Raw genomic sequence first — 115343 nt, 5'->3', positions numbered from 1 at the left:
GGGCTGGCGGAAGCGTTGCTAAACATGGCTTCAAATATGTGACTGCTCAGCTGAAAATACACCGACTGCATCGCTGCATTACCTTGGTAGGATTCTCTGGCCTTTTTGAGTTGATCAACCAATTCAATGATCTGTACATCGGTGTCATTAAACTGTTGCATTAATTCAATAAAACGTTTGGTCGTGAATATTAACTGGCCAGTGTCGGGCTGAAAGAAACGGCTCTTATCGTTGGTCTCCAACTGTAAGATTAACGCGTAAAGCAATTGAACTTTAAGAGAGGTATCGTCCACATGAGCCATTCGATATTGTGCATCAAAATAGAGCGAATTCCGAAGGTCTTTCAGACTATTACCAAGCTCTGTAATACTCGCCTGATTGTCTGAATTCGCCCGGACAAGGCTCATTGTAGTAATAATGACCAAGAACCAAAGACAGACAATGGCCAGCAGTTGCTTTTTCTTGGTTTTCATCGCTTCCATCGACATAGAGGTAACCTATTATTTTCCATAATGTAATGCACTGTATTTATAGAATATGTCACCATGACCAATAAATAAAAAAAGAGAGAGCAAAAGCTCTCTCTATATCACTAATTTCGTGTTAATTGGTCACGTAAATTAGGTGGCGTTCCTTTTATCGTTAACGTATCCGTCTCTGGATCATAAAAAATACGTTCACCCAGTAACAAGCTATCAAAGCTCACATTCAGTCCACCACCCGCACCGACGTACTTAGTCAACTTGCGCATTGTCGAACGGTCAGCTGGAAAACTGTCTTCTAATTCGTAGCCTTGCTCTTTGGTGTAATCAAGAAAGCTTGTTCCTTCCTGGCTTTGAGGAAGCTCACCAGACAATTCACGAACTTGAACTTCTGCGCCCGATTTGATCGTTTCGTTGCAATAATCGTAGACTTGCTTTTTGTAATTTGTTGCGTCTTCCTTTTCTAACTTGGAGTCACTGCAGAAATCTTGTACTGCTTGCATCAATACTTGGTTTTGTTGTTTTGTATCCAATCCTACTTCCGCTTGAAGGAAGTCTAGGAAAAAGTCTGCCACCTTGCGGCCAACGCGACCTTTTATGTACGCTAAATATCGATTTGACTCTTTGTCTGTCTCATAACTCGATAAATCGATTCGAGCAACGATATCCATTTTATTGATATCGAGATAGTCTGTCGCACTGATCTCTAATCCTTCCGTCACTTTAAGGCTTTGAATTGACGGAAGTAATGCAACGAATAAATAGTCAGTCGCCAGTGATTGGTATTCGGCAATAACCAGAATACCCTCGTCAGCGAATGGGTACTTAGAGAGTTCTTGTTTCAGTCGGTTTGCACTAAGTTGTGAGAAATCATAAAAATTCTTCTCACCTTGGCGAAGTTCTTGCAACCACATTTGAAATTCGCTGTCTGACTTAAAAGAACCAAAGCCTTTGCCGGCTTTAGCGTTAAAGACACGATGTAACTCAGCCACAAGGTGCTCTGTAGAGCCATCGTTTTCTAATGAATGAGAACGAAAATTAACGATCAGTTCATCCTGATCGTTTTTCGAAAGTTGGTGTAAAATGACGTTGGATAGTTGAAGGCTCATAGTGAAAATATCGGCGTTCTAGGTTTCAGTTGATAGGCATTGTAGGTTATCATAAGCCGCTTTTACTATCATCTATAGAGTCTTTATGCCGATTACATCTAAATACAGTGACGATCAAGTTGAAATTATCCTAGCGGAAGTAGCCGCTATTTTGGATAAACATGGTGCCACACCAGAACTTTCATTGATGATCGCTGGAAACATTGCAACCAATGTTTTAAATCAGAACGTTGCTGCTTCACAACGCAAAGCAATTGCTGAAAAATTTGCTCAAGCGTTGATTTCTTCATTAGAAGAGCAAACACATTAATTATAACGGGCTGCAAAACGACTAATGGTAGATAGCGGAAATACATATAGCGAACGAGTTTCTCGTTTAGTGGGTTGGGGGCATTGGTTTGCTTTCTTCAATATCATTGCAGCAATGTTAATTGGTACCCGCTACATTACACAATCTCCTTGGCCAGAAACCTTGCTGGGGCAGTTTTATCTCGCTTCTTCTTGGGTCGGGCATTTCGGCTTTCTGGTGTTTGCGCTGTACTTGCTTGTTTTGTTCCCGTTAACATTTATTATTCCGTCGCGTAAACTATTTCGACTTTTTTCGGTGTGTTTCGCCACCATCGGTTTGACGGTTCTTTTAATCGATACTCAAGCCTACCAAACCCTCAATTTACACTTAACGCCACTCGTGTGGGAGCTTCTGTTTAACGAGGGAAGCAGTGAGCATGCCCAAGGGTTGCAACACCTTTTCATTGTTTTACCGCTCATTTTTCTCCTTCAATTAGGGTTGTCTGAATGGGTATGGCGTAAACAGCGTAAACTTTCTCATAAACATGTAGGGCGACCTATTACTGCCGTATTTTTTCTGAGTTTTATTGCCAGCCATCTAACTTATGTTTGGTCTGACGCTTACTTCTACAACCCAGTGACGAGCCAGAAATCCAACTTCCCGTTGTCTTACCCAATGACGGCAAAATCGTTCATGGAAAAACATGGATTATTAGACAAGGATGACTATCTGAAACGTCTTGCAGAAAGCGAAGGCAGTGGTGATCTCGTCCGTTATCCGTACGATAAACTGCGCTTTGACCGACGTGGAAACAATCTGAATATATTGATCGTGAGTATTAACGGCCTTAGAGCAGACTCGCTGGACAATAACGTGATGCCATTCACGTCACACTATGCAGAAAACGCATTGAATTTTACCAATCACTACAGCTCTAGTAATAACATGTACGGCATGTTTGGCTTACTTTATGGATTACCGAGTAGCTACGCAGCCAGCATCAAGTCTCAAGCCAGCTTGCCCGTTTTGATTGATACGCTGACAGATAAGAAATACAACTTCGGCTTATTCAGCGGCGACAATTTTGATGATGATCTTTACGCAGAGACACTGTTTCGTGGAATGTCCTTCTCTGGTCTAGCATTTGATAGCGCCAGAACAGCCGATAGCCAAACCATTGAAGCATGGAGTGACTGGGCCAGTAAATCAAAAAGCCCATGGTTTAGCTTTATCGAACTAACAACGATTGAAAACTTCTCTTTGGAAGAAGTCAATTCGGGCACCGCCAAAGAAGTATTTTCTCAGAATTATCAAGCATCCGTAAAACAAGCGGATCAAGAACTTGGCACCTTATTCAATAAGCTTGATGAATTGCAATTGGCTCAAAATACTGTCGTGATCATCACTTCTAATCACGGTACAGAACTTAATGAAACCAACACCAACACCTGGGGTGCAAGCACCAACTTTAGTCGTTATCAATTACAAGTCCCTATGGTGATTCAATGGCCTGGTAAGTTACCTGCAACCTATAATCATCGTTCGAGTCATTTAGATGTATCGGTGACGTTGTTACAAGACTTACTCGGTGTATCATCTAATCCAAGTGACTACAGCAGTGGCCGCAATATTTTCGATGAACGTCGAAGAAAATGGATTCTTGCCGGAGACTCCAGAGAACTGGCTTTGATCACATCGAATAAAACGACTGTTATTGATAAGTTCGGCAACTTCAAACTTTATGACGAAGAGTATAAAAGGTTGAAAGATCAAACCCCTACATTGCCTATATTGATGCAAGGTTTGACCGAGTTACAGCGCTTTTATGCTCGAGAAAATTAGACTCAACATCCTCTATTTGCGATGTAAATAAGATCGCTTAGGAATGAACGCCAGAGTATCGCAACCTCAAAAGTTACGTATGCTCTGGCTCTTTCTCTTTCTCTTTCTCACAGTCGCAAGCAGCTAATGGATTTGATTCCATTCCTTTTTTCCATATTCCATATTCCTTATTCCTGAGCCCCAAAGACTTAACACCCTGTAACCATAGCCCCCAAACCAGAGAGACTCAGCCACCACTTTCTTGCCATCGCCTTCAAAGTTTAATGAAACAATGTCTATAATTCGTTCAACCCAAAAGAAAATCACCTGAAGTGTATAAAAAGAAAGCAAACGATATGGTTGCCTATTTACAACCTGCTGAGCACCCTTTATTATACGCTCCAACAACGGAGAGATGGCTGAGTGGTCGAAAGCACCGGTCTTGAAAACCGGCAAGGGTTTGTAGCCCTTCTAGGGTTCAAATCCCTATCTCTCCGCCAAACACATGAAGAAAGACGTCTTAGGACGTCTTTTTTTATGCCTAAATTACCGTATTACGTGGTTTGGCTGTCGCTTAACGGCTGATAGCACAGCGACATAACGTGGTTGTAAAGGTACACCCTTGGGTACATTGTCCGTATGTTCAATTCAACGGTGTACCATCATGGCAAAACAAGTTAAACCCCTTACTGAAACTCAACTTAAAAGCGCAAAGCCTAAAACTAAAGAATACATTCTTTCTGATGGAAATGGCCTTCGTCTTAGAGTGAAACCGAACGGCACTAAAACCTGGCTGTTCAACTATACCCATCCTGTACTCTCTAAGCGTGTTAACCTCACGCTTGGCACCTATCCAATGACCTCTCTTAAAACAGTACGAGAAAAAACTCGTGAAGCTCGTGGTCTTATCGAGCAAGGTATCGATCCTAAATCTTACCGTGACAAACAGGTACTAAAAGAGAAAATGCGTCTCAATATGACGTTGAAAAGTATCACCTTAGAATGGCTTGATGTAAAAAAGAGCAACATCACTGAAGATCATGCTGATGATATTTATCGCTCTCTTGAGTTACACCTTTTGCCTACACTTGGTGAAGTGCCTATCTCTGAGCTCTCCCCACAATTAATGATTCAAGCGCTCAAGCCTCTAGAAAAACAAGGAAAGCTTGAAGTGTTGCGTCGGATTTGCCAACGTGTAAACGAGATCATGAAGTTTGCTCGTAATAGCGGCTACATTGAAGTGAACGGTTTAACCGATATCAAAGAAGCTTTTAAAAAGCCAAATGCTGAGAATATGAAGACATTACCGCCAGAAGCATTACCAGAGTTAATGTCAGCTTTATCACGCGCTCGAATCTTTAGTACGACTCGTTGTTTGATCTTATGGCAGCTCCATACAATGGTTCGCCCTTCCGAAGCGGCAGGAGCAAGATGGGATGAAATTGACTGGACTAAAAAGCTATGGCGTATTCCTGCACAAAGAATGAAAAAGAAGCGCGAGCATTGCGTTCCTTTATCAACACAGGTGTTAGCTTTACTCAATGAAATGAAAGCAATCAGTGGACATGGTGTCAGTGAGTTTATCTTTGCTTCCCATAAAGATGAATCACGGCCATGCTGTAACGCTAGCGTGAACATGGCTCTTAAGCGTATGGGGTTCAAAGGCCGATTGGTATCTCATGGTCTACGTTCATTGGCGAGCACTACACTCAATGAACAACCTCAGTTCACGGGCGATCTAGTCGAAGCAGCTTTAGCGCATGCAGATAAGGATAAAGTGAGAGCGGCCTACAATCGTACTCAATACGTAGAGCAACGACGAGATATGATGCAGTGGTGGAGCGATCATATCGACTGTTCAGCCAATATGTCTTGTATTTTGCTTACTTAACAACATCATGAGTCATCAGGTGATCTTGATGACTCTATTCATCAAGATCATCAAAAAATACGTTAACACCGACGTCAAGTATTTCAGCGAGATCTCTTAGCATCTCATCGGTTATTCTAATCATTCCAGCTTCGGCCTTCGCTAGTTTGCTTCTTGTCATCTCTATTCCTTTTAAACTACACATACGATCAACGTCTTGTTGAGATAAGTGTTTACTCAGTCGTACATATCGAATTTTCCGACCGGTTATGTTTTTAAATATTATTTTGCTCATAAATGACACTGCACCTGTTGCGGTGCAATTAAGATACAAGTAATATAGCGCAGCATGTGCACCCACATGGGTGCTTCTTGTGCTAATTAGGAGAGTGAAGCTGTGAAAAATATTGTGTTCATATTCTGCACTACCGTCTTGATAGGATGCAGTGATGATAAAGCAATCGAAGTTGGTCCTACACCTCCAACAGAGAGCGTTATCGATGTATGTGAAAACCAAGGCTGCACATTAGATACACCGATTAGCACTGCAAGCTTAACGGTCTCTAATGCGCCTATCATTCTAACCACTAATGCGTCTATTACTTTGGAGTAATCAATGAAATCAACCTTAATCCCCACCTTGCTATTAAGTGTCGTTGCTTGGTCTAGTCAAGCTAACGTTGTTTTGAAATCAAGCGAAGCTGGAAAACTGCTAGTTAACGGACAAGAAGTTCAAATTAAGCAGCATGTTTACGATGCTAACGATACATTGCTCTCAAACCTAACTGTTTTAAAACAAGATGGCTCAGAAATGACGGCTTTAGTTTCTTTTGATGGGCTGGGCAGCTTATTTCAAATTCGAGCTTATGGGTATCATCAAAGTGAAGGTCCGGGCTATGGTGCGAGCTATATTGTTAATGGAGTTTGTAATGTGATCGGTATTCAAGAGGGCACTTTTTTTGAACTCGGTTATATAACGAATAAAAATTTTAATGAAGAGAATGCATTATATACCGCTTATGTCGTTGAAAAAACGCCAGTCAATGGGTATGAGGGTTCACCTTTTTCAGAAGAAACCGATTGTACTGGTAATGCTCCGTTAAGTGGCTTGAAAATTCAGCATGACTCTAATTTGTCATTGCAAGTTAACGATTTTTTCAATGGGCTAGCCTTTCCGTTAAGAATTAAATAATGAGAAACATCGATTTTTTCAATTTTACTTAGGTATAAAAACAAAGAGGTACGATATGGAATCTAGTGAAATGGATTATGAAAAAAAAAGCAGCTTCAAAAGATACTATTTAATAACGTTCGCTTTAACAGGATGTATGGTCTTGACTCTTGTATTTAAAGGTGAAATTGGGCAATTAGGGTTTCTTGGAGTAGCCCTTTTGCTTACTGTATTGCCCCCTACTATGGCTTTAGGCGCTTATATTGGCAAATTATTTAGGGATTTTTGCAAACCAGATTTCATAATGACTTCAGGAGCAGCCGAAACATTTAAAGTAAAGGTATTTTGGATGTGTGGGCCGCAATTGATTGGCGCTGGGGTTGGTTTTTTATTAATCAATAATGTTTTAGAAACACTCGGAATTTTGATGTAGCCACCGAAATACCTCAGTTTGATCCGTTTATATCTACATCGTAGGTACCGCATAAATACATTAACAAATAGTCCGTTATTTAAATAAAGCATAGATAGCATTAAGTTTTCCCTAAATATCAAAAATTCATAGGTCTATATTACCTAGGTGTATCTCTATTCTTAATCGCCCGTAACGCTCTTATGCGCTGCGGGCTTTTTTGTGCCTGTAACCTAAGAGGATTGACCTATGCCTACCCACTTACCCAATGCAACCTATGAGTTTCCACAGCCTATTACGGCCATGCAAGTACTCGAAACAGCCGCCGATATCTTAGCCCAAAGCTTTGAAGTCGGTGATGCCTACACAAACCCCAATAACGTTAAACAGTTTCTCGGTTGTAAACTCGCGCATTATGAGCGTGAAGTGTTTGCCGTGATGTTTCTGGATAACCAACATCAACTGATAGCCTTTGATGAGCTGTTTCAAGGTACGGTGGATGCCGCCTCCGTGTACCCCCGTGAAGTCGTGAAAGCCGCGCTTAAGCATAATGCATCAGCGGTTATCTTTTCACACAATCACCCATCTGGTGTCGCTGAGCCATCTCAAGCTGATAGAAAGATTACCCGCCGTCTCGTCGATGCCTTAGCGTTAATTGACGTTCGTGTGCTGGACCATATTGTGATTGGCAAAGAAAGCGTCTCTTTTGCCGAGCGAGGGTGGTTGTGATGAATACTGTTGTGTCTTGCTATGACAATGAGGTGACTTTATTACCTTCATTGGTTGAGTGTTTAAGTGCGGCGCTGGACAGTGCCCCAAGACCTATCAATGTCGATAAGCTCTCCGTGAGCTTTCGTCATACGCCTTACTATCAAACTCGTCGTGGCACTCATCCTGTTGAAGTGCGTTTAGAGCGTCATGACCAGCAGTGGCGTGTGGTGTTTATCGCCAGCTTTGCTTATCCCGATGACACGCACCGCAGTGTGACACCAGAGTTGTACTTTAACTTCAAACGCGGCTGGTTTTATCAGCCAGACATCAAAGGCTGTGAGCTCGCTAGGCCTGAAGTCATGGATGTCTTGCTCAGTTGGTCTCGGATGTTTTGTCGTCAGTTAATGGATGAACATTTTGATGATGTGAGGTTTACCAAGGTGAAAACATGACGCGGAAGATATCGTTTTTATTGAGACGGCCTGTCATTCTGATGGGCCGTTTTTGTTATTTTGAAAGGGAGAGTATTCATCATGTCTTATGACATTGTGTATGAACAACTGGCACTGCGCGTGCCAGAGAAAGACATCGAGCAGCAGGTGCGTCAGCTCTTTACTGAGCGCTTGAATCAAGACGTGACAGCCATGAGTGACCATCAGCTTAAGAAACGTCTGTATGAGCGTTACCAATGCTTATTGAGAAGCGATGACCTTATTATGCTTCACATGTTGATAGGTTGCAGTAATCTATTTGATCCAGACACCAATAAGCGGTGTCGTGATTGGCAGTTTTGTGGCGTCGATACGCAACATAGCCTGCTGGTTAAATACGGCTGTGATTGGTCCGCGCAAGCGGAATCGGGTGGATTAAAACTCAATGGACGTGATACCAAAGCCGAAGGGTGGATACGTGCTGTACGTCAGACATTAGACCAGGCTCGTGATTATCGAGTGATGCCGCATTGTCAGCGCCTTTCTGTTTGGTTACGTGTCCCTCAAAATGAAAAGGAGCAAGAGTCGTATCGTGTGTTGAACACGCACCTGTCGGATTTTAAGGCCACTTGGCAAGACCGAACACGTGGTGATGAAGACGGTTTTGATGTCTCCATTGCGCCAAGCTCTGCGTTTGAGATGTGGCTCTTTCAACAGTTAGTGACTCGCTATCAAGGCAAGTGCTGGCTCAATGGCTCTGCACCGCCTTACCGCGCAGTGAAAAAGCACGCCATCTAGCCCTTAAGTCACCTCGGTCAATGACCGCTTTATCATGAGTCGTTCTGGCTCGAACTCAACCGTTCTATTTTAAATTACCTTATCTTACTGCCTGTAGGAGGGCGCATTATGTCTAAACAACTGTTAATCCGAAGCCAAATAGGGTTTCTTTCCACCAACATCAAAGCGTCATTGCTCCCTGTCTCTGATGCTCTGATACACTCTATTGTGACAACGCTAGCACACCAGCTTACGTTAGATGATGAGCTTGCTGATTCACTAATTGATGCTGACGGTATTATCTTCAACTTTCGAGATGCCAGTTACAGCGCTGAAAAGGGCGGCTTTCATCCGGTTGAAATTTGTCTCAATAAACACAGTGATGGCGCATGGCATTACAGCTACATCACGGACTTTGCTTATATCGGTCATCACTACCCTGAATTAGAGCGAGGACTCGATTTTGATTTCAGCCGAGGAGAATGGTTTGCCCACCACCAGCAAGGCTGGGCACCCATTAAAGAGGACAGTGCAGCAAAAGAGCTGTATCAGCTTTGGGAGCATAACTTTCTGGCGTACATGGCGATGGACGCCTATGACCTTATTACGGTGGGGCCTCAATGATAAAGCGTACTCACCCTAACAATAACCACTCTAATCATAGCAACACCCGATAAGGCCATCTCATTTTGAGATGGCCTTTTTACTTTCACTCAACAAAAAAAGGAGACCACCATGTCTTGGTATGTAACCGTTGGTAAAGCTGTCGCAGCCACAGCCAGTGTCGCGGGCGTCATTACCGCCGCCCCTGTTTTTGGGGCCATTGGCACCATCAGTGCAGCCGGTTTTGCGGTGTCGACTGCGATTGGCACATCTGCCGCACTGATAGATAAAGCGTTGGAAGAAGACAGACCAGAGTTACCTGACTGTCCAACTCATGACCATCCGCTCATCACTCACGAGCGCTACAACGAGGAGTAAGCGCCTCAATTCATTCTTAATGTTAGTTCAAGCCACAGCCTAATCGGTTGTGGCTTTTTTCATTCTATAGGAGCACAGCCATGCCACCATCCAATATCGAAGCGGTCTTTTTACTGCTTGCTCAGCTTCCTACTCGTTACCCCAAATCTTTAGAGAGTGTGTGTGATGTCTCAGAGGCGTTAGGAATAGGAAAGTCCCCTGATACGATTCGACGATGGTTAAACATCCTCGCGGATTTAGGTTATGCAGAAAAAACGCGCCTGGAGGGCAAAGACAGTTTTAAACGCACCACGCCCCTGCCTTGGGTGACTGCGCAATACGACAGCCTCATTTTAACGCTCACCACTCGCTACTTTGCTTGCCTGTTGCCTGAACGCACCAAACAGCAATATCAATCCCTGTTTGAACAGAGTGAGATGGATACCCAAGAGAGTGGTACGTATCGACAGTGGCTAACGTGCATTGAGGTGGACTTGCCTACAGAGCACATGAATTACTTCCCACACCTTGCGACCATCAAGCAAGCACTCATCCAGAAACAGACGTTACGTTTCACCCTCGTAGGCCAGTGCCTTAACACTATTCCCACCAAGCTACGCCTAAGTACTCAAGGGCTGAGCCTGTTCTACCTCGATAACGAACAACTCAAACAGACACCGATGCTCAGCGTGTTGTCAGTTTCACCTCTATAACGAAAAAGGAATACCAATCATGGCAGAAAAAACCATTCAACCGCTCACCGTTTATGTTCATTGGTCAGAATCCAGAGTCTTTGATTCTGATACTGAGTATGACTTTGCTGACTTTGAAGCTAAGGCACTAAACGTCGCTAAGACCAATCCATTAGGCGGGTACGATAAAACCAAAGTGACCGTCACCTTTGATAATGAGCACCAACACGAATGCCGCTTAGATTTAGGCTGTGGGGGTAATGACCAAGGATTTGCAGAGCACTGTTTAAGCACGCTCAACTATTACCATATACACAAAGGAGAAGCCGATAAGCGATGGTTGCATGACAAGTACCACCAGCAGCTCATCCGATTCATTAGGACGTACGCATTGGACTGTACAAACGTTGATTTGGGTCGAATGCAGATTAAGCAGATTGAAGCGCAAGCCAAAGCACAGGAGGCAGCAAAAGAAGCAGCCAAACAACAGGAGCGGGAAGAAGCATGGCGCGAGCACCAACAAGCGGAGGAGGCGTTCCAAGAGGCTCTGGAAGTACCGATATGGGCTAAAGGTGTGATTGTGGCGACACTCACCGACTATGATGCAGAAATCAGTGAGCCGTATGCGGGTGAGTTTCATACCAAAACGTTAAAGACCATCATACTGGCATGGTCGAAGCACAACAGACATCTGTTTTCGGAAATGCGTAAAGCGAGCCTCAATCATCCAGAGACGGCCTTTCTGAATGACAAAGAGAAAAGTGTGGAGCATCGAGAGCGGTTTTCAATGGGAGAAGGCTACTATCTGACCGACACTAAGTATTTACGCTATGGCTGGAAGATAAAGAAAATCAGCTTTTATCGAACAGAAAACAAGGCGCGATACGTGCCATTAGGTGAGCTGGCGATACCTGAATAAAAAAGAGAGGCGATCAATTCGCCTCTCTATGGAGTGGACTTTATTTTTTTGTTAGCTACCTTTGCATCGCTTCTTGAAGCAACACAATAAACGAAGCACAATCACCTAAATAATTAGGATAAGCTTCTGAGAGCTGCCCCATATTCTTCGTTGAGATGAGTAGGGCATTGATCCCAGAATGACTACTGGTCACCTTTTCCGCAGCGTTGTAAACAGAAATAGCCTTGCTGTAATCGCTGAACTCCTCACTGAAGATAAGCTTCAATGATTTCTCATCAATTATTAACAAAACATGTTCGGTAGCATCATCGCAACAGGTTTCTATTTTTTCAGATAAGATCCTAAAAGTTTTAAGTCTACCTAGCGCATTAATCTCATCATTTAGCTCACGCAGCCGTATTGAACATTGATTTATCTCTTCTTCGCCTAACACTATAGCGCCTTCGGCATCTGCAATATACCGACTCATGATCGAGAGTAATTCTTCCCATTTGATCTGTAGATCGTCTTTATCTTCATTGGCACTATGAGAATGCGTTTTGATTTTTGTTCCTTCCAAGATATCCACTATTTCGACAGTGGTAGCCCAAAGGTGTTGAAGCCTAGTCCGCAATTGAGCTTCTATGTTAAAGCTCTTGCCACTCGTATGATCATATCGATAAATCACATGTAAGCTTCTGTAACCACAGTCATTTGGTTTAGGATTAGAAATATAATTATCAATATCTTTAATTCTCACTCGACCTACTTTCTCAACAGTACCTTGTAATTGAGATACTGCCTGCTCTAGTGAGATTAAATCCGGGAATATCGCTCGGCACCCACCAATATCATTCATATTAGTGACACATGTTGCGTTCGCTGTGTGGCCGTCAAGTGATTTACGTTGAAGCTTATCGATTATAGTGTCTAAACGCTTTAACCGAGTTACAGGCTTAACATCGATACCAAGTTCACGACAACAACGCCCAACAAGATAGGCAATAGTATTGAGTGGCTTTTCATGAGCAGCGCGAAACTGTTGGATAGTCGTGGTGGCAGATTTAAGATCCCCTTCTTTTTTACGAAGCCGTCTACCTGCTTTTTTCACTCCATTATTGGTATATGAAAAGTCTTCAGCAGCACGTTCATCGACAGTTCGTTCAAGGAAATCTTGAAAGTTCAGCTCGTAGTCGTCATGGAAGGTCTTGGATGATTGCTCAGCCGATGGTGTGTCGTCAATGAGGAAACTGACGACACTTTTTTCTTTATCACTCACAGACTGGTAGTATGTCCTGACTGTTTGATTTGCACGTAGTGGGATTGGATTAAATGGTCTGGAATCACTTTTTGATGTGTGCCATCCCAAACCTGATGCCATGGGCTACCATCTCGGTGTGTTAAGTCCACCAACTGTGGTCCACTTAAGTCGCCCAATTTAGACACAACATCCTTCACGATCGATTCGCTTTCAGCATCGAGAACGACATCGCCATGCTCAGTAATGACGTTTGAACCGTACGACTTAAAACGGAAATACACAGATGGCACAACTGGACCAAACTTCCATGCAAATACGTCATCAACCACTAGAGGACGTTGAAAATGCGCTAAAGACAAGCCATGGCATACGTAAGTGAGTTTCTGTAGCTGCAAATTGGAGAAACATTTACCTTGCTCTTTCGCGTGCTTAAGCAAGCTCAATGCAACATCTACAGCGTTGTAGGTATGATAAGTTTTCATTTTATTTATCCAATTTCGTCTAAAAGGTTTACATTTTTCAGTCGATGCAACGGAAATAGTGTAAACCATAGCTGTATTTTAAGACAGTGATTTTATTTGAAGTTTTAGATGCTCATTCGTAAAGATTAGTAACCTGTTCGGTAAGTTTACTCACCATATCATTGAAGCGAAGCGTTATATGACGTCGAAATCCTCTTCCTTACACGCTGTATAATAACAGCATCATGGCTGGTGAAATGATTTAAGCTTGAAAGTTTGGTGAATATCGGGCTATTCGTTAACTGGAGTTCATCGGCATATACATTGAGTGCATTGAGTAACCAACCTCCAAGCGCAACTACACCACCGCCTTTAATTCCCACTAGCTCCACTCCAGCCCCCGCAGCCACCGAAGGAAATCCTGATATGTTGAGTCGCGACATTCGGGTTTTATTGCTTTCAATTCTAGTTACCTCATCCTTAAGCGCTCTCAATTTATGGAATCGCTCACTTTCATCCATATTGGCGAACTGGTTAATGATACTAGGTAAAGAGCGAATCAGGCTATTTGAAAGCGCAGAATCAAGTTCAAGAATATCCATATCGTTATCAATAGCATATATCTCATGAAGTAACATACCCAATTCAGATTCATGAATCTGCTTTGAGTCAGTACGAACACCATTGTAAAACCCACTAATCACCTGACACGCTGATACTTCGGAATATTGCTCCCCGTCAAAAGGAAAATGATGTGCGCTAAGTCCTTGAGCATATTCATACGCCATAGCCGCTGTTGATAATTCAAGATAAATATCTCGCCCTCTCAGCTCAAAACCTTTAGCTGCAATACTGGATAGCCCGAGTCGATGCGTTGATACAGCCCCCTCTCTATTGACCATATATTCGCCGTATTGCCATTGCTCTGAGAGTGTTTGAGCAAGGCTTTGTATTGAAGGGCTTTTAATACGAGAGCATTGATGAAGGAAGTGGTATTGCTCATCACTTGAGAAGGTTGTACCAATTATTCCTGATTTACCTTGTATACCTCGAATGGTTGAGGCCGCGAGCCGCCTTGAGAAAATGATAGAGCAAGGATCAACCATAATGATATCAGACAGTAATTCTTGAGAATATCGCTCAAGGTTTTGTGGTGCCACAAACAACAACCGTCCTCGTGCCACCAGCTCTCGAAATTCATATTTCCCCAACTGAAACATCTTATAAAAGTATTCAGAGTCTTTATTGAGTGGTAGTGCAATGATGACCTGTTCATATAAGGTCAAATAAACCCTCAAGTTTTGACGCGGAAAGACAGACGCATCCACAAAGCAGCGAGACTTTGGCTCTTCAAACTTGGGTAAAAGATATTGGCTTTTTTGGTCAACCTCATCTCCACTAAATACTGATTGTCTATTTTGAGCCCAAAAATCTTCATCCTCTTCATATCTAGTTAGCAAAGGTTTGGAGAACTGCTTTTGCATTAAACCACTAGCTGTCAGTACTAGGTTGTTGCGAGTATTGGGTTCGTGTTCAACTTTTCCCGGAAAGTCAGGCATTGTAAGATCGACATTAAAAATAAAATCATAACCTTGATAGCCTAAAGCCTCACAAATTAGCTGCACCTCTTCTTGTTCACTACGAGTCAGCTCAGATTTAAAGGTCAGGTTAAACTCGTTTGTGTTGAATAGGAAATCCACATGAAATGGGTGATACTTTTTAGGAATGTGCAACACGAACAAATTAATGGTTTCATCGATAGTCATGGGCTGAGCATGTGTGAGTGTTTTTTCCAGCTTGCTGCGAGACTCTATTGAACGAAACCCTTGTGCTATCTCACCCACGATCTTCGCTGGTGGTATACCAATGGTATGGTACTTATCATAATGCTCCCTGAGTTCATCAAGAAGTGCATCATTGTTCTCCACATCCAATATAACCGCATACAGCTTCTCACCATCGGTAAAAAGCCCTTGATGAGAATACTGGTGGGTATCAAAACGAAATCGTTCATAATCATGTCTGATCGCATCCATAAGGGGGATACTGAAAGGGAGTGCTTTAGTACTCATCCCATTTAATTCTCACTTAAGAGCACTTCAGCTTGCCCAAAGATAAATTCTTGAAGGTACTTATCAATGCGCATGTTCAGTTTGAAAGGGGGGATCGTCGCGCCTTCAATATTTTCAAAGTAAGCCTTTGCCTGACTCCTATCGACCGTTGATTTCAGTTTATCAAAGCGACCAAAACGGTTAATGCTCTGCTCATTCGCATCACCTCCCATCAACTGGAGAAGTAAATCCCTATCTAAACCAAGAGCCTCAACAATAGCGGCTATTCGCAACTGTTCCTTCTGGTTTTGATAGTCGTTGATGTAGTCTCTAAAAGTATGGCCTTCAATTAACTGTGCATCCCCACGCTGCAAATCGTGCAAAAAGAGCTTTGCATACTTTTGCTCACTTTGGCTTAGTGACGCAAATGATTTATGTAACTCATTGAGAGTTATTTCGACACTTGTGGAATCTTGGTGCTGATTAAGCTCTTTTAGATATTTATCAAAGCGACTATTCATGTAGTCGGCGTCGATTTTACCCGTGTCTATTTCTGTTAAATAACCACTGATATCAAAAGGAACATCACCACCTGCCCCTTCTCCCTTGCCGTCCCCTTTGCCAGCAAGCTCTTTATAACGCTGAACTAAGCTCATGTAAGTGAGTTCATCGACAGCCAGAGTGACCTCACGCTCAGCACCATTCTCGCTTTCTAACGAGTCAGTATAGGTAGACTGCTCCCAATTCAGACCTTGCACTTTGGCAGCTTCTAGGTGCTTGTTAAAGGTATTAAATAATTCGGTAAACTTAGCACAGAGCTCGACATCGTCTGGCAGCGTTTCAAAGTTTTCAATACCAGAACTAGCAAACAGCTCAGAGATATCCGCTGACACCCTATTCATAAGCTCAATATTACTTGCCAACCTATCAACAAACAGTCCAATAGGTTTGTCGCCAGAATAGAGTTTGACAGCATCATTAATGTGCTGCTCCATGGTATGTGGGTAGCGATAATAACGAACAATGCCGTGAGGTTTGTCGGGACCAAACAAGCGATTGGTGCGCGAGAAAGCCTGAATGATATTCTGATACTTAATCACTTTATCTAAGTACAAAGTATTCAACCACTTGGAATCAAAGCCAGTCAGCATTTGATCGACCACGATCAGTAAGTCCAGCTGCTTTGAAGGCTCTTTGTGAATATTCTTGTATTGCTCTTTATGGGCAAGACGCGCAGCGATGTCTTTTTTAAAGGCCGAGTGACGGGCAAAATCAAACTCTAGGCCATAGCGGGCGTTATAATCAGCCATAATCTCTTCTAGACCATCACCTTTAAACGTCGGGCCACGGTCACCACTACCATCGTTCTCAATGTTAGGGTCAAATAGAGCAGATATTTTTAACTCAGGTTTATCTGCTTTTAAACGGCGATAATAATCAATCGCTTCAGCGATACTATTAGTGGCTAAAATGGCGTGAAATTTACTGCCTTGGCTCAGTACATCCCACTTATCCAAGATGTCAGCGACGACTTTTTCTTGATGAGCCTTCGTTAAGTATTGGCTTTTAGGAATATAGTCTTCAATGCCTTTATGATATTTGCCTGTTGCATCTTTATAACCAGCCATCGGCACATCATTCATAAAGTGATTAAACTTTTTCTTTTTGGCAGGCTCTGCCATCACATCCGTAACCGAGTCGGCCTTGGCTTGTTGTAAGGCAATCTCTTTTCTTAGTTCGGCATCCTTAAAGGTAGACACTCTGTAAGGGTCAAACCCCAATACGTTTCCATCACGAATACCATCAGCAATGCTATAGCGGTGCAACTCGCCACCAAAAACATCCGTCGTTGTATTACTCTTGATTTGGTTTTCTTCATGAATGGGCGTGCCCGTAAAACCAAAAAAGAGGGCTTTAGGGAAGGTTTTTTTCACCGTTACCAACATACCATCTTTATTTTCTTCGCCTGCACTCATCGTTGAGCGGTGCGCCTCATCGATAATAAACACCAAGCGCTTAGCTCGGATTTTTTCAATGTCAGCCGAGTTTGTTGCGACGCCCTCATCATCCACCTCTTCAAAAATATTGCTCATTTTTTGAATCGAACTAACAATTAAGGTATCAGCAGGCGCGGTGCTCTTTAGTTTGGTCACCAGTACATGGGTATTCTCGGTGGCTTGTACCACTTCTCCATCACTAGCAAATCCTTGATATTCAAGTAGAGACTGAGTACTAAGCTCTATGCGGTCCATTAAGAAAATCACTTTATCGGCGTCTTTTGATTGAGCAATCAACTGCGCTGACTTAAAGCTGGTCATGGTTTTACCAGAGCCAGTGGTATGCCATACATAACCACCAAGTCTGTCTTTATTGTTTATACCACCTAACTGCTTCCAGTTGGTTTTAGCGACTCGATCCGATATCGCATTAGCAGCGTAATACTGATAGCTACGCATGACTTTAAGTACCCCGTCGGTATTATCAGCGACGGTATAAAAACCGATCAACTGATGTGCCATAGGTATAGATAGCAACGTAGAGGCGATATCCTTCCAGTGGTTCACGGGCTCGTTATTATAATCGGCCCAACTGAATTGATAGTCAGGGTTAAACTTGCCATCTAGTCCGGGGTTAGCAAAGTATTTAGCCTCATCTGGCTCCATCGCAACAAAGACTTGGATAAGCGAAAAAAGGCCGCTAAAAATGCCTTCTTTAGAGTACTTTTCAATTTGGTTGACCGCTTGACTGACCGGAATGCCGCTGCGCTTTAGTTCAATATGAATAACGGGCATACCGTTTATTAGCAACAGTACATCACCACGACGATCGTTACGTAACGGGCTACCTCGTTCGAACTTGGGTTGCTGCACAATTTGGTAACGGCTTTGACCCGCTGCGATCTCTTGGCGGTCATAAATTTTCAAACTGACTTCTTTGCCATAGTGCAGCGAGTCATCAGGATTGTCTCGTTTAATCGCGACCGTTTTACCATTAATTAAACCGTTGAGTTTGAGTGGCGTCTTCAGCTCTTTGATCTGCTCAATAATCTGCTGCATTTCAGTGGTAGTCAGCGGCACATCGTTTAAGCGATCTTGTTGGCGATTGTTTTCAAACAAAATGTCTGCCCAGTTTTGCAGTAACTCGGCCTCTGTTTTGTTTTTAAGTATTTCCGACTCCCACCCTTTTTGGGTGAGAACTTCAATAAAAGCCAGCTCAAATTGCGCTTCGGTTTTAAAAATGGTCATTGTCATTCCTTAAACAAACATTTTGCTCAAGCAAGCCTGCTTGATATTAGTGAGCTTGGTGATCTGCTGTTGATGTTGGTTAATCAGCGTATCGAGTTTTTGGAAGTAGTTGCCGATTGCTGTTTGCTCTTTTTCCGATTTTGGGTAGCTTATAAACTTTCCTAACAACTCATCCTTTGTGATTCCTTTTATCGAGGTCCCTTGTACTTGTTCTTTTTCAATTTGCAATTGTTTCCAAATAACGTAAACAGCGTATTGTGAATCTATTTTTATATCGCTTAGTGATAAAAAGTCTTGGCTTGTTGCATACTCGCCTTGCATCAAAGATAGCTTTCCTACGCCAACTCGCGTAACAATTGCTATGGAATTGCCAGAGATCAGCTTAGTCGCAGACTTGTTGACTGCCGTTTTAGTAATGTACTTCTTTGCAGTAACAGAGGTAACACTACCGTCTTTGATGTCAGAGGATTGAATCCAAGGGATTTCACCTTGCCAAAAATCTTTATCATTCGTCGATGGAGTACCACCACCAAAAGTTGCGCCACAAATTTCGCCAATTGAGTTACTTAACCACTCCCCATTAAACCCTTTAAAGCGGATTTCTGGGATGGTTTCGCCTTGTTTGGGGAACATCTTTTCCAGCATGGCTTTTTTGATGTTACTGAGCTTGTCATGCTTTTGTTGGTGATGGTTGATTAGGTTGTCAAGCTTTTGGAAATAGTTGCCAATTTGGGTTTGTTCATCTGGTTTAGGCAAAGCCACCAAAAGGGATTTTAAAGAGTCAATTCCAATATTTCTTTGAGATCCGGTATTGATACCTAATTCGAACTGACCTTGCGTTTTTTCAGTCTGAAAAAAATAAAACAAATATTTACCATAAGTGGTGTTGTTCGTTTTCAGAATTGCACAAGAATATGAAATCAAGAATTTAATATCTGTTTCAACATATCTTACAGCCCCAACAGATGCATAACGAGCAAACAATATATCGCCAAATTCAGGCTTTATTTTTTTTGATAACTGCTCATAGTCTTCAATGGATATTAGCTTGGCATTGCTAAAGTCAAGGCCGTTAATACCATAGAAGTCACCAGTCATTAAATATGGTATGCCCGTTATTTTCGATTCTGGCATACGATGGTCTATATCTCCAATGAGGCAAAGACTACCCAAAGGACTCTTTCCCCATTCCCCACTAAACTCTTTAAAGCGGATGTCTGGCACATTTTTATCCACAGTCATCTTATTCGCCCTTCAATAAGCTAGTCAGTTCGGCTAAGCCCTGCATATCAAATTCATTACCAGTGAGGCCATCCATCATTTCAGCCAATTCATCTTCGGTGGTTTTGATATCACTCGCGACTTGCGAATAGGTTACAGCGTATTTATCGGCAAGGGCTTGTACTTGGTTGGTCAACTGAGAAATCACAGCGCTTGGCATCGCAGCAAGCTCGCTACTTAACGGCTCGATCCATTTTAGATGCAGTAGATTATTCACTTGCTCGTCGCTTAAGCTCTCAATAGTGGTTTTGGTTTTAAGGTGCAGTTTAGTGGTCGCTTCTTTCACTGCTTTTTTCAGCACCTTTTCTTCGTCAATGAGTTTATTGGCCTTAATTATTTTCGCTTCGTAACTTTCAGCTGAGAACTTGGTTTTGGTCTCTTTTTGCTCTTTAAAGAAAGCTTTAGCCGCCTTGGCTACTTCGGCATTGGCAAAGCCATCCTTACCTTCTTTTACGGTATCTTGTTCTTTGTCTTCTTCGCTGAGAGACCCCAAAATATCTTCAAGAGTGCTGGCAATTTCAGCCAAACGATTCTCTTGTTTAGCCAGTACTGCTAGGTCTTCGCTTAAGAGAGTCTCTTGTACTAAGGCAAAAGGTAAGATGTGACCTTTCCAGCCATCTTGTACCTCAGTATCTTTACCGTTTTTCTTTTTGATAACGATATTTGGATCAACTTGCTTCGTTGCGTCAAAACCTTCCGTTTGCATCATTTCTAAATCGGCGCTAATGATTTGCCATTGGTTATTCAGAAATTGGTAGGCTTGATATTTGTCGATTAAAGCAATAGGACTTAGGCGGTTAAAGAGCTCAACACTTAGTGAAGCCTCTTGTTGATTACGGTTAACCCCTTCCCAACCTTTAATGAGTTTAGTGTTTAAGTCGTCATCAAACCCAGCAAAAGCTTGTTTGTAACCTGCGATAAAATCTACCACCTGTGGATGACTGCTAATGCTTATATTGACTGCGTCTTTAGCTATAGCCAGCTCACTGTACGCAGAAGATTTAGCCACAAACAAGGTGCTGCGTAGTTCAGGGAAAGCAAGCCAATATGAATTGAGTTCATCAATCTCACTGTTAGGGATACCGCCTAACATGGTGGCGTGTAAGTCCCAGCTTTCAGCCGCAGCTGAAGAGTCCACATAGCGTGGTATGTTTAAGTTATAACCATTATTGCGTAAGGTTTCTTTGCTCACTACTTTCGAGAATTTATCGATGCTCTCTCGATTGATCACGGCATCAACAGTGCGCTTAATATCGCTCGCTTGCAGCTTGTTGTTTTTGCCTTCTTTAATAAAGTGCTTAGACGCATCAACAACCAATACATCGGTATTCTGACGCTTTTGCTTGAGCACCAAGATCACGGTTGGAATACCTGTACCAAAGAAGATATTACCCGGCAAACCAATAATGGCATCAATGTGGTTCTGCTCAATAAGCTGCTTGCGGATCTCCCCCTCTTCACCACCACGGAACAACACCCCATGAGGTAATACAATGGTCATAATACCATCGGGCTTTAGGTGATAGAGATCGTGCAATAGGAAGGCAAAATCGGCTTTAGTTTTTGGGGCTAGACCAAAACGCGAATAACGAGGATCGCTATCTTTATAGCTAGGGTCCCATTGTTGTGAATACGGTGGGTTAGAGACAACAGCGTCCACGTATAAGGCATCGTAAGTACCTTGTGGATCGTTCTCATCGAAGTATGGCCAGTCGTCTTCTAGAGTATCGCCATTGCGGGTTTTAATGTTGCTGGCTTTAATACCACGCATAATCAGATTCATACGGGTAAGGTTATAGGTATTCGCTTTTAACTCTTGCGCATAATAGGTAATGCTGTCTTTGTTTTTAGCGTATTTTTCAACAGCCTCACCAATATTGATAAGGAGTGAGCCAGAGCCGGACGTTGGATCGTAAATCTCAATGGTGTCTTTATTTTTGAGTTCATGAGCGATGATGTGCGACATGAGAACCGAGACCTCATGAGGCGTATAAAACTCCCCGGCTTTTTTACCCGCATTAGCTGCAAATTTTTCAATCAGGTACTCGTAGATGTAACCCAGAACGTCATAACCTTGCTGACCGTTCATAGGGATACTTTTGATTAAGTGTAGCAAGTCGCTGATAGCTTTAGTTCGCTTACCCGCACTTTCACCGAGTTTGCTCAACCCTGTTTCTAGAGTAGTAAAGATGCCTTCAAACAACTTCTTGTAAGTAGGAGAAATCAAACGGCTAAAAGCAGACAGTGCATCACGTACGTTAGATTCATCAAAGTCGGACGTTGGATCAACCCACGTTGAAAACAGATTTTCGTAAGCAATAAAATAGCCAAGGTTATCTTGAATGTATTTGACTGTTTCAGCGTCTTCTTCTGTTAGCGCTTTGATTTCATCGGGCGTCATCCCCTCTTTGGTAACAAACTGCACCTGTTGGTCACTGAGGTACTTGTAAAAGATGAAACCTAAGATGTAGTCTTTGTATTCGTTTGCTTCGATCTTTGAACGCATCTGGTTCGCTGATTCCCAGATTTTTGCCGCTAATTGTTGCTTATTCATATTCTGCTCAATTCATTTCAACTATTGACCGACATCGTGAAAACAGTCGGCACATGTAAGTAATATTGTATTTGGGGGCTCAGTTAAACCTAAGCTTCTTGCTCTTGTCCCCATGCTTCAAGAATTTCACTCTTAAACGCCAAAATCCACCGACTTTGAAGCTAGGAAGTCTTTCTTCGCTCGCCAATTCTACTGATGGTTTTAATGGTGAGAGAATATGGGAAAATTGTCTGTTAGACAATGATGCTTGTGAAGGTTGTCTCTGTCAGTCGATGATTTAATAAATTGATAAATCTGAAACGGAGGAGGCGACCCACTATCGGGACTGCGTGTCTAAACAGATATTCGGGATATGTCGAAGCAAAACCGTATTCATGGTTCAAATCAGATCCGAATGCTTTAACTGTATAGCTCTAAATGCCTACTAAATCATGCTCAGCAGCATAAGAGTCATTCATCTTTGAGCTCGCAACCTGTAATCGCAGAAACAGAGGTAACAAAAGCAATGAGGATCTGTTCATCAGAAAGGGGGCTAAAAATAGGGAAATCCGTAGCATTGCCTGCTGGGCCTGCACCTAATTCAGCAATACGAACCACATTTAAGTAACGCCCCTCTGGCGTGTTGGCCCAATCTCTATCGGGCTCCCTGTGCTGAACCCAAGCACGCTTATAGCCACCAGCCGCTTGTTGCCACTCGATATACAATTGACCTTTGCCATCTTTTTTGATTTGCATGAAATGGTATCCTCATTATTACTGCATCTTTTGTCTTGTAACTGCGTTTTTAACACCTTAAGCATCATACAAAGCATACTGTATAATTCTTTCTACAGTAATATCAGGCGTACTTTCAAATAACTCTTGTAATATGAAGACTTCTAAAAAGTATTCGTATTCTTTGGGTGAGCTTCCATCTTCTGGCTCGAAGCAAAGTAAGATATTAGATTCAGGACTCCATGCTCCGTCGATGTAAATAGTTAACTCAGGGTCTAGGTTTTCTAAATCAAGTATTAATTCTTTTAATTTCATTTTTATTTTCCCCATATTGAATATCCCCCCTTGTTTTCTGGATGAAGGACTCCCCACTCATCACTACCAATAGTGTGTTGTTCTCTTGGGACTAATACCATACTGCCTTTTTCTCTTTCATGGTGCCATGTCCAACCTTTGGGTGGTCGTCTAGGAGCTAACCCCGTGGCTGTTCTCTCCAGCTTAATATTTAGCGATTCCATTTGACTTGCAAAGCCCTGATCTGACTCTATCATTTTCAAAAGATTCTCATTAGCTTCTTGAAAATGGCGAGCTCTCGAAACGCCAGGATATGAATCTGGAGATAAAAATGTTTTAAATCCTGATGAGTAAGCATTTTCACTGTATACAATATAAAGTGGTGTTATGCCCGAACTCTCTGGAAACACTAAAATCGCATCGCGCCAATCTTTCTCTTCTGGCATTGGAGTGACAGTGACTGTCGTTTCATCAGAATGAATCGGCGTGACTCGTATATCTTCCAGTTCAAAACCATCATCTTGACTTGGTGTGCTTTGCCAGCTAGGGTCGCCGCTGTCTGCTGGCGTCCAATAAATGATGGGGCCTTCGTCTTCTAGCTGAACGGAGAGCTGGTTATTATCACCTTGCGCGACGTACTTCACTGGAATGCGCGTATCATCAACATGGTAGGCTTTCACATGCGGATAGTATTCATCTTCATTCGGCTCTGTAATGTGAACACGAAGTCGGCTTTGTACCGTGCTGAGCTGCCTTAATTCCTTATCACTATACTGCGTACCATCCCCTAACAAAGACTGCTGCATAGCAAATAACGCACTGATCCCATCGACTTTCCAGCGGTAGCTCTCCATCAGCTTATCTTTCAAAGTGCCCGCCAGCTTTTCGAGCTCAGTGGCAGTAGAGCCTGATGTACTCGTTTTAGGTTGTCCTGCCATAGAGGCGGTCGCCCCCATCGCCATTTGAGCCTGTGTGGCCTGAATAGCAGGGATAGCCAATGGATGAGCTTGCGCTTGTCCAAAAAAGAATGACCAAGGCCCAAAGTTTTGAATGGGCTCTTCTATAACGCCTGCGTCAATACAACCTTGCGGTAGTTGGCAAGATTTCGCAAACACCTTACTCGGTGTCACTTCTTTCAAGTTGACGATTGGGATGTCTTTTTCAATCAAGTGTTCATGGTTAATCGCTTTAACGTGCGTGTCAGCAAGGTAAGATTCCGTGAATTCATAATACGCATTTGATGGCTGATTCACTTTTTCTGGTTTTGCTTGTGGACTCGCGAAAAACGAGTGTTTTGCTTTCGGGCCTTCCGTATTGTGAGTGACGTTGAGTGAATGACCAACGGCCAATGACATGGGGTCAGCATCATACTGTGGATTGAGTGTCAGTAGCGTCTTAGGCGTTAATGCATACTTTTGTGCAATGCTCATCCACGTTTCACGTTGACCTGTTTCTGGGTCTGTTTGAACAATGTGGTGAGGGAGAGGCCGGGTCTCTTCTTTCGTTGCCATAAAGTCATTACGTGTCTGGATGGCTTTTTTCGGCGCAGCAAGTAGCTCTGGTATATCAAGCGAAACACCGTGCTCACCTAGCCATTCATCATTTAAACTATCAAGCTCATCCCGAGTAATTTGCCTATCGAGATAAATCAGGTGTTGATTCTCAACCACTTTTCCCTTGAGCTTCCAAAAGACCAAGATAGCGGTTTGGTCAATGTTATAGCCTCTCTCGGAGTCAAGACGATGGTGCATAGAGCGAGTGGCATAAAAACTCCACTTTTTATCCCCAAGGATTCGGTACTCTTGAATCAGTTTGCCGTCATGAATGTGATAATAAAAACCTTCTGTTGGGTAACCTAAACGCTCGCCCAATTGCACGGCGGGTGTGACAGGAATAAAGCCCTCTAAGGCGACACCGCTTCCTATCGTTCTCATTTTTACGGGTTGGTTAGGAGAAATACCCATTGAGATTGAAGCGACTTGTCCCACCAGCTTTTTAGGCTCATCAAATGCCGTCAGCAAAGTGTAACGAGTCCCTTCCTCTATTTTGCTTTCATTCCAGCGACCGAGCATGGCTTCTTTTTTTGTTTTAGCCAGAGCAAAGGAGCAGCCAACATTGCGATGAAAGGCATCGTGAGAGCAAGCGATATCAATATTGTATTCGTATTTTAGCGAAGGCGGCTCGTCTGAATAATCTGGGCGAGGCCGCTCAGGGATGTAAGTGGGCATCGGTAAAGGAGGATGAAGGCTTTTGCTTTGAGTGCCACTTGACGTGCCACCACTCATTTGTGTACGTGCCAGTAACGCTTTTTGAGCGGTTGGTTCAATGTTATTACTGACATGACTATTCAAACCCCAAGCCGCGCTGCCTAATGCGTTATTATCCTTCATTAGCAGCGGAGCCTGTGGAGAGTCATTAAGAAGTAGCAGATGACCTTGCTTTAATTGCTCAATGAATTGGCGATAGCCCATCCCAGAGGGTATGACACCTTTTAACTCACGCTCGGATAAGGATTCAAAGTCACCTTCGACTTGTTGAAATTCGTGTGTCATCAAGTGAATGAGTTCAACCGTTTTGTAGCCCAAAGTCCGTCCTTGCTGAGAAATAAGGTAATGAGAGTAATATTATCCCATATCTTGTCGGCTCATCCATGGTTGATATATTAAATTGATTGAATAGACATCACATTTACCATTGCTCACTCCTATTAGCTAATAGTTTAAGATGAACTAAGTGACAGAGCTGTCACAGCCAGTCGCCCTGTCACTTTAATCAATGCAACATGATGCCATGGTGCTATTCTATCTAAAGCAAGTTGATTTTTATGGGAATTTTTAATAGGGGAAGGTGGTGGAGTATCTAAAAGTACTAAGACACAGTTTTCGGCTTAATGGACGATTAACTCGTCGAAGCTTCTGGTGCTTTCTCATCATTCATGTGCTCATCACTTTATTCTTGGCTTATGGCGTGGTTTCCTACTGGTTCAGCGAAGCGGCTCTTTTAGGTTATGTCGTAATGACTTGCCCAGCTCTCATCACCTCTTCTTGTCGTCGCCTTCATGATTCTGGGTATTCTTTTAGGTAGCTATTCATGGGGCTGGTTCCGGTACTTGGAACGTTATTCTTGCTTTATGGTCTTTTAAAGAAAGGGGAGCCTTATCACAACCGCTTTGGGCCGAACCCTAGAGTGTGGAAACATTAATGCCGTTTGTTGGCGGAGGGAAATGTCATGACAAAGAAAACTAAGATTAAGAAAGACGTAGAGAGCGTACCAAAGCTAAAGCGTGTAAAGAGTGATGTCACAGCCCATGAGACACGTAAGAAAATTGAACAGTGGCAAGAGCAACAAGAATTTGATAAACAGTTCGAGCTTTAAACGATTAAAACAACCATAGGACATTCAAATGAATAAAACCCAACTTATCGATGTTATCTCAGAGCAAGCCGACATCACCAAAAAGCAAGCGCACGATGCACTGGATGCTATTACACAAGGGATTGAACAGTCTCTAGAATGAGTCTAAACTCTCTGCCTGAAACCCAGCAAGTCACTTTTCCGTACATAAATTTATTTCCTTTAAATACTGGCTCTGATGAGTTACTTCTACACATCTGTTTGTTCATCTTGATACTTTCAGCTTTGGTTGATGAGTCTTTGATGCTTCAGTTTTAACAACTTGCAACTTATATTTAATTGTTCCCTAGCCGCTGTTTAACTCGATACATCACCGTTTCTTAGAGTGACTGCTTATGATAACCATACCGCTGTTTCCAAGACTTATTTGAGAGTATATTTTCAGTAAGTTCGGGGAGAGGGGCTCCTAACCTATATTCACTGAAGAGCCACCAACAATGATGCCACCACATGAGATAGCATCACCGACACGTGCAGCAGGTTTACCATCAATTATGACTGTTTTTGAACCTTCTTTGATGGCTCTTGGGTGTTTAGGGGGCTTGGGTTTGTCGTGAGGCTCTAGTGGATCCCCTTGCCTTGCCACTGCACGGCCATCAATCTTAACCGTCGATGAGCCTGATATAATGGGCGTAGGTGGAAACCCATCATGCCCAGAGCCTATATCTCCAACAAGTGCGCCTTTTGCCATGGATGCTCTCCTTTACTTGTTTGTTAGCGATGTGGGTGATATCACATCATCAAGATTTTGCACTGTACGGTCTGGGTCCACCCACACTTGATTCACTTTATCCCAAGGGATAGGGTCGTCACGCGAGGGTCTTGGGTATGCTTTTGGCGGCTCAGGCTTCTTTGAAGGTTCAGTATCAAAAAGTAGGTGTCCATGTTGTTCAATTTGCTCTGGCGTGAGCGCTTTAGGTTTATTTTCTGGTTTTGGTGGAGGGGTAGGCACCGCCTTGGTTGGTTTGTATTCCCCAACGTAAGTTAACAAAAGACACCCATCAAGCCAGAGTTTCGTCCTCCCATCTGGGAGAAAGCCAAACAGAAATTCAGTTTGATAGCAGCTTCGAGTTCTACCTCTTGGGTGTGGATAAACTTTCACCATGGCCGCTTTGATTTGCGGGGTGACCTCAACGACCGTCGCGTATCGATAGCCGTGACTTCCCCAGTAGATATAAAGCTCATCCGGCAAGGATTTTATTCCAGAGCCCAGCTGGAAAGGGGTATAGTTCACTGGCACCCCCAAAGGCAATGCATAGCCGTCGTAGTCAGGGGAGATATATTCACGGTATTTTTCCATGTCATAACGAGATTGCAACAGCCCCCCATACGGCAACATCATGCTGGTCCAGTCTTCCTCATAATTCACCCCATACGCTTGAGTAATGCCCGCAGGGTAGTTGTAAGAAATGGCCGCTCCAATGCGCCAAGCTCCGAACCATTCATCGTCAGGGTAATCTTGCTCTGAGCACCCCATCAAACTAAATAACAAAGCGAGGGCAGCAGCTGATTGATGATTTTTATTCACCGTCGTACTCCTCGCGCTCATAGCGGTTATTGATGGTATGTGGTTTATTCGGGGTAATTAAATCAAGACCCAACACGTCATCCATATCGGATGAATGATGGATTAGCCCCAGCTCCATGAAGTTATCGAGCATATCTTGAGAGCCTAAGAGTTGTTGTATTTTGTCCACATTCCCGGCTTTTGCGTTATCGAGCGCACCTTGGCACAGTTTTCCAAAAGGATAGGGAGGCAGAGCTGGCTGATGTGGGTATAGCAGCTTACTTTGCACGGGGTAGTAAAGGTGAGAGCTTTTTTCACTCTCTGTGCATATCCAAACCTCAGGACCTTCCTCTTTGTCATAAACAGGCACGCCCGCAAACTCAGCCAATCCATACATCACTCGTAAGTAGAGGCGTGATAAATCCCCTTCCGTACACTTTCGATAGAGTAGATGAGCCTGAGCGCCGCTGGTGTTTTTCGCCTCATAAGTGACTTCGGGGGGCGTGAGTAAGTAATCTTCCCTCTGCCAGCCATGTTTAACTTCAGCATCTAACACCTTTTCTAACTCGGCTGTCAGCGCTTCAAATTGCTTATTTTTTCCAAAAAATGAAAGGTCAGCGTTTTTAGCGGTGTAAATGCGTTTATTCTCGAGTAATGGCAGTAAAAAATCGTCTTGAGAGAAAGCCATGCGAGAGTGATACCCACCTCCAATGTCAGAATGTGCGCCAGGAAGGACGAGTTCGTCAAAGTGAGGAGCTGGGTTGAGTTTGTTCAGGCTGAAATTATACCGATATTCGGTGTGCTTATTCGCCACAAGATGCACAGCCTTGCGTACTCGGTCTGGGTCTAACCAGAGTCGTACGGGCTCATTCTTGCTGTTATGCGCTACTCCATAAGCGGTGACGGTATCAAAGAGCCCCGCAAACATCACCTCGCAGTGTTTGTTTTTATCCCAATCAAAGTCGGCGGTTAGGGTGTAATCACCTTCTAGCGTCTGTAATGTGCGGATGAACGCTTGAGAGAATAAACTTTGCTGCCCTCCCAATACGGTATTAATGCAGTGCCGAGCGGCGGCGGCGCCTCGACTGAAACCAAAGACATCAAACTCCAGCTTATTAAAACCATCATAAATTACCTTTTCACGATCTAGAATTTTTCTAAGTTCCCCACACACACCCTCAATGCCAGTCGTGACTTTTTCAATAATGCCGAATTTACCCATACCAAAGCCCAAGCCTGGGTCATCTTCTTCAGCCTTGGCAATATCTGTACTGTTGCTTGTTCCTATCCCCGTGATGTAGTGAGCAAAACGGAAGACGGTTTGATGCTCATTAAAGGTGTTACTTTGGTATAAATCGAAGAGCTTCTGAATGTTGGTGAGCTCGCTGGCTGCGCTGCTCTTTACCTCCCCCCAATCAAAACATTGCTCGATGAACTGTGTTGGATGAATATCTGGCGCTCTCGCTATCTCTTTTGATGCATCATACGCAGCTTTCCAATATTGATAACGCGCTTCTAACTGAGATTTCCCCCACTGAGCGCTGTAGGTGTTATTGGCGGTACCATCAAAAAACAGGCCCAAACGGAGCGTAATGTAGCGACACCCCTGAATGGTCACAAAGTGACTTTGGTCAGTGACGAGTTTAACGACGCCAAGCGCCTCTCTCTGATGGCGACTAGGAATTTGTTGCCCTTCTTCTAATTCAACAAAGTCCCCCAATGTGAGCGTGTGATGCGTCCATGGAGAGCCACTACCACCTGTCGGGTTATCTTCTAGCCAACGTTGTACAGGTAGGTCTCCTCCTTCATAGGGTAGGCGGCTCTGTGTTTCATGGAGCCAAGTTTTATTTTCAAACTGAATGGAAACACGGCCTGGTGCTAAGCTAACAAGCCGAATGGGCGCCTCTCCAATAACAACAGGGTAAGCCGCGCCGCTCCCATCCACTAAAATACCTTTGATGTTTGGAAAAGGCTGATTATGCTCATCCCTAATATGAATTTCTATCCAATGTGTGTAGCTTTCACAAGGGACACAGTGCTCACTCACCCCTAAGGCTCCAAATATCATGTTAACTCTCTTATGAATGTATTCAATTGTTCGACTTCGGTGGAGGATAAATGCATGGCGAGCGCAATGTCATTGATGTCTATCTTACTCTCTTTGGTAAGACAAGACAGGACGAACAGTTGGGCATCCTCTGCGTCTCTTTGCGCGCTCTTAAATTGGTGTAATGCGCTTTCTATAAAGCGCTTAGGCCGAGGCAAAGCATTCATGGCTTGAGGTAACGTTGCCCAGAGCCGACGTTCGATATTGCTGGCTATGTGCGTCAAATCTTCTTTTGGTGTGAGATGAGTCTCTTTGATTTTCCACCAGGGGGCCTCTTGCAATGCAAATTGTTGGGTTGCACTGTTGCTATAGAGCCTTTGACGGTCACCATCCCAGAGTGACCATGACTCAATATTACCTAAAAAGCACAGACGGTCTCTCTCGTCCATCGCTTTTAGTATCGGAATAATGACGACTGGGTCATAAAAACGAAACAAGACTTCCTCACCTTCTAAAAAAGCCCAAAGAAGGGTTTTAACAACTTGCAACTTATATTTAATTGTTCCCTAGCCACTGTTTAACTCGATACATCACCGTTTCTTAGAGTGACTGCTTATGATAACCATACCGCTGTTTCCAAGACTTATTTGAGAGTATATTTTCAGTAAGTTCGGGGAGAGGGGCTCCTAACCTATATTCACTGAAGAGCCACCAACAATGATGCCACCACATGAGATAGCATCACCGACACGTGCAGCAGGTTTACCATCAATTATGACTGTTTTTGAACCTTCTTTGATGGCTCTTGGGTGTTTAGGGTGCTTGGGTTTGTCGTGAGGCTCTAGTGGATCCCCTTGCCTTGCCACTGCACGGCCATCAATCTTAACCGTCGATGAGCCTGATATAATGGGCGTAGGTGGAAACCCATCATGCCCAGAGCCAATATCTCCAACAAGTGCGCCTTTTGCCATGATTATTTTCCTGTTTGTGGATCTAATGGAGTACTGCGGTAATCATCACCGGCTAAAATGTCGTAGTGGATCACCGTATTGTCATTGAATTGAGAGAAATCGAAGTGAATCGTATAAGCGTTAAACTCTTTGGATTTTGATGTTTTTTTATCATTAACATAAAAGTGGCAGCCAAAACCATTTGTCCATCTATCATACTTTTGAGAGTAAAAGGGCTCACACATTCTAGCTTCGACTTTCGAACTCACATCCATCGGTTTGTTGTCATAATCAGTCCCTGATCGGTGAATGCGTAAATTTGCAAACCCCACGGTATCGAAGGCATTAACTAATTTCACTTCCATATTAGATAGTTGAGTAATGCAGTTTGTCTCTGGCTGCCTTGGTTGGTATGGGATCCGTAGTTCATAAGCGTCTTTAGCTTGTGAAAAATTGTGTTCAATGTTGAAACTTTCATTGTAAATCCCTTTTTTCACATCACCACTGGCAGCACTCCATGACCACCCCGAGCAGTTTTCTCCACGCCCAAAGTAGTTCACTCGAACACTGATCTTCGCATCCAATGGTTTTTTCCCAGCAATCACCATATAAGGCTCTTCACCAGCTCCCCATATTTTCTCCGATGGCGCCAAATAATAAATCAATGTTATTGCTGTGGTAGCGATAAGTACCATCGATAATGTTCGCTCTTTGATACTCATTGCAATTGCTCCTTAACCGTTTGTATATCTATGGTTTGGTCACCAAACAGCAACTGTTCGCTTGGTAATAACTCAGGCGTTGTTACTAAAGCATTAAGCTCTTTTCTCACTCTCTGAACATTCAGCGTTATTTTTTCCGTCAACTTAATTTCTTGTCTGACCGCAAAGATTGCCTGTGAACGTTCATGCTCTCGCTGCACGTGGGCGGCAGGGTCTTTTCTTGAAATAGCGTGCATTGCTAAGGCGTTTACTTCATCTTCTTTGAGTGCGCGGTAAGCTTTCAGTAACCTTGCTTCTGTCTGTTGGATTATATGTTGAGCTGATTGATAATTCTCCGTTGAGGTTTTGTCAAGCAACAGTATGATTTGTTGTTTCAAGTTCGGGATATATTCGCCCAACAGATGATCCGCTCCCGACTGCGTAATGGTGTCGACATAGCCATTAATATCAATGTGATCGTTACTTAATGTTTTGGCCAAACGGTACGAGTCTTCGGTTTTATTGGACGCCAATGTCAAACTGGTGATGTGCGTCTGCTTTTCCGTTAGCATAACTTGTTTAACATCGTCAGGGTGATGTTTTGCTTGGCTGTAGGTCAACAGTTGAATGAGATTGCCATGGTGTTGGTAGTTGTCATCATCGTTGTCCATGATTCGCTCTTTAAGTGAATCCCATAGGTACAAGGCCGGCGATAGATACTTCCATAAAGGTATCGAGTCGTTTGTATCATGTGGGTTGGTGTTCATCCATCGCATGGGGATTTGGGCCACGAGGTCGTGATTATTCACATGTCTATGGTGAACAATTGAGCGGTAACGTTTTACAAAGCTGTGAGTGCCCGTACGAGGCATGCCGTAGGTGTAGAGGCGCAATGATGATGGGGCATAGGTATCTTGAATAAGGCCGCTCAAGAGTAAAGCGCCTGCGCCACCGAGACTATGTCCACAAATGTAAATTTCTTTTCCTTCATGATACTTTAGTATTGCGTCATCAATTGGTTTCCACAGCGCAATTGCATATTGATAAAACCCTTGATGCACATACGCCCCCTCAAATTCTGGTGGTGTAATTTGAGATGCATCAATGTCGCTGATTACGTCTTGATAACCAGGAGAGCCGATTGCCGCTAACACCCCATCCACAACCTCTGTTACTTTCAATATTGGGAGTGTTGAGCTGACCTGTGTAACTAAAGCGGCTTGTTTGTTGTTGCCAACCTGAAAGGCGTCATCGTTGATAAAATGGGTTTCAGTGCCTCTGACACCAATAATAGCAATATCATCATTACTGAAAATGTAACCTTCAGCGCCTATGGTGTCATCACGGTAAAACTCCCCTTGCAGTGCTTGTGAGTATGGTATTTCGTCAAGTAACCAAGTGACTTCACTCCCCGCTGAATACGTTGGCCTCTGCTTCGCTTTCAATGATTTTAAAATTTCATCATGCCCACCTTGCGGCACCTTTTCATTTCTTGGATCGCCATACTCATTATTGGCATAAGCGAGTTGCGACAACAAAGCAAAAGTATAACTATTGATGAGGTTAAACTCATCGGTATCCACAATCATCGGCATGTAGCTGCGTAGTGCCTTTATCTCTAGTACAACGGTCGCGTTGTGCCACGCTCGAACCCCATTCAGCTCTGCACGCACATTACTCATGATTGCGCTGTGATGCTCCGTCAGAAAGGTGTCTTCGGGGGGCGTCTCCCATAAATCCCCGACACTAACCAAATGGTATTTTTTGTCATTTTTATGAGCCGCGCCGAGTTCCTTTTCTGCTCTTGCTTTTACAGGGGATGGCTCTCCCTCCTTGCGACTTTTGTATTGTTCAACCGTGGTTAGGAGGTTTTCGGTTTCGACACTGATTACCCATTCTCCAGCGGCAATATGACCAAACACACAATATCCCTGATAAGCGGTCATCGTGTGGGTTTGCAGCGTGCTTGGGTTAGTAATAGTCACGATTAAGTTGTTAATTGGCTCATCGTTTTCACTGCGAAACTCCACTTCTAACCAGTTAACCTCTGGATTACACAAGACGCAGTGGTTGTACATTTCAATCGCCATTAGGCTTTTCCTTGTAATTGACTGAATAGATTTGTTAGACCAAATAACAACTCGTCATCTTTAAGTTTGGCAATGTCGTCTTGAATCGAAGGTTGTATTAGTGTGGCTTGTCCATAGAGAGTCAGCACGCTGGCCGTCAACGTTTTTTCTTGCACAGTAAGCGCTTGAGCCTGAGTGTTTGGTATGGATTCTAATGCAGTGAAATGGGTTTGGAAGAGCGCATTAAAATCAGGTAAACCTTGCTCTATTCTTGATTGCATTAAGTGAGATTGATGTTGCCACAGCCAGGTTTCAACGTTACGGCTCAATAGCGGAAGGTTAGGTGCGCCATCCAAATGATGCGTTTTGATTACCCACCAAGGTTCATTTTGTATTTGGCTCTTCGATTGATTTTGATTACTTGGGCGCTTAGATTGCCAATGTAGCCATTGCTCATCGTGTCGAATTAATACGCGATGGTTTTTAAGAAGAAGAGTGACCTCTTCGGGATCTAAACGCGGCAACATAGTTGCAAGGTCATCCGGTTTATAAAAAGGGAAGAAGACTTTTTCACCTTGGATGATGGCCTGAAATAAACCAGCGAAGTATTCACGCAGCGCTTTATAGCTGGAATCGGTAGCAATGAGAATGCCACTATTAGCGTGTTCACTCTGTTGCCACCAATCTAAAAACCGCGCATTAACAGTAACAGGTAATAACCACGGCCCATCCTCTGGATTGGTCAAAGCCTCTGGACTCATCAATGGTCCGCCATCTATCCCGTCACATTGGTAAAAAACGACATGAGGTTGATGTGCTGACTTAGGGTCAACGATAATGTACAGGTTTTTATCTGACTCTTTTTGTTCATTGAGCCATTGAGTAACGTTCACTGACATCATTATGTTGCCTTTTGTTCGCAAGGTTTGAGGAGTGCGTTTGGTGGTGTTGTGGGCGTGCGTGCAGGTAACGTCACTGGCTCTGATTGTGCTATTGCTTTTTCTGGTGATGGGGCCTTGCTGGTTTCTGTGGTCTTGATGCTTTTAGGCCGCTCTGCCATTTTCCCTGCAAACCCACTGCCGCTGCCCGCGCTGCCTCCCGAGTTCAGGTTAATCCCCGCCCCGACAAGGCTCACGCCAGATGCGTCCACTTTCACAAAACTGCCGCCCGCTTTTAACGTCAGCTCTGCGCCCGCTTCTATCACCACTTTTGTCCCTGCTTTAAGGTGAATCTCATTGGCCGATTCAATCACGTAAATATCGCCCACTTTCTGATGCAGGCTTCCTTTTATAATCTCCGTGGCGTCTTTTTGGGTAAGAGAGCGGCGCTCACCTTCAACCGTCAGATGATGGTTATTCTTGATTTGGGAGAAATGGTCATTGTCGACCGTCGTGTGTTGGTCATGCTTAATGTGCTGCGTCATGTCGTTTAACACTTGAGCATCAAAGTCTTTTTGAGCATGGAGATAGATTTGCTCTTTCTCCGCTTGGTCTTCAAAGCTTAATTCGTTAAACCCTTCCCCTTGATGAGTTTGACTGCGAAGCACGGTTTTGGTTTTATTCTCTGGCAGAGCATAGGGGGGCGTGTTCGTCGCGTGGTAAGTGCGACCAGTGATGATGGGTTGGTCTGGGTCGCCATTTAAAAACGAGACAATGACTTCATGTCCTATACGAGGGAGAGCCATCGCGCCGTATTGCCCGCCCGCCCAACTTTGTGAGACTCTCACCCAGCAAGAGCGCTGCTCATCGTCAATCTCATCTCTATCCCAATGAAAACGAATTTTAACTCGTCCGTATTCGTCGCAGAAAATCTCTTCACCTTCAGGGCCAACGACCGTGGCTATCATCGGGCCATCGACGGTCGGTCTTACTTGGGGAGCAGCTTGCCAGTTGAGGTGGGCAGGGATAGCCTCCCATTGATTATTGTAGGTGGTGGCCCCATGCCCAGCCTCTTCTTCCAGCGCTTGAGGTTGCTCGCCTTGGCGATTGATTGTTACCAGCACCCAATCTCGATTGAAGACGTTATCGAGATGCCCATCCATATTAAATCGATACCCAGCGCGTAATAAAGGCTCGTTACTTTTACCCGTCGCGACTTGCGCTTTGCGTCTTAAAGACTCAAGACGAGCTTGAGTGAATTTAGCGCCATTATCGTCTTTTTTATAACGGCCTGGCGCATCAAAATGCACGTAGTCCGGTTGTTGGTATTCGATGTCCGCCGCTTGAGCGGTTTGGCTAAACGAGTAGGCGGGCTTTTTGAAGCTGGTGTCTTTTAGCTCAACCTGACTGATGTGAGACTCAGACTGATAGTGAAAACTTTGGATGTAAGGTGTATCACTCACGCTACCGCCGAGAGCGTTGTAAGGTATTGGCGGCTCTATTTGGGTCAGCAGTGCGCTGGAGTCACTGAAGATTAAGGTGTGCATGCCCGCTTCGTGAGCAAAGCTGTAGACGATGCCTTCTTCTGCGGCGAGGCGGTGCAGAAAATCCAAATCACTTTCTCGGTACTGAACACAGAACTCACGCTCAAGCGAGGCTTGCGTGAGTGAAAACGTGTAGTCGTCAATCCCCATTTCCTGTAACAAAGTAGCGATGATATCAGGAGCCGTTTGGTGTTGAAAAATACGACTATTATGGCGCAGGGATAAACGCTCAAGCGCCGGCACCAAGGTCAGCGCATAGAAGGTGTGGTGATGCCCCGTCTCTTTTTGAGTAAAAGCACGCGCAATACCGTGAACGCGTTGAACCAATTGCTGGTTGCGGTACATCTTTAATTCAACACGTCGGTCAACGACATCGTCCGCAGTGAGGGTGGAGAGGCGACTGGCGAGGTTGATGTCATAACAAAAGCCATAGCAAGGCCGGTCGTTAAACTGGCTGGCCGATAAAGACTCTTGCCCGCTAAATTGAGTGACCTTAAAGGCGTCATCGCTCAGTCCCTCTACGGTTATCGTGTACGCCAATGTGGCCATATGGCCTCCTTGTCTTCTTGAAAAATAAAAACCTTAGCCTTACATGACTGAGCGTTCAGTCATGTAAGGCTAACAGTCTCAGATGCTCACCGAAGAGGTGGCACCTGAGGGAGAGGCCTAAATTAGGCTTCGATAGGTTTACGCCAATCATCAGAGCCTGATGTGCCTGCGTTAATGTGGTCCCACGTGATTTTGCGGTAAGACATTGACACGGTCAGGTTCTGAGTGAAATCGGACATGGATGGGTCTTGGCAGTGTGGCATTTCACATTCGATGTCGACAATAGAGGCGTTTTCAAGCTTGGTGGTAAAGAAGTTCTCTTGTTTACCTTCAATGGATGTGCGATACCATTTTAGCTCGACCTCTTTCATTTTCTCGCCTGAAGAGAGGGCATTGTAAAGCAGTGGCACCGATTTGTTTAAAGACACGGTGAATTTAAACGGCTTATGCACACGCTGACCAGAAGGTTGACCAGATTGTGGGTCCGTTGGAACCGAAATGACATGCTCGAACTTTTGAACCAGCATTTCGTCTTCGTGCCCTTCAACGTAAGAGTCGCCGATAGAATCAGAGGTGCACGCCCCTGATGTGATGAGTCCCTGAATTTCACCTTGAATAGAGATATAACATGGCGTTGGCATAGTGTATTTCCTTTATTTATTTATTTACTGAGTTGACGACGTGTTAATGCATAACGTATGCCAAAACTAGATTTCAATATAATCAACAACTTACAGGAGGGCTTGGTTTGCTGGGCAACTTCTTGCTCGATTCGGGCAACTTCTTGCTCAGGCTGGGCAACTTCTTGCTCGCAAGGCTCGTGTGCTGATATGAAATGAGGCTGTATCATGACTCAGTTAGTGGGTATGCTTTTTGCTTTAATAAATGATAAATACAACCTAGGGAATATCTATTGTGAGTAAACTTCGTTTAACACTGTCAATGGGGTTGGCGTGTACTTCTTTTTATCTCCCCGCTCAAGTTCAAGGTGACCTGTCGCAAAGTGGGTCAGATGACGCCTTTCGTCGTGGCTGTTTACTCTACGGTCAATCTAAGTTCAATGAGGCGCTCGTGCCTTTAGAAAGTGCGGCGATTCAAGGACACCAAGATGCGGCGTATCTCACAGCAAGATTGTTGTCGTATAAAATCAGCCCTAAAGATTTTTCTAGGCAAAGCCAAACGACGCTTCTACAAGGTGCAAAGCAAGGGCATTTAGCGTCAATCCGGTTTCTTTATCAGCAGGGAGAGTGGCTGTCTGAGAGGGAGCGCGCACAATGGAAACAGCGTTATTACGACCAATTGATTAAATTAGGCGCGACGCAGCCTGCAAACGCTTATTTTCGATTATCTCAATATCATAAAAGAGAAGGTGATCTCGCGCTGTCTGAGTATGAACTGCTGCAAGCCGTTACCTTTGATTTATCCGCCGCGAGGTTGGAATACGCCAGTCATCAACCACCAAAAGAAGCCAAGGGCATCTATTTATCTGAAGCCGAAAAAGGGAACATCCCTGCCATTCGACAGGTCATTAGAACACTCGAAAAAGAGGGGGAATTTGATGAAGCGTTTCACTGGCGAGAAGTCAACGCCAAGCGAGGGGATTTGCTCGCCTTAGCCAGTCTGGGTTTTATTTACCATGGTCAGAGTGATAGTTACGCCTTTGTCGAGCCAAACTTAGCCAAAGCCTACGCGTATTACTCTCTTTATCTTGACCGCGCGGGCACTGATCGCTTTAGGCTTCTCTATCAAAGAGTGGCTGACAATGTAAACACGCTGCCCCACGTCTTTTCCAGTGAGTTGCTGGTCGACGCTGAGGCATTGGCTCAATCGTTGGTATCGAGCGACGCCCTATACTATTACCATGACGAGCTATGGGAGCAGGCGAGTTGTTCGGAAGATAACGCTTAATGTGAGTTTAATTGTGTTGTATAGGCAGCTCTCGTTGGAGTTCGGTGACTTTCCAGCTTAAATTATTGAGCCGATTTTTTAGTACGTCGAACTCCTTTTGTGCTTGTTGGACTTGTTCTTCTTCTATCAATTTCTCAATATAGCCAAGACGGCCATAGATAGGAGATAGGCTAACGGCAAACGCTTCTAACGATTTAGCTTCGTTTTCGATTTGAGACCAATGACGTTTCTTGGCTAACAAGGCAATATTTGCCATTTTAGTTCGCACTTCATTAAACCGAGTCACTAACTCGTTTGTTTGTTTAAGTGCAAGCTTTTGGTCTTGATGCAGCGCTAAGCTCATTTGATTAACTTGTTCATCTTCAGAATAAAGGTTTTGTAATACATCAATCAGCTCTAAGGCTTCTAAGTGAGGTTGTTCAATAGAAGTTCGATTTTTTTCGGTAATCGTCGATAAATACAAGGGGACTATCTCAGAATGAATCGCCGCTAATTTGGCTGACGTTGTGTTGTCAATGAAGCTTTCTAGGTTGTCCGTTGTCAAAACGGGCACCTCGACCCATTGCTTAAACGAGTACATATTTAATAAATTCGGGTTACTGTAAAACCAGAGCCCTGTGATACTTACGAGGGTGGCAATAAAGTACGTAGCAATCAGACTTAGTCGGTAGTGCTTACGTGTGAAATCGCCTGTTTTGTTTTGTTGTTTTTCTTGGCGTTTTAAAGCGGTATGGTAGCGCGTCTCAATCCGGTCGATATGTTCAAATAAAACAAATCCGACGCCTTCAAAATTCACATCAATCTCGGGTTGATGGAGAGTCATCCAATGGTGAATGCTTTCACACATTCTTTCACTACGGTAAAGATCTCTTAGCTGCTCTTGAGTTGGTTTCATTTTTTTTAACTCTGGAACCACTTTGCTATTGACCCACTCCAACACATCTTTATACATTTTAGCTGACTTGGGATCAGGCTTAGACAGTAAATTTAAGCATTGCATGAGTAACTCTAAGCCATTGGCATAACCTGAAATACCTTCAACTTTGAGTTTCGCAACTGTAAAGTAGCCACACATAAGCAAATCAACGCCTGGTCCTTTAGCCAGATTTTCACAAGCATCGTAAATGACTTGCCAATTGGTTCCACCAGATAACGGGTTAAAACGACAGTTAATCTCATCTCTTACCTTTTGATAGTGCTCTAAATAGCGAATGGAATGAGAGTCTGACGTAATATGGTAGATCTCTTGGTCAAGTAAAATCGTATTGGACATAAGTACTTCAATCTAGTGGAAGAGGCGAATTATCTCGCCCCTTTTGTTGTTTTAGTAGAGCGTCTTCGATAATTCGAACGACTTGAATAAACGTTCGGTAAAGGGGTTACCCTCAGACTCTGCATTGAGGCGATATACCATCTCTCCGCCATCAACGGAGAACTGGTAGTCAACCGATGTTTTACTGGCCGATAGCACGTTGCTTTTATCCAGTAAACGGAAGAATGACCAGGGTCCTTTTAAATTTAGGCTCCTCGGAGATAGGTTTGTTTTTGTGGGTACCAGTGTCACTTTTGATACTGCCGAATCACGCAATGTATTGGGCCAAATTAATTCAACGGCATCACGAGATCCGTGACTGTATGCCAGAGTTTGACCATCAACATTGAGAACACTTCGGCGTTTATTACTGCTTAACAGAAGTGGCTCTACAGAAAAATTCACATCTAGGATCCCTTTACGATTGAAGAAAGCTTGTTGAATACGCTGTGCTTGAGCAATTTGTGATAACACCTCTGGGCGAACGAGTGATTGAGCACGATCATCTTCATCAACGGTAATATTTTCCTCAATAAACACTTTCAGCTGATTTTCGTAGAAATTGTCCAATGTCCCTTTAGGTGCAAAAAAGGCTTCAAAGTCTTGTAAAGCCACATCTTTTTTTGATTGATTATTAAAGGGGTAACGACTGGCTAGTTTGGTGTAATAAGGCTCATAAACATCATCATACCAACGCACTTCTAAGTGCTTTATCGCTTCTTGTTTGATGACATACCAACTCTCATCAGCAAGTTTTGCCACCATACTCTCTAGCGGGCTTGGTAAGCCTGACGAGATGCGTTTCAAGGTATAAATCGGATCAGAGTTGACCAACTTAATCCGTTCTTTTGTTGCCTCTAATGCAGCCATACCGATATCGGGGGACTCTTGAATTGATCTGAGGTAAAGCTTGAGCTCTTCAACGGATGCTAATACTTCAGTAATGTAAGCCGGTTGCTCGCCGACAGATTTAAGCATCGAGTTTAATTCAGAGAATGGCGATTCAATGCTCGACGCTACTTTGTATTGAGCACTTTTCAGTAGTTCATCATAGGCGTCATTGTCTGGATCTAAACCGATAATTATTTGGGTGTTGTTTTTTAGTGTGCGTAGCAGTCGCTGCAGCGGCTCGAGATTACTGGTGAGGTTGTCTAGTACCAGAACGGCATCATTGATATCACTAAAATACTTAATGTTAATATCATTCAGTGCGGCTCGCCAAGTACTGACGTAATCCGCGATATACAGATTACGGATTTTTTTACGCAAGACTTGTTTGTCAGCCTTACTAAACTGAGCCACTTTAGATTGGCCGAGAACCCAACTGTCAATCAGAGTCAACTCCGATACCGACTCAGAGCGAGGCATGAAGTAATTTTCAAAACCTTCTTTGGTCAGCATTTGGGGGATATATAAGCTGCGGTTAGCGATACGCTCTTCAAATACAATATCAAAAGTCGGACCGATTAAGTTACGAATACTGATCGCAGGGCCAAGAGCGGTTGGTGCATTGAGTTTAAGGTTGCGGTATACACGCTGATCGTTGGGGATACTACTAAGTTCGGATTGAATTTTAGCAATGGTAGAATCATATGGCCTCATCACTTGCTCCGCCCAAATTTCTCCTTGAGCTCGTGCACTGGCTAAGTCTGTCTGACGCATAGCATAGTCTAAATGCTCATTAAGCTCAGCTTGGACTTTCTTTTGTCCAGCAAAAGCGCGTTGCCAATACTGACTGAAGTAATTGAGGACGTAGTCTTTATAACGCCCACTTTTATCTGTCATCATACGATAAACTCGTAATGCGGCCAGTTTTTCCTCTTCGGTTTTCGCTTGTTTTAGCTCGACCACCACTTCAGTCATTAGCAAAGGTAAAAAGCGGGTCTCCAATAAGTTTAAGTAGGTATTTTCAACCATTGGGCCGATTGTGTGTCCTTGATAGAGACCAAAGTCAGAGACATAACGTGGCTTATCACGAAAAAAACCAAACTCTAACGTTGCGTGACGAATGTAGTTCAATGCCTCTAAAATATCTTTTTGTGACGCCAGCGCTATGTGAGAAGGGTAACTATCTTTATATTCGTTTACCTTACTTAATACGGCATCAGAGCGGTGGATGTTAATTTGATAATAACGATGCCAGCTACCCATTAATAACACAGATGTAATGAAACAAGTGGCGAATGACAGTTTTATTAAGCGGCGCTTTTGTTTAGTGACTCGAACGTTATCCGAAGCGAGAGCTGCTTCAGGATATATCACATTACTAAACAGTTGCTGTGTAAAATAGGTGGTTGAGTTCTTTGCTTTTTGCGCTTTATTTACAGAGTGTGACAAACCGTATCGGCGTGATGCTGAGTCGCCAAAGGCATTAATGGGTACGCCCTGTTGATATACGGAGGTAAAGTAGGCGCCACGCACTAAAGCTGAGGTCGAGAATTGATCGCTAGAGAGTGCATCTTGGAAAAATGTTTTTAAGATACTTTGTAATCCGGAAATTTGACGGGCAAAGCTATAAATTGCATCGCGCTCTTCTTGCTCAATCGGCTCCGCGACCGTTTGGGGGAAGAGTTCATTGATACGGGCAACAAACTGATCATAGTCCTGACTGAACTCTTCTAACCAACGGTCAAAATTATCAACGGACTCAAGTGAGAAGGTAAACCCTAATATTTCCTCTCGTTGCGATTTAGAGTAATGTCTGAAGAAAGGTTCAAAGCCATAAAGGAGATCGAGCTTCGTTAAAGTAATGTATACAGGTAGACGAGTTGCTAATGTATCCATGAGTTCACGAATACGGGCTCGTAATAAATTGGCATAAGCTTTACGCTCACTCGCATTCGCTGTGGCTAAGTGTGACACATCCAATGCCAAGACGATCCCGTTAAGTGGTCGGCGGCGACGTGTTTTTTCCAACCAGTTGACAAAATGTAGCCATAGGCGGCGCTCTAACTCTCCATCACGCTCTTCACGGTTGTTGCCTTGTGTCAGTAATTCGCCGTCAGGATCAATCAAGACTGATTCGTCGCCAATCCACCAGTCGAATGAGTATGGGTTGTCACTTTTTTGTCCAGAGGCTCGCATGGTCGAGGAGAGCGCAAAATTTTGTCCAGAGCGATGAATCAAACTGGTTTTGCCGGCGTTTTCTAATCCAAGCACGAGATACCAAGGTAAAGCGTAAAGATAATGACGAGTATCGAGGCTTTGTTTCATCTCTCTCATCACGTTATTAAGCTCTGCTTCTTGGCGCTCTTCATAGGATCGAATAGGGTCTTGCTTTAGCTGATCTTCACGCTGTTGCTGGTTTTTAAAACCTTGCAGTTTGCGCCATTGCCACACTCCCCAACAGGAAAGAGAGAGTAATATCAATATGAAACTCGCTACACCACGAGCAGATATCGACTTTAATGGTTTACTGCCTTGAATATCTAACCAAGGACCTGACCACCAAATGGCGACGTTTAATAAAATAAATAATGTAAACAACAGAATTGGAAGCGCTGCTGTAATCCCCGGCCTAAATGTCTTAACGACACCAATGATACTTTTCCACATGGACAGTCCTTTTGCTTAATCTGACGTTGTATTTTGTTCTAGTTGTTCGACAAGTGACGGCTCCCAATCGGTGACGCTCGTCTGTGTGATTTCTTTTTTTAAGGTCTGATATTGCTCTTTAGCCATAGCCTCTAAATGATGATGTTTAAGTAAGTCAGCACTTAATAAGCGCCAGTAAAAACGATCGCGTGGCTCGATTGCAGCGACTAACCCTTCATTAAGCATCGACATAGCTACCGCTAGGCCGCCCTCATTAGCTAAGCTAAAGGCTTCAGTGCGCTTTTCTTGCCAGTGCACAGAGCCAGGTGCTGCGCCCGCAACACAACCTTGTTCCGTAGTGAGCCAGTCTCGAACGGCATCACTAATAAAGGGGGCTCCCCCTTTAAATTTAAGTTCCACTACGGTCGGGAAACGTTCAATAAAACTCTGAGTTTCCTCAACAATCGCTTTGCACCAATCTTCTAGACCTAATGTTTTTGCAATACCGTAACTCATCAGTTGTCCTTCAAACCAATAAGGTGCGATAGTCAAACTCTGCTCCAGACGCCTCCATAATGCGAGGTTAGGTTGATGTGATGACTGGTCTTGATACTCTTTTACTCGCTCAGGTTGCATTCCTCTTAGTAAGGTTTGTCCTTGATGATCATGATCAGGAAGCGTTGTGATCCCCCCCCACAACGCATGACGGCGCACACGAATCGCCAATGCACCTGAGAACTCTTGTTCAGATAGGTATTCTGCAACGTTCAGTAACGTATGCTTTGCTGCTTTATCGCTCGAGTTATCTATAACCAATGAAGAGGATGGTGTTGAAGTACTTGTTGTCGGAGCCGTTCGCTCTTGCGGTTTGGATTGCGTAATGTTTTGACGCTCTTGAATGCTTTTTAGTCGATTAATAATCGTTACTGCCACCGACTCTGTGACATCTGATGACAATTTGTTCGTTTCAATGACCGATTGCCATTCTTGTACCGCTTGTTGCAACTCATTTTGCTCTAGGCTATCGAGTGCGTTGAAATCAAACTTTTCTGCCGCCATGGCAAATCGTTGAGCGATTTGACTGAAGAATTTTCGTCTCGGCAAGTTGCCTCGTTTTCCTGGTGCGGGAAAAGAATCTTGCCAATAGTGGGCAATGAAATCGCTCATAACACCAAAAGAAGTGATAAAGCGTTTGGGAGAAAGTTGATGGTGAAGACATTGTAAAAGATAAACCAGAAGTTTAATGTCTTTACTTTTATCATTAAGTAAAGTGACAGTGCTATGCTCAACCTCTTCCCATTGCACATGAGCGTGAGATAAAGAGCCGACTTTCATCATTTGCTCTTCTACAAAATCAAACAGTGGATCTTCTAATAACCGTTCTCCAACTGGCGATTCCTTGCTGATTGGACGAATGATACAGGTTCGATATTGAGTAATATCCATCGTTACCACCCACACTGTTGTCGTAATGGGATAAGAGCGCTATCTAAGTCAGTTGCGTCAAACTGCAATCCGTCAACTAATGATGAGTTAGAACGCAGCGTCAACCGTGGACTTTTAAGCATCGCTTTCATCATTGAAATTGCAGGTAGTCCTCGTGCAGATGAGAACAACACTCCAATATCATCACTGCGCCAATACTGTTTAGGTCCAGACGCGACTGACATCTCGAGTCGTGCTGCTTCCAGTGCTATGGGAAGCGCAAGTTCAATGCGACTTATCTTATTTATGCAACTCATCATCAGTACAGGGGAAGGTGACTCATATGTTTGAGGCATTGATAAGGTTAACCAAGCATCACCATTATGTCTCTCATTAACGTTAATTGGTTGAGCTTTTAGCGCACTGGTGAACGCAGTACGCCAAGCTTGTGGTTTGTCGCTATTCATAGAGTGAGTAGTTTGTTGTACCTGTGTGCCCATCGCTTGATCAAAACAACGTAATCGCTCTAATCGCTTACTGACGGTTGTGCACTGTTGAGCGAGAGCAAGTTGCGATGGTGTTGAATCGTTGGCAATTACCAAGGGGCTAAATAGCCAACCATTTAGCCAGAGTGTTAGGAGGTAAATAGAGACTTTTTTCATGTTTTTATCTCCAATTTTTGACATTTATAGGCGAGTGTGCGTTTAGGGATCCCTAAACTTTTCGCAGCTTTAGTCCGATCTCCGGAGAATGTTTCCAGTCGCTTACAAATAAGCTGCTTTTCATATTCATTCATTGCTTGTTTTAAATTATTGATAGTCGAGATGTTCTCATGAACCAGTGTGGTTGATGGCTCGCTGATAAGAGTTGGCTGGGCGCAGTGATGCATTGCTGGATCATGTAGGTCAACATTCATGCCCGTTATACGATGAGTGAGACAGTCCTCACCCACTTCCGATGCATTAAGGCATTGAGCACAGCCAAATTCCACCAAAGACTTTAACTCACGAACATTACCTGGGAAGGAGTATTGTTTTAAACAATCCAAAGCGCGATAGTGCAAACCGCGAATGTTAGTCCCGTGTTGTTGATTGAATTGATGAACAAAGTGCTGGCTTAACGGCGCAATATCCTCAAGGCGTTCAGACAAGAGTGGTAGAGTCAGCGGGTACTGGAGGAGGCGGTAATACAAATCCTGACGAAATTGTTTATTACGAACTTGTGCCAGTAAGTTGACGTGTGTTGCTGAGACTAGGCGAAACTCAGAGCTTAGCTCTTCTTTGGCACCAATAGGTCGAAACTGCTTTGTTTCGAGAACGCGCAGGAGTTTGGCTTGTAGCGAAATCGGCATATCGCCAATCTCATCAAGGAAGAGTGTCCCCCCATCGGCTTGAGCAATCAGACCTTTGTGATTCGATTCTGCGCCAGAAAATGCGCCCTTGCAGTAACCAAAGAGCTCGCTTTCAAGTAGGCTTTCTGGAATGGCTGCACAGTTAATAGCAACTAATGGTTTCTCATTGCCACTAGAAATACGGTGAATGGCTTGTGCTACCAATTCTTTGCCTGTGCCAGTATCGCCTTGTATCATGATCGATAGTTGAGATTCAGCGGCACTGACAATTTGTTGGCGAAGCCTTTGCATTACATTACTTTCGCCAACTAATGATTGAGACAATTTGTCGGCTATATTACGTAGTTTGGTATCGCGTTGCATTTCATTGAGTGATTCAGATAGCACGTTCTTATCATGCTGCTTACGATCCATCTCTTCTAGCAGTTGCCATTGTTTGGTGAACACATTAACGAACTTGATGCAATTTTGGCTTAAAAAAACTTGGGTGAGCGCATTGTGATCGCCTAACATATACAACACCATCGCCACTTGTTTGGAATGCATCGGTAATGGATGAATACTTACGCTTTCAAACATCCCCACATCAGATACAAGCTCAGTAAAATCGCGGTCCGATTGCCAAAATAAGAGATCATCCGAAGAGAGAGTCATTGGCACTGCATTTTGCAAGACATGAGAAAATGGGTTGCTGAGATCATCAACGCCCCATGAAACGTTAATCTTCTTCTCATGCGGGATGAGGCGACGCCCCTCAGAGTTTAGTGTTAATATCATGCAGTTCGACAAGCTTAACTCTTCGATAATAATATCGACAAATCGAGCGATTAGTTCACTCTTACTTTTAATGCCAATAAGCTCAGTGACTTGCGCTAACCAGTTAGAACGCACTATTCAACCTCACCGATAAACTGGCCATTTTCTGCTGCAAGATAGATGCGCGCCACAGATTGCTGCTCAGAAAGTTTATTCAATAAAGCCAGAGAAATTGGCGGCAGTAATTGACCTTCAATAATCGCTTCTAACATACGAGCGCCATTTTCTGCGCGAGTCGCACGCGATAAAATTTCATCAATCAATGAATCTTCAATGACGACTTCTGCCGCGTAGCGCTCATTAAAGAGTATCTCTAAGCGCGATAGCTTATAACGGACGATGGACTCAAGTACTTCCTTGTTTAATGGCTTATACGGAACGATCTCCATCCTTGCTAATAACGCTGGTTTGAAGAAAGCGGCCAACTCGGGATAGAGCGCATCATCTAGCTGATCTACTTTATCTGTGTAATCGACGATTGTCTGAAAGCCTAAGTTCGAGGTCAGGAAAAATACGATGTTCTGACAGTCGATGATTCGCCCTTCGCCATCGGCAAGTTCACCTTTATCAAAGGCTTGATAGAAAAGATTTAGAACCTCTGGATGTGCTTTTTCAACCTCATCAAGCAACACCACTGAATAAGGCATTTTACGAATCGCCTCTGTTAATATACCGCCTTCTCCATAGCCAACATAACCTGGAGGAGAGCCGATTAAACGTGAAACGGTATGCTTCTCTTGATACTCTGACATGTTGATCGTACTTAGGAACTGCTTACCTCCATACAAGTGCTCAGCCAATTGAACCACTGTTTCGGTTTTTCCGACACCACTCGGGCCAACGAGCAAGAAAGCCCCTTTTGGCCTACCTGGGCGGCGTAAGTCGGCACGTGCTGTTAGAAGGTGGCGATGGATACGCTCAATCGCAATACCTTGCCCCTTAATTGATTCACCCAATATGCTCGTTAGGTGGGTGATTTTATGTAATTCGTCATTGTTCATTTGGTCAACGGGGACACCGGTCCAATCAGCGATTACCTCGGCAATTTGCTGTGTGTCGACTTGTGGATGGATAAGGCGTTCAGTGTGTGGGATCGCTTCGAGTTGTTGATATTTATGGCGGATCGCTGCCACAATATCTTCGCGTTGTTTGATTGGTATTAGTACGGGTTGTTCGCTTGCAAGCGAGGCTCGAAGCTCTATAATTTCTTCAACCCATTCTTTTTGTTGTTGCCATTTAGAAGTCAATTGAACACGCTCTTGCTCATCTTCAGCTTCTTGAACTTTAAGCACTTCTAAACGCTCATGGTCAACATTTTTACCAAGCAACTGAGCACGCTCTAACATATCGATTTCGAGTTGACGTTGATGACACGCTGTCTCAATTAAGGCTATACGTTTTGGGGGCGAGGTCAAATTGATCGCAATACGAGCACAGGCCGTGTCGAGTACGTCGATCGCCTTGTCAGGTAGTTGTCTGCCAGAGAGGTAACGTACTGACAATTCAGCCGCCGCTTTCAACGCATCATCGGTGATTAAAACATTGTGAGTCTTTTCATAGACAGGGTTCAATCCTCGCAAAATATCGATCGCTTGCTCGACACTTGGCTCATTGAGTTTGACCACTTGAAAACGACGTGTTAATGCAGGATCTTTCTCAAAGTACTTTTTGTATTCTTTCCACGTTGTTGCGGCGATAGTGCTTAATTCACCTCGAGCCAGAGCAGGTTTAAGCAAGTTTGCCGCATCCCCGTTTCCTTCTTGGTTCCCTGCTCCAATTAAGGTGTGCGCTTCATCAATAAACAAGATGATTGGCTTCGGTGAGTGCTTAATTGCATCAATAACACCTTTTAATCGTTTTTCGAATTCACCTTTTACGGACGCACCAGCTTGCAGTAACCCTAAATCGAGTGAGTAAAGCTCAACCCCTTGAAGTTGTAATGGTACGGTACCAGCAACCACACGCAGAGCTAATCCTTCAATCATCGCGCTTTTGCCAACCCCTGCATCACCGACGACGATCGGGTTGTTTTTGCGGCGACGACACAAGATATCAATCATAAGGTTGATTTCGTTCTCACGGCATAACACTGGGTCGAGTTCTTTTTGGCGAGCTTGCTCGGTCACGTTGTTGCAAAATTTAGCTAAGATGGAAACATCATTATCTTCTCGTGTTAGTGCTTTATCCCCCCGTTCTGTTTGTTCAACTTGTGTTTCTGATGAGCCTGCGACAATCATGTCAAAATGTTTTTTTAAGCTTTCGCGATTAATCCTGTCGAGAGCGCACCCCAATTTTTGATCCATGTAACGATCGGAGCGAGTTAGTGCTGCGAATAGAATAACCCCAGAGCGTAGCTCAGTTTGATCCCATTCTGTCGTCGAGAGTAGCCATGCTTCTTGAAGTAGTTCGACTAATAACGGTGAGAATGCTGGGTAGCTATCAAGCCCTTGTTCACGAGTAAAACCGGTTACAATCGTTTGTTTAACTTCATCGACAGGGATGTTGAATTGCTTAAAGATGGTACGCACATCAGAAAGTGGATTGTCTAACAAGACACTAAGGTAGTGTTCAAAAGTAATTTCACTATGCAAGCGTTCAATACAAACAGACGCTGCTTGCTCAAGGGCAAGTTTGCTCTGTTGGTTTAATTTAGCAATAAGAGTGGGCAGTTCAATACGTATCACGGTAAACACCTAGCTTAATGATTATAAAATTTGATTAAGTTGTTCGATTACGTCATTAGTTTTGACGTGGAGTAAGTAGCTGTAACCGAGAAACACGCCAACCCACAGCACAATAAAGCTGGCAAATATCGACCACAACGGGATCTGTTTACTCAATGTGAACTGCGAATGAGCGACATGCTCAATGACTTTTGTGAGGTGAGTGTCGTTTTTTTCATGGTCTTTGTTGAGTAATTTGTACAATTGATTGATAATTTTTTCACGATCAAGTGTCCCTGACTCAATCACTCGGTATTTGCCTTCAAAGCCAAGTACCAAACATTGATATATGAATTCAAGCAACGGTTTGTAATGTTCAGGGTCGCCTTCAATACGCTTAAGAATGGTAAATACCTTTTCACCTCCCCAAGTTTCATTGTGAAAACGCGATAACATGGAGTGTTCAGCCCACATTGTTGACGCCCCCCATGATGTCCCCATGATAGATTCATCCAAAAAAGCGCACAAAATATAGCGGTATGCCATTAACAGCGCGTGCTCATAACCTAGTTCCGTGAGCTCGAGTTCTATGGTCTTAATCTCTTCAATAGTTTGTTTGTAGATCGCTTCTATGTTGTCACACTCTGTTAACTGACGAGCGCGTAAGGCCAAACCAAGTAACGGGGTCGCCGCATCAATTAATGGGTTATGTAAATTACCACGCAGTTGAAACCAGTGATCTTGGTCATGATTGATTCTTTCTACATCATCAAAAAGTAACTGACTGTATTGACCTGTTTTTTTAACTGTATTCATGGTTAATTCCTGATGGCCCAAAATTGAAGGTCGAGATCTTCAAATGCTGCTGCGATGTGGAAAGCGAAACCACTCGAGTGCTGAAGCGTATTCCACGCATTGCTGGTTTTATCCAGTTGGTAATACGTATAGCCAGCGTGATAAGGCAGCTGACGTGGGGCGACTGGCAGTGCAATTAAGGGGATACCAGGCAGTTGTACAGAAATAAGCTCACGGATTTTCTCAACTGACGATACTTTAGTTTGTTGAGTAAATAGGCGACGCAACTCGTCCATTGGCATGCGCGCTTTGACTGCAATAATAAATTCAGCACTTTCTATAAGTTGTGGGTCTTGGACTGGTGCTACCATCAAGCCGTATTTACGTTTATCTAGCTGGATAGACACGGCTTTGGGTTCCAGTACCACACTGAGATATTGACGGATATTTCGAAGCAAAGGCTTGAAGGATCTTGTCGGTTTATCATGGTTATAGCTGGTTATTGTTGGAGGTAAACGACTTTCATCAGCAAAGGTTGCCAATTCTCCGGCCACCGTTGATAGGCATTCAAAGAGGCGCTCAGGGTGGAGGCTACGTAGCTCAGCTAAATGTTGCATCTGTGGTTGTAAACGGTTTAATGCTTGCAGCAACATAAAATCAGATACATCAGCGACCCCTCCTTGAGAAGGAGAGCTAATACGTTGAGCAATGTTCTTTGCACGTTCATGCATCAAGCCTGCAATTTCACTCACACAACGGTGCAGAGCGAAATGACCGACAACATTGTGATGACACGGTATAAAATCGGGCTCCATGACTACGCTCCCGTCAGGGCGCTTTTCTAAAATACGGGCCACAGCCATCGAGGCATATGCACTACGATCTTCTTTCTCTAACATTAATTGAATACGCATCGGTGATACATCAATAGTGCTCATATCACCTTGAACAGTATGCACATCACGAACTTCAAGACGACGGCTTTCGTAGCGTCCTGTTCCACGCGTTTCTGGCCAGTTCACCTCCATTAACGATTCGCTGCGTAACGGGATTGCTAGATACACTAATTGGTTAGCAAGCGACGCATCGTTGATCTCCAGTGCATCAGGCAAAATATCTTCTTGAGGAATACGAAACGCAGTGCCGTCAGGCATAATGCCAACAGCCCGTTCAATGGCTATACGACCGAAAGAGAGGTATTCAGGGTTTAATGAAAACTCGGACAGACCATACAAATAACGACTAACAGAGCTCATACGCTCATCAATATAATATTCAGTGTATCTTTGCTGTTGTTGGAAGTGCTGCGGCTTAATGAATAAGCCTTCATTCCAAATAACACGATTGCGTGAAAACATCTTGTTTATTCCACCTTATCCAACGTAACGTCATATTCATCGAGAAGTATCAAAAGGTGATACTCCCTGCCTTTGTTCTGTACTTTGATTGCTTTTTTCCATTCACTAAGCTCAATGTCAGAAAAGTGTGCCATGATGCCGATGTAGTTCGTTTCCGTATTGATTTCTATTGGATTAACGAATTTAAATTGCCCTGGCATTAAGACGTAGTCATAGTTTTTGACAAAATTACTTTTCAGAGCCTTCTTATCATCCGTTTTTAACTGGTCATAACTTGATGACATAAACATCGAATCATCCACCAGTTCAAACACTTGTATTTCCACAGGGGATGCCTGTCCCCCAATATTTGGGTTGACCTCATCACGCGCGACAATACTGAATGTCACTTTGGTGGGTAATAACGTTGGATCGTATCGTTCAGGCTCACTACTACACGCACTAAGGAGTAAAGTCAGAAAGCTCATCCATAACCGATGTCTCACGATTAAAACTCCCGTTGCTTCTCGCGAATTTTTTTGTCATATGATTGTTCGAAAACCTCCCAAAACAACTTTTCAAAGCCCTTTTGACGGTGTGAGGTCAGCTCTTGGTAATAGTTGCAGTACATCTTCCATGCCCAAGCATCAGTATCTTGAACTTTTTCTTGGTGAGAGCGTTTGTAGTTCTGGAAACGACGCTGCAGAACTTGTGGTGAGAAGGCATCTAGGATCTGGTTTAACGCCTCACCCGTTGCGTGTTGCATCGCTTCATTATGCGCCTGTACATTACGTAAGCTTTCAGCAATGGCTGAAGGTGCCGATAAATGTACCGAGCTCTTCTCTACGTCGTATAAAGTTTTAATTGTCTCTTGGTAAGACAGACCTAGGCGTAATGGGTTATCTTCAATGGGTTGTAAGTTACGGTTTAAAGTATCAAAATGACCACTGTAGGCCTGTTGATGTAAATCGAGTAACCCTTTGATGCACGCTTGTAATGATTCTCCCATCTCGTGAGAGAGCATATGCATTCGTTCAATATCATCTGTTTGGTCGACTTGTACACCTAAACCATTGAGCATAGGACCCGTTAAGAGGTGCCCCCCTGTCGTGGCTTGGTTACTGTTTGCACGTTGTTCTGGTTGAATACTTTTTGCTACTTCTTCCTCTAGCAAATCTAAAGTTTGCTCGTCCATCTGGAGGCCCCCTGAAACGTTGTCGTGAGTTATTTGTTGTCGTTTAAGCTGTTTATCTTGTTTTATATTGGGTTGTTGTGCTGGTTTTTTGTTTGACTTTATTACTTTTTTGCCAAAGTTTAGAATGCGTTTCAGCGACATTGATGAACTCATTTCATTTTCACTGTCGGTTTGAACAGTAGACTTAGGTGTCTGTAGTGTTAAATCGCCACCCGGAACAATAGAGTATTTCTCACCCTCTTTATTCATAGCGGCAGGCTCACTAACTAGTAATGATTCTTTTTCATTATCGAGTATCAATTCATCAAGAGCAGCTAACGGCTCTGTGCTCATTTCACTCTCTTGCTCATCTTTTAGTTCGTCGTTGTGTATGTTATCGGCAAGCAGATCTGGGGATATATGCGCAAATAATTGAGTCAATGACCCTGTGGTATTGTCTTCATCATCACCGAACACCACTCGCAAATCATAAGGACCGATATGGATGTGGTCTTTATGGACGAGTTTAACCATTCCCCCTTTACCAACGGGCATGTCGGTTCCATTGATAAATGTGTCGCCACTTAAATCTCGAAGACAAAAAGCACCATCAATCACCAAGACTTCACAGTGCTCGCTTTTAATTTGGTCATAGGCGTCTTTAAGAAGCCATTGACAATGTGAGCCTGAGCCGATGATACCTCCGGAGGTATCCCACTTTTTCGTCGCAGAAAGGCCCGATTCCAATCGCTGTGCGTTACTGACCAACAGGGTTAAATTCGGTAGAGCCGAAGTATTCATTGTTATGGCCTTACTTGTATTAATACACGTTTGTTTTGTGAGTTGTTGCCAAGGAAAGACGTCCAACCGAGCGCGACCCCGGGTTGTTCGCCCAATATGACATTAAGCGCTTCGGTGTCAGTCATCGTTAGTTCTAAGTCGTATGCTATTTGCTCACGTAAAATAAATTCAACCAACTTACACAGTGGTTCAAACTCTTGACCTGATGGTAAAAAATCAGAATATTTTTTTTGTGATAATTGGCGAATACAAATCGTAAATTTCCCGTTGCAGTCAATAACTGATTCTCCCACTATGCTGGTCATCCCTAGTTGTGCATTCGCTTTGCCCAAGGTGGTTTGTTGGGTAGGGTCAATCAACACTTTGCGCCTTGTCCATTGGCGAATTTCGACGTCATCCAAATCAAAACAGTGGGCGATGATCCCAGAGACGACTTGCGGAGAGCGACTTCGTCCTGCCAAGGTGCCAGAATAAGCCAACATTTTGCACCAGTTGATGGGTGTATCACCGCGTAAATCGGGAGAGCCGAGGCCAACCAATGACAACAGTTGAGTGGAAAAGTCATCTTGTGCATCCGGTTGAAAACGCACAAAGTAGCGATACTTGCGCCAAATTCGGTACACCAGATTAATTAATCGATTATTAAAAAAATCGAAAAATGGTTGTTTAAAGCCCCCCGGAGCTTCATTAAGTAATTGCTCAACGACAAATCCCGGTAGTGGTGACTGCGCACCTGATACACCAAAAAAATTCGTCAACATCACTAGGCGCTCATCATGTTTGTCGAGGCGACTGACATCAGACGTCGAAAAACCGAGACTGGTATTGCCACTAAAAACGAGTTGGCACTGGCGCTCCCAATCATCATCTTCTGGATTTAATTCGAACAACTTTAGCAACAACTCAACAAGCTGATAGAAGTTATAGTCATAAACGTTTTGCGGCAACATGGAAGCCTCAACGGTTTGACCCAACTTATTTGCTAAATGAGTGGTTGCATCCCGGTCTGAGTGCTCCATGTATACCTCTCTTGATTCGTCGTGTTGAACACATGAAGTTCATGAAATGAGTTAATACTTGCGTATAAAGCAAAGAAATGACTCAATACTGTACCAAATAGGTATAAGTCACCTTCTGAGCCAAAACCTGATTGGTCGATGTGCAAGGTAGATTGCAACCCTCTGACTGGAAGTCCATGTAGAATTTTATCAATTGGCTTGGATTCAATTTTTTGTATCGCATCAAGTCGTTGCCTCGATATTCGTTCGGCTTGGCGATCGACCAGAGCTCGAAAGTCGTAAGCACGCAGCACACTGCTGAGTGCATCTTTCGATAGCAGTGACAAGTAATTGAGTGACAAGTTGGAAATCAACGTCCACAACAGACTTCCATCTAACACTGGGCGTAGCGATTGTGAGGGTATCGATAGGTTGGAAAAGGTGGCGAACGGGGGAGATGTATCGGTAGGCTCACAAATATCACCAACGCCAAGTTCAAGTGGCAACAAACGGTTAGTACAACTGAGCTTAATTGAAATGGCTTCATCTACATCGAATGAGACCGTCTCATCACTGCGGATGAACGAAATAAAAGAATCAAAGCCATCATCACGAATGCTTTCTCTAACTCGAGAACGATAGTAAAGAGCCTTACGATTACGCGCTCTTTCAACTTCGTGCTGAAAGCTTTCAAATGATGAGTAGACACGCTTAGTGCCCCGAACTCGTTTACCTTCATTTGTTGAAGCTTGCCATCCCGTTACCGACTCAATTTTGAACACTTCATAATGAGAGGGGTAACGACTCGACGGAGTAATACGATATTCAGATTGGCGACCAGACAGCGCGATAGGGTCCGCATCGTGCTCAAATAAATTGATGATCGGTGTGCAATACAACTGGAAGTTATCTTTCTGAACTCGAACATCGGCTGGTAGTGTCTTTGAAAAATGCAATTGTATTGAAAGCTCCCCAGCGACATTTTTCGGAATTACCCTATCAAGACCGGCCAAATCAAAAAAGTGAAACGCTTCAGGGAAGGACAAGTATTCCTGTAAAACACGATACCCTGCATAAACGTTGGTTGGGTAAGGGAGTAGAGCGTCACCACTGTCAAAACCAACGGTTTTAAAACAGCCTTTATTAAGTGGAAATTGAGTGCTATTAACGTCAACAGTCACCTTGTCTAGATAGTGATTGAGCCACAAATAAATCATCTGCGAACTGTATTTATCCCCACCAAGATAAAAGCGAAGACTATCAAGCCCCGTATTGCCTACCGTTGTGTCACCTAGCATTTTAAGGCAAAGGTTTATCGTTGTCGCTTCGCGAGTATGTTGCGCTTTTACATCCGTGCAGATTAACGGGTAAAGGTCAACATTGCGGCAAGTACTAAAGTGGCATTTTGTACCAAAAATCGACTTACTATCGACTTGCGTTCCTTTATTTATTATCTGTTTTTCACTCACACTTTTATTTGGCGTAAAAGCCAAAATCGTCATACTTGGGATTGGCCTTAGGTAATTGGGCCAGAGCATATTGATCATAGAGTGTGTGAGCTCAGGGAATTCATCCTCGACTTTTTCTCGTAAGCGTGCGGTTAGAAATGCAAAACCCTCAAGTAGTCTTTCAACGTCAGGGTCCATTGTTCTACCGTGCAAGAAACGTGAGAGTTGTGGGTGAATCTCGGTAAATTCACGCCCTTGCTCTTTGAGAAATGCGAGCTCTTCTCTGAAATACTTGTCTTGAATCATAATCCCTAAATTACTCGATATTGTCTGTTCTGATCTAAAAGTAAGCGGATGTAAACCTGATCGTGAATGGCATCACTATTTATTTGTGCTGTGATGCGAAACTGCAGCGAGAATGGACTGAGATTGTCCGTTTCAGCAATCACTTTGATATCCTTGAGTCTCGGCTCAAAATGGCGTAAACAGTCTTGAATTGATAACTTGATCTTTAGCGATAAATCTAAGGTGTCTAGCGTGGCATCGTTGAAATCAATTAGCCCTAAGCTCGGAGCGCTTTGTGAGCCACCTGTGCGTGAGTTTAAGATATTCGAAATATTGCCTTTAATTGAGTTGAGGACATCTTTGAATTCTGGACCTTGAGTTAAAGACACATTCTTGGTGTTAGCTTCTAAGCGCTCAAAGAAGCCAACACCAAATGTACTTTCTTCTGGAGCGAAGTACGTCATAAATAATTAAGCCTGATCTAAGCGACCAACCAGTGATAATTCAAAGTTTGCCCCCATGTATTTGAAGTGAGGGCGGACAGAAAGAGCAACTTGATACCAACCGGGGTTACCTTCAACGTCAGCCACTTCAACCTTTGCTGCTCGCAATGGACGACGACTTCGAACATCAGCCGGTGGATTCTCTTGGTCAGCAACAAATTGCTTGATCCAAGTATTCAACTCACGCTCTAAATCTTGACGTTCTTTCCATGAGCCAATTTGTTCGCGTTGCAGTACTTTAATGTAGTGAGCTAAACGGTTAATGATCATCATGTAAGGAAGTTGAGTTGCCAATTTGTAATTAGTCTCTGCTTCTTTCCCTTCTTTGGTGTTCGGGAAAATCTTCGGTTTTTGGATGGAGTTCGCAGAGAAGAATGCAGCATTATCGCTTCCTTTTCGCATGGTTAAAGCGATAAAGCCTTCTTCTGCTAATTCAAACTCTTTACGGTCAGTGACAAGTACTTCTGTTGGGATTTTTGCTTGTAACGCGCCCATTGATTCGAAGACATGAACAGGGAGATCTTCTACTGCGCCACCACTTTGAGGGCCGATGATGTTTGGGCACCAACGGTACTTAGCAAAGCTATCCGTCAAACGAGTTGCGAATGCGAAAGCCGTATTACCCCAAAGGTAATGGTCATGGGAACTCGCGACATTCTCGGTGTAGTTAAATGATTTAATTGGACTTTCTGTTGGGTCGTAAGGTACACGTAATAGGAAGCGTGGAGCCGTCAAACCAAGGTAACGGGCATCTTCGGACTCTCGAAGTGAACGCCATTTAGTGTATTTAGGGCTTTCAAAAATGGATTTCACGTCTTTAATGTTGGGCAGCTCTTCAAAAGAATCAATACTGAAAAACTCTGGGCCAACACTTGAGATAAAGGGCGCATGAGCCATCGCACCAAGTGAAGCCATATACTGTAATAGCTTCAAGTCAGGTGTTGATGGTGTAAAGCTAAAGTTACCCACGATAGCACCGGTTGGCTCACCACCAAATTGGCCGTAACCTGACGAGTAAACATGTTTATATAGACCTGATTGCGTTGTTTCTGGCGCAAATTCAAAATCTTCGAGTAGCTCTTCTTTGGTTACGTGAAGAAGATCAATTTTATTGTTCTCATCAAAATCGGTGCGGTCAACCAATAGCTTTAGTCCACGCCATGACGACTCCATTTCTTGGAATTTTTCATCATGGAGAATCTCGTCCATTTGAGCGCTGATTTTCTTATCTAGCTCCACTAACATTTGATCGACGAGAGATTTATTCACAGCTTCATCTGTTTGTTGTGAGCCGATGAGGTTCTCAATAAACGCAGCGACGCCTTTTTTGGCAATGTCATAGCCTTCTTCATTGGGCGCAATTTTCGTTTGTGCCATGATTTCATCGAGTAAGCCGCCTTCAGCTAGCTGAGGTCTTTCTTGTACCGTTTCTGTCGACATCAGGTATTTCCTAATCCATTAAATGCAAATGTTGTTTGTTAATCTGAGATTCTATTTTGGCTCTTCACTAACAAGACTAAGCTCTTGAAGTAATTTGTCGCGAGACTCTTGAGAGTGCAGTAGATCTTGTAAACGTTCACGAAACGCCGGGATATTCCCTAAAGGCCCTTTCAGGGCAACAAGTGCTTCACGTAATTCAATTAATTTATTGAGTTCAGGGATTTGGTTAGCAATAGAGTCTGGTGTGAAGTCAGCAAGAGATTTAAAGTTCAGTTCTACTGGAAGCTCAGTATCTTTATCATCGTTTAACTTGTTTGAAACAGAAGTAATCAGACTAAGTTCACTTTCTCGCATCACTGATTCAAAATTGTTTTTGTCAACTGAAACAGTACTGCGTTCATCAAGGGGCGTATCTTCGGTGTAGCCTTTAAAGTCACCTACGACTAAGGTTTTTAGCGGCAATTCAACTTCAGCTTGGGCATCGCCCGTAGCTGGAATATATTTAATATTGATCCGTTCTTTTGGTGCAACGCTTCCTTCTTTGGACATGTAAAAATCTCACTGTGTTAAATAGACTGATTATTGACCGCTTTATAAATCAACTTGCGTACCATATGAATTGCATATCTTGATTTATTGGCTGAATATCACGCAATCCATGTATGAATTATTGTTTTTTTGAATGAATACCACGCAGGTCGTGTGTGAATTCTTGTTTCTTGAGTAAAACTAATATTGCAAACTTTGATTGCTGATGTGTGGGGAGTTGCGTTGGAAGGGCGTTGGATATGAAGTGACGGGCATCTACCTACACAAGATACCTGTCGACTTTAGAAAAGGCTTCCACCAACGCGGTAAGCCATCTCATTCAACATAATGATAAAACGAATCTTCGCTATGCCACGGCTTGGATAAAAATGTTGTTTGTTTGACGCGAATGTCGGTTATCAAATCACGCTATCTGACGTTCAACAGAATAAACTGGATTCTTTTTATGTAAGTGAATAGCAGGGTAATTAGCAGGGTTTGACTTCAGGTTTAAATACGCCACAGCCGAGTGAGTATCCAGTGACGACAGGTTTATCTAGCATCAAATGGTTGATTATCTGTTTGTAAACATGGTTTAACTGTTTCTGTTGTAGCGCGACATTTATTTTGCGAACGATTGACACTTAGTTTTGAGAAAAAATTTCACCTAAATTAACACTTAATTCTGGGAATTATTTTTAATGAAATTATCACAAAGAAGGAGGACTCGTTGTCCTCCTTTTAAATACCTGTTTAATGCTCATTCAAACTGACTTAAATTGTCTGTTGACTACTTATTGTAAATCTCTCGATCTATTGTTGACCACGTTGCTGAGCCACAAATACCATCACCTACTAAGTGCAATCTTCGTTGAAGTGATATCAGTGCTTGTTTTGTCTTATTACCAAACGCACCATCGACGGTTACACCTAGAAGTATTTGTAGCTCACGTGTGTCGTTGCAGTTTTTTATGCCGTACTGGATGGTTCGACGCTCTATAGACTCTCCAGTTGCTAATCGAATTGCTTGCTCAAAGGCCATGCTATGAGCGGCAATTTCAATGGCTTTGTCTGTTCCGTTAATGATGCGTCTAGCGTTAATGTAATCTGGCTCAGGTGAATCCAGATAATCACTCATCTTGCGTCCTGTGAACCATCCATCAATCATACCACTCATCGTGATTTGAGCGCTGTTAGCGGCTGATAGTGCTAAGTCAGGAACCTGAACAAAGTCAATGTGGCCTCGCTCTAAGGTATTCATATCTCGCACGACATCTATGGCTTTAGCGTAATTCTCAAGCCAGGTGATTTGTACGTAGCCACGTCCATAATACGTCTGTCCCGTTTCTGGGTTGGGCTCTCCGTAAGGTCGCCCTTTACCCTTGCCGTACTCTTCGATAGGTTTCATGGTGTAAGCCGTTTCGTGATAGACCGTGGCAAGGACATAAGCCAAATAACTGATAGGAAAATTCTCGCTTAAGACATTTCGTTTTAACATCGCTAAAGCGGAAAATAGGAGCAAAGCCGTGCGTTGGGTATTGTTGAGCTTACCTTTAAATAAAAGCGCAGCACAGCGGTTTAAATAGGCTTTTTTTGAAAATGGGGTGCATTGGCAAGGCATGTTATTTCTCCTTTGGGGTTGCAGTTGCAGTAGTAGTGAATACGTTCTCAGCCCCAATCTGATGAGTGACAGATTCTGCATCCCAATCGCCATTATAGCCCTCGCGATGATTCTTGATTGAAACCGAGCTCTCTGAGACGAGATCTGGCGTTCCTGGTAAGTTGAGCGTCAATGTGGCTTTTTGCCTGCCAAGTTGTGCAAGCTTTCCTTTGGCATGATTCAACGCTGCAACTTCATCACCAAAGTTGCCAGAAAGGGTGTAAATCGGCTCACCGTTACCAGCATGAACGCTTTGCCTGCTTTGAGTGGTCTCGTCATACCAATGCGCGACTACGCTGTTGTAGTTTTGACGCTCTTGAATACTCAAGGTACAAGTAAAGTCGCTTTTTGATTGCCTATCTAACTTTAGGTGGTAGGTGTCGTTATTATTTAATGTTTTAGCGATGGCGGCTGGCTTAACGATTAAGTGACCGGCCAGCGGCTTGACAAGTGCGTCATGCTCTTTGGCTACGCGTATCAGCATTGCCATGTCAGACTCACTCACCTGGTCAATGTGAGGGATAGAGGCGTTGATTAGGTCAGGGTGCACTTTAGCGATGTAACCATGACGCTCTGCCACAATGCGCGTTAAAGCGTCTAATGTTGTTGGGCCATAAGTCGCATCATTGGGGGCCATGAGACTTTGTTTAAAGTCAGCCGCTTGCGCTGTGACAGTGTACGTGCCAGCTAACTCGTCTAGGTCGATTTTATTGCATTGGTAAGTGCCAAAAGGCCGTAAATCATGCTCATACCCAAGGTAAACATCAAGCCAACTTCCGGTGTCAATGAGTGCAAGGTTTTGTTTGCTGTCATCGAGAACGAGCACGCATTTGTCTGAGTGGCGACCACGTTCATCAGTGATAGTGAGCGAGACTAAATACGGTTGCCAATTGGGTGTTACGTCCTTGCCTTGATGCAGGATCCTAAAGAATGCTTTTTCCATGATTTAGCCTAAGAGCTGTACGGTGGAATGGGTGGATGAGGCTGGCATATCAGGAAGATAGACCTTCACGTCAACGGGTAACACTGGACCGTACTCGGCTAAGTGGCGATTACGTTCATCTTTCAGTACCGTCTCCAGTGCTCCCTCTCGATAGCCATAATGCTTGTACACTATCCAATCCAAACACACGGCCTCAGTGGTGATATATACGTTATTCATCAGGCAGCTCCGAGATAGAGAGATTGAACTCAATTTTTCTGGGTGTGCCATCACGAAGAAAATAGGTATTCGTTTCTTCCAATGTTTCCAGGAACCAGGAGCCATGAAACTGGCCATACTTTTGATTGCCGCTGACAAGCAGAAAAGGCTTGCCGTCTTTGCCTTGCTCGCGCAGTGTTGGCATCAGATTCAAGTCAGCCGTTACCTTGGGATAGAACGTACCATTGAGCGTGATACTGTCTGCTTCTGCTCCTAGAAATTGCGCAGTACTCTTTAACATATGACGCTGGCGCTTACCCCAGCGAAACTGTGTACGTCTCACGAGTTGCTGATATTGAGCCGTTGACACCGAAAAAGGAAAGTCGCCCAGTTGCAACATAATATCGCTCATAATGAAATGTCTCCTAAGCGTGAGGTGAGTTGGTCGTTCATCTCGCGCTTGTAACGCTCTAATTCTTGCCTTACAACTCTACGTACTTCGTGCTCATCCCCGTTTTCTATCGTGATAGGGATAACAGGAGCAGCTACATCGATGCTGATGTCGACGTGTTTGCGGTTGCTGGTTACGGGTTTATAAGAGGTGTAAGTGTTCGTTTGGGGGGCTTGCCCACCAATATGATAGTTGTACGGCTCGACTTCTGAGCTTTTCTGAGTATTGGTCTCGCTGCTTGAACCGGTGACTTTATTCCATAACCAGCTCAAACCAGACACCTTGGCGATGCCCTTAAGTAAAGACATCACCGTACTTCCAATCGCATCAAATAGCTTTCGTGCAGGCTCCCACTTCTTGTATAAGGTCACGCCCAACGTGACCAGTGCTGCGCCCCCGGCCACCATCAAGCCAATCGGGTTGGCAGCGGCAATGGCGGTCAATCCCACGGCCAGTCCTTTGCCTAAGGTGATCACTGTCATCAGTGATTGACCAAAACGTATCACGCCTGTGGTTAAGGTGAGTAAGCCACCGACCACTTTCACTGCACCAAGGCCAGCAATCACATAGCCGAGAGTGTCTGCATTATCGGCTACCCAGGCAATGCTTCCTGCAACTCTGGTTCCCCATAGCGTGATAGTCGCTTGGTTTTCAGAGACCCAGCTTGTAACGCGAGTAAATACAGACGTAAAGGTCGGCAGTAATTGAATGAGCAATTGATTTTTCATGCCTGCAAACGTTGTGGTGACGTCTAACAGGCGATCGTTATATTCTTCGGCTTGTCTTGCGCTCTTTTCGTCAAAGACATTACCTGTACGTTTGGCGTCTTCTCGTAGTTGTTGTAAGCCTTTCGAACCATCTTTGAGCATATTGACCATGGCAACCCCTTCAGAATCGAATAGTTTCATGGCTAAGCGAACTCTGTCTGAAGGTTTTTCAACCCCGGCCATGGCATCAGCGATGGAGTGGAGTTGTTCGTCGGGCTTTAATGAATTTAGATAGGTCGCACTGAGCCCTAGCTCATTTAACGCTGCAACGGCTTCACCTGTACCATTGGCCGCTTCCGAGATACGACGTGTTGACCGCTGCATGGCCATGCGTGTCTGCTCAATCGAAAGGCCGCTGCGCTTTGCGGCGTAGTCAAGTTCTTGTACTGCGGTCACCGATAAGCCAAGTTTGTCGGCGTGCTTTTGAGCAGAGTCGAGACTAGAAGCTAAGTTATTGGTCAGTTTAAACACGCCGACACTGGCAAGGGAGGCCGCTCCTGCGGCTCTGACACCCCATTTTTGGACTGTCATTAACCCAGCTTTTGTTTCTCCCAAAGCCTGGTTATAAGCTTTTTGCTGTTTTGCGGCAATCGTGGCTCTACCTTGTTGGAGCTTAAGTTGATATTGCTGGGCTTTGAGAGTGCTGTTTACGGTAGATGCCTGGCGCTGTAGGTGCTTTTGTTCGGCTGTGAGCTTTTTGGTGTCGATGCCTGAGCGCACTAATTCTGAGCGAGTTTGTTGCAAGCTTTGGCGTTGCTCTTGCTGGACTTTCTTTAGTGCCACCATTCGCGTGCGTGCCACTTCGAAGCTTTTGGTCAGTGCTTTGGTTGGCTTGTCTGTTGACTTGATTTCTTTTGCTAATCGGTTAAGGGTTTGCTGCTGAGATTCAATCGCTCGATTAGTATCAAGAGAGCGCTTTTTCATCTCTTGAAAAAGCGTCATCTTGCTTGATGTGGCATTGAGTTTTGTTAATGCGCTATTCGTACTGGAGACTTGAACATTGAAAGAGTTGGTGTCTTTAGCAGCTTGTTTCAGTGGGGTAGACGCTTGGTTTGTGAGTTTAAGCACCATGCTCGCTGTTAAGTTGCTCATATCTAGCCTTCGCTCGTTGCTGCCAATCGTAAATTTCCCCTAGTGACATTCGGTCCATTTCACTAGGGGACCAATGGAAAATCGTGGCAATATCTGCGTACCACTCTTCTATTCGCTCTGGGGTGACGATGTCGATTCTTCCATCAGAAACGCTGAGACTTGTGGCAAGTCCTCTGAGAAAAAAAGCGTTAACGCCTCGCACAGTTTACGAATGTCACAGGGATGCACTTCATCCAATTCGGCTTTCGTTAGAGGTGAGATGCGAGTCAGTAGTTCAAACACCTCATCCATATCTAAATTATCGAGTGCCTTGAAAGAAAGACCACGATAATCCCCACCTAATGGCTTGCGTAAAGTGACTTCTTTCATGCCGTTGACCGGATACGTAAACGGCACGGTGCGTTTTTCTAGTTGTGGCATAGTTAAACTCCTAATGCGTCACGAATTGACTTTGTGATATCGACACCGTTAGATCGAACTACGCCCGTTTCATTGCTGACATAAAACGTTTCTTTGTTGTCAATGTAGTAGGCGTAAAAATCCAGGTTAACGATAAATTTGTTGGTGTATTCAGCGCCACCGGCGGTAAAAGTGGAAGGCTCCATACTCTTCCATGTGCCGTTGGCTTTAATTTCGATTTTTTGCGTCGTCCCTTTTTCTGTCACCGCACCACGAATGGTGATAGGCTCCTCGCTCGCGGCAGGGTTACCCACGTAACCGACCATCTTTGGGCATGGGTCACGAAAGGTCATTTCAAGGTTCATCGCTAAAAGTCTTAAAATCTCTTCGGTTTCCATCGCCATACCAGCGGTGTTGAAGGTTTCGGTTGCCCACTCAATATTGGGCAGGGTCACTTCTGATGCCTTGCCAAAGAAAGAGGTTTCTCCAGCAAATACGTTGATGTCTCGTAATACTTTGGCCATGACACGCCCCTTACGCTGCGTAGTCGGCTAGAACTTCATTATAGCCGTTGTGGTTAATGTGTTGACGGAAGACTAAGCGCTCTGCAACGCCGAAGAATTGCAGTTCATAGTTCCAATAGATTTTGCCGCTTCGAATGGTTTCATCGTCATTAAGCTCTGTGTCTAACCATACTCTGCCTCCGCGCAGAACACCGCGCTTAACCAGACGGCGGATCAACCCATCAATACGGTCTGTGATGGTACCCACATAAGGCTTAGTGATATTACGGTCGACATAATCAAGGTGAGCGAGCTCAATACTTTCACCGACCACAAATCGTATGCGCTCTTGGTTAAAGAACTTGTGATTGGTTAAGCGGTTGCCCCACAGGAAATGCTTACCGTCACGGGCGTTAAAAACGGTTACGTCTTTTTCGTTGTAAAGGTTTGCCGTTGACAAGGGATCACCGCTAATCCAATCGACTTCTGGCGTGATACCATTGATGAAAATTTGGCGGTTTGACGGCGATTGCCAGTAACCATACTCAGCATCACAACGCAAAATGTGACCAAGAACCGTGGCGCTGTTGGGACGAATGCGAGTGATACCGTCAGTCCCTATGAGTTTCACCTTTGGATGGACATAGTAGCTATTGGTATAAGCTCGACCTTCTGCAACCACATCCTCAAACGATTGCTTTGACCCTTCGATGATGCAGTGTGCTTTTAATCGTCTCGCGACCGCTTCCATCGCCCAACCTACGCCCGGCAGTGAAGAGTATTCTGGGACCGTAATAAGGCGGGGTTTGATGCCAATTTTGCTGCCTGCAAGCAGAAGAGATTGTAAGCCTGAGTGTTGATTGTTCTCATCCACTGTACCAATGATGTTGCTAATGAGTTGTGCCTGATCTTCACTATCCTCAACACGTACCACGACAACCATGCCCATTTTTTGCTGCGCCATTTCTGTCAAGGCGGTTTTTAATGTTCCGCCGTCGCCTGCCATAGCGATTTGCTTTTTCTGATAGACAAGTACAGGCTCACCCAATGGAAAAGCCTCGTCTTGGCCGCCCGACAGGTAAGTTTGAGGCTCAACTGGCATTAAACCACTGCCGTTAGAGGTGGTGGTTGCAACAAGCAAAGCACTCGCGTCATCGTCCGTGCTCAAGGCGGTAATGATATCCGATGCTGAGGCATTGAGATCACCATTCGCATCCGTTCCTAATGTCACGGTAATCGCTTGACCAATCACTTTGACACCAGTTGTAACCGAAGGACCACCTCCTGCGAGCAGTTCCATGCTAATGCCGTTGCCTTGGGTATTGGCATCGATAGCCTCAAGCTTTAAGTCGTTGCTATTGGCAACCGAGCCTAGCTCTAACGTAGCTTTCATTGCCGCTTGCGCATTAGGGGCAGTGACTATCATTGCTCCCACAGAGGCTCTAACGACTTCAATCGGTCCATCACCGTCATCAAGGTAGACCGTTTCCGTCCCATGTAAATATTCTTCAGTCATCATTGCCTCCAGGCACTGTCGGAAATTGAGGGGTATAATGAGCCAGCTCTTCGGCTGACGCGAATTCGATAAATTGAGAGACGGCTCTGCGCCATCGAATGACAGGACCGACTTGCTCACTGTAAGCGGTGGCTTTTGCCACAAGTGTTTCGCAAAATCGTTGTTTGTTTTCGCCTTGAGCTAATATGGTGTCGACCATCGGTGTAGGCGCAGCCTTATCCAAAAGGTATGCTTTCGCTTCTTGAGTCTGTACCGGCCATGAATCGATTTCTGAGCGAGGATATTGATCTGACAGTGGTGCTAGAGCTCTTTCGACTTCAGCAATCATCGCATCTATACAGTTTTTCTGAGCCATAGCTAATGTTGGGAGCACGGATTCTTCAATTAGATGACCATAATTTTCAACGCAATAATCATACTTTTCTTTTGTACTTTGGCTAAACATTGGCGAGTTATGCAAATTCTCTTGAGAGCCGTCTTTGTATAGGCAAAGTAGGGTTTTACTATCTATTTGCTGGATCTGAATCGGGACTTTCATCATTTCAAATTCCAATAATTTTTTTGGGTTAAAGTAGGAGAGCAATTAACGCTCATCAACTTCGATGTTTTGTTTAATACGCTGATGCTTCTTGCATTACTTGGTAAAATATACATAGGTAGCGAATCTCTTGCGTACCAGTTACAAATCGATACACCGTCAGCATCAAAACAGGTTAAGAGCATGTACTCATTGGGTAAAGCTGAGAAAGAAATACCCAGCGAGAGACAGGTGGCATAAGAGTCAACGGGTAGGTCTCCGCTGATTGAAGCATCTGGTTGAAGCGTTCCATAAAGGATGTTGCCTATAGACTCCATTTTTCCTGGTGTGTTTTCTTTTACATACTCCATCGTCGCATAGACCGTTGACTCGTCAATGATGATGCTGATATTGTCCGCCGATTCTACTGCTTTAATAAACCGCACTGTCAGTTCATCTGGAGAGCCTTCTGAGACCTCAGCCTTATAAGCCAGTGGCATTTTAGCGATAGCAAAAAGATCACCGTCGATATCATACAAGCCGCCTTCTCGGATAAAGAACCCTCCCTTATCAATCGGAATCGTCATCTGCATCAAAACCTGATGGTTTGCATCACCGATAACATCGAAATGTTCGATAACGCCACGGTAACACTCATTTTTTAGCTCAGTCTCTTCTCCTGTCGGCTCATAATGAGCACCATTACCATCACCAACCGCCATTTCTACTAGCTCTATAACGGTCTGATTTGCGATGGCATCAGCCAGTTTAGCTGCGCCAACGTCAGTCAATTTGCAATAAAATGTCGCCATTATCCGCTTACCTGTATTACTCTTCGCATTTCAAATAAGGCGGCAATTTTTATTTCGCCGCTCACGTTCGGTTTGTTAGTTAACGCAGCATCTTTAATCGTTAATACACGGGTTTGGTGAGCTAATAGTCCTAAGGAAATTTTTCCACGGCTTAGCACAGCGTAGGACAAAGCCACAATATGACTGCGTAGATTTTTTGTGTTGTTGATGAGGCGATAGATCTGCTGCTTTGTGTCTTGATCTAGCGTATCATCAGTGACGTTGACATCAGCTCGAAATGTAAATGGGGGACCTTTGGGCTCCTCCTCCCACCATTCGATGATTTGTACAGGCCTATCAACCGCTAGAAGTGCTGACTCCAAGGCTGCGCGCGTTCCCTTAATTCGATTAATCCATGGTAACGAGGCGACATACTGACGTTTTTGTGACTCACTCCACTCATCATCCCACTCTCTCGCACGCATCGCCCACGCTAACCAGGGCAGCCAATCAATGGGACAATTCCATGGATCCCAAAGCGATTTCACATCCGATATAGGGACATCCTCAATCGCGGCCATCGCCTTATCTAAAGCGTGAAGCAAACGACTTGCATGAGGGGGAAGCAGACTTTGACGGCTCATGTCAATCGCTCCCATTGTTTTTGCTCACCGTTGTATACAAGATATACATATTGATTTGGCAACAAAGAGTAAGCTTGGATGTTGCCAACTGTAGAAACGAGCTGCCAACCAAATTGACTCTCATTAGACAGGCGAACTGAAAAACCATGTCGTAACCACGACTGGTGTCCTGACATATCGATTGACGCAGCACTACCGACATCAACCAACACAAGATTAGTGCGTTCGTCACTTCTATCCAGTGTGTATTGTGTGCTGTTTACTTCACGTCGCTCATACTCACTATCCGGTGGTGGTTGTCCTTCTTGATAGTACTTAACTTCAATCGCTATCAATTCACATCTTGGGATCTTGCCATCCGATGGCACAATATCGATATCAGGTAGGACACTGGTTACTCGTACAACGCCGGACGTATGTGCGGCTTTTACCAATTGAGATCGAGCAACAATTTGATTAAATAATTCGGTTTCCTCGACATAGTCAGTAACTCGCTTTAGCGCTGCTTCGCGCACGATGTCTAACGATGCCCCTTTTTGCACTTCTAAATCCAGTAACACGGCGTAGTCTACAATTTGAGCCGCAACCGCAAACACGCTATCGGTCAACGGTCGACGCTCTTTATCGGATAGGTAGTCTGAGACAATATCAAGCAGCTCTTGCGTGGGAATACCATCGCCTTCTGTCGATAGAATCGCGACATGCACCACTCCTGGTTCAGGAGAAAAGGCGGACGCACTTGCTACGCGCACATCAGCACTTAATGCATGAAACACATATGCTTCTTCTGGACCTGCAGTACTAAACCCTTCTGGTGATAACAGTAGACGCTCTCGATAGCGATCATCATCTTCTGACTCTAAACGCCATACCTTGTAGTACGTGATGCCTATCAGATCCAAAGCCGCGCCACTGGCTTTTGTGATGAACAACTCTTCAGATTGGCGGTCGAAATCCTCACGTAAGATAAGCTCGCGGTACGCACCGGCATTCGTCACCCAACTAGCAGGATTGCTGTCCGACTCATCCAGTTCAATGCCTTCTTCTTGCTGAATATATTGATAACGTTGCGCTTTAATCTCGTCTAAGCTCAACGTATTAAAAAAAGGGGGACTAGGGTATTGGCTCAAATCGATTAAATCTTTCATATCGTTGTCCCCAATGTGACGAGTTCTGTGCCTAAATAAGTGCCATCGCATTCGATTTCAACACGATCATTTTCAATCGTAACGATTCGTATGATGGATAACTCAAAATCATCCAAACCATGACCGACGTTAGAAACGGCTTCTGCTACCATCATATAAACGCGCATAAACCACGTTGGATCCGAATTTCTGTCCACCTCGTCAACCAAATTACCTCCGTAGCCTCGCGCGCACACCACCTGACCCTTATACGTGCGCATCACATCATCAAAGCGCTGCTTTAAATAGGGTAATCCGGTGATGATGTCACCTGTGTCTCTGTGCATACCTATTTTCATATCGTCTACTGCTTCTGGTTTGCTGGGCCTGTTACTGGATTGCCGTTGTTGTGGTCGTGGGTGTTATAAATCTCACGGTCTTCTGACATGGTTCGTGTTGGATCGCTGATTGATGCTGCACTCGATAGAGCGCCCATGCTCATCGTCGTCCCGCCGATAAATGCATCACTTTCTATCTCTGCACTACCGCCAATCCAGACATTCCCAGTGAGGTTCAAATCCTGCGCGTCAATATTGAATGTGGTGGTCGTCAAGTTGACGCTTTCGGGTATCGTAATCTCTGCCACTGCCCCTTCTGGCAGTGTTAAGGTCATTTTTTTACTTTGACGGTGGTAACTCATTAACGCGCCTTCTGACCACTGCGTGAAACACAACTCTGGATCAACAGAAGGGGCACCACCTTTAAAATAGGTTGCGGGAACGACCACTCCCATCGTTAAATCGCCATTCGAAATGACACATACAGGCTCACCTACCTCAGGAAACCACCACGTTTTTCCATGTTTGCCATTTCGAATTCCGATAGGACTCAGCCATTCCGTGAGCATGGGCTTTTCATCTGAGCCGTAATTCACGATCAAAGCCGGCTTCTGGGGAGCGATGGCATGAACTCGACCACGGACGAATACCTGACGCATCATTTGCTCGAGCTTTGATAGCCTTTCTAATAGGTTATCAATCACGTCCATCGGCTAAATCACCCACTTCAATACGCACATGACCCTCACCAATCGAGTCGTAGCTTTCTCGATACTCTGGTGCGGTTTCACCAATCTCTGGCGCGTCATGTAAGAACGCCTCAACCGCAATCACTTCTCCTGGTGGCCAGTCACTCTCGCCAAGCTGAACAGGCTGATTGAACGTCACGGTCCAAATGCCTAATCCTTGTTTATCAAAGGCGGGGCTAAAGGCATTTTCAGAACTTTCAAACCGCACCTCATCGAGCCCATCTATGTTCCAGTTGTGACCATGACCTAATACCGAGATCTGGTCGGCGATATCTTCTGCCGTCACCGTTCGTTTTTGACGTCGACCTTCATCAGCGATGCAGAAAAACACAATGCGACTCGATACGGCCACTTGACCAAAATCGACTTGGTCACTGTTGTTTGGTCGCTTAGCAAGGCTCGCAACAAAAACCGCAGGGCACGTGAACGACACGCGCTTTTCAGCGCCTGATTGAAACTGACCTGCGTAACGCTCAACCGTGCGCAGCTCCGGCATTTCAGTCTTGATGCACTCAACAATGCCGTCAATCAGCTCTTTGTTATTCATTGCCAAACCCTGCAACCATGTATCTCAATGCGATATCACCGAGAATTTGTTCATCACTCTTGTTTAAACCCAGGTACTCACGCGCATCAATGGTGACACTGCGATGTCGACCTGCTTTACCACCGAGTTGATGTATCGCTGCATAAACCACATTGCTGCCCCATTCAACACTGCTAGGCAGCGTGTTATGTGTGATGGAATGACGAAGCCTGCCGCTATCTTGCAGTGTCTTTCCGCCTTCAAGCATGGCTCTGATGCTGGGTATCCACGAGATACCATCAGGGCCGCGCTCAGAGTTAAAACGCAAAATGGTTTGGTTCACCATGGCCGCGCCCATTTCATCAAGCATGTCTTGTGGTGACTCCAAGCGCATTAACAGTCCATTTAATGCCTGTTCAATCGGACTTAAATCGCCCTGCAAAACCAGTTGCACGCCAGCCATCAGTACGAGCTCCAATCTATGCTGCTGTTCGCTGTATGTGCGACACGCCTGTGGTTGTGATAACGCACCTTTTCACTTTGCACGCCTAGCTCGACCTTGCCGACAGCCACATCACTGAGCCATTTACGAGCGGCTTTTGCTCGCTCTTCAATGGTCTCCTGTGATAACGAGGCACGACTTGCGATGCGCTCTCTGGCAATGTCACCGACCATTTCCGGCAGCGTGGTTTCTTTCAAAAGTGCCGCTACAAATTGGCCATCTTTCATGCGGTGGCCATATTGCTTAAGCAAGTAGCCATCGGCTTCACGGCTTGCAGCATTAATCGCCACCTTGATGTTGTCTAACGCTGACTCAGCCGCAGCTAACTCTTCATCGCTATACTCTGGCTCGATATGAGTTGAAGGCGGCTCTTGGTCAATGAGCGCAACGTAGTAGAGCAAGTCACCCGTAATTAAATCTGGATCATGAGGTGCACGTGGCTCAGTGATGTCGGCCATGTGGTCGCTACCGTAGAACTCGCACATTTGTGCACCTGTGCAGTACATAGACTTTCTCCAGATTTACTCTTTGTTGAAGCTTTCCCAAGCCTCGTTACGATTAGCAGCCGAGATGGGTTGACCAATGAGTCCTTCTAAAACTTCGGTCTTCGGTGCCCCAGAGCTGATATACAACTCTTTGTTGTCTTTATCTAAGGTCGCAAACACCTCGTGTAATTTCTCTGTCAACTCGGGACCACTTAGGGGTAGCTTTTCTTCCGTGTCTGTTGAAGTGTTATGGACTGATTCAGGCGAAGCCTTAGCATCTAGATGCGGAATGATGAGCGGTGGACGTGAGGTTAAAATCCCGCGTGCCTCTTCATCCGTTAGCTCTATCACCTCACCCACACGGACGATACCGCCACGTCGAAAAATCTGACCGATCACTTTATAAGGTTTGGTTTTCATAGTGTGTTCCTATTACCAAAGGTGAAGGGGGAGCCTTAGCTCGCTCCCATAATGAGAAAACCCGCTTGCATCGAGGTTAGGTATGGTCGACGACTCGTTTCCGTCGGATACAACCAGGCATCACAACTTTTATCGAACCATGCCTGCTCAACCACTGGATGACCTTTACGGTTGTAGGTATATCCATACGATGGGTTATCGATGAACGCAGATTCGCCTTGAGGGACAAACGCCAACACAGTACCGCCAGCCCAAACGTCTGCCATCTCTGATGAATCGTGTGAGGCTGCGTAAACCGATTTACCGACGACCACGGTATCGAGTTGAAGGTATCGCGCGGCCATCGCTTCGGTGATTGAGTCAGCGTTGGTGTACTTAAACTGGCTTTTCACCACATTGTTGTTACAAAATGCCAACCAGTCTTCGGGAGAGAAATGCGCGACGTTTCCGTCGATACCACATTTACGACGGATCGCTTCTTTACCGGCATCAAACACTTTTTTAGGATCGACATCTGGGTCAATGAACTTACTGCCTGGCGCCAGAGTGACCTGATTCTCAGGCTCATAGTTAGCAGGGTTCATGGCCAGCTCAGCCTGTTGGATCTCCAAAATGAGATCGAGCTGATACATCACATTATGAGTCGCTCGGATGCCATGAGACTTACCAGGCATTGCGTCGGTTTCGTCAATCCACTCTTTCGGCACTTTGCCATTGAGCTTGTCGTCCCATAAAGCGATTGGCTCAGAGGCGTAGCCATACTGCATGCTGGCTATTTGTGCTCCAGGAGCACGACGAGTCGCCTCTTTGATATCGACGTGTTTACTCTTGTCAAATTTAATGACCTTACCGCCCCGTTTAGGACACTCCACCATAGGAAACAGTACTTTTCCGGTAAAGCCTGGTGTGGCGTAATCTAACGCGACTTTAGACAGAACCGGGTCGACGACGCGGGCCTGTTGTGAATTCATAGGCATGTTTTTCTCCTTACTTCAAAATTCGTTCTTGGCCGTTACTTGGTCTGATAAACCAAGATACGTGGACAGTCGCCAGGCTCAGCATCTTCAAATGCACGACCGACTGCTTTACCAGCGCCGGAAAACTTAACAACGGTTCCACCATCACCCACTTCCAACTCATCTCCTTCAGAGAAAGCACCCGACGCATACGCTTGCGTATCACCAGATATAGCCACTGAAACAGGCTCATCTGTGCCATCTGTTCGGACAACACCCCAAACGTCATCCCCGCTATCCGCTTGGGTTCGATTGACATTCATGAAATAACCCGAGGTCACCTTACCTATACAGGTAAACGTTAAATTTGTTACTGCTCGCTCTAATCCAGGCATCACGGTCTCCTTATTCGTCCAGTGCTAACACAGCGTTCACGTACGATGTGCCAGGATGTTGTTTTTGGTACTCCAAAGCTTTTTGGTGTAGCTTCGCATCGTCTGGATCGACCGCTTCACCGGTTGGCGATTGATACTGAAGTTGACCTTGTGGTGACTCATGGTTTGACTCACCGATTGGGACTTGTTTGCCAAAGCTCATCAACAAACGTTTGAGATAGTCACGTGGGGTTTCTTTTTTGGTTTCACCGGCATTACCAACGGAAAACTCAAATACACTGGATTCATCCCCTGGTAAGGTCGACATGAATTCCACCATGCCTTTGGCCTGAGCTGGCGTCAGCGCACCACGTTTGAGCGCGTCATCGACCACGACTTGGCTCTCTGCGACTCGCTGTTGAAAGCTGGAGGTTTTTAATTGCGCTTTTAATAGAGCATTTTCGTTTTCAAGGCGCTCTTGCTCTTCTTTAGTCATGTCAGACTCCTGGTGATTTTCATTATGTCCGGAAGAGAAAGCCGAGCTTGACTCCGGTTCACTTAACAGTTTTTCCGCTTCACGAGAGAGGGTTTCGATTTGGTAAGACGGCATGACTTCATTGGCTTTTTCGATGCCGTCTTCTTCAATGATTTGCTCTCTCTGGCCTCTGAAGAGATTCGCGAGGGCATTGAGTGCCCAACCGATAGAGCGGTGGCTATGGGAGAATTCGAAAGTATCCATGCCTTGCTCAAAAGCCATTGCGTTGTCATCACTTGAAAACTCAATGTCTTTTAGGCCAGAGACGGCAGGGGCCATCGCACCGAGAAAGCCAACGTGGTTGAGTTTGAAACCGCCTTTTCCATCGGGCTCAATGGAGATAGAGCGTTTACGATAGCGTTTTTCCTGAACGGCTTTTTCGAACTCAGACACCACATCTTTAAAGCGGCCTTGTAGGACATCACCTTGACGGCGCAGTTGGTGTGTCCAGCCAAACGCTGGTGCGCAATCTTTAGGGTGTCCGACGACAATTGGCGCAGGGTCTTGCGCGTTATGGTTTGAGACGATTGAATCGAGATCTTCATGGGTGAAGTTTTGAGTGCGACCCTTAGAGTCGGTTTGCTTACCGGATTTGAACAGGTCAATCCAGCTATCAAAGCCTTTAGATTTATCGGTTGGTTTTGGCATAACACCCATCGCTTTTTAAAGTGGAATAGAAACGAATTGGGTGTTATTTTGTATTGGCGGTGAGTATTAGTTCAGGCTTTAATAATTGGGTGCTAGCCGTGCTCTCTTTCTAGACATAAAAAAAGCCAGCCTCCTGGCTGACTTCTTCAAAATACAAAAACGCGCTGTAAGCGATTCTAAGCGGCTTTCTTCCTTCCTAGCTCCAACGCCTCAAAAACATTTCTATCTCTTCTCGTAAATGGGCGTTTAATGCCTTAATTTGGACGCCTACACAAAAGAGCCCACGCAAGTGTTGTCGATTTCCTCAACCTCTCTAACATTGAACCAAAGAAGGGTTGACACGCCTAACTTGCACTTTCATCCTTTTTTGGCTGGCTGGCTGGCTGGCTGGCTGGCTGGCTGGCTGGCTGGCTGGCTGGGATGGTATAAGCGACCTCTGCGATAACCTCAACATCATCACTATCAAAGCGCTTCTCTGGCCAGCCATCCGACGAGCTGACCGCGACGAGCGTACCATCGTTTTCCCAACGCCAACGTTTCACCAACAGCTCATCCCCCACACGAACCACATAAATGCTTTGCTCTGAGGAGAGTGTGTTTTTTTCATGGTTGAGCACCAACTGGTCGCCGTGGTTAAAATCTCGCAGCATCGACTCACCATGAGCGGTGATCACACTTAAATGCTCTGGCTTTAAGCCAAGCCTAGCTAACTTGTTGGTGGGCTGCTCGACAGTGCCGATGGGGTGCTCATTCCAAACATAGGAGCCATGGCCTGCGGCTGCTTGAATATCGTATGTTGGTATGCTGATAGCGTGACTCAAAGGCAGTACTTTATCGGTTGTAGCAGAGGGAAGGCCTTCTTGAAGAGTGTTTATTTGTTGTTGCTTTACATATTTTACTATTGAGCTAACTTGCGATTCAGGCATACCACTTTGAATTAGAAAAGAACTTAACAACTCATACATAGATGATTTACTAGACACGCTTTTGTGTTCAACAGAGTCTAAATGTGAACATTCAGCATGTGAAGTTTGATCTTTTTTATTGCCGTGCCAAATCCACTCCTCTGCAATCCCATGCTCTCTAGAAAGCTGTGCAACTTTAGATTTAGGTACACTTCCCCTCGCTTTCCAATTACTAACACTCGATAGAGCCCACCCATTGATCTCTGCTAACTGCCTTCCAGACAAAGCCCCTGATACGGTCATCATTCGCTCTATAACAGATTCTACATTATACAACATATAACCTCACAAATTCACATTTAGATGTTGACGACCCCGTAAATGTGATCAATACTTTTACCGTCAACATACAAATAATCTCTAATATTCACACATATAACATAAGCGAGGCTGAAATGACATCACAAAGAAAGTCCAGCCGGACATTTAAAACGACACTATCAAAAATTTATGACGCTGAACTCACGTTAAAAGACGTCGCTGATGAGGTCGATATGAGCGCGACTCAAGCCTATAACGCCATCAATAAATGGTTTGGTCGCACAGGCAACCCTAGAGGCAAAACACGCAAGCTGTTTAAGCGCATTGAAGAGATCACAGGTGATCGCATTTATACAGAAGCGGCATGAGGTGTCGTTAGGAGCTAGCTATGAACGCTAAGTACATCAAGCATAAATTCAATGTATCAGAGCAAAAAATTAACTTGATTTTAAGTCTCTTAGATCACGATGAACGCCATGCTCTTTGTCTGCACCTTGTTCTCGAACAGATGAAAGACACTTACCGCAAGCTTGGTGGCACGAAAAAGTTAGGAAAGGGGCACATAAAATACTGCTTTGCTTTACCTAAGAGTCAACATTTGGAAAAAGCTGACTTTGTGGTTTTCGTGCAAACCCGCGAAAAAGACTTAGAGATATGAGCAATAGAAAACAATGGTGGGAAACCACGGAAGAGGCAGAGTTCACGATGAGTACAGACAATCAAGAATTAATACATGACCACGATGATCACAGTGTCCAAGAGTTTTACACGCTCGTAGGTAGACACTCTGGTTTGGACTTTATGACTCAAGTTGGCCACGTGGCGGTCATTTCTACGTACAAAAAACTAAAAGAATCAGGCATTTGGAAAAACCAAAAAATTCACACTGACCACGGTGCGGTCATTTTAACTAGCTGGGACTTGGTTTGCGAGCACATTTTCAAAAAGTCGAAAAGCTATGTGAATGAGCAAATACAAAATCTAAATATCTTTGGTGAGGCTCTTATTGAAGCAACTGAGAGTGCAGGTGTTGGAATATCAATATTGCGCCTAGCACGCAAACTCGAACCAGAGAAACTAGAACACATCCGCGAAGAGGTCGCGCAATGTAAAAAGCCTACCGAGGTGAAAAAGCTTTTTGAAGAAACCGTCACCGAACTGCAACGCCAGCTCGATGAGCAAAAGGACAACAGTGAGCAGATTCAAAATGATTTGGAGCAGCGCATTGAACACGAAAAAGCCCTTACTGCAAAGTGGAATGCAAAGTTTCGCATTGCTCAAAAAGATAAAGAAAACAAATACAGTAAAGACTGGCATCCCGCCATTGCCCGCGTTCGCTATTTATCTGCCTACGCCAGTGAGCAGTGTCGCATCGCTCTTCATGGAATGTATGGACTTGTCAATGACATTCAAGCTCTACAAGCACAAGAAGACATCTCTTCTGATGATTATCAAGCTGGGTTAGATGCCGTTGTTCTTATCGCTGAAACTATGTTGGCTGAATGCACTTCGCTTTCTCGTCACTTAACACAGCGCATTCCAGGGATAGAGCTCGCTAACCAAAGCGAGACCCTTTTCAAGTACACCGATGATGAAGAGGCTCGGCTGAGAGACTTACGCAGGGTGTTACAAAACAATGCTAAATCAGCACTAAAAGCAGACAACGCGAAGATTCTAAAAGGTCAAACAGGACCACAACCTGAGATTGAGGATGAATGATGCACACCAATGATACCAGCGAACTATTTTTAGCTAACGAGATGCCTTCTAGTTACATAGATTCAGTACTGACTGAGTACGGTCTACTTGTTCAAAAAAGACATCAGCTAACTCAACTTATTCTTGACTGCATCCCCAGCAAGTTTAGTGCCTCTTATGAAGTTGTTAAAAGAGATGTACTAGCAGGAAAGTATGGTAAGGACACGAAATTGATGGCTCTATCTATTGGACGCAAAGGTCAGTTTCCTTCTTTATCAAGCATCCACAGATGGAAAGAAAATAATGAATATGAAAAGGCAGCACTTCTATTAGTCAGTGGTCACGCTCAAAAAGTGTATGAAATTAGAGGGGTAGATTTTGCGGAGTTCTGTTGCCCCAGCTGTCAAGTCCAATTAAAAGCATACCGAAACTCTCATGACGTCGATATCGAAAGTAACGAAAGCTGTCGGAGTTGCGGTGAAACTATTGGTCTGTTAGCGAAAAAGAATCATGGTCAGATTGTAGTAAGAGATTTACAACACAGATCAAAAGCATTCCCTAAAACTTTTTCTTTTATGCAGCGCATGTGCATGGTGAAGTGAGGTTTTTATGACTGTATTAATTCAAACATCCAACACCGAGATAAGCGTAAACAGTGAGCTGCACAACATTGTGCCAGAGCGCAAGGTAGTCGCACAAAACCGTTACGCGCTGGTATCGAAAATTGAAACCAAAATGAAGGAAGGACTCACCGAGGCATTAGCGTATCACTTTGTGCGTCGTGAAATCATGAGCGGTGCGTTGGGGGAGTCGGTTCGTAAAGCGGTGAAAGCACTCGGCCGTGACGGCTCATTTCCTTCTAGCTCGACCGTGGCGAACTGGGTAAAGGCTTATCGTGAGGGGGGCATCGCTGCACTGGCACCAAAACACACCGGACGCCGTAAGAAGGCGCAAGGTTGGGAACTTCGCGCGCAGCAGCTTTATCTTCAAACCAGTAAGCCGTCGATGGCAGCGGTGGCTCGTAAGCTTCGTGAAGATGAAAATTTCACCTGCACTGACCGTCAAGTGCGTCATTACTTAAACAATTTGCCAAGCATTAACCAACACCCAAACCGCTTAGGTCGCAAGTTGTATAACGGCAGTCATGCCCACTATAAGCCCCGCACCACAAACGGCATTGAGGTGGGTGACATCTACATGGCCGATGGTCACACGATGGATGTGTATCTCGCTCATCCTGAGACTGGAGACTTATGGCGTGCTGAGCTGATTATCTGGATGGACGTGCGCAGCCGCTTCATTGTGGGCTGGGAGCTGACTGACTTTGAAAGTGCCGCGAATACCTTCAACTCATTGGTGCGCACTCTCACCAACCATGACCATGTGCCCGCAGTGATTTATATCGATAACGGCTGCGGCTATAAAAACCGCCTTGTGTGTGATGCTACAGCAGGGTTATACGCTCGAATGGATTTGTCTGTGCTGTTTGCTATCCCTGGCAACGCAAAAGCCAAAGGCCAGATTGAACGCTGGTTTCGCACTATGGAGGAGGACTTCTCAAAAATGGAGTTTCCTCGCTTTTATTGCGGCGCTGACCAAGCCGATGAAGTGCGCACTCGATTGGTGATGGAGGTCAAGCGTGCCAACAAGCAAGGTAAACCATCGCCTCTGCCCACCATCTTCGAGTGGCGAGAGAAGTTTGAGCACTGGCTCACCAAGTATCACAACAGGCCACACCCAGAGCTGAAACACACCACGCCCGCTGCAATGTTTGACTCGTTACGTCGCACGCCCGTTAACACGGACTTATGCGAGCTCATGAAGCGTCAGGAAAAGCGTAAGGTGGCACGCGGCATGGTGCGTTTGCACAACCGTGTTTATCGCCATGAGGCACTCTTAGCCCACAACGGTCAGGAAGTGATTGTGGCCTTTGATTGGTGGAACGATGAGCAAGTGACTATCCGCACCTCAGAGCAAGTACTGGTGTGTGATGCACCACTGATTGAACGCGCTGCCGTTGTCTCGACCTCCTTTATGCAAGATGCCAAAGACAAGCAGTTAGTCGGTCAAACGCGCCGTCTACAAGTGAAACTTGGTGAGATAGAAGCGCGCAATCGTCAAGCGCTGACTCACGATGAGCAGCTTCATCATATTAATGAGTTGACCATTGAAGGTGACTACACACTTATCGAAGACGATAGCCAAGTGCAAGGCGATGACGATGACTTGTTCGCACTTTGGATGGACGAGCAATAAAAAAAAGGGGCCTAAGCCCCCTCCACAACCCACAGGATAGTTTGGGACGCCCCCCCGACACCATCCCCAAGTAAGAAGTATAAGGATAATGAAAGATGAACCTAGAATCAAACCCAATCGATATTAACTGGCCAACGCACTACAACAGTGACGATGTGGCTATGTGTGAAACTATTTTACGCTGGATTGAGAGTCGTGAGCAGAGCCAGAGCTGGCTAGCCAAGCGTGCGCGAATGAGTGCTTCTTTGGTGAACCAGGTACTCAAAGGCAAATACGGTAATGAGCGCGGCTCTTCACCGACCACTCACATCGTAAAGATGCACCAAACTATCACCCACTTTGAAGAAACCGAAGAACGTGTACCTGTCGTCCAAACCTCCGTGTTTAAGCTAGCCCAGCTCTGCTGCAACGCTGTTCGTACTGACCGCACTATGGGCGCGTTTACAGGCATTGTTGGTACAGGAAAAACTTTCGCGCTCAAGCATTATGTCTCTACCCACCCGAACACCTACATGTTGCGTGGTCGCCGTGGACTCAATGCGCCCGCACTTATCAAGCGCCTTATCTCGTTAACAGGTACACACATCGACAAAGGTGCACAGCTTGATGACAAGTTTGATGCGCTCATCGATGCGCTGGCAGAGACCGATTCACTGTTGATAGTGGATGAAGCAGAAAACATCACGGATATGGCACTGCACTACATCCGCACCTTACATGATGAAACTGGTGTGGGCGTGGTTCTGGCAGGGACTGAAGACCTACTCGGGAAGGTGATGCCAGAGTCGTCCATTTTCCACCAAATCGGCTCTCGTATCACATTCAAGCCTGCAACCATTCGCGGCATCACTCGCAACGATGCCGACCAGGTCGCCTTGGCCAGTTTCAAAGGGGAGTTAGACAGTGAGGTTCTTGATGCAATGTGGACCTATAGCGCGGGCTCAATTCGTCAGTTAACCAAAGCCATTATCCCCCATGTGAAGCGATTTGCTCACGGTAAGGGGCAGGAGCTGAACGCTGAGCTTATTCACAAGATAGCCAAACAGGTACTCAACCTTGCCCCTGCCAGTGGCGTTCGCCGCAGTGTTCAGGAGGTGCGCTAATGAGCATCAAGCAAAGTCATCAATTATCCGAGGCCCTGCAAAAGCTGAGAAAGCTCAATGCTCACATCATTGGCTTTCGTATCGCAGCTAGAGGTCGGTGTCCTGTGGTGTACATCCAAAAGCCAAGCCACTTATGGCTTATCAATCAAGCGCAGGTTTTACGCGAAACACCCGTCGTGCGCTGGTATGAAGTCTCTTTTTATCTATGCAGCGCCCGTTGGTTTGAGCGTTGTACTTCCAATCAACAACAACGAGGAAAAGCCTCATGAGTAAAGAAACCGAAACAAAAAAATTAAAACGTCCAGAAGCACCTGAAGGGTTTGTGTACAACGCCGACGGTGACCTGATTGCAATGAAAAACATCCCTGCATCAGAGCTTCGCAAAGATGCTTTTGTGAAAGGTTTAGTGGCACAGGTAAAAGAACACAGCAACAAGCTAAAGGTGTTTAAACAAGACATTATCAAAGCATTTGAAACGTTCAGAGAAGAGATGCTGGAGCAGTACGATACGAAACTTCACTCTCGCGGCTCTGGTGAGAATGTCACGGCATTCAGCTTTGATGGTAAGTATAAAATCACGTACAAGACCGATAAGTTAAAGTCATTAGGCCCAGAGCACGATGCAGCCAGACAACTGGCTCGTGACTATTACGACTCACAGAAAAACGACCTGCCTCATGATGTGCTGTTAGCGGTCCAAGACTTCTTTGTTAAAGATGCCTCGGTCGCTCAGACCATCAAATTCATAGGCATGGGTTTTCAAGACCCCCTTCTGCTTAAAGCGCAGGAGGCAGCCAAGGATGCGCTGCTTGTTATTGGCAGTAAGTGTTACTTCAACTTTTACGAACGTGACGAAGAAGGCGCTTATCAGCAGGTACACCTCAATTTTTCGAAGCTGTAGCTATGAAGAAACGCACGAAGACTCGCCAGAGAATTAAGCGTCTCTGGCACTTTTACCAAAACAAAAGGAAAAATCATCATGATGGATTGCAGCACAGGTCGACTCATTGAACTAATTGGTAACCCTAAAGAAATCACTGAACTTAAAGCCAAGTTTGAAAAACAAAACCGACGTCCACTATTAAAGCTCACAGAAGAGCAAGCCACTGAGTTAGCGCCACTTGAGCCATACAAGCGCAAAGGACGAATGCGAAACAAACCGTGTCCATGTGGCAGTGGCAATAAGTTTAAAGATTGTTGCTGGGCCAAATACCTTTAACTTCGGAGGCACTATGACTCGAACTGAACGCGTATTACTGATGCTAGAGCATAGTGCTGTACCTATGTATCTGGAGCCAAATATGAACCTTGACCAACTACTAAAAAATATCTCGTTTCACTCAGAGCATGACCGTGCAGAGTTCTTGAGTCGTCTTGCGTTACTAGGCGAGCACGTTGCCTTCATGCCTAAATCCCTTACGCCTGAAATGCGTCAAGCGCGTGAGCACGTCATTGCTCATAGCCATATCGCAACGAGCATTCGACAGTTAAATGAGCAAATTTATCAACGTTACGTTGACGTTGCTTCGCTTTCTGTCAGCTCTCAACACATTGGTAAACAGTGACGCACAACAAGAGGTTTTTAAATCATGGATAAGAAAAAAAAGATCGAGAAAATCAAAAAGCTACTCAAACTGTCCGAGTCATCGAATCAGCATGAGGCCGCGCTCGCATTGGGGCGTGCTCAAGCCTTGATGAAAGAGCTAGGGTTGACAAGCGAAAGCCCACAGCTAAGTGATGTGCAAGAGGAAAGCATATTTAGCGCCATTAAGTCCAAAACGCCAGCAAGTTATATCGTTGGGCTGATATCAACGATTGCCAGTGCGTTTGGTTGTCATCCTCATATAAGCCGCCATTTAACTCTTGGACGGATCAATGTGGTGTTTACTGGCCATAATGAACGCCCAGAACTCGCGGCTTATACCTATGATGTGCTCGAACGCCAGCTCATGAAAGCGCGAAAAGCGTTTTTATCCACACTGAACAAGCGCAACAAGCAAAGTACTAAAACCGCCAGAGCCGATGTGTTTTGTAACGCTTGGGTTTATGCCGTACATGACAAAGTCACCGCATTTGCCTTGACCGAAGATGAAAGCCGCCAGATTGAAATCTATCGTCAAGAGCAACACCCAGATTTAGTCACAACGAAAGGAAGAGAAGTATCCAATAAACACCTTCGAGGGGGACAGGATGCAGCAGCAATGGCGGGGTATCTATCAGGTAAGGATGCGCACCTTCATCAAGGGATGCATGGTCAAGAGCAAACCAAATTAGAACACAACGGAGGCTAATATGAACCGCAAAACTGCATACGTTCAACTGGGTATTGCCAGCAAGTTTTTTTCCGATGATGACGAGTATCGAGCTTTTCTCTCTCGTTATGGGGCGAAAAAAAAAGGCGAGCGAGTCTCTGCAAGCACAATGAGCCTCGCTCAGTTGATGCAGGCTTGTCATGAGTGCAAGCGCCTGGGTTTTATTAAGTTCGTGTCGAAAGGTAAAAAGCGTCAGAGTCACTCTGGTCAGGCCAAAAAGTGTTACGCCTTATGGTGCGAGCTTCATCAGCAAGGTGCCGTGGACAACAAACGCTGGCAAGCCATGGAAGCGTGGGCCGTAAAACATTTAGGGCTCATATCAGAACGAACCTCACTCGATGAGGCAACGTCTTACGAGTGGAACCTATGTATAGAGGGGTTAAAACAATGGCTGAGACGACTTTGAATGACCTACTACCCAATGGTGCGCTGGAGCTTATAGAACTTATCGGTGAAGGTAATACGCTTGCCTTGGTCAAAGAGTTTGGTGGATTGCCCGTGTATATCCCTGGTAAGGCGCATGATACCCATCATCTGTGTGATATTGTAACGGTTGACGCGCTAAAAAAATTGGTGGCACAATATGGTGGCACCAAGTTGAATGTACCGCGATGCCCAAAACTGAATCACTTGTTGATCATTAAAATGCACGATAGAGACGGACTCTCTTTTGCAAAAATCGCGAAAGCTTTGAACTATACCAAGAGCTGGGTTGAGATGGTTTACTACCAACATCGTTCCAATAACGACACACAACACACTCTCTTCTAAATTAGTTGGGTACTGAATTCCCTCTTTAATCTCTCCAAAATAGTCATTAAAACAAGCATGAACGAGGTTTTAATGGCTTACCGTCAAGAAGTCAAAGACGCACTTCGAGCCAAGTATATCGGCGGGCTATCGTTGCCCGCCGCTGCCACTTACTACTCTGTGACTTATCCAACAGCACAGCGTTGGAAGCGTGATGCCAAGCAGTCTGGTGATGATTGGGATAAGCTGCGCACTGCCCAGCAAATGGGCTCCACCGCTGAAAACAGCATTGCTCAATCGACGTTATCTCAGTTTCTACGCATCTTTCAGGAAACGTTAGACGACATCGAGCGCAGTACGAAGTTTAGTGCTGAAGATAAGGTCAAGTTGCTTTCTTCCCTATCGGATACTTATGCAAAAGTCTCTAAAGCTGCTGGGCGCGTTGACCCGTCGTCGTGGGAGCTGTCTTTAGTTTTAGATGTGATGCACAAATACGGTGAGTTTGCCCAAAGCCATTATCCTGAGTTCTATGCCGAGTTTCTCAATATCCATCACCACTTTGGTAAAGAAATAGGCAATCACTATGGCAACAAATAAGGGACTCTCATGAAAGCAAGATATTCAGATATCCGTTCAACCCTTCGCACGGGGGACATCGTGCTTTTCTCAGGAAAGGGCATCGTGTCGACAGGCATTAAACGGGGTCAGGCGCTGCTGGCACGCTTCATGGGAAATCGTGGCGAAAAAAACTGGAAATGGTCACACATCGGCATCGTATTGAAATTACCAGCGTATGACACCGTGATGCTATGGGAATCAACCACGTTATCAAACATTCGATGTGTTGAGCTAGGGCGTCAACATAAAGGCGTGCAGCTTGTCCCTCTCTCAGAACGAATAGCTTCATACGATGGTGAGGTTTGCATTCGTCAATTGACCAGCGATATCCCTGAGTTACAAAGAATCGTTGCCTTAAGTGGGCTAAGAGAAAAGCTAAAAGGTGCACCTTATGAGAAAAGCACCTGGCAACTGATCAAGTCGGCCTATAAAGGCCCTTTCGGCCGCAACAAAAAAGATCTCTCTTCCGTGTTTTGCTCTGAGTTAGTGGCAGAAGCATACCAAGAGCTTGGATTACTTTGCCGAACGCCACCGAGTAACGAGTATAGCCCAGCATGTTTTGCTGACCCTCAACTCACTCTCAACGAGGCTCAACTAGGGCCGAGGATCTTATTATGTTAAGAGCACCATTTGGACTGCATACCGCTAACTGCTTAACACTATTGATCGTGTGTACGCTCGTTGTTGCATTTTCTGAGCGGCACCTTTATCAAGCTCCCACCTTATGGACATTCGTATTTGCTCTAATGCTTGGGGCTATCTTCGTTCTGTGGGGATTATTGCGTAATCTGCTTGATGAAGCACTGATGTTACCGATTGGCTTGGCCGTCATGGGAATATTATTCATTGATGATAGAAACGCATTAGCTTCAACTGTGGGTTACGCTTTGAGTTTGCATTATGCCTTATTTAACCTTGTGAGTGGTCGCCTTGCTTCGAAAATGCTTAAGTCCAGCCTGCTATCTATTACCACCGTTGTCGCTCTGAAATGGTTAATGGTAGACATGGATGACGTAATACGATCTGGCATCGTTTTGGTTGGGGTTTTATGTCCGGTTTTATTGTCGTACGAAAGGATGAGAAAGCATTATGAGTGAACTCGAGAGCATACGGCGACATCAGCTAAAGCAAGATGAAAGCCTAGCGCGACAAAGTGAAAGGTTAGCCGTTCATGAGCAAATTATTGAACGATTGGCGAAAAATGAACATCGTATGACAGAGCTGATTTATGGAGTACATGAACAAAATACCTCAGTGAAACTGCTCGCTCGTGAAGTGACAGGGTGCCAGAATTCCGTTGAAAAACTCACGAATCAAGTCAGTACCCTGCAAACCTGGCATGACAATGTGCAGGGTGCGAAAAGTACGTCAACCTGGCTAGTACGCTATGGACCAACACTATGGAAACTCATAGCGGCGATGGTTGTGTTTGCACTGATAGCAGAGCGCTATATTGGAACGGGCGGATGAAGGGATACAAAAAGCTTAGTCAGCGTGAGTATGAAAAGGAGCTAGAAGCTCAGTACCAAGCTCATCTGCAGCTGATTGAAACCGAGTGTAAAAGTTTTAAGGTCAACAAGGCTGAGAGCAAAAAACGCGTTCTGCAATGCAACGATGTGGAGACGGGATTCCGTTTCTTCTGTATGACCTATTTTCCTCACATCATGACTAAAGACCCCTCAGCTTTTCATGAGTGGTGTTTTCAGCACCTTCCCGCTGTGGTTTATACCCCTGGAGGACAAAAGCAGGGTCTTGCAGCGCCGAGGGGGGAAGCAAAGTCGACATACGTGACAGTGCTGTTTAATCTCTATTGCACCCTCCTTGAACTCAAGTGGTATACCATCATTATCATGGAGACCAATGAGCAGTCTGCTGAAAAACTGGCTCAGATTAAAGCTGAGCTCATCGCTAACCCGAGACTGGGTGCTGACTTTCCTCATTCCACTGGCCAAGGTCCGACATGGGCAATGAATGAGATCATCACCGCCAACAACCGCAAGATTGTCGCCGGTGGTATTAAGATGAAACGTGGCCGTAATCATGGCCATCACAGACCTGATTTACTTCTTCTTGATGATCTAGAAAATGATGAAAACGTTAAGTCTAAAGAGTTTCGAGACAAGCTGGAGAATTGGCTGAAGAAAACGGCATTCAAGTATGGTCCACCCGATGGCTCTATGGACATTTTCTATGCGGGAACCGTTCTGCACTATGATAGCGTGCTCAATCGTTTCATGAAAAAGCCGACTTGGAAGAAAAGAGCTGTGATTTTCAAAGCGATCATTGAATGGCCTAAACGCATGGATCTATGGGAAGCCTGGGAGGAAATCCTACTCAATGATGACGATGGTGAAGACAAAGCTTGGATGTTCTATTGCCAACGTAAAAAGGAAATGGATGAAGGTGCGATTGTTTCTTGGCCAGCGATGCGCTCACTTTACCAACTTATGCTTGAACGCAGTGAAGATCACGAAGCCTTTGAGTCGGAATTTCAAAACACGCCAGGTAACGCTGAAGACCAGCCGTTTAAAGAGATTCGATTTTGGGTTCATCCCGATCCGCAGTGGGTCTTTTATGGAGCATGTGACCCAGCACTTGGAAAAAACAAAAAAGCCTGCCCCGCGGCAGTATTAGTAGGTGGTATTAACCTTAACGCTAAGCGTCCTACGCTTAATGTCATTGAAGCTGATATAGCGCGAATGACACCCACGGTCACCATGCACAAAATCATCGAATTTCAAAAAGAGTACCACTGCATGGTTTTTGGTGTGGAATCGATAGGATTTCAGGACTTTATGCGCACTGAACTGATTGGACTCGGTCAAGAGATGCGTGTGCCTGTCCCAGCGCGTGCGGTTATGCCAACAGGACCAATGTCCGATAAAGACTTACGCATCATGAGCTTAGAGCCTCATGTCCGAAATGGACTTATCTTGCTGCATCGCAATTTAACCACATTGACTGAACAAATGCGTTATTACCCAGAATCGACATACAAAGATGGGCCCGATTGCCTGCACATGTTATGGACATTAGCAATGAGCGGAGCCAGAGGTATTCCCAGAGTGTTAAGCGGTGGTCGCTCAAGATTAACGATTGATAACAGGATGCCGAGATGATTTCAGATAAAGATAAACGCAAACTGGCGAGCAGTGTGATGTCGGCAGGTTTGTTGTCCGGTAGAGGCAATGATCCGGCTTTTTATGCAGGACTGAGTGTTATGCCAAACCCTGACTATACATTACGAATGTTGGGCAAAGCACAGGCAACCTACGATGCCATCATGGCTGATAGTCATGTTATAGGTGAAATTCGAGCAGTGCGCTCAGGCCTACTCGGGTTTGATAGACAGCTAAAGCCTGGTGACGACTCAAAAGAAGCGCAACAAGCTTTTGAACTGTGCCAGATGTGGATGAGAAAACGCCCAGCTCCTGGCAAGCTATGGAATGATGTGACTTGGAATATGGGTGAAGCGGTCTTTCGAGGTATGCGAGGTCATGAGTTGGAATGGATGCTCATGGACGGTTACTTGTTACCTAAGCGTGTGATTGATGTTCCTAATCGCCGCTTGGTGTATACCGCCGACAATGAGCTTAGATTACTCACTAGGGCTAACCCTTATCAAGGTGAAGAAGTGCCGGACAAGCGATTTTTGATCACTCGCCACATGCACGACAGCGATAATCCATATGGGGTTGCCTTATTGAGTAGTTGCTTCTGGCCGTATACGTTTAAGCATGGTGGCTTTCGGATGTTCTATAAGTTCTGTGAGCGCTTTGGTATGCCTTGGCCAATCGGTAAATATCCGCAAGGCACCTTACCTGAAGAGCAACAAGAGTTGCTTGATGCGCTGCTGACCCTTCGAGAGGATGGTGCAGCCGCTATACCTGACGGAGATAAGATTGAGCTTTTGGAAGTGACGGCATCGGGTAGCACGTTACCTCAAAAAGTCATTATTGATGTATGTAACCGTGAGATGTCGAAAGCACTAACTTCACAGACTTTAGCCACAGAACAAACGCAGAATGGCTCTAGAGCGGCCTCAGAAACGGCTTTAAAGCGCGAGGGGATGGTGACTGAATCAGACCGTCGTATTATCGAAGCCAGTTACGACCAAATGTTTTCGTGGATCACCGAATTCAACATTGGTCCAGATGTCCCCCCCCCTACGATGCGGCTAGTGAAAAGACATAAACCCACATCCGATATGGCGAGTATTCTTACTCAGGCTGCGAAACTGTCTGACAAAATCCCGGTCTCTGAGGTGCATGACAAGCTCGGTATTCGCCAGGCAAACCAAGGTGAAGATACTGTTAAGCTGCAAGTGGACACGCCATCGATGGTGACACCCACAGTCAGCGCGTTCAGTGCACCGACCTCAAAAGAGAGTCAAACACCATCAAGCCAGCTTGATAATACGCTAGAAGAGGATTATATCGAGCCGCTTTATCAAATGCTGCTTCGTTACGAAAAGGATGGGAAAACTCTTAAGACTTTTATGGATGACTTACCGACACTGTTTGCTCAGTTGGACGATGATTCTACTCAGAGTCTTATCAGTGCTGTATTTGAAAGGTACTTTACTCAAGGAATGAGTGATGTCGGACGTTAACGTGGCGAGTGTGCCTCATGTTGAAGCTACTGAGGTAATGCTCAAGAAACTCAATATTCCTACCCGACATTGGGATGACATGTTGGGTGCGCCTCGAGCAAGGGGCTTCGCAGTTGCTGGAGCCACAAAAATGAGTTTATTAAAGGACCTTCATGATGCATTGAATGAGGCGCTGAGCCAGGGAAAAACCATCACTGATTTTAGAAAAGCTTTTGATGAAACTGTGCTGTCTCATGGTTGGACTTATAACGGAAAGCGTGGCTGGCGCACCAAGGTGATTTTTAATAATAATTTAAATAGTGCGTATAGCGCTGGGCGCTGGCAACAGTTCGAGCGCCAGAAGAAAAATCGCCCTTATCTAACTTATATGACTGTCGGTGATGATAGGGTTCGTGATGAACACGATAAATGGCGATATTTGACACTGCCCATTGATGATCCGTTTTGGGATACATACATGCCTCCCAATGACTTTGGATGTCGGTGCTACGTATTGAGTAAGTCCGAAGATGATATCAACCGTGAAAATCTAACCATCAGCCACTCTCCAGAAATAAAAACTAGCGAGCGAATCAATACTCGTACAGGGGAATTATATGGGGAAGTTGCTGAAGGTGTTGGTGTTGGTTGGGACTATAATGTAGGTAAGGTGTGGTTGGGGCCAGATAATTCACTCGGTGAGTACATTGCGTCAATGCCAGAGGTGTATCGCAAAGAGGTTCTATCCCAAAATAAAGCGTATATTAGCCAGCTTTCAAAGTACTTTAACACCTGGTCGACGCCAGTCATTGATGGCACAGCTCGCGGTAAGGCCACCAGTGTTGGGTTATTGAGTGTCTCTGCGTTTGAGAAAGTACAGTCAAAGTCTGCCACGATTTTTATTGATGACTGGCGCTTAAAGCGAATGAGTCGAGAGCTCAAGAGAGCCAAGTCGATTGACCTACCTAAAGAAGTCTTGCAAGACATTCCCGGAGCACTAGACAATGCCGTTGCGATATTGCTGGATAAACGCCAAGTCCAAAAAGGAAGAACAACTTTGGTTTACGTGATTAAACTAGAAGGTCAAAAGAATAAATACGGAAAGCTGATAGTGGATATCAATTATCAGAGTAAGACGGGCTTTAAGGGAAACGGGGTCGTATCTGGAAGTGTTGTCTCGAAACTAAGTTTACAGGACTCATCAGTTTACGAAGTGATTGAGGGTAGTTTATAATCATGTTGTGGCTGACATTGTTGGAAAGCTGTCCAACTTATTATCCTGTCCTAGCAGCAGCGAAATACGATGAGGAATTCAGCGCCCTCCAGCCACATTAAATTCAGATTTAACGATCGATAAATGGGGATTTAAGAAGTAATTAATTGCGAGAAAAGTAGATCATTTTGGTGCTTTTAGTGATAAATTATTTTTGAATTTAAGGAAAAATTTCCAGAATTAAATGTTCTATTAGTAACTACTGTTAAACCGTTCTAAGCCTTACCCACTCTAGTCTGAGCCTAAATTTTCATACCTCTCTTATTTTTCATAATAAATGTCACCCCACATCTGTACCAGTAGAAACCCTTGTCGTTGATTAATCGATACCGCTTCGGCTTTGAGTGTGGATACAAGGCTGGAGGCAGGGTAGCTGTCGTGAGAAGGTAACAGGCCTAATGTCGACCGCCAGCTGTCTTGAATGCGTGCTCTGAAACAAGAATAGCTGTCTGGATGAGATTGCATCCAGGTCTGATTGAGAAGTAAGCATAACTTGTACCTGACAGGCCTGGTGGTGATATTGGCCTCCCACACGCCAGCGATTTGTCCTTTTTCATGATACCCGTCAACAGAATCGTTAATGCGCTGTTGTAATGAAGTCATTAAGTGATGTAGGTGAGACTCTCCGGTGTCTTCATTGCAGTAGATGTTAAGCCCTGCCGGTACGATTAACGAAACGGGTAGGATAACCAGTTGCTGGTAACGTCCCATGGCATCGGTGAGTGCCGATTGAATATTCAACAAGGTGTGTTTGGTGTCCGGTGTTTGATGAAGGTTGGCTGGTGTAGGGTAAAGATATCGGCTCATGTTAGATAGGCTCCATGTTGCGTGGTAAACATAAACGTGGGCTTGTTTGTTCGATAATGGTGTCGGTTGATAGACAAGGACGTGGGGGGCTCTCCTTGTCTAATTTTTAAGGCTCTGTGAGCGGGGTAAATATCAGCGTATTGCGGCTTGTGTCGCCAGTTTGTCGGCCTTTTCATTCCCTTCAATGCCCGCATGAGCTTTTACTTTAACGACATGCACAAATTTCATTGAACGCAGTGAATCCACTAATTGCCAAAGCTCACGATTGGCAATGGGTTTATTATTGGCTTTACGCCAGCCTTTGGCTTTCCAACCGTCCAGCCATTCATTGTAACCCTTTACGCAATACTCATTGTCTGAATAGACCGTATCGCCATCATTAGCGAATTCTAACCCTTCCACCAGCGCGATAAGCTCTAATTCAGCGTTATCAGTAGGTCTATTGATGGTCGTCGAGTCGGTATGAATCAATTGCTGCTCTGAGTTGTAAATCGCTATGCCAATCCCACCTTTTAGGCAGCCGTGTTGATTATTGGGCGCAGCGCCGTCAACGTAGATGGCGCATGGAGTAATCGTGTTTGTATAAGACATGATAATGATTTCCTTTAAGTTTGGATTAAGATGAGACACACATGGAGCGCAGTGAAATTTCTCAGCATGTGTATTGAAAATGATGTCAATGGATGGTTAGGTTACAACGCTTAGTACAAAGCGCTTTTACCCCAGCAGCGTTGTCCTGGTATCTTGCCCTCTCTCTTGGCTAAGTAGCTGAGCATCCTTACCGCTTCATTCCATTGCGCTTGATAATCTTTGCCTGCATACGTGCAGATGGTTTTGATACCACCGTATTGCAGGGCGCTAGGCTCATATTCTGAAGGTAATCCCATCGCACTTAAGCATGCTTGTTCAATGCATATTCGTAAACAAGGCCCTTGGTAATCATAACGGCCCCAGCTTTGAAATTGATTACCATTAAGAATCAATGCAAAGTGGTAGTGTGGCAGGGGGGGGCCTTTCTCAATGTTGTGCTCTTTGCACCAAAGGTAATAGAACGTCGCCTTCTGACCGGTCATGTGCTCTGACTTAGAGGTGAGTGAGCCTAGGAATTTTTTAGTAAACTCCTGTGTACGATAAGAGGTCGGGTCATCGGGATGAAAATTAGGGTAATGCACATCAAACCGAAACACGCTCACCCGTTTAAATAGGTTTAAAGCTTGGCTCAGCACGCTTTCGATGTCTTGAATGTGATTGAGATTATAGCGATGGCTTGAAGAGTGTTGGGACATGATTGAATCTCGTTATGAATGGATTTCATAACAAACTCAATCGTTGTATTTGGTCAGTATTTAATACCTACCACAAGGTGGCAAAGCCTTGATGTTGTTGATATCTCAGTGCAAAAGGCCGTGAATCAAAGCACGGATGTTATTATTTTTTCGAGACCGACTAAGACGACTGCGTTGAAAATTATTCGTATACGATTAACCCTGGTATCCGTCTAGTTACCACCCTCCTTCTCAATGTACCTAACGGTCCATAGAGCTCATGTAATTGTCAATTCATTAAGTTGTACACAATCATCGCGCTATGGCTCCACAAGGCACAACAGCCCTAATTATCCACCATAGAGCCAACAGCATTATCCATAAACGCATAACCAAACCACACCGCATTCTCGCAACCTGTCAACGATCATTTAAAAGTGATCCATCTTTTCGAATTTTCGATCATTAAAAACTGATCTACCTTAGTGTATTACTCCTCTATGATTCCTGCCTTTCTCTTGTCTTTTAAACGATAACTCAATTGAAGTATGTGAGAGTGATGAAGTAAGCGGTCAAGCATGGCTGCTGTTAGAGTAGCATCGTCTAAAAATGTTGACGGCCACTTGCCCAAAAGGCAAGTTACTCGTTAGAATAATGCTACCTTTTTCGTAACGTTTTGCAATAAGTTGGCTTCCTCTCACTCAAAGGGCAGGTAGCAAATCGCATCAATGAACAACAACTTTGGGGCTATCACTGCTCGTTGCAGATAGGATTTTAATTTTCCTTGTCTTTGAGCCGCTCCTAACTGCAACATTAAATCGGCTGCTGTTATAAATTTTGTTTTGAGCCGAGTTTGGGCTGCTTTAAATCCAAGAGCACTGGCAATATGTGTTTTCTCGTACCACTCGGACCCAATAAAATGACATTCTCATTTCGCGCTATAAAGGCCAATGATTCTAGCTCTTTGATAGAGCGTCTTGGTACTCCTGTAGCTTTTTTAAAATCAAACTGTTCCAGCGTTTTTATGCTGGGGAAACCTGCCAGCTTGAGCATCATATCCCTCCTTCATATCCCCTTTCTTGAGCCTCTAAAAACAAGACACTCGCTGGAATCCATTGAGGAGCAGCAGCCTCTATTCGCTCATATAAATACTGATGATAGGAAGCCTGTTCGTGAATTATCAAAGGGGCTATTCAACAAGCTTTAGCTGACAAAGGCTATATCAGTAAAGTGCTCACTGAAGATTTGAAGGAAGATGGGATTACACTAATAACAACGCATCGAAAAAATATGAAGCCAAAAGCCACAGCAGCTTGGGATCGAGCGATGCTGTCGAAGCGGCTCATTATCGAGACGATAAATGACCAACTAAAGAACATATTTCAAATTCATCGTAGCTTACACGGGTTCATACTGAACTTACTAGGAGGCTTAATCGCTTACTGCTTAAATCGATCTTAGGTTAAATACTGGCTATTATGGATGCTTCCGAGAGCAGTTACACAGAATTATTTACAGGAGCTACTTTTTAGATAAGTGCCCTAAACCAAGTCAGCCTAGGGCGGTAAAAATATCAAAAGCTCTCTATATTGTTAATCGCAAAGACAGCTCCACTAAGTTAAATACAATGTTTGTAACGCGGACTTTGATTAGTAGTAACACATAACACACCAGGTCTAGTGTTTGATTTCCAGCTTATAGAAGCTCGCTTGAGTATAGTCTCCTGCCTCTATGCCGTTGTTTGTACAGCGTACAACTCCTGTGTTGCACTGGTTGTATGCGCCCGCTTTGAAAAAGAACCACTCATTTTTATAGCCCGCATCATACTTGTTGCCTAGATATTGCCCCTTCGCTAAGTCAATAGCAAAATGACGAGAGATAGGCGCTTCACTCTCTAAATTCTTAGTAAATTCGAGATACATCACATCGCCATCCACTTGAACATCGTACGAGAACTTCTCTCCTAGCTTGATGCCATCCGTTGGTTCAGGTTGACCAAAACGCAGCTTGGCTTGACCAAAAACGTTGTGAGAAATGTCTAGGCGTCGGTGGTAATCTTCACCCAAGGCATTGTTCTCATAATTCCAATACACCGAACCATATTCTTGATCAGGCAGCTTACGATAGAAGATTTTTAGTGGCTCGTTAGTGCCCGCATGAATTTGGCCAATCACAACGGAAAACGAATCATTGTGGCGATGGTCACCACTTAGACTCACATGGTCCACAGCGAGCGTTGCACTCATTTTGCCACCTATCGCTCCAAACTCACTTGCTTTGGGATGTGAGGCGAGTACAAAGTTGTTTTCAGGTTCGTAAGGGCCAATATCATGCTTATCCGAGATTAACGCATGCAGCTCAGAGCGCGCGTTGCTCGAATTCGGCGTTGTCATCGCTTTGTTTGGCGCAGCAAAGACCATTGCACCACTCTTTTTGTCGGTATAAAACCATTGCGGGTGTTGGTAGCCTTGATTCACTTCAGCTTTAGATAATTCCATTACCTTACCTTGACGCTCTGGTTTTGTGTCTTCCATTGGTATCACGATTTTCCACATTGAAAGATCAAAGTTTTCCGATGGTGATTTCGCTGGATCCAGTTGTGCAGCAGCACTGGATGACATCGCGGCAATGGTAAGGGCCAATAGGGTTTTAGAGTAATTATTCATCTATTTTTCTCTTTTGTTGTTTTCAGAAACTAGCCGTTCGTTGTAGCCAGGTTGTTTAAGTATTCATTGGGTGACACGCTTTTGAGGCTCGGTAATATCAGTCGTTGGCCTTCAGCTTCAACAATCCATTCATCTTCTTTCAAAGCACATTGCAGCGCGTTGGACTGGCTGCATTGCATTAGAATTCTATGTTGTTTATGCGCAGCAATTCTCCATTCAATATGTCGTATATCTTTTTGTGCGTCGGATTCGACACTTGTGCAAAACACATCTTCATCATTAATTTCGTCAACTAGTTCAGGTGCCTGTAATTGATGACCAGTGACATTGACTTGGTAACTTTGCTGCTCAAGAGCAAGTGTTACGCCTGATGGGTTGAATGCGACGTCACAAGGAGTATGTAACCGCCATTGGAGTGGTTTAGCTGTCTCAAGATGTATTTGGTCAAAGACAATGAGTCCCAACTGCTTAACGAAAACAAACGTTCGATAGTAGCGCTCACAATCCACATAAGCGTCCGCTAAATCCAATACGACAATGTCAAAACCATCTACCGCTCGGTGACCAACAAGATGAGCGACACCCGATGGACAATCGAGCTTTTGTCCTACTCCATCGATTAGCGGCAAGTTATGTGCTTGCGTTGTTCGAGTCCATTGGCTGTGATGTTGGCTACCAAAGCGGTAACCATAGCTACCACTTGGCGTTAAGATATTTTGCCCTTGGTCGACATACGCAAAGTTTCCCTGATCGGCATGTCGATGAGAGCTGTTACCAAATTGGCTAGCACGATAGTAAAGTGACGTGCTGTCATGAGTGATTTTACCTAGCCCCGCATAGGTGTAGTAAACATGCTGAGGAATGCTCGGTATTGCGCTTACTTTGCCTTTCTGACTTGCCGTCTGATAATCCAGTTGAGGTAACGTTGGTACAATATCCAGTAAATGAAGTTGATAAACATCAATCTCAGACTCGAGGTCTCGAGAGCGCGCTTGCGCACGATGATCCCCAAAGCGTTGCGCGTAAATACGCAACGGATTTTGAGCAAAGAATCCAGGCCACTCTTTGCCATCACGTTGGCACCAAAAGCCATCACCAAATGGGTGAATACGTTCTTGAGTGGCAACAAAGTCCATCGCGAAGTTGACGTGATTTTTGTAAAACGGGTGATGATAGAAAGAGAAACCACTCAACCGTTCAACCGCAAGGAAAAATGGGTGGTGCCACTTTGTATAGGAAGAGGAGTAAAAGGGGCCCTCTACCCAACTGCCATCCTTGCCGCCATAGAAAGGCAATACCCCTCGATAGATCATCAATGCATAACTGAGCCAACGCTCGCACGTCTTAAGATCAAACTCTTTGTGCAGACATAATGCAGCAATACCCAAGTATGCGGGCAGTCGAGAGGTATGAGAATGCCCCGGAAACTGCTTAAACTGGTCTTGCTCTAAGCGTTCTTCCATTTGAAATGCAAGCCTGACCAGTAAAGGGCGGACAAAGCCTCGCTCTTCTTCTTTTAATAAAGGCGACAACCAGTGATAAGCAAGGTAGAGGTTACGAGATAATGAAAGACCGACCTCGTCCCCCCAAGTACAAGGACGTAGGAGCGACGCAGGTCCTTCCGGACTCCACTCAGCCAATCTTAACAGTATTTGACACGCTCTCTTTCCAGATTTGTCATCTCCCCAAATTCGGTAGAGTAACGTTAGCGCCATTAAGTCACGATCGATCCAGTTCCTAACATTGGCAATCGCTGTGCGCTTACCTTCTTCAAGACCTCGTCGATAATGGTTTGGGTATTGAATTGACTCAATATCCAAATCGGTGACGCTGGCGCGAAGTTTCTCTTCAATGCCGTGTGAAGCGGTGTTCACCGTAGCAATATCCGCATCGAAGTAGAGCAAGAACTGATCATTATCTCGACATGCTTCGAAAAGCTCTGCCGCTGTTGGCGCGAGGTACACCTCCGTATGTTCATCAATAGAGAAATGGATCCAATCCGAGGACTCATGGCTTTCCACACAACGCACTCGCCAGCGATATTGTCCGCTAGCTAGAGCGAAATCCAGTTGCAAAGGAGACTGCACATCGCTCCAGCTCCAAGACTTCTGTGAAGTTAGTGACTCAAGTTCAAGGTGGTACACCCCTTCGTATCGGGTTTGTGGCCAATTAAAACTTGGGGGATTCACCACCGCAGATTGCTCCGTTGGCGCGGTAAATAATTGAAAATCGTGCTTACGAGACAAAGACAACATTGAACCACTACTCCTTGTTGAACCAATGGTATTGACCCGACTTTGGATCAATCGTACCAATTTGCTTAGCTGGTGCCCCTGCCACAATCGAATATGGAGCGATATCACCAGTCACAACAGAGTTAGCGCAAACCAGTGAGCATGCCCCTACGGTTGTGCCCGGAGTGATAACAACACCCGTTGTCAACCAAACACCTCGCTCGATAATGACTTTCCCTTCTTGCCAACTACTGCGGCCACTAAAGCACTGAGTCTCCGGCTCAAAGACATGATTACCACCTACAATGGAAACGTGAGGGCCAATCGATACATCCTCTTGAATCACGACATCTCCATTGATGTAGCTGTAAAGGCCAACATAACTGCGCGCGCCAATTTGGTTCTCTCCAATGCGAATGATCGCTCCAGGCGCAACGCGGACATTGCTGCTGGTAAAGCCCAATATTTTTGCTCTCGCCTCATCATCATGTTTGTTATTACTTTGAGAGGTGTATAACGTGAACTTGCGAAACTCTTCATCAGAGAGTTCGCCACCAAATTTTTGTTGTACAGACATGTAGAATCCTTGGGCTGGTTTACCCAGCCCTTTTTATTAAACGTGATTAGTTGCTGAAGATTGTGAGACTGGGCGTCCAGCTCGTTTTGCCGCATGCAGGAGTAGCGCACCAATACCACCGATGATGAGCGCAACCAAAACGAACAGCATTCGTCCCCACATTGGGTTAGGAATCAGTACCAACAAAGACAGGAATACAGCAGCAATAAGGAGCATTTTTCCTAGCATATCGCGTTGCTTGTTATCCATCGCAATACTGGTTGCATTTTCCTCTACTACCACTTCTGTATCGATGTTAGTAAAGAACTGGTTTACCTCTGACTCGCGTTTTGCAGAGTGGCCCTTGTAGAAGAGTTGCGATAAGACGAAGAAAGGCAGTGTAATCGTCATATGCCCGATCACCCCGAGGGTAACGGATTTCATTTCGGCAAATTCACGTGACGAAAGTGGCTCGTCAAGGCCAAGTAGGCTCTGGATCATCTCTGGTGTGATGACAAACGCTATCACCGCTGATACGAACATACCCACAACAATCGTGCCCCACCCAGCCCAGTCTGGCGTTTTACGGATGAAAAAGCACAAGATAGATGGAATCAAAACCGGGAAGCCAACCAACGTTCCGACCAGCATCATTAGGTCAAATAGCCCAAACTGTTTCAATGAAGTTAGGAACAAAGCAGCAACGATGATAATGATGCCAAATGCCGCGGTAAGAATACGGCTCGCGTTCATCAGCTTCTTCTCTGTCATCTCTTTACAAAGATAAGGTTCATAGACACTTTTCAAGATGATGCCGGCATTACGGTTCAGAGCAGAATCCATTGAGGACATGGTGGCCGCAAACATAGCCGCTAACATCAACCCCACCATTCCCACTGGCATTTCATTTTTAACAAACATGTAGTAAGTGGCATCAGCGACTTTATTGCCTAACTCTTCGAGACCCCATGCACTTGTATCTGGGTAATTCCCTGCCACGAACCACGCAGGTAAAAACCACATCAGTGGGCCGATGATCATCAGACTGCACGCAAGCAACGCTGCTTTTCGGGCATTTTTAGTATCTTTTGACGCAATAAACCGGTAAGAATCGACCATGTTGTTGGTACTGAAAAACTGCTTAACGAAAATACAGATAAACCAACCAACGAATAAATACGAGTAACTGTATCCCTCACCAATCAATTGCTGAGTCGGCAGCCCCACTTCCAACAAGTTACCGACACCACCCGATTTCCAAATCGCGACGAGCGCAGCAATAAACGTCATGACTGTGATGATGATCATCTGCATGAAATCCGAAGCAATCACCGCCCAGCTGCCACCGACCAAAGAGATGAAAAGCACCACTAAACCTGCACCCACGATGGTTTGCTCAAGTGGAACCCCAATCACCGCACTGGTAAATACGGCAAGACCATTGAGCCAAATTGCCGCTTGCAACACACTGAGCGGAACGTTCGCCCAAGTAAATACTTGTTCATTGACTTGACCTAAGCGTAAACGCACGCCTTCGATTGGACTGATGACACGCATTTGTCGCGCTTTTGCAGCAAAGAAAAGGTAGTTGATAAAGTAGCCAAGTGCATTAGCAAAGAAGACCACAGCGACCGACATACCGCTTGTTAGCGCTTTGCCCATAAGACCCGTAAACGTCATCGCACTCAGCGCCATCATAAACGCACTGGATCCCACCATCCACCAGAGCATTTTGCCGCCCCCGCGAAAGTACTCGCTTGTATTCGCAGCTGCTGAGCGAAATACCCAGCCAAGACCAATTAGAAAAGCGAAATACACTAAAACTATGATTATATCGATGTCCATTTTTCTGTTTCCTGTTTGTGTAGGGATAGGTCGTAAGCCGATCTCATTCACATGCTCTTCATGGCAGTTTCTGTAATATTTGGGACTTACACCATAAACAAAACTAAACGGATTTAAAGAATTTTGGAAATGATATTAATGTATAACAATAATACAAATTACAAATGAGCACGTCATGGAGTTAAAAAACCTATCAACGTTTGTCACCGTTGCACGTTTAAATAATTTTTCCGCTGCAGCGAGAGAGCTGCATACTGTACAGCCAACTGTGTCACGTCATATCTCTGAGTTGGAAAACGAGCTACAAACCAAACTATTTGCCCGAACCACTCATCAAGTTGAACTTACCCCCCAAGGTGAACGACTCCTACCAGAGGCACTCAACATTTTAGCTAATGACTTACGAGTAAAAACATTAATAAAGTCGAGGGAAAATGAGGAGAAGCAAGAAATTAGGATTGGGTATCTAGCAACGGCGTGTGCATTTTTTCTTCCCGATCTCATTCAGGAGTTTCGTCGCCAACATCAATATGTGCATTTTAAATTGCACGAGATGACACCCGCCGAACTTACCGAAGCGATGGTTGACAACAAGGTCGATGTCATTTTGAGCCGTGAATGTCCTCACTTAGATTCGGGCTACTTTGCCCTTCATCAAGTGTACTCTGATCGGCTGGTTGCCGTATTGCCCAGTAACCATCGATTGGCTGAACATGAACAAATTGATATTAGCGAACTTGAATGTGAGGAACTTCATCTGTTCCATAGAAATGAGTGGCTAGGAGTGTATGAGAAAGTGCTCCGCTGTTGCCGAGACAATGGCTTCACGCCAAACGTCATCGGAAACCCAATGAACATGCGGCATCTTGCCATTACCATATCATCCGGCTTGAGCTTGTCGATCGCACCACAATGCATCAAGTTTATCTTGGGCATGAAGTTCGTTTGTGTACCTATTGAACAACTTAACATCCATATCCCACTCAATGTCTATTTTCGTCGTGAAAACAAGCATGACGTCATTAACCAATTTGTCGAACACCTTGTCGAAACGAGCTTTGAGCTTCAGAAATTACTTGATAACTATGAATAAAAGCAGCAAAAATTTTAATTACTCTAGGTTCGGGGTTGTTGATCTTTCACATTGGTAGCCAAAACATAATACAAGTCAGTGATAATATGCTGGCATAGTTTCTTTCTATCTTGTCATATCTACTTGATGTAGTAAGGTAATGCTTGATTCTAATGAAAGTATTTTCAACTAAGTGATGATACTTATATGAGCGCAAGTCCAAATTACGTCCAATAAGCCAACTTACTTGGACGTAGGGTCATTGAATCTTGAATAGCGTTTGGTCATCATTAAGCCTCGTTATGAATGGATGCCATAACAAACTCAATCGTTGTATTCAATTAATATCGCCAATACTAAGGAAGCCCATGTCCAGCATGGCTTCACTTTAATGTTTGTTTTTGTCTAATGAGAGAAAACAAGACGTACGCTAGCGATTGCTGCGACCAAATTGATGTTGATGGTGCGTAAAATGCTTTGTCTCTGCTTTGCACAAGTAGCTGACTCTATACAGCAAGGCTGCGATTTCACCATTGTCATGGAGAGCATTGAGCTTGTAAGTTCCGTTAGTACAAAAATGGATTAGAGTTCCCATATTTTGAATGTCTTTTTCAGCATCATAATTCAGTGCTCTTAACCACGCTTTTTTGATTCGAGCAGCCATGTTGCCATTCGTTGATTTTGGGTGTCCTAATGTGTCAAAGGCATCAGCGTTAAACAGCAGTACAACATGGTAGTGCGGTGTACTTCCTATACCTTGCTCTTTACACCAGATATAGCGAACACACGATTGGTGAGCGTATGGATTGCGCTTTGTGGCTTGTCTTCGGTTGTGGGCGATCTGCTCTTTAAGAGATGTTAAGAATCGATTGATAACGTGATTGTTGTACTGGATTAGTGTATCAGGTAAATGTAAATCGACTCTGATAGCAAACGTTCTTGGGTAGTGTTGTAAGGAGGAATATACCGTCTCAAATGAGCGCTCTAGGTATTGCTGGATTAATGGCCCTCTCTTTGTGTAAACGGGATAACCTTTAAATGTCGATTCAGTGTGAAGAGAGAAGTGTTTGCATTGCATGATATGGCCCTGCCGATAATGGATTTCATATAAGGCAGGGTGGTTGTATTTGATTAATGGATTTCGAATTAGGGAACGATAACAATCCAACGATTCAGATAAGCGAGCGCAGTCTCACCTCTAAAGAGAGCCTACAGTTACAAGTTAAACATTAAAGGATTAAACCCTAAGTCTCATCGTCTCCAAAATCTCATCGCAATACCAACCGGTAAGAGAACGCATCGCTTCAACAATACCACTTAAGTGCTGTGGATGCCTTTCTGTGTGATATTTAACACATCACTTAGCGATACTAGGCACCGCTGATATCTGCTTGGCATGAAGACTTCAATCCAAGTAAGAGGGCTCGCATAAGCCCATTCATCTTTTTAGGTGATTATCACATTGAGCACCATCGAATGAGTTCAAACATGACACTGCCTATCAAGTAAAACAATCCACGAGGAAAGAGTCAGTTAACCGTTTGGTTGTATTTAAGTCGTTTACAAGGAAGGTCTCTCTTTGAGCGTGAACACTCTGTGTATCTTAAAGTAGATGGGTTATCTACCTCTACTGACTGTGTCAGTGTGGTTATTGGATTTGATAAGGTTAGATTGATTGTTAGTTTAAGTAATATTGATGAGTCTCTTATTAATATTACCATTCCCGAAGAACATTACCCTAGACGAGTCAATACCGGTAAGGACCAGAGCCCTTCTGGGCTAAGTAAACACTAACCTTCCATCGCTCGCCAAAAAGTAGGAAGGAGGCGGGAGCTGTCTGATTGAGTTTAGCTAGATAGGTCAAGAGGATTATGCTATCCCCAAAAGCAGCCATATTGGTCTTTCCTTATAGCTTCTAGCGCTTGCTCTAAATGGTAAAACGCGTCGTACTTCTCCCATTTGCCACTGGCTCACATCCAATAGAGGCGCCAGCTCTGCTGTGTACGAACGTAGGTTATTTTCGCGACGGACCTATACTGCTTTTCTGTCGAACGGTCCCAGCTAGCGAGGCTCTCTCTGATTTCGATAGTTTGATTGGTGAGTTCGCCTTCTATATCTAATTCATGTCGAATATTGGCTTGTGGACGGAGCTCTTCAATGAAGGCATTCAATATCTTGCTGTACCGAGCGTGTTCAAATTCAGAAAAAGCCATGTAAGAACCCTATGTTATTAAAATAGGCACGCATTGTACTGTACTGCTATTCCCAAATGATACAGTGCCAGGGATAACATGGTGAGGGAGTCGCGCGAAGGAAGGCGTGTGCCAGTGGCACACACCTTAGAATTGGTTAAGCAGAAGGGGCTCTGTTGTAAGGTAATTACTTAGCCTCGCACAGACTAGGGTCTAAAGCATACGTTCTACTTGAGTGTTTCAACGTAAGCTCTCGCTCTGATGTGCATTCGATGTAGCCTTGCTCGTAAAGTTTTTCTTTTAATGCCACATTCACTCCCCAACCCAAGAAGAAAGCCAACACTGTTATCCCTCCTAGGATTATTAGAAATATTTTAGGTATCCAGAGTAGTTTTTTCCCCGTGATACAACAGATCATCATCAATATAGACACAACAAACATTGACCAAGCAAAAGCAAATGTTGATGCATCGTTGATTGTTCCACTTATGACTACTCTATTGCTAGATACTTTATAGGTATTCCAAATGTCTATGACATCATAGATTGATAAAAAGGAGAATGAGGCGAAAATTAATAAGAAAACAAAGGATCTTGAGCGACTAATCTTCATCAATTAATCTCTCAATTTCTTTCTTCATTGGGGTAGTGTATTCATGTTGCTTATCGAAATTAGATATTTTATTGCCAATGTAGAATGCACTTATTGCAAAGAATCCGAGTAATAATGCTGTTGGTGGTGTGGAAAAAGCCCAAATTAACCCCGCTCTTAACACCCAAGTAGCTCCTTGAGCGATCACGCCAGCCACTACCCCTTTAGTCACATCCGCAGTAAATTGCCCCACCACTTCGCCTAGCGTCTTCTCATTGTGCAGCATGTAGTCAACGGAGTTCACTGCACCACTAAACACTATTTCTACAAAGACGTTCCCTCTCAAAAAACTAACATTACCTTGAACGGTATTCAGAGCGTGACCAATTTTCAGCATTTGAGGCGTGGCTTCTTGCCAACGAATATCAAGGTCTAAATATCGAGGCTTGTAGTTTTCAACCACAATATTCATTACGCCGTTAATGTTAACCGCTTTAGCGGTTGCTCCCCATCCTCCAAGCTCTTTAGTGACCTCATAAGCGCCTTTAAGTCCCATGCCTACGCCCGTGTAGTCTTTGCCTGTAGAAAGCTGTCCGTGGGTGTCTTTGATGAGTAAATCTAAATACTCATTGGCTTCTTCAATGGTTAGAACTGCAATGCTAACGTTCTCTTGTTGAGACGTGTCCCACTGGTATTCTTTCGCTTGCTTCTGTAAATCGTCGTTCCATTCCTTTTCTGTGAAACTGTAGGCTTGTTGCGCTGCGTTAGTTGGTGGCGTTCCTGCATAACGACCACCAACGGAATCAACCATTGCTTGATAGGAAGCTTCCATCTCTTGAGCGTTAGCATGTGGCTTAAAACCGTGAATGTTACCGTCGCTGCCTTTTGTGAAAGACATGGCTCCAGGTGAAGCGATTAGCGTGTTAGAGCCGTAGGGGCAACCACAAGCGACAATATCCCCATGTAAGGCTGCTTGAACCCCGTCAACGATAACGGGGATAGGTTTTAATGGTGTGATCTCTCCTTGCCCTTTTTTGCAGCTTGGGCATGTGGCGGTCATGCCTGTTTGTGTGACTCCCTCACCTATAAACATGACATTCCCTACACCAGATGTAACGACACCTCCTGTCGTCGTTTTATCTCCTTTGTGTATTAAGCCTCTACCTTCTGCTTGTGCTGACATTATTCACCTATAGGGTTCGTTTTTTGGCGTTTTATTTCCCTCTAATATATCTAGAGGGGCATAGACTGAGTCAATGCAAAGAAGGCTATTTTGTGCTTTTTTACGCAAACTTATTTATGTTAAGGCAATAATCGTAACTGAGCGTCGATAACCTGAGTTTGAAGGAAAGTTGATTGCCATAGCTCGAAGCTGGCTTTTAATGTTGGCTCATGTTGCATGAGATTCATTGAGCCCCTTGTAGTGCCCAAGCTCTGAAAGAGGCGTTTCTTAAAGTCGAACATATGCTGTATCGCAAGTTGGTTTGTATTGAGTTTGTGCCAATGGTCAATGCGTTCAATTCTCCAATTATCATTTCCTTGCTGACATAAAGTGATATCAACGGCTTGCGTTTCAGGAAGGATAAGCCTTAGACAGATACGTTTGCTGCGGCGTCGGAAAGGGGCGGTAGTGAGTTTGTCTAGTGTCCTGCAAAACAGGTGTAATAATTGATCGTCAAATGACAGGGGGCTGTTTGGCGAAATAATAGAAAGAGCGGTCATGGGGATATTCTCAATGTAAGGCCGCTCACTCCACGTTTTTCTCTGTGTATTAAAAAACGATGACCCACAGAAAAATCTCCGCGTTTGGCAGGCAGAGTCTGGATAAATAATTTCAGTGAATTTAATCAGAGGAAAAAAGAATGGTGTCAGCGAAGGTGATTGGTTTAATGATGTTGCTGGTGGTTTTTTTAGCTTGGCGGGAATGCCCATTATTTAATCTTGCCGTTCATCCCTTTCTTGGATTTTACCTGCTAGCCATCCCATGATGTCGTTGTATTCCCATCGTCGCTCTCGATGACTGAGTTTCTTCCCTTCGGGGAATTCATTCCTTTTTATTAATCGATACAGCGTATCTCGCTTAATACCTAATAGGTCGAGTACATCTTTCATTCTCAATAAACGAGGCTCATCTAATAAGGGTGGGCTGAATGAGTCGCCTAATTGCCAGCTTTGATTTATCCAGGATTTAATTTCAGGAAGAAGCCAGCCACTGGCGCTAGGGCCTATTTTTAGTCGTTGAGGAAATCGGCCTTCAGACACCATGTGATTAATCGAGCTGCGGTGATAGCCAATCATGTTGGCGAGGTCGTTAATGCGGATGAGTTTAAGGTCGGATTGAAGGGATGTGGTCATGAGATTGCTCCGTATTTGTGATTACAAAGCAATGCCCATGGCTGTATTTGATTAGTGGTGACGGTGGTCAGCTTCTTTTAAATATTGTGTATTCGGTTATCGCTAACTGCCTGATGTGGGGCAGTTTGCTGTGACAGATAGCCTGATAGTAAAGCTTTTCTAAAAACTTACTTTGTAGAATACACGCCTCAATGAATGAGTAATTTTTCGATATTGGGCGAGGAACGTCTTCTTGTCCATCAAACAGTTCGTCGGCAGCAATAAGCAATTTTGTTGATGTGTTTGGCACCTTATGACGTATGACTTTGTTTGCGGCCACTAACGTATCGATAAAGCGACTGACGGTGGACTCCGTAATGTGGGTCTCTTGCGCCATTTGCCTTTGCGTCTTGGTGCAGACGTAGGTGTTTCTATCAATGTGTAATATGAAGTACCGAAGCAGCGTGTCGAACTTATCGCATTGAGTTCGAGTGAGCTTTTGTTTTTTTGCCTGGAAGTACATGGTTTCAAGAGCTGTCGTTGAGAAAGGCGCCTTAACCTGTGGTAGGTACGTTATATTCATAGACAAAAAACCGAGTTGCGCTTGAGTGTACAAATCGTTGCAGTAACGATGAGGACCAGAGAGAGCCGTGGCGCCTTCAGAAAAGAAACGCTTAAAGTAAAACTTCTTGAAAGGAATGAGCTTAGGCAGTCGGTGTTGTTTCGGGGAGCTCGGCTTTTTAGGAGGATCGGGCAGTGCTACCGCTCTTCCTTCATCCTCAGCTAGCCCCTTTTCGTCTTCGAACGCCTTGTTTGCTTTTTCCCATGCCTGAACGGCTTTCAACTGCGTATGCTCTTTTACTTTTACTCGTTTAAATATCGGCAGTAATAATGACACAGCACAGAGTTCGAGAGACTTGTTAAGCGACTTTTGACTAAGCCAGCTGACAATATCAGTTGGTCTGCGCTCAGAGTCTTCGAGAAAATGCGTGCCAACGGGTTGACGAAGTTGGTTTAATTCACAGTTGTATCTTGCTTTCCAAAGCGCCTCTTCAACATCATCGTCTTGGTGTAAGTAACGCAATAGCCCCTTGAGCTCCGAGCTTGGTTCGAAGCAGCACTGTGCACTCAATTGCTTTGCATTAGGGTCATGCTGATAAATCGTTTGTCTTTTCATAATGCTATCTCCCTCTCAATGGTGAGTACTTTTGTTTTTATATTTTGGATATAGCGAATCAACTCCTGTTGAACGAGGCTGCGGATCTCATTGGGGATCCCTTTCAGTATGTGTCTTCTGCTCTCGTAGGAAAAAGGCAGGTTATGTGCCTTGAGTGCATTGAAGTGACTGATGAAACACTGGGCGCGCTCTTGTAACTGACTCATGTCGACAGGTGTGTTGCCTGAAGGTTGGGGAGCATGCATGTTATTGAGATACCCTCTCTCCCAGAATGTTTTGGTGGGGGCGATGAAAGAAGCGGGCTCTATCGAGATGAGCTTGGCTTTAATGAGCTTGGCAAGCAAGTGGCTCAGTTCAGTCATTTTAAGGTTGAGTCGTGATGCCGCTTCTTGTTTGGTGAGTGATGAGAGCGTGATCCCTGGTGCACTGTGTCGAGCGATAAGGTACACCAACTGAGACATGGGCAGACGTTTTGATATTGGTAACTCAATGATTGACGTATGCTCCAAAAGCCGACGCATAGAAAAATACGAGCACTGGTGCAACTGGTCTCTATCGTCATGAAACTGTCTTACGTGGTTGGTGGATAGGGCCTTATTTATATCAACACTGAAAAACTGTACCACGCTGTAACAGATGTCGAATGCGTGTTTTTCACCAGGGAAGACTTGACTCTTCTCTTTTATTTTCTGGTTGATTTTACCCCGACTCATCTCACTGAATGCCTCAAGAGTGAGATAGCTCTCTGCGGTACAGTAGTTATTTTCTTGGTTTTTGTATCGTGCAATGATGTGGAGCTTAACGTATTTATTGGGCTTATTGATGTAGCAAATGGAGTGTTTCATAGGCATTACCATCCATTGTAATTTTTTAGAATAACTGTCACTGTGCTTAAATTGTTATGATAAGTTACATTGAAATACCCCGTCAAACTGAGTTTATCGTGCCTCAGCCCCATTGCTGTCAGGGCTGGTAGAATTCGCCTGGAGTTGCAGGTGCACTTCTCTATTTTGCGCCCTGCATAATGCTTCTTGGTTTTTATTGTAGTGCAGGTGCATGTCCCTAGGTTTTATTGTGGAAAGTTTTCTTAGCTGAAAATAGTTGATTGACTTTTATCTTTAATCTTAGTTGAAGGATTTAAGTGGAAAGCTATTTGATATCATAAAAAGCAATTGTATTCTTACTGTTGATAATGCCAGTTAAGGGTATTTTCATTGTGACTGTCCAACTTGGCATTAAAGGTAAGATTGATGACAAACTGACGAAGTAGTTTTATCATGTAAATACATGGGCTTTTATCAATCTGCTTTTGAGTTGAACTGTGATGCTTGAAAGGGACATTGATGAGTCATACTGACATTGCTCATCATTGATATAAATGGATGGTTAGATAGAGGGTGCACTATGAAACTGGAAGATTACTTTACGGGGTATGATAAGAAGAACAATGCTCATGAGTTTTGGCTTGAGCAAGTTCGAGTGAGCGATGGCGATGGGATGAACTCTTCAGTAGAAGATTGGCTGAAAGGGCTCAGTGCCGCAGAGCGGCAAAGTTTATTGAAGCAATGGACGCAAAAGTTTGGTAAAAAGACCAAAACACTAAGCCCACGTCTGAGTATCAGCATGTACAGAGATTTTGAGAAGTTAGCGAATAGGCATCATTTGTCCATGAACCAGATGGTGACTAAGCTTATTCGAGAAGCTTTGGAAAAGCCGGTAATCGAGCAGCAACTAGAGGGCTTGTCAGACCAAATAATGCAGTTGTCTAAGCAACAAGAGGAATTTCTTGATAGCCTAACTAAACCGAATTAATACTCTGCCCTCGTTCAGAGTAAATCAATAAGAACCAGCATAGGCAGCACTGAACGACTATGCCTTTTGAAAAATATACAACTCAAAGCTTTATCGCTAAAGCCAAGGTGCGCTGGGGAGATAGATACGATTACAAGTATGTTGTTTATACAAATAGCCGCACACCAGTTAAAATTGTTTGTACTAAGCATAATCATAGTTTTATGCAGACGCCGAAAGCACATTTTGCGGCCAAACATCATTGCTGCCCACTTTGTTACCGAGAGATCGCTGGGAAGTATCAAAATGAGTGGCGCAAAGATAGCGATCCTGATGAGGTTACTCAGAAAGGTAACACCTTACTGCCACTCATCAATAAAGTGTTTCGAGATTGATAAACTAGTTACAAAGGTAGCGTTTGACTTTAGGTACATGTATAGGTACATTTGTCTGAAAGTGGATGGAGTTAAAACCTCCATAAAGCTAGGTAAGACAACGTATTCAGGGTGTCGGTTTAGATGACTATCTCTCCGCCACATTGAGAAAAAGCCCACTGAGAAATCAGTGGGCTTTTTTGCATCTATCCTTCTCTCAACTTGAAGATTCCCTTTGCTATATGCAAGCTAACTAGCCATACACTTTATGAGCGGCTTGTAATAACTTCATATGGATAGGCACTAAGTCGTGATGATTTGTCCTGTATCCACCACCCACTACACACGCCATCGGAATAGACTCTGATTTGGCCAAATTGATCATCAAACAATCACGCTTGAAGATCCCTTCGGTAGACACATTCAAGTAACCCAACTCGTCGTCTTGATGAATGTCGATACCCGCGTCATAAATGATGAGATCGGGCTGGTGATGAGCAATCGCCAGTTTGGTGACTTGTTCAAAACAACACAAAAACTCTTCATCTTCTGTTTCGCGGCTTAATGGCACATCGAAATCGGATAGCGGTTTACGTGCAGGGAAATTTTTATCACAATGAAATGACAAAGTAATAATGTCATCATTACCTGCACATAACGTAGCAGTGCCATCGCCATGATGCACATCACTATCGACGATCAGCACTTTATCTATCTGCTCAAAGGTCAGTGCATGCTTGGCCGCCAACACCAGATCATTAAAAAGACAAAAACCACTACCAAAATCGTGATGTGCATGATGATACCCACCACTCAAATGAATCGCGACACCACTCTCAATGGCCATTTCTGCCGCTAAGCAGGTTCCACCACTTGAATAGAGCGTTCTTTCGATAAGTTGTTCACTCCACGGAAATCCGATACGCCTCATTTTGGCTGCGGGTAGATTTCCAGAAACAAGCAGATCCACATACTCACTATCATGTACCTGCTTTACCTGTTCAACCGTAACGGGTGCTGGTTGAAATACGTCAAACATACTGTCCCATTGCGGATCGTTACCCATTAAGGCTTCAACAGCACGATGCAAAAGCTGATATTTGTTGATTGGGTAACGGTGGCCTTCAGGCAAGGGTAGTTGCGAATAGATTGGGTGGTAAATTAAAGGAATCATAATTAGGTTAATTGCGTATCTTTCTCAAAATCATAACAGTCTCAGGCTTGGCGACAACCCCAATTAATGATAATAGTTATCATTACTATTAATTCTGAAGTTCTAAGTAGAAACAGCAATGAAAAACATAATACTCATCCTTGGAGTGATCTGCGGGTCTTCGGCGGCAGTAATGATTTTTGTAGGAATGCTCATCGCCAGTTGGTGGAGCGTTGATTTTCTCGTATTAAGCCATCAAACTTAACGGATTGAACAGAAAAGGATTCATCATGAGCGCTATTTTTATTACTGGAGCGAACCGCGGCATTGGCTTAAGCCTGACTCAGCACTACTTAAATAATAATCATAGGGTCTACGCGACCTATCGTGATGCCGCCTCGGCAAGCGATTTGCTCTCACTCTCAGACCAAAACAGCAACCTTACCTGCATTCAGTTAGAAATAACGGATTACCAAGCAGTGAACCTACTTCCTTCGCAAATTCAGCCGATTGATATATTGATCAACAACGCTGGCTATTATGGACCTAAAGGCTATGGTTTGGGAAACACCGATGTTGAAGAGTGGCGTCGCGTATTCGAAGTCAACACCATCGCTCCTTTAAAGTTGGTTGAAACACTATTGCCCTTGCTTAAAAATAGCGATGTGAAAAAGATCGCCTGTCTGTCATCGAGAGTCGGCAGCATGTCTGAAAACACATCAGGTGGCGGTTACATCTATCGTTCCTCTAAAGCCGCTCTAAACTCGGTTGTGAAGAGTTTAAGCAACGACTTAACCCATGACGGTTTTACTGTTCTTGCACTGCACCCAGGCTGGGTACAGACTGAAATGGGCGGGCCTAACGCTTTGATCGACACCGACACTTCCGCTTCAGGCCTGATTAACGTTATAGAATCATCGAACACCAAAGTGAGTGGTCACTTCTTTAATTTCGATGGCAGTGAAATCGATTGGTAGTCATTTTATGAATGGTCGCTTTCTCTCAAACTTACCAAAACGTCTCACATTGTGTTTCCTAGCTGTGGCACTTTCTGGATGTTTCCGTGAAAACCCCGGTGACGTCTTCGACGACTATCAAACCAAGATAGCCAGAGTGCAAGGTGCCGACAAATTGGAAGACGGATGGGAGTTTGAGAGCTTACCGAGAAAGCGAGAGCTGTTTATTGATGTCCCTACTCTCTCCATCGGATTGCTGGACAGCTATCAGCTTCGACAATGTGGCTTGTTCAACTTAATCGCAGAAAGAAACTCCGTACTTGGAAAAGTGGCGGACGAGTTTCGTAATTACGATTACCAAGTGGCCCTCATTAAAGGTATCGATCAATGCCTAACAGTTAGCGACTTAGACACCAACATGGTTGAACTGCTGAAAGATGTCGAACAACGGAAACTCGCGCAGTTTCCGCTGCACAAATGGAATCTCATCTATACCAGTGAGGCAATGCAATCCCAAATGCGTGGTAGTCAGTGGTTACTTGCTAATATCGATGAGCAGGTGCGACAGACAGGTGATGCCCTAAAACATATCAATAAAGCGTTAAACACGCCGTTCGTTTCAGGCAAGACCACAGAGGTTCAAGAGATATTAGAGAAGAGTTCGACGCTCGGAAATTTGTACTACTCGCTCGCACGAGCTTCTGCCGAACTTGATACCATGACCAAACAGCTCTCAACGTTTGATGACAACATCATCTGTGGTCAACAACGAAACACGACCAAGTTTCGTTATCTTAACAATGTGTTTGAACAACAATATATAGGAAAAGTTCAGCCGTACATGGCTCAACTGGATGGCTACTATCAGCAGTTAGCCCCGCAACTTGTCATGTTTAATGCACAACCTGAACTGCACAGTTATTACTTTCCTATCCAAGATGCACATCAAGCCTTTCGATCATCAACTCGTCGCCATGTGGACTATTGGCAGCAGCTGTTTAAACGTTGTGGGCGTAAAGTCGGACGTTAATCCTCACCTCAATAAGTCTTAGCTTTTAGTGCCCCTCTTAGCGTAAGTCCCTTTCTTAGCATACGCACCTGTCTTGGCATAGGACTTCTTCGCACCACCGCCTTTACGACGTTTAAACGCTGGTCTTTCGACTTTAGGAAGATGGCGCAGGGATTCAGGAACTTCACCCGTTTTTACCTTGCCCATCAAACCATCAATCTTACTTTCTAACGCTTGCATGAAGGGTTGATACGCTTGGTTTCGTTCAGCCATGCCTTGCAACTGATGCTCCCAGTGGGCAGTCATGTCGGGAAAGGTCGAGTCCTCAGGCAATGCATTAATCAAACCTCTCCCCGCAGGACTGCTATGAATGCTTTTACCTTGTCGAGTTAGTAGCTGTCTTTTGAACAAAGTATCTAGAATGCCCGCACGAGTTGCCTCTGTTCCGAGGCCATCGGTCTCTTTCAAAATAGCTTTAAGGTCTTTGTTCGCAACAAAGCGCGCGATACCTGTCATCGCTTGTAATAACGTCGCTTCAGTAAAGTGTTTTGGTGGCTCGGTTTTCTTATCGCCAATCACGCCTTCACGACACGTCAGCACCGTTCCTTTATCCAATGGAGGAACCGTATCTGTGCCGTCGCCCTTCTCTTCGGTGTCCGTTTTCCCCATCAACACCTTCCAACCTGGTTTGATAAGCTGACGCCCTTTTGCGATGAACACGCCTCCAGCGATATCAAACACAAGCTTGGCATCGGCAAAAATGGCCGGCGGATAAAACTGCATCAGATACTGACGAGCGATTTGCTGATAGATCTTCATCTCATTAGCGGAAAGGCCATTCACCGATGACTTCTTCGGCGTAGGAATAATCGCGTGGTGAGCATCGACCTTGCTGTCATTCCATGCTTTGGACTTAAGGGAAAGATCCGCGCCTTGAGCACCGCCTTGCAACTCTTTCGCATTATTGGCGATAGCATCGACGACCGACTCTCGTTGCGAGTAGTGATCTTTAGGTAGATAGCGGCTGTCAGAACGCGGGTAAGTGATGAGTTTATGTTTCTCGTACAACGATTGACACGTATCTAACACCTGTTGAGCACTCATTCCAAAACGCTTAGACGCATCAATTTGTAAAGCTGACAACGAATAAGGCAATGGCGCCGCTTGTTTACTTTGTTTTTGCTCTGACTCTGTCACTGTCGCAGGCTGATTCGCAATTCGGTTAGCCACATTTTCAACCAACTTTCGATTGAGCACACGGCCTTCTTCATCTTGCCACGGTTTACATGCTTCACTTGGTTTCCAACGCGCTCGAATATCAAAATATTGGCCGTTATTTTGATAAGGGATCAAAGCATGCAGCGTGAAGTAATCTTTAGGTATGAAATTCTCAATCTCTTCATCACGCCGAACCACCAAACCAAGCACGGGGGTTTGCACTCGCCCTACTGACAACACACCTTGGTAACCGGCTTTTTGGCCAAGCAAGGTGTAAGCACGAGTCATGTTCATGCCATACAGCCAGTCGGCTCTAGAACGCGCTAACGCCGAAATAGACAGTGGAATAAAGTCGCGATTACTGCGCATTTGAGAGAGCGCTCGTTTTACGGCAGGTAAGTTCAAGTCACTAATAAGCAGCCTGTCCATCGACTCTTTCTTAGCTTTAGACACCTTGCAGTAATCAATCACTTCATCAACTAACAGCTGCCCTTCTCTATCTGGGTCACCCGCATGAACAATTTGTGTTGCGTCCTTCAATAGCTTTCGGATCACCGTGAGCTGTTTACTTGACGTCTTACGCGGTCTTAGCTGCCACTGTTCTGGCACGATAGGAAGATCGACGAGATTCCATTTCTTGTAACGGTCATCATAGGCGTCTGGCTCAACTTGC

At 44.5% G+C, this 115343-nt stretch carries 116 protein-coding genes, 1 tRNA gene and 4 pseudogenes (2 of these 121 running past the window's edge); 44 read left to right on the top strand and 77 right to left on the bottom strand.

What is annotated here, in order from left to right; genetic code table 11:
* Positions 1-488, bottom strand: partial view of an Hpt domain-containing protein gene (locus QF117_RS10980; protein WP_282388963.1) — the 5' portion only. The gene continues 898 nt to the left of window position 1, outside the view; only the first 488 of its 1386 coding nucleotides appear in the window; the start codon lies at positions 486-488; its stop codon lies off the left edge, out of view.
* Between the two features lie 104 nt (positions 489-592).
* Positions 593-1591, bottom strand: coding sequence for a nucleoid-associated protein YejK (yejK, locus tag QF117_RS10975; protein WP_017036260.1), 999 nt, complete (start codon positions 1589-1591; stop codon positions 593-595).
* An 85-nt stretch (positions 1592-1676) separates the two neighbouring features.
* Between yejK and QF117_RS10970 the strand changes: the two genes are divergently transcribed.
* The 4 genes from QF117_RS10970 to QF117_RS10955 all read left to right on the top strand — a co-directional run bounded on the left by QF117_RS10970 (position 1677) and on the right by QF117_RS10955 (position 5592).
* On the top strand, positions 1677-1901 hold the full coding sequence (locus tag QF117_RS10970) for a YejL family protein (protein ID WP_017036261.1): 225 nt from the start codon (positions 1677-1679) through the stop codon (positions 1899-1901).
* A 24-nt stretch (positions 1902-1925) separates the two neighbouring features.
* On the top strand, positions 1926-3722 hold the full coding sequence (locus QF117_RS10965; protein ID WP_282388962.1) for a DUF3413 domain-containing protein: 1797 nt from the start codon (positions 1926-1928) through the stop codon (positions 3720-3722).
* 388 nt (positions 3723-4110) lie between these two features.
* Positions 4111-4201, top strand: a tRNA-Ser gene (locus tag QF117_RS10960).
* 164 nt (positions 4202-4365) lie between these two features.
* Positions 4366-5592: an integrase domain-containing protein gene (locus tag QF117_RS10955; RefSeq protein WP_282388961.1), complete on the top strand. Its 1227-nt coding sequence runs from the start codon at positions 4366-4368 to the stop codon at positions 5590-5592.
* A gap of 34 nt (positions 5593-5626) precedes the next feature.
* Here QF117_RS10955 and QF117_RS22405 read toward each other — a convergent pair whose 3' ends face one another.
* Positions 5627-5866 carry a helix-turn-helix transcriptional regulator gene (locus QF117_RS22405; protein ID WP_348984835.1) on the bottom strand — a complete coding sequence of 80 codons (240 nt, stop codon included), beginning with the start codon at positions 5864-5866 and terminating at the stop codon, positions 5627-5629.
* A gap of 102 nt (positions 5867-5968) precedes the next feature.
* Between QF117_RS22405 and QF117_RS10945 the strand changes: the two genes are divergently transcribed.
* From QF117_RS10945 to QF117_RS10900, 10 genes are all read left to right on the top strand, one after another.
* Positions 5969-6184 carry a hypothetical protein gene (locus QF117_RS10945; protein WP_282388959.1) on the top strand — a complete coding sequence of 72 codons (216 nt, stop codon included), beginning with the start codon at positions 5969-5971 and terminating at the stop codon, positions 6182-6184.
* A 3-nt stretch (positions 6185-6187) separates the two neighbouring features.
* A complete protein-coding gene (locus QF117_RS10940; protein WP_282388958.1) occupies positions 6188-6763 on the top strand; it encodes a hypothetical protein in 576 nt (191 codons plus the stop codon).
* A 55-nt stretch (positions 6764-6818) separates the two neighbouring features.
* Positions 6819-7175, top strand: a complete 357-nt coding sequence (locus tag QF117_RS10935) for a hypothetical protein (RefSeq protein WP_282388957.1) — start codon at positions 6819-6821, stop codon at positions 7173-7175.
* 228 nt (positions 7176-7403) lie between these two features.
* Positions 7404-7883 (top strand): DNA repair protein RadC, encoded by a 480-nt coding sequence (gene radC, locus QF117_RS10930; protein WP_282388956.1) that lies wholly within the window; start codon positions 7404-7406, stop codon positions 7881-7883.
* Positions 7883-8317, top strand: coding sequence for a DUF2787 family protein (locus QF117_RS10925; protein WP_282387850.1), 435 nt, complete (start codon positions 7883-7885; stop codon positions 8315-8317). Before radC ends, QF117_RS10925 begins: the two co-directional genes overlap by 1 nt.
* 81 nt (positions 8318-8398) lie before the next feature.
* Positions 8399-9094: a hypothetical protein gene (locus tag QF117_RS10920; protein WP_282387849.1), complete on the top strand. Its 696-nt coding sequence runs from the start codon at positions 8399-8401 to the stop codon at positions 9092-9094.
* Positions 9095-9202: 108 nt separating this feature from the next.
* Positions 9203-9697 carry a DUF2787 domain-containing protein gene (locus tag QF117_RS10915; protein ID WP_282387848.1) on the top strand — a complete coding sequence of 165 codons (495 nt, stop codon included), beginning with the start codon at positions 9203-9205 and terminating at the stop codon, positions 9695-9697.
* A gap of 111 nt (positions 9698-9808) precedes the next feature.
* A complete protein-coding gene (locus tag QF117_RS10910) occupies positions 9809-10054 on the top strand; it encodes a hypothetical protein (protein ID WP_282387847.1) in 246 nt (81 codons plus the stop codon).
* Positions 10055-10134: 80 nt separating this feature from the next.
* Entirely contained in the window at positions 10135-10746 is a 612-nt protein-coding gene (locus QF117_RS10905; RefSeq protein ID WP_282388955.1) for a hypothetical protein, read from the top strand.
* A gap of 19 nt (positions 10747-10765) precedes the next feature.
* A complete protein-coding gene (locus QF117_RS10900; protein WP_282388954.1) occupies positions 10766-11644 on the top strand; it encodes an LPD25 domain-containing protein in 879 nt (292 codons plus the stop codon).
* A 55-nt stretch (positions 11645-11699) separates the two neighbouring features.
* On the opposite strand, the gene QF117_RS10895 is transcribed toward QF117_RS10900, so the two are convergent.
* The 9 genes from QF117_RS10895 to QF117_RS10855 all read right to left on the bottom strand — a co-directional run bounded on the left by QF117_RS10895 (position 11700) and on the right by QF117_RS10855 (position 26069).
* The gene (locus QF117_RS10895) at positions 11700-12902 is read right to left on the bottom strand and encodes a RelA/SpoT domain-containing protein (protein WP_282388953.1); all 1203 of its coding nucleotides are present in this window, start codon (positions 12900-12902) and stop codon (positions 11700-11702) included.
* Positions 12899-13366, bottom strand: coding sequence for a type II toxin-antitoxin system antitoxin SocA domain-containing protein (locus QF117_RS10890; RefSeq protein ID WP_282388952.1), 468 nt, complete (start codon positions 13364-13366; stop codon positions 12899-12901). The genes QF117_RS10895 and QF117_RS10890 overlap by 4 nt, the downstream gene beginning before the upstream one ends.
* Before the next feature lie 158 nt (positions 13367-13524).
* Positions 13525-15417 carry a hypothetical protein gene (locus QF117_RS10885; RefSeq protein WP_282388951.1) on the bottom strand — a complete coding sequence of 631 codons (1893 nt, stop codon included), beginning with the start codon at positions 15415-15417 and terminating at the stop codon, positions 13525-13527.
* Between the two features lie 5 nt (positions 15418-15422).
* Positions 15423-18641 (bottom strand): HsdR family type I site-specific deoxyribonuclease, encoded by a 3219-nt coding sequence (locus QF117_RS10880; RefSeq protein WP_282388950.1) that lies wholly within the window; start codon positions 18639-18641, stop codon positions 15423-15425.
* Between the two features lie 9 nt (positions 18642-18650).
* Positions 18651-19883 (bottom strand): restriction endonuclease subunit S, encoded by a 1233-nt coding sequence (locus QF117_RS10875; protein ID WP_282388949.1) that lies wholly within the window; start codon positions 19881-19883, stop codon positions 18651-18653.
* Between the two features lies 1 nt (position 19884).
* Positions 19885-22476 (bottom strand): type I restriction-modification system subunit M, encoded by a 2592-nt coding sequence (locus QF117_RS10870; protein WP_282388948.1) that lies wholly within the window; start codon positions 22474-22476, stop codon positions 19885-19887.
* Between the two features lie 450 nt (positions 22477-22926).
* A complete protein-coding gene (locus QF117_RS10865; RefSeq protein WP_282388947.1) occupies positions 22927-23211 on the bottom strand; it encodes a hypothetical protein in 285 nt (94 codons plus the stop codon).
* Positions 23212-23268: 57 nt separating this feature from the next.
* Entirely contained in the window at positions 23269-23505 is a 237-nt protein-coding gene (locus tag QF117_RS10860; protein ID WP_265674480.1) for a hypothetical protein, read from the bottom strand.
* 2 nt (positions 23506-23507) lie between these two features.
* Positions 23508-26069 carry an S-type pyocin domain-containing protein gene (locus QF117_RS10855; protein WP_282388946.1) on the bottom strand — a complete coding sequence of 854 codons (2562 nt, stop codon included), beginning with the start codon at positions 26067-26069 and terminating at the stop codon, positions 23508-23510.
* 643 nt (positions 26070-26712) lie between these two features.
* On the opposite strand from QF117_RS10855, the gene QF117_RS10850 reads away from it, so the two are divergent.
* Both QF117_RS10850 and QF117_RS10845 read left to right on the top strand, forming a co-directional pair.
* Entirely contained in the window at positions 26713-26859 is a 147-nt protein-coding gene (locus tag QF117_RS10850) for an adenosine deaminase (protein ID WP_282387902.1), read from the top strand.
* Positions 26860-26887: 28 nt separating this feature from the next.
* A complete protein-coding gene (locus QF117_RS10845) occupies positions 26888-27001 on the top strand; it encodes an HU family DNA-binding protein (RefSeq protein ID WP_282388945.1) in 114 nt (37 codons plus the stop codon).
* Between the two features lie 303 nt (positions 27002-27304).
* On the opposite strand, the gene QF117_RS10840 is transcribed toward QF117_RS10845, so the two are convergent.
* The 10 genes from QF117_RS10840 to QF117_RS10795 all read right to left on the bottom strand — a co-directional run bounded on the left by QF117_RS10840 (position 27305) and on the right by QF117_RS10795 (position 37784).
* Positions 27305-27589, bottom strand: coding sequence for a type VI secretion system PAAR protein (locus QF117_RS10840; RefSeq protein ID WP_282388944.1), 285 nt, complete (start codon positions 27587-27589; stop codon positions 27305-27307).
* 12 nt (positions 27590-27601) lie between these two features.
* Entirely contained in the window at positions 27602-28426 is an 825-nt protein-coding gene (locus QF117_RS10835; RefSeq protein ID WP_282388943.1) for a DUF2931 family protein, read from the bottom strand.
* A complete protein-coding gene (locus QF117_RS10830) occupies positions 28419-30473 on the bottom strand; it encodes a DUF2235 domain-containing protein (protein ID WP_282388942.1) in 2055 nt (684 codons plus the stop codon). The genes QF117_RS10835 and QF117_RS10830 overlap by 8 nt, the downstream gene beginning before the upstream one ends.
* Complete coding sequence (locus QF117_RS10825) at positions 30470-30949, bottom strand: hypothetical protein (protein ID WP_282388941.1); 480 nt, start codon at positions 30947-30949, stop codon at positions 30470-30472. The genes QF117_RS10830 and QF117_RS10825 overlap by 4 nt, the downstream gene beginning before the upstream one ends.
* A 189-nt stretch (positions 30950-31138) precedes the next feature.
* Positions 31139-31423, bottom strand: coding sequence for a type VI secretion system PAAR protein (locus tag QF117_RS10820; RefSeq protein ID WP_282387880.1), 285 nt, complete (start codon positions 31421-31423; stop codon positions 31139-31141).
* Between the two features lie 2 nt (positions 31424-31425).
* Positions 31426-32124 (bottom strand): hypothetical protein, encoded by a 699-nt coding sequence (locus QF117_RS10815; protein ID WP_282388940.1) that lies wholly within the window; start codon positions 32122-32124, stop codon positions 31426-31428.
* Positions 32121-34193 (bottom strand): lipase, encoded by a 2073-nt coding sequence (locus QF117_RS10810; protein ID WP_282388939.1) that lies wholly within the window; start codon positions 34191-34193, stop codon positions 32121-32123. The genes QF117_RS10815 and QF117_RS10810 overlap by 4 nt, the downstream gene beginning before the upstream one ends.
* Positions 34193-35074 carry a DUF4123 domain-containing protein gene (locus tag QF117_RS10805; protein WP_282387883.1) on the bottom strand — a complete coding sequence of 294 codons (882 nt, stop codon included), beginning with the start codon at positions 35072-35074 and terminating at the stop codon, positions 34193-34195. The genes QF117_RS10810 and QF117_RS10805 overlap by 1 nt, the downstream gene beginning before the upstream one ends.
* Positions 35074-37143 (bottom strand): type VI secretion system tip protein TssI/VgrG, encoded by a 2070-nt coding sequence (tssI, locus tag QF117_RS10800; RefSeq protein WP_282387886.1) that lies wholly within the window; start codon positions 37141-37143, stop codon positions 35074-35076. Before tssI ends, QF117_RS10805 begins: the two co-directional genes overlap by 1 nt.
* A gap of 122 nt (positions 37144-37265) precedes the next feature.
* Positions 37266-37784: an Hcp family type VI secretion system effector gene (locus tag QF117_RS10795; protein ID WP_282387829.1), complete on the bottom strand. Its 519-nt coding sequence runs from the start codon at positions 37782-37784 to the stop codon at positions 37266-37268.
* Between the two features lie 274 nt (positions 37785-38058).
* Here QF117_RS10795 and QF117_RS10790 point away from each other — a divergent pair, with 274 nt between their 5' ends.
* Positions 38059-39051 (top strand): hypothetical protein, encoded by a 993-nt coding sequence (locus tag QF117_RS10790; protein ID WP_282388938.1) that lies wholly within the window; start codon positions 38059-38061, stop codon positions 39049-39051.
* 7 nt (positions 39052-39058) lie between these two features.
* Here the strand turns inward: QF117_RS10790 and QF117_RS10785 are convergent, their stop codons facing one another.
* The 37 genes from QF117_RS10785 to QF117_RS10600 form a co-directional block, all read right to left on the bottom strand.
* Positions 39059-40324, bottom strand: coding sequence for a type VI secretion system ImpA family N-terminal domain-containing protein (locus QF117_RS10785; RefSeq protein ID WP_282388937.1), 1266 nt, complete (start codon positions 40322-40324; stop codon positions 39059-39061).
* A gap of 51 nt (positions 40325-40375) precedes the next feature.
* Positions 40376-43918: a type VI secretion system membrane subunit TssM gene (tssM, locus tag QF117_RS10780; protein ID WP_282388936.1), complete on the bottom strand. Its 3543-nt coding sequence runs from the start codon at positions 43916-43918 to the stop codon at positions 40376-40378.
* A 15-nt stretch (positions 43919-43933) separates the two neighbouring features.
* The gene (gene tssA, locus QF117_RS10775; protein ID WP_282388935.1) at positions 43934-45343 is read right to left on the bottom strand and encodes a type VI secretion system protein TssA; all 1410 of its coding nucleotides are present in this window, start codon (positions 45341-45343) and stop codon (positions 43934-43936) included.
* Positions 45344-45345: 2 nt separating this feature from the next.
* A complete protein-coding gene (gene vasI, locus QF117_RS10770; protein WP_282388934.1) occupies positions 45346-45984 on the bottom strand; it encodes a type VI secretion system-associated protein VasI in 639 nt (212 codons plus the stop codon).
* Positions 45981-47567 (bottom strand): sigma-54 dependent transcriptional regulator, encoded by a 1587-nt coding sequence (locus QF117_RS10765; RefSeq protein ID WP_282389459.1) that lies wholly within the window; start codon positions 47565-47567, stop codon positions 45981-45983. Before QF117_RS10765 ends, vasI begins: the two co-directional genes overlap by 4 nt.
* The gene (tssH, locus tag QF117_RS10760) at positions 47564-50173 is read right to left on the bottom strand and encodes a type VI secretion system ATPase TssH (RefSeq protein ID WP_282388933.1); all 2610 of its coding nucleotides are present in this window, start codon (positions 50171-50173) and stop codon (positions 47564-47566) included. The genes QF117_RS10765 and tssH overlap by 4 nt, the downstream gene beginning before the upstream one ends.
* Before the next feature lie 21 nt (positions 50174-50194).
* Positions 50195-50968 carry a type IVB secretion system protein IcmH/DotU gene (gene icmH / locus QF117_RS10755; RefSeq protein WP_282388930.1) on the bottom strand — a complete coding sequence of 258 codons (774 nt, stop codon included), beginning with the start codon at positions 50966-50968 and terminating at the stop codon, positions 50195-50197.
* Positions 50969-50970: 2 nt separating this feature from the next.
* Positions 50971-52305: a type VI secretion system baseplate subunit TssK gene (gene tssK / locus QF117_RS10750; protein ID WP_282388929.1), complete on the bottom strand. Its 1335-nt coding sequence runs from the start codon at positions 52303-52305 to the stop codon at positions 50971-50973.
* 5 nt (positions 52306-52310) lie between these two features.
* On the bottom strand, positions 52311-52790 hold the full coding sequence (tssJ, locus tag QF117_RS10745) for a type VI secretion system lipoprotein TssJ (RefSeq protein ID WP_282388928.1): 480 nt from the start codon (positions 52788-52790) through the stop codon (positions 52311-52313).
* A gap of 2 nt (positions 52791-52792) precedes the next feature.
* A complete protein-coding gene (gene tagH / locus QF117_RS10740) occupies positions 52793-54259 on the bottom strand; it encodes a type VI secretion system-associated FHA domain protein TagH (protein WP_282388926.1) in 1467 nt (488 codons plus the stop codon).
* Positions 54260-54261: 2 nt separating this feature from the next.
* Positions 54262-55278 (bottom strand): type VI secretion system baseplate subunit TssG, encoded by a 1017-nt coding sequence (gene tssG / locus QF117_RS10735; RefSeq protein ID WP_282388924.1) that lies wholly within the window; start codon positions 55276-55278, stop codon positions 54262-54264.
* The gene (gene tssF / locus QF117_RS10730; protein WP_282388922.1) at positions 55242-57011 is read right to left on the bottom strand and encodes a type VI secretion system baseplate subunit TssF; all 1770 of its coding nucleotides are present in this window, start codon (positions 57009-57011) and stop codon (positions 55242-55244) included. The genes tssG and tssF overlap by 37 nt, the downstream gene beginning before the upstream one ends.
* A gap of 5 nt (positions 57012-57016) precedes the next feature.
* Positions 57017-57454, bottom strand: a complete 438-nt coding sequence (gene tssE, locus QF117_RS10725; protein WP_282388921.1) for a type VI secretion system baseplate subunit TssE — start codon at positions 57452-57454, stop codon at positions 57017-57019.
* Between the two features lie 6 nt (positions 57455-57460).
* Complete coding sequence (gene tssC, locus QF117_RS10720) at positions 57461-58936, bottom strand: type VI secretion system contractile sheath large subunit (protein WP_282389458.1); 1476 nt, start codon at positions 58934-58936, stop codon at positions 57461-57463.
* A gap of 48 nt (positions 58937-58984) precedes the next feature.
* Positions 58985-59482 carry a type VI secretion system contractile sheath small subunit gene (tssB, locus tag QF117_RS10715; RefSeq protein ID WP_282388920.1) on the bottom strand — a complete coding sequence of 166 codons (498 nt, stop codon included), beginning with the start codon at positions 59480-59482 and terminating at the stop codon, positions 58985-58987.
* 769 nt (positions 59483-60251) lie between these two features.
* Positions 60252-61082, bottom strand: a complete 831-nt coding sequence (locus QF117_RS10710) for a peptidoglycan-binding protein (RefSeq protein ID WP_282385925.1) — start codon at positions 61080-61082, stop codon at positions 60252-60254.
* Between the two features lies 1 nt (position 61083).
* Positions 61084-62064, bottom strand: coding sequence for a contractile injection system protein, VgrG/Pvc8 family (locus QF117_RS10705; protein WP_282385926.1), 981 nt, complete (start codon positions 62062-62064; stop codon positions 61084-61086).
* A gap of 3 nt (positions 62065-62067) precedes the next feature.
* The gene (locus QF117_RS10700) at positions 62068-62283 is read right to left on the bottom strand and encodes a tail protein X (protein WP_282385927.1); all 216 of its coding nucleotides are present in this window, start codon (positions 62281-62283) and stop codon (positions 62068-62070) included.
* Entirely contained in the window at positions 62276-62674 is a 399-nt protein-coding gene (locus tag QF117_RS10695; RefSeq protein WP_282385928.1) for a phage tail protein, read from the bottom strand. Before QF117_RS10695 ends, QF117_RS10700 begins: the two co-directional genes overlap by 8 nt.
* Positions 62671-64572, bottom strand: a complete 1902-nt coding sequence (locus QF117_RS10690; protein ID WP_282385929.1) for a hypothetical protein — start codon at positions 64570-64572, stop codon at positions 62671-62673. The genes QF117_RS10695 and QF117_RS10690 overlap by 4 nt, the downstream gene beginning before the upstream one ends.
* A gap of 108 nt (positions 64573-64680) precedes the next feature.
* Positions 64681-64992: a phage tail assembly protein gene (locus QF117_RS10680; RefSeq protein WP_282385930.1), complete on the bottom strand. Its 312-nt coding sequence runs from the start codon at positions 64990-64992 to the stop codon at positions 64681-64683.
* A gap of 2 nt (positions 64993-64994) precedes the next feature.
* Positions 64995-65495 carry a phage major tail tube protein gene (locus tag QF117_RS10675; RefSeq protein ID WP_282385932.1) on the bottom strand — a complete coding sequence of 167 codons (501 nt, stop codon included), beginning with the start codon at positions 65493-65495 and terminating at the stop codon, positions 64995-64997.
* Between the two features lie 10 nt (positions 65496-65505).
* Complete coding sequence (locus QF117_RS10670) at positions 65506-66993, bottom strand: phage tail sheath C-terminal domain-containing protein (protein ID WP_282385933.1); 1488 nt, start codon at positions 66991-66993, stop codon at positions 65506-65508.
* Complete coding sequence (locus QF117_RS10665) at positions 66983-67531, bottom strand: hypothetical protein (protein ID WP_282385934.1); 549 nt, start codon at positions 67529-67531, stop codon at positions 66983-66985. The genes QF117_RS10670 and QF117_RS10665 overlap by 11 nt, the downstream gene beginning before the upstream one ends.
* Positions 67528-68319 carry a phage tail protein gene (locus QF117_RS10660; RefSeq protein WP_282385936.1) on the bottom strand — a complete coding sequence of 264 codons (792 nt, stop codon included), beginning with the start codon at positions 68317-68319 and terminating at the stop codon, positions 67528-67530. Before QF117_RS10660 ends, QF117_RS10665 begins: the two co-directional genes overlap by 4 nt.
* Positions 68319-68942 carry a phage tail protein I gene (locus tag QF117_RS10655; protein WP_282385937.1) on the bottom strand — a complete coding sequence of 208 codons (624 nt, stop codon included), beginning with the start codon at positions 68940-68942 and terminating at the stop codon, positions 68319-68321. Before QF117_RS10655 ends, QF117_RS10660 begins: the two co-directional genes overlap by 1 nt.
* On the bottom strand, positions 68939-70090 hold the full coding sequence (locus tag QF117_RS10650) for a baseplate J/gp47 family protein (protein WP_282385938.1): 1152 nt from the start codon (positions 70088-70090) through the stop codon (positions 68939-68941). Before QF117_RS10650 ends, QF117_RS10655 begins: the two co-directional genes overlap by 4 nt.
* The gene (locus QF117_RS10645; RefSeq protein WP_282385939.1) at positions 70087-70428 is read right to left on the bottom strand and encodes a hypothetical protein; all 342 of its coding nucleotides are present in this window, start codon (positions 70426-70428) and stop codon (positions 70087-70089) included. Before QF117_RS10645 ends, QF117_RS10650 begins: the two co-directional genes overlap by 4 nt.
* Positions 70429-70433: 5 nt before the next feature.
* Entirely contained in the window at positions 70434-71117 is a 684-nt protein-coding gene (locus tag QF117_RS10640; protein ID WP_282385940.1) for a phage baseplate assembly protein V, read from the bottom strand.
* On the bottom strand, positions 71104-71703 hold the full coding sequence (locus QF117_RS10635; protein ID WP_282385942.1) for a hypothetical protein: 600 nt from the start codon (positions 71701-71703) through the stop codon (positions 71104-71106). Before QF117_RS10635 ends, QF117_RS10640 begins: the two co-directional genes overlap by 14 nt.
* A complete protein-coding gene (locus QF117_RS10630; protein WP_282385944.1) occupies positions 71696-72145 on the bottom strand; it encodes a phage virion morphogenesis protein in 450 nt (149 codons plus the stop codon). The genes QF117_RS10635 and QF117_RS10630 overlap by 8 nt, the downstream gene beginning before the upstream one ends.
* Entirely contained in the window at positions 72145-72690 is a 546-nt protein-coding gene (locus QF117_RS10625) for a phage protein Gp36 family protein (RefSeq protein ID WP_282385946.1), read from the bottom strand. The genes QF117_RS10630 and QF117_RS10625 overlap by 1 nt, the downstream gene beginning before the upstream one ends.
* 15 nt (positions 72691-72705) lie before the next feature.
* Positions 72706-73089 carry a hypothetical protein gene (locus QF117_RS10620; protein ID WP_282385948.1) on the bottom strand — a complete coding sequence of 128 codons (384 nt, stop codon included), beginning with the start codon at positions 73087-73089 and terminating at the stop codon, positions 72706-72708.
* A 35-nt stretch (positions 73090-73124) separates the two neighbouring features.
* Positions 73125-74066, bottom strand: coding sequence for a hypothetical protein (locus QF117_RS10615; RefSeq protein ID WP_282385949.1), 942 nt, complete (start codon positions 74064-74066; stop codon positions 73125-73127).
* A gap of 35 nt (positions 74067-74101) precedes the next feature.
* On the bottom strand, positions 74102-74440 hold the full coding sequence (locus tag QF117_RS10610; protein WP_282385950.1) for a capsid cement protein: 339 nt from the start codon (positions 74438-74440) through the stop codon (positions 74102-74104).
* A gap of 10 nt (positions 74441-74450) precedes the next feature.
* Positions 74451-75602: a hypothetical protein gene (locus QF117_RS10605; RefSeq protein WP_282385951.1), complete on the bottom strand. Its 1152-nt coding sequence runs from the start codon at positions 75600-75602 to the stop codon at positions 74451-74453.
* A 344-nt stretch (positions 75603-75946) separates the two neighbouring features.
* Entirely contained in the window at positions 75947-76846 is a 900-nt protein-coding gene (locus QF117_RS10600) for a S24 family peptidase (RefSeq protein WP_282385952.1), read from the bottom strand.
* A 116-nt stretch (positions 76847-76962) separates the two neighbouring features.
* Here QF117_RS10600 and QF117_RS10595 point away from each other — a divergent pair, with 116 nt between their 5' ends.
* From QF117_RS10595 to QF117_RS10500, 20 genes are all read left to right on the top strand, one after another.
* On the top strand, positions 76963-77196 hold the full coding sequence (locus QF117_RS10595; RefSeq protein ID WP_282385953.1) for a hypothetical protein: 234 nt from the start codon (positions 76963-76965) through the stop codon (positions 77194-77196).
* A gap of 20 nt (positions 77197-77216) precedes the next feature.
* Complete coding sequence (locus tag QF117_RS10590; RefSeq protein ID WP_282385954.1) at positions 77217-77486, top strand: hypothetical protein; 270 nt, start codon at positions 77217-77219, stop codon at positions 77484-77486.
* A complete protein-coding gene (locus QF117_RS10585; protein WP_282385956.1) occupies positions 77483-78547 on the top strand; it encodes a hypothetical protein in 1065 nt (354 codons plus the stop codon). Before QF117_RS10590 ends, QF117_RS10585 begins: the two co-directional genes overlap by 4 nt.
* Positions 78544-79128, top strand: a complete 585-nt coding sequence (locus QF117_RS10580) for a hypothetical protein (RefSeq protein ID WP_282385958.1) — start codon at positions 78544-78546, stop codon at positions 79126-79128. The genes QF117_RS10585 and QF117_RS10580 overlap by 4 nt, the downstream gene beginning before the upstream one ends.
* 7 nt (positions 79129-79135) lie before the next feature.
* Entirely contained in the window at positions 79136-80782 is a 1647-nt protein-coding gene (locus tag QF117_RS10575) for a Mu transposase C-terminal domain-containing protein (RefSeq protein WP_282385960.1), read from the top strand.
* Positions 80783-80877: 95 nt separating this feature from the next.
* A complete protein-coding gene (locus QF117_RS10570; protein ID WP_282385962.1) occupies positions 80878-81885 on the top strand; it encodes an AAA family ATPase in 1008 nt (335 codons plus the stop codon).
* The gene (locus QF117_RS10565; RefSeq protein ID WP_282385963.1) at positions 81885-82154 is read left to right on the top strand and encodes a hypothetical protein; all 270 of its coding nucleotides are present in this window, start codon (positions 81885-81887) and stop codon (positions 82152-82154) included. Before QF117_RS10570 ends, QF117_RS10565 begins: the two co-directional genes overlap by 1 nt.
* On the top strand, positions 82151-82786 hold the full coding sequence (locus QF117_RS10560) for a DUF3164 family protein (RefSeq protein WP_282385964.1): 636 nt from the start codon (positions 82151-82153) through the stop codon (positions 82784-82786). The genes QF117_RS10565 and QF117_RS10560 overlap by 4 nt, the downstream gene beginning before the upstream one ends.
* A 78-nt stretch (positions 82787-82864) precedes the next feature.
* On the top strand, positions 82865-83104 hold the full coding sequence (locus QF117_RS10555; protein ID WP_282385965.1) for an SEC-C metal-binding domain-containing protein: 240 nt from the start codon (positions 82865-82867) through the stop codon (positions 83102-83104).
* A 13-nt stretch (positions 83105-83117) separates the two neighbouring features.
* Complete coding sequence (locus QF117_RS10550) at positions 83118-83450, top strand: hypothetical protein (protein ID WP_282385966.1); 333 nt, start codon at positions 83118-83120, stop codon at positions 83448-83450.
* Positions 83451-83474: 24 nt separating this feature from the next.
* Positions 83475-84176, top strand: a complete 702-nt coding sequence (locus QF117_RS10545; protein WP_282385967.1) for a DUF2786 domain-containing protein — start codon at positions 83475-83477, stop codon at positions 84174-84176.
* A 1-nt stretch (position 84177) separates the two neighbouring features.
* On the top strand, positions 84178-84603 hold the full coding sequence (locus QF117_RS10540) for a regulatory protein GemA (protein WP_282385968.1): 426 nt from the start codon (positions 84178-84180) through the stop codon (positions 84601-84603).
* Positions 84585-84968, top strand: coding sequence for a hypothetical protein (locus tag QF117_RS10535; protein ID WP_282385969.1), 384 nt, complete (start codon positions 84585-84587; stop codon positions 84966-84968). The genes QF117_RS10540 and QF117_RS10535 overlap by 19 nt, the downstream gene beginning before the upstream one ends.
* A 72-nt stretch (positions 84969-85040) precedes the next feature.
* Positions 85041-85544, top strand: coding sequence for a DUF1804 family protein (locus tag QF117_RS10530; protein ID WP_282385971.1), 504 nt, complete (start codon positions 85041-85043; stop codon positions 85542-85544).
* A gap of 9 nt (positions 85545-85553) precedes the next feature.
* A complete protein-coding gene (locus QF117_RS10525) occupies positions 85554-86186 on the top strand; it encodes a hypothetical protein (RefSeq protein WP_282385972.1) in 633 nt (210 codons plus the stop codon).
* Entirely contained in the window at positions 86180-86662 is a 483-nt protein-coding gene (locus QF117_RS10520; protein ID WP_282385973.1) for a hypothetical protein, read from the top strand. Before QF117_RS10525 ends, QF117_RS10520 begins: the two co-directional genes overlap by 7 nt.
* Positions 86655-87035, top strand: coding sequence for a hypothetical protein (locus QF117_RS10515; RefSeq protein WP_282385974.1), 381 nt, complete (start codon positions 86655-86657; stop codon positions 87033-87035). The genes QF117_RS10520 and QF117_RS10515 overlap by 8 nt, the downstream gene beginning before the upstream one ends.
* Positions 87032-88684, top strand: a complete 1653-nt coding sequence (gene terL / locus QF117_RS10510; protein ID WP_282385976.1) for a phage terminase large subunit — start codon at positions 87032-87034, stop codon at positions 88682-88684. The genes QF117_RS10515 and terL overlap by 4 nt, the downstream gene beginning before the upstream one ends.
* The gene (locus tag QF117_RS10505) at positions 88681-90177 is read left to right on the top strand and encodes a DUF935 family protein (protein WP_282385977.1); all 1497 of its coding nucleotides are present in this window, start codon (positions 88681-88683) and stop codon (positions 90175-90177) included. Before terL ends, QF117_RS10505 begins: the two co-directional genes overlap by 4 nt.
* Entirely contained in the window at positions 90164-91390 is a 1227-nt protein-coding gene (locus QF117_RS10500) for a phage minor head protein (RefSeq protein WP_282385978.1), read from the top strand. The genes QF117_RS10505 and QF117_RS10500 overlap by 14 nt, the downstream gene beginning before the upstream one ends.
* A gap of 300 nt (positions 91391-91690) precedes the next feature.
* On the opposite strand, the gene QF117_RS10495 is transcribed toward QF117_RS10500, so the two are convergent.
* The 4 genes and pseudogenes from QF117_RS10495 to QF117_RS10480 all read right to left on the bottom strand — a co-directional run.
* Positions 91691-92236, bottom strand: coding sequence for a hypothetical protein (locus tag QF117_RS10495; protein WP_282388919.1), 546 nt, complete (start codon positions 92234-92236; stop codon positions 91691-91693).
* A 132-nt stretch (positions 92237-92368) separates the two neighbouring features.
* A complete protein-coding gene (locus QF117_RS10490) occupies positions 92369-92827 on the bottom strand; it encodes a ribonuclease HI (RefSeq protein ID WP_282388918.1) in 459 nt (152 codons plus the stop codon).
* A 110-nt stretch (positions 92828-92937) separates the two neighbouring features.
* Complete coding sequence (locus tag QF117_RS10485) at positions 92938-93522, bottom strand: inovirus-type Gp2 protein (RefSeq protein WP_282388917.1); 585 nt, start codon at positions 93520-93522, stop codon at positions 92938-92940.
* Positions 93523-93991: 469 nt separating this feature from the next.
* Positions 93992-94554: pseudogene (locus QF117_RS10480) on the bottom strand (ATP-binding protein); the annotation flags it as partial.
* 103 nt (positions 94555-94657) lie between these two features.
* On the opposite strand from QF117_RS10480, the pseudogene QF117_RS10475 reads away from it, so the two are divergent.
* A pseudogene (locus QF117_RS10475) lies at positions 94658-94962 on the top strand (transposase); the annotation flags it as partial.
* A 215-nt stretch (positions 94963-95177) separates the two neighbouring features.
* Here the strand turns inward: QF117_RS10475 and QF117_RS10470 are convergent.
* The 4 genes from QF117_RS10470 to QF117_RS10455 are packed head-to-tail and all read right to left on the bottom strand — an operon-like array spanning position 95178 to position 100802.
* Positions 95178-96167 carry a polysaccharide lyase family 7 protein gene (locus tag QF117_RS10470; protein ID WP_282388915.1) on the bottom strand — a complete coding sequence of 330 codons (990 nt, stop codon included), beginning with the start codon at positions 96165-96167 and terminating at the stop codon, positions 95178-95180.
* A gap of 29 nt (positions 96168-96196) precedes the next feature.
* Positions 96197-98422 (bottom strand): heparinase II/III family protein, encoded by a 2226-nt coding sequence (locus QF117_RS10465; RefSeq protein WP_282388913.1) that lies wholly within the window; start codon positions 98420-98422, stop codon positions 96197-96199.
* Positions 98423-98429: 7 nt separating this feature from the next.
* Entirely contained in the window at positions 98430-98978 is a 549-nt protein-coding gene (locus QF117_RS10460) for an acyltransferase (RefSeq protein WP_282388912.1), read from the bottom strand.
* Between the two features lie 36 nt (positions 98979-99014).
* Entirely contained in the window at positions 99015-100802 is a 1788-nt protein-coding gene (locus tag QF117_RS10455) for a transporter (protein WP_282388911.1), read from the bottom strand.
* Positions 100803-100977: 175 nt separating this feature from the next.
* On the opposite strand from QF117_RS10455, the gene QF117_RS10450 reads away from it, so the two are divergent.
* Positions 100978-101895 (top strand): LysR family transcriptional regulator, encoded by a 918-nt coding sequence (locus tag QF117_RS10450; protein ID WP_282388910.1) that lies wholly within the window; start codon positions 100978-100980, stop codon positions 101893-101895.
* Between the two features lie 46 nt (positions 101896-101941).
* Here QF117_RS10450 and QF117_RS10445 read toward each other — a convergent pair.
* Both QF117_RS10445 and QF117_RS10440 read right to left on the bottom strand, forming a co-directional pair.
* A pseudogene (locus tag QF117_RS10445) lies at positions 101942-102082 on the bottom strand (IS5/IS1182 family transposase); the annotation flags it as partial.
* A 222-nt stretch (positions 102083-102304) separates the two neighbouring features.
* Positions 102305-102952, bottom strand: coding sequence for an inovirus Gp2 family protein (locus QF117_RS10440; protein ID WP_282387822.1), 648 nt, complete (start codon positions 102950-102952; stop codon positions 102305-102307).
* 518 nt (positions 102953-103470) lie between these two features.
* Here QF117_RS10440 and QF117_RS10435 point away from each other — a divergent pair.
* Positions 103471-103668, top strand: a complete 198-nt coding sequence (locus tag QF117_RS10435) for a hypothetical protein (RefSeq protein WP_282388909.1) — start codon at positions 103471-103473, stop codon at positions 103666-103668.
* Between the two features lie 80 nt (positions 103669-103748).
* Here the strand turns inward: QF117_RS10435 and QF117_RS10430 are convergent.
* The 6 genes and pseudogenes from QF117_RS10430 to QF117_RS10405 all read right to left on the bottom strand — a co-directional run bounded on the left by QF117_RS10430 (position 103749) and on the right by QF117_RS10405 (position 109014).
* Positions 103749-104087 (bottom strand): annotated as a pseudogene (locus QF117_RS10430) (DUF3024 domain-containing protein).
* Between the two features lie 581 nt (positions 104088-104668).
* Complete coding sequence (locus QF117_RS10425; RefSeq protein WP_282388908.1) at positions 104669-105841, bottom strand: PAAR domain-containing protein; 1173 nt, start codon at positions 105839-105841, stop codon at positions 104669-104671.
* A gap of 119 nt (positions 105842-105960) precedes the next feature.
* Positions 105961-106380, bottom strand: coding sequence for a hypothetical protein (locus QF117_RS10420; RefSeq protein WP_282388907.1), 420 nt, complete (start codon positions 106378-106380; stop codon positions 105961-105963).
* Positions 106381-106593: 213 nt separating this feature from the next.
* On the bottom strand, positions 106594-107013 hold the full coding sequence (locus tag QF117_RS10415; protein WP_282388906.1) for an AlpA family phage regulatory protein: 420 nt from the start codon (positions 107011-107013) through the stop codon (positions 106594-106596).
* 67 nt (positions 107014-107080) lie between these two features.
* Positions 107081-108169: a hypothetical protein gene (locus QF117_RS10410; RefSeq protein ID WP_282388904.1), complete on the bottom strand. Its 1089-nt coding sequence runs from the start codon at positions 108167-108169 to the stop codon at positions 107081-107083.
* Complete coding sequence (locus QF117_RS10405) at positions 108166-109014, bottom strand: hypothetical protein (protein ID WP_282388902.1); 849 nt, start codon at positions 109012-109014, stop codon at positions 108166-108168. The genes QF117_RS10410 and QF117_RS10405 overlap by 4 nt, the downstream gene beginning before the upstream one ends.
* 559 nt (positions 109015-109573) lie before the next feature.
* Between QF117_RS10405 and QF117_RS10400 the strand changes: the two genes are divergently transcribed.
* The gene (locus QF117_RS10400) at positions 109574-109981 is read left to right on the top strand and encodes a hypothetical protein (RefSeq protein ID WP_282388900.1); all 408 of its coding nucleotides are present in this window, start codon (positions 109574-109576) and stop codon (positions 109979-109981) included.
* A 59-nt stretch (positions 109982-110040) separates the two neighbouring features.
* Positions 110041-110355 (top strand): hypothetical protein, encoded by a 315-nt coding sequence (locus QF117_RS10395; RefSeq protein ID WP_282388898.1) that lies wholly within the window; start codon positions 110041-110043, stop codon positions 110353-110355.
* 232 nt (positions 110356-110587) lie between these two features.
* Here QF117_RS10395 and QF117_RS10390 read toward each other — a convergent pair whose 3' ends face one another.
* Entirely contained in the window at positions 110588-111508 is a 921-nt protein-coding gene (locus tag QF117_RS10390; RefSeq protein ID WP_282388896.1) for a histone deacetylase, read from the bottom strand.
* A gap of 269 nt (positions 111509-111777) precedes the next feature.
* Between QF117_RS10390 and QF117_RS10385 the strand changes: the two genes are divergently transcribed.
* Together QF117_RS10385 and QF117_RS10380 are read left to right on the top strand one after the other, a co-directional pair.
* Positions 111778-112464, top strand: coding sequence for an SDR family oxidoreductase (locus QF117_RS10385; protein ID WP_282388894.1), 687 nt, complete (start codon positions 111778-111780; stop codon positions 112462-112464).
* A gap of 7 nt (positions 112465-112471) precedes the next feature.
* The gene (locus QF117_RS10380; protein ID WP_282388892.1) at positions 112472-113473 is read left to right on the top strand and encodes a DUF3080 domain-containing protein; all 1002 of its coding nucleotides are present in this window, start codon (positions 112472-112474) and stop codon (positions 113471-113473) included.
* Positions 113474-113491: 18 nt separating this feature from the next.
* Here the strand turns inward: QF117_RS10380 and QF117_RS10375 are convergent, their stop codons facing one another.
* Positions 113492-115343: the 3' portion of a DNA topoisomerase III gene (locus tag QF117_RS10375; RefSeq protein WP_282388890.1), read on the bottom strand. 143 nt of this gene lie beyond the right edge of the window; the window shows 1852 of its 1995 coding nt (coding positions 144-1995); the start codon falls outside the window, past its right edge — the gene reads right to left on this strand; its stop codon occupies positions 113492-113494.

The organism is Vibrio sp. YMD68, assembly GCF_029958905.1.
GTDB lineage: Bacteria > Pseudomonadota > Gammaproteobacteria > Enterobacterales > Vibrionaceae > Vibrio.
The sequence above is the reverse complement of the archived record's forward strand: the minus strand, read 5'-3'. Positions and strand labels throughout refer to the sequence as shown.

Excerpts from the sequence above, each read along its gene's own strand:
- yejK (WP_017036260.1), bottom strand. The coding sequence starts at position 1,591 with ATGAGCCTTCAACTATCCAACGTCATTTTACACCAACTTTCGAAAAAC.
- QF117_RS10970 (WP_017036261.1), top strand. The coding sequence starts at position 1,677 with ATGCCGATTACATCTAAATACAGTGACGATCAAGTTGAAATTATCCTA.
- QF117_RS10965 (WP_282388962.1), top strand. The coding sequence starts at position 1,926 with ATGGTAGATAGCGGAAATACATATAGCGAACGAGTTTCTCGTTTAGTG.
- QF117_RS10955 (WP_282388961.1), top strand. The coding sequence starts at position 4,366 with ATGGCAAAACAAGTTAAACCCCTTACTGAAACTCAACTTAAAAGCGCA.
- QF117_RS22405 (WP_348984835.1), bottom strand. The coding sequence starts at position 5,866 with ATGAGCAAAATAATATTTAAAAACATAACCGGTCGGAAAATTCGATAT.
- QF117_RS10940 (WP_282388958.1), top strand. The coding sequence starts at position 6,188 with ATGAAATCAACCTTAATCCCCACCTTGCTATTAAGTGTCGTTGCTTGG.
- QF117_RS10935 (WP_282388957.1), top strand. The coding sequence starts at position 6,819 with ATGGAATCTAGTGAAATGGATTATGAAAAAAAAAGCAGCTTCAAAAGA.
- radC (WP_282388956.1), top strand. The coding sequence starts at position 7,404 with ATGCCTACCCACTTACCCAATGCAACCTATGAGTTTCCACAGCCTATT.
- QF117_RS10925 (WP_282387850.1), top strand. The coding sequence starts at position 7,883 with ATGAATACTGTTGTGTCTTGCTATGACAATGAGGTGACTTTATTACCT.
- QF117_RS10920 (WP_282387849.1), top strand. The coding sequence starts at position 8,399 with ATGTCTTATGACATTGTGTATGAACAACTGGCACTGCGCGTGCCAGAG.
- QF117_RS10915 (WP_282387848.1), top strand. The coding sequence starts at position 9,203 with ATGTCTAAACAACTGTTAATCCGAAGCCAAATAGGGTTTCTTTCCACC.
- QF117_RS10910 (WP_282387847.1), top strand. The coding sequence starts at position 9,809 with ATGTCTTGGTATGTAACCGTTGGTAAAGCTGTCGCAGCCACAGCCAGT.
- QF117_RS10905 (WP_282388955.1), top strand. The coding sequence starts at position 10,135 with ATGCCACCATCCAATATCGAAGCGGTCTTTTTACTGCTTGCTCAGCTT.
- QF117_RS10900 (WP_282388954.1), top strand. The coding sequence starts at position 10,766 with ATGGCAGAAAAAACCATTCAACCGCTCACCGTTTATGTTCATTGGTCA.
- QF117_RS10890 (WP_282388952.1), bottom strand. The coding sequence starts at position 13,366 with ATGAAAACTTATCATACCTACAACGCTGTAGATGTTGCATTGAGCTTG.
- QF117_RS10885 (WP_282388951.1), bottom strand. The coding sequence starts at position 15,417 with ATGAGTACTAAAGCACTCCCTTTCAGTATCCCCCTTATGGATGCGATC.
- QF117_RS10880 (WP_282388950.1), bottom strand. The coding sequence starts at position 18,641 with ATGACCATTTTTAAAACCGAAGCGCAATTTGAGCTGGCTTTTATTGAA.
- QF117_RS10875 (WP_282388949.1), bottom strand. The coding sequence starts at position 19,883 with ATGACTGTGGATAAAAATGTGCCAGACATCCGCTTTAAAGAGTTTAGT.
- QF117_RS10870 (WP_282388948.1), bottom strand. The coding sequence starts at position 22,476 with ATGAATAAGCAACAATTAGCGGCAAAAATCTGGGAATCAGCGAACCAG.
- QF117_RS10865 (WP_282388947.1), bottom strand. The coding sequence starts at position 23,211 with ATGCAAATCAAAAAAGATGGCAAAGGTCAATTGTATATCGAGTGGCAA.
- QF117_RS10860 (WP_265674480.1), bottom strand. The coding sequence starts at position 23,505 with ATGAAATTAAAAGAATTAATACTTGATTTAGAAAACCTAGACCCTGAG.
- QF117_RS10850 (WP_282387902.1), top strand. The coding sequence starts at position 26,713 with ATGACAAAGAAAACTAAGATTAAGAAAGACGTAGAGAGCGTACCAAAG.
- QF117_RS10845 (WP_282388945.1), top strand. The coding sequence starts at position 26,888 with ATGAATAAAACCCAACTTATCGATGTTATCTCAGAGCAAGCCGACATC.
- QF117_RS10840 (WP_282388944.1), bottom strand. The coding sequence starts at position 27,589 with ATGGCAAAAGGCGCACTTGTTGGAGATATAGGCTCTGGGCATGATGGG.
- QF117_RS10830 (WP_282388942.1), bottom strand. The coding sequence starts at position 30,473 with ATGATATTTGGAGCCTTAGGGGTGAGTGAGCACTGTGTCCCTTGTGAA.
- QF117_RS10820 (WP_282387880.1), bottom strand. The coding sequence starts at position 31,423 with ATGGCAAAAGGCGCACTTGTTGGAGATATTGGCTCTGGGCATGATGGG.
- QF117_RS10815 (WP_282388940.1), bottom strand. The coding sequence starts at position 32,124 with ATGAGTATCAAAGAGCGAACATTATCGATGGTACTTATCGCTACCACA.
- QF117_RS10810 (WP_282388939.1), bottom strand. The coding sequence starts at position 34,193 with ATGGCGATTGAAATGTACAACCACTGCGTCTTGTGTAATCCAGAGGTT.
- QF117_RS10805 (WP_282387883.1), bottom strand. The coding sequence starts at position 35,074 with ATGATGTCAGTGAACGTTACTCAATGGCTCAATGAACAAAAAGAGTCA.
- tssI (WP_282387886.1), bottom strand. The coding sequence starts at position 37,143 with ATGGCCACATTGGCGTACACGATAACCGTAGAGGGACTGAGCGATGAC.
- QF117_RS10795 (WP_282387829.1), bottom strand. The coding sequence starts at position 37,784 with ATGCCAACGCCATGTTATATCTCTATTCAAGGTGAAATTCAGGGACTC.
- QF117_RS10785 (WP_282388937.1), bottom strand. The coding sequence starts at position 40,324 with ATGTCCAATACGATTTTACTTGACCAAGAGATCTACCATATTACGTCA.
- tssM (WP_282388936.1), bottom strand. The coding sequence starts at position 43,918 with ATGTGGAAAAGTATCATTGGTGTCGTTAAGACATTTAGGCCGGGGATT.
- tssA (WP_282388935.1), bottom strand. The coding sequence starts at position 45,343 with ATGGATATTACTCAATATCGAACCTGTATCATTCGTCCAATCAGCAAG.
- vasI (WP_282388934.1), bottom strand. The coding sequence starts at position 45,984 with ATGAAAAAAGTCTCTATTTACCTCCTAACACTCTGGCTAAATGGTTGG.
- icmH (WP_282388930.1), bottom strand. The coding sequence starts at position 50,968 with ATGAATACAGTTAAAAAAACAGGTCAATACAGTCAGTTACTTTTTGAT.
- tssK (WP_282388929.1), bottom strand. The coding sequence starts at position 52,305 with ATGTTTTCACGCAATCGTGTTATTTGGAATGAAGGCTTATTCATTAAG.
- tagH (WP_282388926.1), bottom strand. The coding sequence starts at position 54,259 with ATGAATACTTCGGCTCTACCGAATTTAACCCTGTTGGTCAGTAACGCA.
- tssG (WP_282388924.1), bottom strand. The coding sequence starts at position 55,278 with ATGGAGCACTCAGACCGGGATGCAACCACTCATTTAGCAAATAAGTTG.
- tssF (WP_282388922.1), bottom strand. The coding sequence starts at position 57,011 with ATGATTCAAGACAAGTATTTCAGAGAAGAGCTCGCATTTCTCAAAGAG.
- tssE (WP_282388921.1), bottom strand. The coding sequence starts at position 57,454 with ATGACGTACTTCGCTCCAGAAGAAAGTACATTTGGTGTTGGCTTCTTT.
- tssB (WP_282388920.1), bottom strand. The coding sequence starts at position 59,482 with ATGTCCAAAGAAGGAAGCGTTGCACCAAAAGAACGGATCAATATTAAA.
- QF117_RS10710 (WP_282385925.1), bottom strand. The coding sequence starts at position 61,082 with ATGCCTTGCCAATGCACCCCATTTTCAAAAAAAGCCTATTTAAACCGC.
- QF117_RS10705 (WP_282385926.1), bottom strand. The coding sequence starts at position 62,064 with ATGGAAAAAGCATTCTTTAGGATCCTGCATCAAGGCAAGGACGTAACA.
- QF117_RS10700 (WP_282385927.1), bottom strand. The coding sequence starts at position 62,283 with ATGAATAACGTATATATCACCACTGAGGCCGTGTGTTTGGATTGGATA.
- QF117_RS10695 (WP_282385928.1), bottom strand. The coding sequence starts at position 62,674 with ATGAGCGATATTATGTTGCAACTGGGCGACTTTCCTTTTTCGGTGTCA.
- QF117_RS10690 (WP_282385929.1), bottom strand. The coding sequence starts at position 64,572 with ATGAGCAACTTAACAGCGAGCATGGTGCTTAAACTCACAAACCAAGCG.
- QF117_RS10680 (WP_282385930.1), bottom strand. The coding sequence starts at position 64,992 with ATGCCACAACTAGAAAAACGCACCGTGCCGTTTACGTATCCGGTCAAC.
- QF117_RS10675 (WP_282385932.1), bottom strand. The coding sequence starts at position 65,495 with ATGGCCAAAGTATTACGAGACATCAACGTATTTGCTGGAGAAACCTCT.
- QF117_RS10670 (WP_282385933.1), bottom strand. The coding sequence starts at position 66,993 with ATGATGACTGAAGAATATTTACATGGGACGGAAACGGTCTACCTTGAT.
- QF117_RS10665 (WP_282385934.1), bottom strand. The coding sequence starts at position 67,531 with ATGATGAAAGTCCCGATTCAGATCCAGCAAATAGATAGTAAAACCCTA.
- QF117_RS10660 (WP_282385936.1), bottom strand. The coding sequence starts at position 68,319 with ATGGCGACATTTTATTGCAAATTGACTGACGTTGGCGCAGCTAAACTG.
- QF117_RS10655 (WP_282385937.1), bottom strand. The coding sequence starts at position 68,942 with ATGAGCCGTCAAAGTCTGCTTCCCCCTCATGCAAGTCGTTTGCTTCAC.
- QF117_RS10650 (WP_282385938.1), bottom strand. The coding sequence starts at position 70,090 with ATGAAAGATTTAATCGATTTGAGCCAATACCCTAGTCCCCCTTTTTTT.
- QF117_RS10645 (WP_282385939.1), bottom strand. The coding sequence starts at position 70,428 with ATGAAAATAGGTATGCACAGAGACACAGGTGACATCATCACCGGATTA.
- QF117_RS10640 (WP_282385940.1), bottom strand. The coding sequence starts at position 71,117 with ATGGACGTGATTGATAACCTATTAGAAAGGCTATCAAAGCTCGAGCAA.
- QF117_RS10635 (WP_282385942.1), bottom strand. The coding sequence starts at position 71,703 with ATGAATAACAAAGAGCTGATTGACGGCATTGTTGAGTGCATCAAGACT.
- QF117_RS10630 (WP_282385944.1), bottom strand. The coding sequence starts at position 72,145 with ATGGCTGGCGTGCAACTGGTTTTGCAGGGCGATTTAAGTCCGATTGAA.
- QF117_RS10625 (WP_282385946.1), bottom strand. The coding sequence starts at position 72,690 with ATGTACTGCACAGGTGCACAAATGTGCGAGTTCTACGGTAGCGACCAC.
- QF117_RS10620 (WP_282385948.1), bottom strand. The coding sequence starts at position 73,089 with ATGAAAACCAAACCTTATAAAGTGATCGGTCAGATTTTTCGACGTGGC.
- QF117_RS10615 (WP_282385949.1), bottom strand. The coding sequence starts at position 74,066 with ATGCCTATGAATTCACAACAGGCCCGCGTCGTCGACCCGGTTCTGTCT.
- QF117_RS10610 (WP_282385950.1), bottom strand. The coding sequence starts at position 74,440 with ATGCCTGGATTAGAGCGAGCAGTAACAAATTTAACGTTTACCTGTATA.
- QF117_RS10605 (WP_282385951.1), bottom strand. The coding sequence starts at position 75,602 with ATGCCAAAACCAACCGATAAATCTAAAGGCTTTGATAGCTGGATTGAC.
- QF117_RS10600 (WP_282385952.1), bottom strand. The coding sequence starts at position 76,846 with ATGTTGTATAATGTAGAATCTGTTATAGAGCGAATGATGACCGTATCA.
- QF117_RS10595 (WP_282385953.1), top strand. The coding sequence starts at position 76,963 with ATGACATCACAAAGAAAGTCCAGCCGGACATTTAAAACGACACTATCA.
- QF117_RS10590 (WP_282385954.1), top strand. The coding sequence starts at position 77,217 with ATGAACGCTAAGTACATCAAGCATAAATTCAATGTATCAGAGCAAAAA.
- QF117_RS10585 (WP_282385956.1), top strand. The coding sequence starts at position 77,483 with ATGAGCAATAGAAAACAATGGTGGGAAACCACGGAAGAGGCAGAGTTC.
- QF117_RS10580 (WP_282385958.1), top strand. The coding sequence starts at position 78,544 with ATGATGCACACCAATGATACCAGCGAACTATTTTTAGCTAACGAGATG.
- QF117_RS10575 (WP_282385960.1), top strand. The coding sequence starts at position 79,136 with ATGACTGTATTAATTCAAACATCCAACACCGAGATAAGCGTAAACAGT.
- QF117_RS10570 (WP_282385962.1), top strand. The coding sequence starts at position 80,878 with ATGAACCTAGAATCAAACCCAATCGATATTAACTGGCCAACGCACTAC.
- QF117_RS10565 (WP_282385963.1), top strand. The coding sequence starts at position 81,885 with ATGAGCATCAAGCAAAGTCATCAATTATCCGAGGCCCTGCAAAAGCTG.
- QF117_RS10560 (WP_282385964.1), top strand. The coding sequence starts at position 82,151 with ATGAGTAAAGAAACCGAAACAAAAAAATTAAAACGTCCAGAAGCACCT.
- QF117_RS10555 (WP_282385965.1), top strand. The coding sequence starts at position 82,865 with ATGATGGATTGCAGCACAGGTCGACTCATTGAACTAATTGGTAACCCT.
- QF117_RS10550 (WP_282385966.1), top strand. The coding sequence starts at position 83,118 with ATGACTCGAACTGAACGCGTATTACTGATGCTAGAGCATAGTGCTGTA.
- QF117_RS10545 (WP_282385967.1), top strand. The coding sequence starts at position 83,475 with ATGGATAAGAAAAAAAAGATCGAGAAAATCAAAAAGCTACTCAAACTG.
- QF117_RS10540 (WP_282385968.1), top strand. The coding sequence starts at position 84,178 with ATGAACCGCAAAACTGCATACGTTCAACTGGGTATTGCCAGCAAGTTT.
- QF117_RS10535 (WP_282385969.1), top strand. The coding sequence starts at position 84,585 with ATGGCTGAGACGACTTTGAATGACCTACTACCCAATGGTGCGCTGGAG.
- QF117_RS10530 (WP_282385971.1), top strand. The coding sequence starts at position 85,041 with ATGGCTTACCGTCAAGAAGTCAAAGACGCACTTCGAGCCAAGTATATC.
- QF117_RS10525 (WP_282385972.1), top strand. The coding sequence starts at position 85,554 with ATGAAAGCAAGATATTCAGATATCCGTTCAACCCTTCGCACGGGGGAC.
- QF117_RS10520 (WP_282385973.1), top strand. The coding sequence starts at position 86,180 with ATGTTAAGAGCACCATTTGGACTGCATACCGCTAACTGCTTAACACTA.
- QF117_RS10515 (WP_282385974.1), top strand. The coding sequence starts at position 86,655 with ATGAGTGAACTCGAGAGCATACGGCGACATCAGCTAAAGCAAGATGAA.
- terL (WP_282385976.1), top strand. The coding sequence starts at position 87,032 with ATGAAGGGATACAAAAAGCTTAGTCAGCGTGAGTATGAAAAGGAGCTA.
- QF117_RS10505 (WP_282385977.1), top strand. The coding sequence starts at position 88,681 with ATGATTTCAGATAAAGATAAACGCAAACTGGCGAGCAGTGTGATGTCG.
- QF117_RS10500 (WP_282385978.1), top strand. The coding sequence starts at position 90,164 with ATGTCGGACGTTAACGTGGCGAGTGTGCCTCATGTTGAAGCTACTGAG.
- QF117_RS10495 (WP_282388919.1), bottom strand. The coding sequence starts at position 92,236 with ATGAGCCGATATCTTTACCCTACACCAGCCAACCTTCATCAAACACCG.
- QF117_RS10490 (WP_282388918.1), bottom strand. The coding sequence starts at position 92,827 with ATGTCTTATACAAACACGATTACTCCATGCGCCATCTACGTTGACGGC.
- QF117_RS10485 (WP_282388917.1), bottom strand. The coding sequence starts at position 93,522 with ATGTCCCAACACTCTTCAAGCCATCGCTATAATCTCAATCACATTCAA.
- QF117_RS10470 (WP_282388915.1), bottom strand. The coding sequence starts at position 96,167 with ATGAATAATTACTCTAAAACCCTATTGGCCCTTACCATTGCCGCGATG.
- QF117_RS10465 (WP_282388913.1), bottom strand. The coding sequence starts at position 98,422 with ATGTTGTCTTTGTCTCGTAAGCACGATTTTCAATTATTTACCGCGCCA.
- QF117_RS10460 (WP_282388912.1), bottom strand. The coding sequence starts at position 98,978 with ATGTCTGTACAACAAAAATTTGGTGGCGAACTCTCTGATGAAGAGTTT.
- QF117_RS10455 (WP_282388911.1), bottom strand. The coding sequence starts at position 100,802 with ATGGACATCGATATAATCATAGTTTTAGTGTATTTCGCTTTTCTAATT.
- QF117_RS10450 (WP_282388910.1), top strand. The coding sequence starts at position 100,978 with ATGGAGTTAAAAAACCTATCAACGTTTGTCACCGTTGCACGTTTAAAT.
- QF117_RS10440 (WP_282387822.1), bottom strand. The coding sequence starts at position 102,952 with ATGCAATGCAAACACTTCTCTCTTCACACTGAATCGACATTTAAAGGT.
- QF117_RS10425 (WP_282388908.1), bottom strand. The coding sequence starts at position 105,841 with ATGTCAGCACAAGCAGAAGGTAGAGGCTTAATACACAAAGGAGATAAA.
- QF117_RS10420 (WP_282388907.1), bottom strand. The coding sequence starts at position 106,380 with ATGACCGCTCTTTCTATTATTTCGCCAAACAGCCCCCTGTCATTTGAC.
- QF117_RS10415 (WP_282388906.1), bottom strand. The coding sequence starts at position 107,013 with ATGACCACATCCCTTCAATCCGACCTTAAACTCATCCGCATTAACGAC.
- QF117_RS10410 (WP_282388904.1), bottom strand. The coding sequence starts at position 108,169 with ATGAAAAGACAAACGATTTATCAGCATGACCCTAATGCAAAGCAATTG.
- QF117_RS10405 (WP_282388902.1), bottom strand. The coding sequence starts at position 109,014 with ATGAAACACTCCATTTGCTACATCAATAAGCCCAATAAATACGTTAAG.
- QF117_RS10400 (WP_282388900.1), top strand. The coding sequence starts at position 109,574 with ATGAAACTGGAAGATTACTTTACGGGGTATGATAAGAAGAACAATGCT.
- QF117_RS10395 (WP_282388898.1), top strand. The coding sequence starts at position 110,041 with ATGCCTTTTGAAAAATATACAACTCAAAGCTTTATCGCTAAAGCCAAG.
- QF117_RS10390 (WP_282388896.1), bottom strand. The coding sequence starts at position 111,508 with ATGATTCCTTTAATTTACCACCCAATCTATTCGCAACTACCCTTGCCT.
- QF117_RS10385 (WP_282388894.1), top strand. The coding sequence starts at position 111,778 with ATGAGCGCTATTTTTATTACTGGAGCGAACCGCGGCATTGGCTTAAGC.
- QF117_RS10380 (WP_282388892.1), top strand. The coding sequence starts at position 112,472 with ATGAATGGTCGCTTTCTCTCAAACTTACCAAAACGTCTCACATTGTGT.